The sequence below is a fragment of the Streptomyces sp. NPDC023541 genome, from assembly GCF_055559995.1.
The window spans coordinates 1-113,518 of the sequence record NZ_JBVHJO010000006.1 but is presented as its reverse complement, the minus strand read 5'-3'; the positions used below and the strand labels follow the sequence as shown (position 1 = coordinate 113,518).

Here is a 113,518-nt window from a genome sequence, read left to right as displayed (position 1 = left end):
CGCGAGCTGGAGATCCTCGTCGAGGACGGCCGCCGTGCGAAGAACCACCTGCTGGAGGCCAACCTCCGTCTCGTGGTCTCCCTCGCCAAGCGCTACACCGGCCGCGGCATGCTCTTCCTGGACCTGATCCAGGAGGGCAACGTCGGCCTGATCCGCGCCGTGGAGAAGTTCGACTACACCAAGGGCTTCAAGTTCTCCACGTATGCGACGTGGTGGATCCGCCAGGCGATCACCCGCGCCATGGCCGACCAGTCGCGCACGATCCGCATCCCCGTGCACATGGTCGAGATCATCAACAAGCTCGCCCGCGTGCAGCGCCAGATGCTCCAGGACCTGGGCCGTGAGCCCACCCCGGAGGAGCTGGGCAAGGAACTCGACATGACCCCCGAGAAGGTCATCGAGGTCCAGAAGTACGGCCGCGAGCCGATCTCCCTGCACACCCCGCTGGGTGAGGAGGGCGACAGCGAGTTCGGTGACCTCATCGAGGACTCCGAGGCGGTCGTGCCCGCGGACGCGGTCTCCTTCACGTTCCTCCAGGAGCAGCTCCAGTCGATCCTGGGCACGCTCTCGGAGCGCGAGGCGGGCGTGGTCTCCATGCGCTACGGCCTCAACGACGGCCAGCCGAAGACCCTCGACGAGATCGGCCGCGTGTACGGGGTCACCCGTGAGCGCATCCGCCAGATCGAGTCGAAGACCATGTCGAAGCTGCGCCACCCGTCGCGTTCGCAGGTCCTGCGCGACTACCTCGACTGAGCCGGCTCCCGCACGACGCCCCCGCTCCGCCACCCGGCGGTGCGGGGGCGTCGTCGTCACGGGCCGCGTGCCCCCTCCGGACGTGCCCGGGAGGCGCGTCGGCGCGACCATGGGCTGGACGGGCCGCCTCCGGGGCACCCCGTCCGACCCTCCCGACCAGGAGGTCCGCCGATGACCGACCGCCCTGTGCCACCTGCCCCGCAGTGGGGCCCACGGCCCCAGGACCCCTCGGTCACCTCCGGCACCTGGCGGACCCCGCCGACCGCGGCGGGGGACGTGATCCTCGGCATCACCTACGCCGTCTACCGGCTCGGCGGCAGGCAGCGGTCGTGACGCGCGTCAGGACAGCCGGAAGACCGGGCCGCGCGGGGTGAAGGGGAGAGAGGCGCCCTGGGGGACCAGGAAGGCGTGTTCGCGGCGGATGCGGAGGGTGTCGCACCAGCCGTCCGTGATCACCAGCAGCGGCGCTCCGGGCGGGAAGTCCTCGGCCCGCTGGAGCAGGTCGATGCCCGGCTGGAGGACGGTTCCGCCGCGGCCGCGGACCCGTACGCGGCCCGCGATCTCGGTCGGAGCGACGTAGCCCGCGTCGTAGGCCGCCGCGTCGCAGAACACCACGCGCGCCGCCGGGACGTCGCGGGCCCCGGCGTACGAGGCGATCGCGCCCAGCGCCTTGCCGAGCAGGGTGGCGTTCATCGACCCGGAGGTGTCGAGGACCACGCCGAAGGTGCAGCGGGCGGTCTCCTCGGGCGGGAAGTACCGGCCCGCGCGCGGGATGTCGGGGGTGGAGGCCTGGCGGCGCGCCGGGCGGGCGTAGGACCGGACGGGCTGCGGCCTCGGCACGTACTCGTCGAACCAGCGGGCGAGGCGGGCGTCCCACGGCACCGGCGGGTGGGCCAGGGCCCGGATCTCCTGGACCAGCCCGGCGGGCAGCGGCCCGCGCCCGCCGCGCACGTGCAGGTCGAAGCCCTGGACGAGGCCGCGCCGGTAGAACTCGTCGAGGTCCGTGTACGGGCGCCCCGCGCCGTGGGCGAGCGGCTCGCCCAGGATGTCCCCGGCGCCCCGGCCGCGCAGGGTGGCCAGGCGCCGCATCCGGCGCAGGTCGGTCGTGATCCGGTCGTACACCTCCTCGACGGACAGCCCGCGCAGCGCCGGGTCGTGCAGCAGCCCTTCGGGCATGCTCCCGATCCGCATCTCCACCAGCCAGTCGTTGACGACGTAGTCGGCGGCGACGTTGTGCAGGAACGGATCGCGGGGGCCGCGGCGCTCGCCGTGGCGCAGGGCGGCGTGCAGCATCTCGTGGGCCAGGATGAACCGCCACTCCTCGTCGTCGAAGGTGCGCAGCGGGTTGATGTAGATCTCCCCGGCGGTGGCGCTGACGGCGGCGATGGAGATGTCCTGCGCGCGGGCCAGCTCGGCGTCGGCGACGACGGTCAGGCCGGCGGCGAGCCCGCCCAGCAGCGGGTACGAGGACACGAACCAGTTCAGGGCCCGGTCCCAGGGGCGCTGTTCGAGGCGTTCACCGGTGGTCCGGTCGCGGCGGCCGCCGGCCACGTCCATGGCGGCGGAGACGCTGCGGGTCAGGGCGGCGGCGAAGGCGGTCTGCCAGTCGGGGACGGTGGTGTCCCAGGTCCGCCAGGGCACCAGGACCTGGTCGGGGTGGCCGCCCGCCGTGCCGCAGTGCTCGTAGGCGGCCGGGATGCCGTCGCGGCGCCAGCGGGCGGCGAGCTCGTCCTCGTCGCCGCCGGGGTACGCGGCGGGCAGGTGGTCCGGGGCGCGGCCGACCGGGAAGGTCAGCAAGAAGCGGTTGACGACCGTGCAGCGGGCGGCGAGGTCGAAGCGGTCCGGCTGGGGCCGGTCCTCGTCCTTGGCGGCCGGAACGTGGCCGAAGCCGAGGTGCAGCAGGGCGTGGGCGATCGCCCACGCCCACTCGCGGGGTTCGGCCCGCCGGGTGGGGTGGACGTGCACGACGCCGTTGGAGGACACGGCGGCCAGCCCCGCGGCCGGGGACTGCGGGCAGCCGGCCTCGCGGCAGACCTTGCCGTGGAGGGCTCCGAGGGCCGGGTTCTGCTGGACCAGGGCCATGCCCTCGGCGAAGGCCTGGGTGGCCGGGTCGGGCTTGGCGGCGGCCTTCGCGCGTGCCTTTCCGCTCCGGCTCACCGGCGGGCCTCGACCAGCCGCGGCATGTCGCGGGCGGCCTCGATCAGGAACCAGCCGGGCAGTACGGGCCGGCCGTCGGCGTCATCGGCGATGACGGTCTGGGCTACCTCGACGGAGATCTCGGCGAGCTGGACGAGCAGCGACTTGAAGCGGTGGGTGTGCTGGCGCAGGGCGGGCGAGACGTGCTCCTTCTGCGCGGGGAGCTCCTTGAGCAGGCGGCCCCGGAAGGCCTCCGCGAGGTAGTAGAGCAGGTCGCGGTCCTGTAGCCGGGCCGGCCAGGAGGCGTCGCCCTTCAGGATGGCCTCGATGCCGAAGGTGTGGCGGACGATCTTGGCGTAGCCGCAGAAGGAGACGGCGTGCGCGGGGGTGAGGGTGCCGTGCGCGACCACCTTGAGGGTCTGCTCGTCGAGTTCCGCGCCGAAGGAGTGCAGGGCGTCGGAGAGCATGTGCCAGGAGCGCGGGGTGGAGAAGGGCTCCTCGGTCTTGGGCGGCTGCGACCAGAGGTGGTCGGGGCGGTCGGTGAGGTAGTCGGTGACCCACGGGTGGACGCCGTGCTCGCCGGCCCACACCAGCCAGTCCTGTGCGGACGCCCGGAGGTGGACGTGGGTGAGGCGGTTGACCAGCGCGGAGGCGATGGGCCGGGCCAGCGCGTTGTCCGTGGCGCGGTTGCCGGCTCCGATCACGATGGAGCCCGCGGGCAGTTCGTAGGAGCCGATCCGGCGGTCGAGAATCAGCGAGTAGAAGGCCTTCTGGACGTCCGGGCTCGCGGCGTTGAGCTCGTCGAGGAAAAGGCAGTACGGCTCGTCTCGGGCGATGGCCTCGGGCGGGCAGAACACGGAGCGGCCGTCGCGGATCTGCGGTACGCCGATGAGGTCCTCGGGGGCGAGCTGCGTGCCGAGGAGGCTGACGCACTCCAGGCCGAGGGAGTCGGCGAACTTCCGCACCAGCGAGGACTTCCCGATACCGGGCGCCCCCCAGAGGAAAACGGGCCGCACGGTGGAGAGGCCGAGCAGCAGTTCGGGGATCTGGGCGGGGGTGACGGTGACGGCAGCCTGCACGGGCGGGGACGTCCTTCGGGTGGGGCGGTGTGTGGTGCGGCCAGTCTGGCCACACCACACACCGTGCGGCATCCGGTTTTCCCCGGGCGCCCGCCCGGTTCAGGTTTCGAGCCGGTGCTTGAGCTTCTCCTCGTTCAGCGGCATCTCCTTGCGCGCGTACGGCTTCACGACGAGCGGCACGAGGACCCTGCCTATGCCGTGGCCCTCGAAGTCGAGGCTCAGGGTGAGCCGGGAGCGCGCCCCGTCGGCCAGGGGCTCGACGGTGCCGCGGACGTCGCCGCGGACCGGTCCGTCGATGCCGTGGAGGTGCCAGGTTCTGGGCGGGTCGTACTCGGTGACTTCCATGGTCGTCGGGAACTCGCGGCGGCCGATCCGCCGCCGTACGGCGATGAGCGAGCCGACGGCCGGGTGTTCGCCGCCCCGGACGGACACGGCGCTCTTCTGCCATTCCGGCAGGTGGGAGGCGTCCGACAGGTAGGCGAAGACCTCTTCGGGACTCCGGTCGATTTCGATGCTTTCCGTGATCGCGGACATGGCGACCCCCTCATGCCCCCCAAGGCACTGTCCTTCCACGCTACCGCGCAGGTCAGGCGGCTGTCCGCTGCCTGCGCGCGGCCATCACGGCGTAGACGGCGACGCCCGCGAAGAGGAAGAGCACGCCCTGGTAGACGGCGGCGTATCCGGAGCCGGCCACCAGCCACATGGAGAAGCCGAAGGCGAGGACGGCGAGGGCGCCGTCGCGGGCCAGGCGGCCCCGGTGGACGCGCTCGCCCCGGCCGGAGAGCAGGAAGTAGATCTGCGCGGCGGTGGAGAGCAGGTAGGGGACGGTCGCGGTGAAGGTGGTGACGAGGACGAGGATCTCGAAGACGCCCTCGGAGCCGGCCGTGTAGTTGTAGACGGTCAGGGCGGAGGCCAGGGAGGTCGTGACGACGACGCCGACCACCGGGACGCCGCGCCGCTTCTTCTCGAAGGCGCGGGGGAAGAGGCCGTCCTTGGCCGCCGCGTACGGGGTCTGGGCGCTGAGCAGCGTCCAGCCGTTGAGGGCGCCCCCCATCGAGACGACGGCGGCGCAGGCGACGAGGGTGCCGCCCCAGGTCCCGCCGAACATGGCGTTGACGGCGTCGGTGAAGGGGGCTTCGGAGGCGACCAGCTCCTCGTGGGCGACGAGCCCGAATACGGAGAGGGTGCCGAGCAGGTAGACGACGGCCGCGCCGGCGGTGCCGAGGATCGTGGCCCGGCTGACGTTGCGGGCGGGGTCGCGGACCTCCCCGGCGCTGACGGCGGCCGACTCCACGCCGAGGTAGCTGAAGAGGAGGATCGCCGCGGAGGCCGAGAGCGCGCCGGCCGGGCTCTGGCCGGTGGCCTGGAACGGGCCGAGGTTGGCCGGGTCGAAGAAGAACAGACCCCCCACGGCGACCAGCATCAGCGGGGCGAACTTCAATACGGTGGCGACGAGTTGGACGACACCCACGTAGCGGGTGCCGGCCAGGTTGGCGAGCGCGGGGAGCCACTGCATGGCCAGGGCCGCCAGGCACATCGACCACTTGTGGGCACCGATGGCCGGGAAGAGGACGCAGAGGTAGCCGACCGACGCGACGGCGAGGGCCGCGTTCGACACCCAGGAGGTTATCCAGTAGCTCCAGGCGGCGAGGAAGCCGGCGAAGTCACCGAAGGCGGCGCGGGCGTAGACGTACGGGCCGCCGGTCTGCGGGTGGCGGCGGGCGAGGCGGCCGAAGACGAGCGCGAGGGCGACGGCCCCGAGCGTGAGCACCGCGAACGCGAGGAGGCTGATGGTGCCGAAGGGCGCGACCGAGGCCGGGAGGAGGAAGATCCCGCCGCCGATGATGTTGCCCATGACCAGGCAGGTGGCGATGGGGAGTCCGAAGCGTCGGGCATGGGGGTCGCGGCCCGGCTCGGGGAGTGCGGTGGCCTCGGCGGGCAGGGCTGCGGTGCTGGTCATCGGTGGTGCGCCTCGGGTCGTCTCACATGGTGGGCGGGTCGACACATGGTCGGCCACCGTGCGGGTCGTACCAAATCAGCGGGTTTCGTCCCGCGCGGGCGACCCTTCGGAAGGAAGGATTCCGCCGAGGTGGCCGTCCGGCGGTGAATTCTGCGGCACCGCTCGCACAGGCCGCTCGCCGACCGCCCGGACGCTCTCCTGCGCCCATCGGCCCGTCGGCGCCGCCACCGGTACCTGTGGGCCGTCCGCCTCCCAGAGCCAGCGCCGCAGTACGCCGTGCACCGACTCCGCGCCGACCAGCTCCGCGCCGGGGTCCGACAGCTCCGCGGGCCACATCAGGAAGGGGCGCCCCTGCTCCCCGCCCAGGCCGCCGTGCGAGCCGATCTGCTCCTCGAAGGCGTGCACCGCGCCCGTGTCCGGGTCGTACGCCGAATTCACCATGATGTCGGCCACGTGCGGGAAGGCGTCGGTCCGGCGTACGGCCTCTGCCGCGCCGGGGCCGAAGGCGGCGAGGAGCTCCTCCGCCTCGCCGGGCACGTCCAGCCGGGCCTGCGCCCCGTCCGGTCCCAGCACCACCCCGTCCACCAGCAGGAAGCCCACACCGGGGTGGTTCGCCAGGGTGGCCAGCAGCGCGGGGTGCGCGCGCTCGATACGGGCCCGCGAGGCCCGGCCGGGGACGTCGGGGAAGGAGATCAGGGCGAGGTTGCCCGAGGCCAGCACCACCGGGTCGGAGCCCGGCCCGGGGTGGGCCTCCTCGTCCTCCTCCACCGGCCGGTGGAGCGCCGCGAGGACCGCGGCGCGGGCCTCGGCCCCGCTGTGGGTGCGGCCGGCCCTGCGGGAGACGGGCAGTCCGCAGCCGGCACGCACCAGGTCCTTGAGGCTCAGCCCGTACCGCGCCAGGAAGGTCTCCCCCGGGCTCTGGCCGTGGTCGGACAGCAGCACGATCCGGTACGGGCGGGGCGCGTGCTCGGCGACCCGGGCGATCAGCGCGAGGCTGCGGTCGAGGCGTTCCAGCACCTGGTCGGTGTCCCGGCCGCGCGGGCCCGAGTGGTGCGCGACCTCGTCGTAGGCGACGAGGTCGGCGTAGACCACGGTGCGCCCGGCGAGCATGTCGCCGATCACCGCCGCCACGACCACGTCCCGTTCGACCACGGTCGCGAAGGCCCGGATCAGCGGGTAGAGCCCGCCGCGCGACACCCGCGGCCGGTCGCCGCGGATCCGCGCCCGCAGGGACTGGACGATCTCCCGGGCCGCGTCGGAGACGAAGGACAGGGCGGTGCGGACGGCGTTGGCCGGATCGGAGAAGTACGCGAAGTATCCGGCGCGGGACCGGTTGGCCCGGCCCCGCCGCGCCGACACCGAGAGCACGAGCGCCAGCTGGTCCGCGCCGCCGCTGAAGAGGTTGCCGCGGCTGGCCCCGTCGAGGGTGAGCAGTCCGCCGTCCCCGGTGCGTTCGACGGCCCGGCGCTGGAGTTCCGCGGCGCTGGTGGGCCGGTTGCAGACCACCACCTCGCCGGTCTCCTTCTCGTACCAGCGGAAGGCGGGCACGTCGAAGGTGGAGCCGTGCAGGATGCCGAGCTGGCTGGCGCCGGTCTGGCTGGACCAGTCCGTGCGCCAGGGCGTGACCCGGTGGCCGTGCTCAAGCCAGCCGGCGACGGTGGGCATCAGCGCGCTGTTGCAGGCCTCGCGCAGCACCTCGTACCCGACCCCGTCGAGTTGGACGACCACCAGCCCCGGCGCGGGCGCCCCGGCCCGGGGCGCGGCCCCGCGGCCCTGTCGCCGGCGGCGGCGGTCGGCGAGCCGGTAGAGCCGGCGCCGGTACGCCTCGTCGTCGCGCACCGCGAGCGCGGTGGAGGCCGCCGAAGCCACCGCGGACATCACGGCGGCCACGACGACCGCGGTCTCGGGGGCCGCCTCGCCCCGCCCGTCGGGGATGAGCCTGAGCGCGATCAGCAGGAGCGAGCCGTTCAGGAAGAAGACGAGCAGCCCGAGCACGAGGGCCGGCACGAGCAGCAGGGCCCGCACGACCACGGGCCAGACCAGGGCGCCCAGCAGGCCGAAGGCGCCGGCGCCCCAGGCCGCGGTGAGGCCGATCTGCGTGATGCTGTCGCCGTCGTCGGACTGGAGCCGGAAGTCCGGCAGGATCCCGGCCAGGGCCAGCATCGTGAGGGTCGACACCGCCCAGACGAGGAGCACCCGCACCAGGGCGTTGCCCGTGGTCCGCCACCTTCGTCGCCGCACCGCGCCACCCCCTGGGTCGTCTCCGCCTCCAGGCTCGCACAGCGGCGGCGGCCCGGCCGGGCGACGGGACGGGCCGGATACGGGGCGGGCGTGAACGGGCGTGAGCGGTGGGGCGGCGGTCAGGTGCCGTCGTAGCCGGCGGTGGGCATGGACAGCCGCCGGTGCACCTCGGCCTTCATCTCGGAGGTGTAGCGGGGCTCTTCGTCCCCGGCGGTCTCCAGGCGTACGCCGCGCCGCTCGCACTCGGCGGTGAACTCCTCGACGCAGCTCAGGGCGCGGGCCAGCACCCGCCGGTTGGCGGCGACGAAGAGATCGACCCGCGCGGCGTGGATGTCGGACCAGAATCCGCAGTGGTCCGCGCGGAGCCCGTAGACGAGCAGCTGCTTGGTCACGACGTAGCCGCGGTCGGCCGCCCAGCGCGCGCACACGGCGTACTGGCCGCGGGTGTCCACGGCGAAGGGGTCGGCGTCCAGGTCTTCGAGCGGGGCCAGGCTGGCGATCGCGGCCACGCGCAACTCTTCCATGCCGCCGGACCCTACTCCGATCCGCCGCCCGGGAGGAGGGGATGCGGGCTTCCGGTTCCGAAGCGGTGGCGGGAGCCTCCGGCCCGGCATGATGGGTGGAACAGTCCGAGCTGATGGGACGGCGAGGGAGGGAGGGCCTGGTGCCGGTGGAGATCACCTGGTGGGGCCATGCGGCGTGCACCGTCGAGGATTCCGGGGTGCGGCTGCTGACGGACCCGCTGTTCACGCGGCGGCTCGCGCACCTGCGGCGGCGCCGCGGGGCGCTCCCGCCGCCCGAGGCGGCGGTGGCGGACGTGGTGCTGGTGTCGCACCTGCACGCGGACCATCTGCACCTGCCGTCGCTGGGTCGGCTCGCACCCGGGACCCGGCTCCTGGTGCCCCGCGGGGCGCGGCGGGCGGTCCCGGGACTGGCCCGGCTCGCGGGGCGGCGCGGGTTGGCGGTGACGGAGACGGCGCCGGGCGAGGAGACCGACGTCGGGGAGGGCGTAGGGGTCCGGGCGGTCAGTGCCCGGCACGACGGTCGGCGGCTGCCGTTCGGGCCGCACCTCGCGCCGGCGCTCGGATACGTGGTCCAGGGCGCGGCGCGGACCTACTTCGCCGGGGACACCGGGCTGTTCGACACGATGGCCGAGGAAGTGGGGCCGGTGGACGTGGCCCTGCTGCCGGTGGGCGGCTGGGGCCCGTACCTGGGGCCCGGGCACCTGGACGCCGGGCGGGCGGCGCGGGCGCTGGCGCAGCTGGCGCCGGCGGCGGCGGTGCCGGTCCACTACGGGACGTACTGGCCGGTGGGCATGGACGCCGTGCGGCCGCACGAGTTCCACGCGCCGGGCGAGGAGTTCGAGCGGCTCGCGCGGCGGCTGGCGCCGAAGGTGGCCGTAAGGGTACCGGCGCACGGCGAGCGGGTGCGGTTGCCGTGACGCTCCACGACCTGACGGCGGCGGCAGTGGCCGCGGCGGCCTCGGCGGCCGCGGGGACCGGCCGGGTGCCGCCGGAGACCACCCAGCAGGCGGTGGGCTACCCGGCGTTGTTCGTGCTGGTGGCGCTGGGCGCGCTGGTGCCGGTGATTCCCACCGGGGCGGTGGTGAGTTCGGCCGCGGTGGTGGCGTTCCACCACCAGTTGCCGCCGTACGGGGTGTTGCTCGTGTTCGCGGTGGCGGCGTCGGCGGCCTTCACCGGGGACCTGGCGCTGTACTGGCTCGGGCAGCGCGGGGTGCGCTCCCGGGGCGGCTCGCGGTGGCTGGAGGCTTTGCGCGACCGGGCCGCGCCCGAGCGGCTGGAGCAGGCACAGACCAAGCTGGCCGAGCACGGGGTCATGGTGCTGGTGCTCTCCCGCCTGGTCCCGGCCGGCCGGATCCCGGTGATGCTGGCCTGCCTGCTGGCGGAGCTGCCGCTGCGCCGGTTCGCCCGCGGGGACGGCCCCGCGTGCCTGGCCTGGGCCGCCACGTACTGCCTGATCGGCATCCTCGGCGGTTCGCTGTTCTCGGAGCCGTGGAAGGGCGTGGCGCTCGCGGTCGGCCTGACGCTGCTGATCAGCGTCGGCCCTGCGGCCTGGCGCCGCCTGCGCCCGGGACCGCAGGACGCGAGCTGAGGGCTGTCCCGTCATCCCCCGGCGGGCGCACGACGACAGCTACGGCACCTCGCCGCGTTGTCGGAACGCCGGGACACGCCCGCACACGTCCGGTGTGAGGACGCCCCTCCGCCTTTGCGGTGCACCGCGTCTGACGCCGTGCGCTGCTCCACCGGGGACTACGGGTCAGCCCTCGGGGCGGGTCCGGCGGGCGGGGTTGGGCCCGGTTTTGATCCGTCGGGCACCCACTGGTGGGCGCGGCCGTGCCCCGGTCGGGCGGCGGTCGGCGGGAACGCGAGGCCCGTCGGCGTGTTGAGGCCGGTGAAGGCGAGGGTGACCTGTCCGCCGCCGCTCTCCCGGACCCGCACGACACGGTTGTTGAAGCCGTCGGCCACGTACAGGCCGCCGGACCCGTCGAGCGCGAGGCCCAGCGGGGAGTTCAGGCCGGTGGTGGGCACCGCGCTCTGCGGGCCGCCGCCCGCGGGCACCTTCACGACCCGGTTGTTGCCGCTGTCCGCGATGTAGAGGTCACCGGCGGCGTTCACGGCCAGCCCGGTCGGCTGGGAGAGTCCGGTCGTCGCCACGGTGCTCTGGCCGCTCCCGTCCGCGGCCACCTTCACGACCCGGTCGTTGACGAAGTCGGAGACGTAGAGCCGGCCCGCGGCGTCCCAGGCCATGCCCGTCGGCCGCACGAGGCCGTCGAAGGGCACGGTGGTCTGGTCGCCGCCCTCCGCGGGCAGGGCGACCACGCGGTTGTTGCCGTAGTCCGACACGTACAGCGGCGGACCGGCGGGCGATCCCGCGTCCCCCGGCTGTGCGGCGCCCGCCGGCCCCACGGGGAGCGCGCACAGCACCAGCAGCCCCACGGCGGCGGCCAGCCGGCGGGTCCACCGGCGGGCGGCGGCGCGGCCCGCGGGGGCCGGGGGACCGATCGTTCGCGACTCGGCCGTCATGCGTTCCACGACTCACCCACCTGATCTGGACGGTCGGCCCGGTGCCGTACCCCGCCGACCCTAGGAATGCTCGCCCGCGGGTGCGGGAGCCACGCCACGGCACGGGCCCCGGCCACTCCAATGCGCGCCGTCCGCGGGCCACGGCGCGCTGGGCATCAGGTGCGATTGTGTTCGCAGGGCCTTGCTCGGTGCACCCCCAGCACGACACGTGAACCGCCAACGCGGAGCTGATCGCCATGGAGTACTCGCACGACGACGCCGGAAACTAGCCGGCGGATCCCGCCGCACCCTCCTCGCCGGAGGCCGGATCCGGGTCGGGCTCCGGAGCGGGGCCGCGGCCGGGGTCCTGGGCCGGCTCCGGATCGGGCAGGGTGCGGGAGGCTCCGACCGGGAGGTCCCAGAGGTCCTCCCGGGGAAGGCCCGCACGCGACCAGGCGGCCAGGGTCCGGTGCAGGGGCTCCATGACCGGTTCGGCGGAGAGCACGAAGGCGGCCCAGTGCATGGGGGCCATCCGCCGGGCTCCGAGGTCGAGACAGGCCTGGACGGCTTCCTCGGGGTCGGCGTGCACGTCGCCGAGCCACCAGCGCGGGGCGTAGGCGCCGACGGGCAGGAGCGCGAGGTCGATGCCGGGGTGGCGGCGGCCGATCTCGCGGAACCACCGGCCGTAGCCGGTGTCCCCGGCGAAGTAGACCTTCCTCGGGACCGGGCTCAGGGTGTCGGTGAGGATCCAGCCGCCCCACAGGGACCGGCAGGTGTCGGTCAGGGACCGCTTCGACCAGTGGTGGGCGGGCACGAACTCGAAGCCTACGCCGCCCAGTTCGGCCGACTCCCACCAGTCGAGGTCGGTGACCCGGGTGAAGCCGCGGCGGCGGAACCAGCCCGCGAGGCCCGCAGGAACGAAGAGGGCGGTGTCCCGGGGCAGCCGCCTGATGGTGGGGGCGTCGAGGTGGTCGTAGTGGTTGTGGCTGATCACGACCGCGTCCACCGGCGGCAGGTCCTCCCAGCGCACCCCCACGGGCGTCATCCGGGCCGGGGTGCCGAGGATCCGCCGGGACCAGACGGGGTCGGTCAGCACCGTCAGTCCGCCGGTCCGCAGCACCCAGCTGGCGTGTCCGGCCCAGGTGACGGACACCGCGCCGGGGGCCGTCGCGGGCAGCGGGCCCGGCTCGTACGGCAGGTCCGGGATGCCGCGGAGCCCTTCGGGGCCGGGCCGGAAAGCGCCCTCGCGGGCCAGCCGGGCGAAGGCGCGGACGCCGGGCAGCGGGGTGGTCAGCCGGTCGGCGAACGAGCGGGGCCAGCGGCGGTGTTCGCCGATGGGGCGCGGCGCGGACGGGCGGGGGGCCCGCGGCGCGGCCGCCGGGCGTGCGGGCCCCGCGGAGGGGGCGGTCGGGGCGGGGGCGGCGTCCGTCCGGTCCGTCATCGAGAGTCTCCTTCCACCTTGGTCGCGGGGTCGGTGTGGGCCCGGCGGCCCGCCCCGGGGTCAGGCCAGCCCGGCCAGGATCGATCCGAGGAGGTCCAGGGAGCGCCGCACGTGCGGTAGTTCGAGCGGATCGCGGGCGGTGAGGGCGGCCAGCCGCTCCTCGGGCGTGGCGCCCAGCAGCGGGCCGGTGGACAACCTCACCCGCAGTGCGCCCAGTTCGTCCGCGAACCGCTGCCCGCCGGGGGTGGGCGCGCCGAGCCGGCCGCCGAGCCAGTCCTCCAGCTCCAGGGCGTCGCCGACCCCGTGCCGGGCGAGTCCGGCGCGCAGCGGGGTGAGGTCGGCGTAGAGGTGCCGCCCGGCCTGCGGGGGCCGGACCAGGGCACCCGCGGCGCGGATCTCGCGGTGCGCGGCGGCGGCCACCAGGCCGTGCAGGCGGGCGGCCGCGTACGCGCGGGCGGCGACGGCCTCGGGTTCGTGGAGGGCGTGCGCCGCCGCGCCGGCGACCGGCCCGGCGACCACCGCGCCGGTGGCGGTGAGGACGTCGAGGGTGCCGGCGCGCAGCCGGGCCCCCTGCGGGGTGGCGGGGAAGCGGACCACTGCGGCGGGCCAGCCGGCGGGCAGCAGCGAGCCGGAAAGGTCGACGAGGACGGCCGCCCGTTCGGGGAGCATCTCGGCGGGGCTGAGGACGAGGTCGTCGTGGGGCCGGTGGACGGTGTCGCGCCAGCTCTCGTCGCTGACGACGAACAGCCCGGCGGTCTCGGCGGCCTCGCACGCCTCGTGCACCAGCTCGGGCGGCGGCACGGTCGCGGTCGGGTCGTCGGCGACCGACAGCAGCAGCACCCGCGGGTCGCCGCCCTCGGCGCGCACCCGCCGTACGGTCTCCAGCAGGGCGTAGGGGTCCGGCACTCCTCCGCACTCGGCGGGGGTCGGTACGTGGTAGGCCCGCCGCCCGAGCAGCCGGACCTGCGGGGTCCACCAGGCGGGGCAGGGCCGGGGCAGCATCACGTCGCCGCCGTACGCCCCGATGAGGGCCAGGAGCAGCGCCGGGGCGCCTGGGCCCGCTGCCACGTTCTCCGGTGAGGCGGCCAGTCCGCGCCGGCCCCAGTACCGGCAGGCGGCCTCGTGCAGCGATGCCCCGCCGCCCGGGGGCTGGGGCGAGGACCGCCCGGCGGCCGCGCCGAGGACGGAGATGAGTTCGGGGAGCACGGGCAGGCCCGGCTGCGGCGTGGGCGGGCCGTAGCGGACCGGGCCGCGGCCCTGTGCCGCCGTGCGCTGCATCCCCTCCACCGCTGTCCGCCTTCCGCGTTCGTCGCGCCGCACTGCGCCGACCCTGACCTTTATACGATTATTTGGTCATCTATGCCCGTTGTCGGGCGCCGCACGCCAGTCACCCGCCGGGGGTCAGCCCTTGCGCACCACCCTCGCGAGCAGCCTGGTCTGCGCGTACGCGCCGCCGGCCGCGCATCCCACGCGGCGACCGGGTCGTCACCCGGAACGTCCCCGGGGAAGGCGTCGCCGAGTTCCTCCAGGGTGCGGCCCCCGGCGATCAGCGGCGGAATCCAGAGCTGCTCCCCAGTGACGTGGTTGACCAGGTCCCGCACGGTCCATTCGGTGCACGGGGTGGGCGCGTCCCACCGGTCGCCCTTGACGGCGCGCACCGCTCGTCGAAGAGGCGCTCCGACCTGCCCAGCACCCTTGCGAAACAAGCGGTATGTCCACATGTCAAAACGCATATCTCATCTGCCGAACTGATCGCTTACGGTGGCGCCAACGCTTCGACGAGGAGGGGCAGTGCCATGGACGCCACGAACGCCGCCACCCACGCCGCCAAGGAGACCGCCGTCTACACGCACGGCCACCACGAGTCGGTCCTGCGCTCGCACCGCTGGCGCACGGCCGAGAACTCCGCCGCCTACCTGATCGGCGAGCTGCGCCCCGGAATGGCGGTGCTGGACGTCGGCTGCGGCCCGGGCACGATCACGGCGGACCTGGCGGATCTGGTCGCACCGGGCGGCCGGGTCACCGCCGTCGACGCGGCCGAGGACGTCCTGGCGCAGGCACGGGCCCACGCGGAGGAGCGCGGCCTGGGCGACGCCGTGTCCTTCGCCGTCGCGGACGTGCACGCCCTGGACTTCCCGGACGACTCCTTCGACGTGGTCCACGCCCACCAGGTGCTGCAACACGTCGGCGACCCGGTACGGGCGCTGCGCGAGATGCGGCGGGTGTGCCGGCCGGGCGGCGTCGTCGCCGCGCGCGACGCGGACTACGCGGCGATGACCTGGTACCCGGCGACGCCGGGACTGGACGCATGGCTGGACCTGTACCGGCGGGTGGCCCGCGCCAACGGCGGGGAGCCCGACGCGGGCCGCCACCTGCGGGCCTGGGCCCGGCAGGCCGGTTTCACGGACGTGACTTCCTCGGCCAGCGCCTGGTGCTTCGCCACCCCGGAGGAGACGGCGTGGTGGTCCGCCCTGTGGGCCGACCGCACGAAGGCGTCCGCGTACGCGGACATCGCCGTCCGCGGCGGCCACGCGACGGCCGCCGAACTGGAGGCCGCCTCGAACGCCTGGCACACGTGGGGCGCCTCCCCGGACGCCTGGTTCTCGGTCCTGAACGCCGAAGTCCTCTGCCGGGCCTGACCCGCCCGGTCCCACCGGGACGGCGCCGGCGGGGCGGACGGCTGCGGCGGCGGTGTTCTGGTTCGTGAGACGGGGCCGTCACCGGCCGATGTGGGGCGGTTTCCCGGTCCGAGAAGCAGGTTGTGCTCTGCATCGACGGGATCAAGAGGTAGCCGGCCGCATGCGGAAGTCGTAGCGGGCCGGCAGGGGGCAGTCGGTGAGGGCCGACCAGAGTTCGGACAGGGTCTCCTCGCCCTCCCTCAGGTCGGGGAGTTCGAAACCGTCCTCGAAGACCCGGCGGGCCGCCCGTACGTGGCCCTCCGCCGCGAGCAGCCGGGCCGCCAGCAGCCGGAAGCGGCCCTGTTCGCGCAGGGCCGGCCGGAGCCGGTCCCAGACGGACCGGGCCTCCTCCAGACGCCCCGCCGCCAGGAGCGCGGCCATCGCCTCCTGGCCGAGCGCCGACTCCGCCGCCGTCCACGGCTCGCCCCCGCGGCTCTCCGCCGCCAAATCCTCGAAGGCCGCCGCGAACCCGTCGGCGGCCCGCGCCACGTCGCCCGCCAGCGCGTCCGCCACCGCCAGGCACCGCAGCAGGGGCCACTGCGAGGGGGCGAGCGCCAGCCCGCGCTCCCAACTGCGCACCGCCTGGGCGGTGTCCCCCGCATGCCACTGCGCCACACCCAGGTGGTACTCCGTCAGCGGGTCCGCGGGGGCCGTCTCCAGCATGTCCCGCCAGTGCGCGGCGACCAGGCTCGGGCCCGGCGGAACCACCCGGCGCGGGGCGGGCAGGACGCCCGTGCGCCACAGTTCCAGCCAGGGCTCCTGCTCCTCGCCCAGCGTGGACTCCTCGAAGGGCGTACCGGGCAGCCGGTGGCCCGCGCACAGCACCTCCAGCGCGCCCCATCCCGAGCCGGCCGCCAGCCGCTCCCCCGGCTCGGTGTCGGCGCGGCCGCGCCACGCCTCGTAGGCCGCGTCCACGCGCTCGCGCGGCAGGACGGCGTCCAGTGCGTCCTCGGCGGCGCCGCAAGCCGCCGCCCAGTCCGCGCCGTGGACCGCCGACGGCTCCGCCGACAGCGGCCCGTACGCCTCCAGCCAGCTGAACTCCGCCCCGCCCTCCAGCCGTACGTGCTCCAGCTGGGTCCGGGCCAGCCCGGCCTGGATCTCCGCATAGCCGCCCGTGCCCGGCTCGGTCAGCCACTCCTGCCAGCGCCGGCCGCCGCCGCCCGCGCCCCACACGAACAGCTTGCGGCCGCGCAGCCGGCCGGTGGAGGTCTGCACGAGGCCGTGCCCGGCGGCGTCCAGGGAGGCGATCCAGGGCCGGGCCCCGTCCGGGACCTCGTAGAAGAAGTCCGCCGGATACTCGCTGCGCAGCGGGTACGTGCGGTCCGCGGCCTCCCACTCCGGCACGGGGATCCGGCGCAGCGAGCGCTCGTACCCGAAGTGCCAGGCCTCGTCGGCGGGGGCCAGGACGCGGCTGCCCGGGTCCTCGGGGACAGCGGTGTTGGACCACCAGTACACGGGGGCGGGCCGCTCGTGCGGGTTGCGGACGCGGACGCCGACGTACAGGAACGGCAAGTCCTGCGGCAGCCACAGGTCCACCTGGAACGGCAGGTCGCGCAGCCGCTCCCACTCCCACAGCCGGACCATCACGCCGCCGTCCGGGGCCGGGACCAGCGCGGCGTGCAGAGGAGCGCAGGAGAGTGTGGTGTGGCCGGTCGCGCCGGTGTTCCACTCGATGCCGCCGGAGAACCAGGCGCCGTTCAGCGCGAAGTTCGCGGGCTGGAACACCGGGTTGCGGTAGAGCAGTTCGCGGCCGGTCGGCAGGTGGACGAGTGAATGGACGCGCCCGCCCAGGCCCGGGAGCACGGTGGCCCGCAGGTGCTCGTTCTCGATGACGACGGCCTCGAACTCCCGCTCCGTGCGCTCCCGCCGGTACCCGTCGCGGATCCGTACGGGCAGCAGGGAGCGCAGCGGCTCGTAGCCGATCTGCCGGGCCATGTCACGCGGCAGGCCGTCGCGGGAGCGCTCGTCCAGGTCGTGCACGCCGTCGGGCGCGCGCAGGGCGGGCAGCGGGTTGTCGGAGCCCAACTGGGCTGCGGGGAAGGTCAGTACGGCGCGTCGGACGGTGGTGGCCATGAGGAAATGGAACACGCCATGGCGGCCGGTGCACAGGGGTTCCGCGGATCACCACCGGTCAGGATTACGCAAAGGCCCCCGCCACCAGATCTGCGAGCAGCGCACCCGCACGCCCGTCCGGGTCGAGGTCCGGGTCGTAGACGGTGACGTTCAGCCCGACGCACCGCGGTGACCCCACGAGGACGGCCAGCAGTTCGGCGACCTCCTCCGGCCGCAGGCCCCCGGGATCCGGGCTGTCCACGGCGGGCATCACCTCCGGGTCGAGCACGTCGGCGTCCAGGTGGACCCAGAACCCGTCGGTGACGGGCGGGTGCAGCCCCTCCAGGGCCGACCGCGCTACGGCCGCGGCGCCCCGCCGGCGGATCTCTGCGACGGTCGCGGCGAAGATCCCGGCCTCCGCCAGCTCCAGGAGGTCCGCATCCCCGTCGCGCAGCCCGAAGAGCCGTACGTCCTCGTCCCGCAGGTACGGCGCCAGGCCCTCCAGGTCGCTGAGGGAGGCCTGTCCGCGGCCGGTGGCCAGGGCCAGCTCCTCGCCGCCCGCGGCCCCGACGGGCCCGTTGACGGCGGTGTTGCCGGGGTGGCGGAAGTCCGCGGAGCCGTCGACGGCTGCGAGACCGTAGCGGCCGGTGCGGCGCATGGCGAGCGAGGCGCCGAGCTGGATGGAGCAGTCCCCACCGAGGACGACGGGGAACTCCCCGGCCCGCAGGTGGCCTTCGATGCGGTCGGCGAGGGTGACGGTGTACGCGGCGAGCGCCGCCGCGTTGAAGACGCCGTCGCCCTCCGTCCAGTCCCCGCGGTCGTAGCGGGGCGGCACCACGACACCTCCCTCGCGCGCGCCGAGCCTGCTCAGCAGGCCCCGTTCGCGCAGGGCGCCCGCGAGTTTGTAGACGCCGGGGACGGTCCCGGGCGCGGGTGGCCGCAGACCCAGGTTGGACGGGGCATCGAGCAGTACGAGGGTGCGCATCCCCTCATCCTGCGCGATCCGGCGCCGCGGCGGGTGGCGGTCGTCGGTCGTCCGGCCCGCCGGCGGCGTCATTGCACGCGCCGCATCCCGGCCGTGACGGCCCAGCGTTCGTGGTCGCGCCAGTCGCCGTCGACGTGCAGGAAGTCGGGGGACAGTCCCTCCAGCCGGAAGCCGGCGCCGCGGACCAGCGCGATCGAGGCCGTGTTGGCGGGCTGGACGTTGGCCTCCATCCGGTGCAGGCCGAGGCCGTCCCCGGCGGGGGCGAAGGCGTGGTCGAGGACCAGGCCGAGGGCTTCGCGGAAGAGCCCGCGGCCGGCGGCGTGCGCGAAGGCGCCGTAGCCGAGGGCCCCGCACTGGAAGGCGCCGCGCACGATGTTGTTGACGTTGATGAATCCGGCCAGGGCGCCGGTGCCGAGCTCGCACACGAGGAACCCGGTCCGGAGGTCGCCCCCGGTCAGCCGCGCCGCGTACGGCTCGTACTCCTCTACGGTGGCCGGCGGGAACAGCCACGGGTGGTGCAGGCCCCGGCTCTCGCGCACCCGCGCGGTGAACTCGGGCCCGTCGGCGAGCCGGTAGGGCCGCAGGCCGACACGGCCACCCTCCCGGACGTACATCGAAATGGTCATCGGGCAAGGCTAGGCGTGACACCCTCAGGGGGTGTCACGCCGATCAGGGGGCGTGGCACGATCTCGCCACGGCTTCACCGCCGTCGGCCCGCTGCGCGTCTGGCTGCCGGCCGCCGACGGGTGATCCACCGTCAGGCCTCTGGTCCTGCCGCGGTTCACGAGGACGTTTCCAGCGCAAGCCTCGGCACGTCGGTGCGTTCGATCCCAAAGACCTGTGCGTACAGCGACAGTTCCGCCTCCAGCGCCCGGATCATGGTGTCCGCGCGGCGGAATCCGTGGCCCTCGCCCTCGAAGGCCAGATAGGCGTGCGGCACCGGCCGGCCCCGCATCGCGGCCAGCAGCCGCTCCGCCTGCGCCGGCGGGCAGACCGGGTCGTCCAGCCCCTGGAGCAGGACGAACGGCGCCGTGATCCGGTCCGCCCGGGCCACCGGGGAGCGTTCGCGGCACAGGACGGCGAGGGTCTGCGGCGGCCCCGCCAGGCCGTCGATGTAGCGGGATTCCAGGTCGTGGGTCTCCTCGGCGAAGCCGAGCAGGTCCAGCACGGGGTAGATGATCGCCGCGCAGGCGTACACGTCGGTCGCGGCCAGTGAGGCCGCCGCCGTCCAGCCGCCCGCGCTGCCGCCGCGGATGGCGAGCCGGGCGGGATCGGCGGTGCCCTCGGCGGCCAGCGCCCGGGCCACCGCGGCGCAGTCCTCGACGTCCACCACGCCCCACTGTTCGCGCAGCCGCTCCCGGTAGGCGCGGCCGTAGCCGGTGGAACCGCCGTAGTTCACCTCGACCACGCCGATCCCGCGCGAGGTGAAGTAGGCGATGTGCAGGTCGAGTACGGGCGGCACGTGGTCGGTGGGCCCGCCGTGCGCCCACACCACGTACGGGGGCAGTTCGTCGGCGGCGGCCCGGCAGGCCGGGTGGTGCGGCGGGTAGACGTGCGCGTGGATCTGCCGGTTGTCCGGGCCGAGGAAGGTACGGCTCTGCGGCTCAGGGTAGTAGGCCGGGTCCACCGGGTCCGCACCCTGCGCGCCGACGACCCTGGCGTGCCCGCTGGCGGTGTCCAGCTCGACCACCTCGTAGGCGCTGCGCGGGCTGGCGGCGACCCCGTAGACCCGGCTGCCGTGCACGGCGAGCGTCGGCTGCCACGCCGTCCACGGACCGGCCGCGTCCACCAGGTCGCCGCTCTCCGGGTCCAGGATGCCGAGCACCGAGGAGCCCTGGCCGTGCAGCACGGCGACGAGCCCGTCGGGGAGCGGGGCGAGCCAGCGCAGCCCGGGCTTCCACAGGGCTCCGCCGAACTCCTCCTCCCGCGGGCACAGGTTGACGGCCCACCCCGTGTCCGGGTCCACCCGGTAGGGGTTCCACCAGCCGCCGCGGTCGCTGACCGCGAGGAGGGTTCCGCCGGCCGTCCAATCGACCTGGGCGACGGACTCGTCGGGGCCGCCGAGGACGGTCCTGGCCCCGTCGAGCCGCCCGTCGGCGGTGACCTCGGCCAGCTGCAGCTCGGTACCGTCCCAGGGCATCTGCGGGTGGTCCCACACCAGCCAGGCCGCCCGCCGGCCGTCCGGGGAGAGCCTGGGGCCGGTGGTGAAGCGGTGCCGGTCGTCGCCCAACTCCCGTACGGCCGTCCGGTCCCCGGCCGCCGAGCCGTCCAGCGGTACGGCGGCCAGGACCCGGCGCACATCGGTCGGGGCGGGCCCGGTGAACTCCTCCAGCACGCACCACACTTCGTCACCGCGCAGGACCGGGTCGGCCCAGCGCAGCCCGCCGCCCGTCGCGGACACGGGCGTCAGGGGCCGAGGGTCGGGGGCGCCGGGCGCGTCCGGCTCGTACGCGTACAGCCGCTGGTCGGCGAAGTGGACGAAGACGAGCAGGGGTCCGCCGGTCTCCCGCTCGGCTCCCGCCCAGGGCAGGCCGCCGTACTCGGTGACCCGGCTGCGCACGTTCCACGGGGCGGGCAGCTCGCTGACCTCGCTGCCGGTGCCGGCGGGCCGGCGGCGTACGAGGGCGCGGCGGCCCTCCTCCCGCGGCCGGGGCTCGGTCCACCACACTTCGGGGCCGACCGTGCCGAGGTACTCGGGACGTCCGTCGAGCGAGGCGGCGAGGCCCGCGTCGATGGGCGAGGGCCAGCTCCCGTACGGACAGGTCGGCGTGGCGGACATCACCGGGCCCCGCTCACAGGGTGCGCAGCGCGCGGTCGAGGACGCGGACGCCGAAGTGGAGGGCCTCGACGGGGACCCGCTCGTCCACGCCGTGGAAGAGGGACCAGTAGTCGAAGCCGGGTGGCAGCTTCAGCGGGGAGTAGCCGTAGCCGGTGATGCCGAGCCGGGAGAACTGCTTGGCGTCGGTGCCGCCCGCCATGCAGAAGGGCACCACGTGCCCGTCCGGGTCGAACCGCTCGACGGCTTCGCGCAGCACGGCGTACGTCCGCCCGTCCACGGGCGCTTCGAGCGCGACCTCCCGGTGGTGGAACTGCCAGGTGACGTCGGGGCCGGTGAGCGCGTCGAGGGTGGCGATGAACTCGGCCTCGCCACCGGGCAGCATGCGGCCGTCGACGAAGGCGGTGGCCTGGCCGGGGATCACGTTCAGCTTGTAACCGGCGCTGAACATGGTGGGGTTGGCGCTGTTGCGGACGGTCGCCTCGACGAGGGCGGCGGCCGGGCCCAGCTTGCCGAGGACCGATTCGAGGTCGAAGCCGGGGCGCCGCGGGTCGACCGACAGGCCCTGGAGGGCGGCGAGTTCGGTGATGCAGGCGGTGACGGTGTCGGTGAGCCGGACCGGCCACTCGTACGCGCCGATCCGGGCGACCGCGGCGGCGAGCCGGCTGACGGCATTGGCCTTGTTGGGCTTGGAGCCGTGGCCGGTGGTGCCGTGCGCGGTCAACTTGAGCCAGGCGGTGCCGCGTTCGCCGGCGGCGATCGGGTAGAGGGCCCGGCCGCGGCCGGTGTGGACGGTGAAGGCGCCGGATTCGCTCAGGCCTTCCGTGCATCCCTCGAAGAGTTCCGGGTGGTGGTCGGCGAGGAAGCCGGAGCCGTCGACGGCGCTGTCCTCCTCGTCGGCGGTGTAGGCGATGACGATGTCCCGGCGCGGTCGGACTCCCGCCCGCGCCCAGGCACGTACGACGGCCAGCACCATCGCGTCCATGTTCTTCATGTCGACGGCTCCGCGGCCCCAGACGACACCGCCCTGGACCTCGCCGGAGAAGGGGTCCACGCTCCAGTCGGCGGCTTCGGCGGGGACCACGTCGAGGTGGCCGTGGACGAGGAGGGCGTCGGCGGACGGGTCGGTGCCGGCGATCCGGGCGACGACGTTGGTGCGGCCCGGGGTGCGCTCCAGCAGGAGCGGCTCCAGGCCGGCGGCGGCGAGCCGTTCGGCGACGTATTCGGCGGCGGGCCGCTCGCGGCAGTCGCCGCCGCCGCGGTTGGTGGTGTCGATCCTGATGAGGTCCGAGGTGAATCCGACGGCTTCGTCGAGGGCCACCGCGTCCACCGCGGTGCCGACGTCCGCGGTGCCGCCGTCCGCGGTGTCGCCGGCATCGTGGGCGTCGACGGGAGCCTCGGTGTCGATTGCGCGCATGTCAGCCATACTGCTCCTCCACGGCCGCCGAGACGACCGTCGTGACCGCCTTGAAGGCGCGGATCCCCTCGTACATCGTCTCGCTGGTGTACGCGACCCGGCGCTCCCCGCTGCGCCGGACCCCCGGGACCACCGTGGCGGACATCGCCAGGTGTTCGGCGTCGAACTCCAACTCCACGGTGTACGGGCCGCCGCCGGGCACGGGGTCGCGCCGGACGGCGAGGGCGGTGGCCTCCTTGGCCGCGGCCCGGATGTCGGCGGCGGTGCGGGCCGGGGTCCGGCAGACGGCGGCGTAGCGCGAAACGTGGTCCTTGACCGCGACGGTCACCGCCTCAGGGGCGTATCCGGCGGCGTCCACGCAGGTCAGGTCGTCGCCCGTGACCAGGATGACCGGGACTCCGTACTCGGCGACGACGTGGGCGTTGAGGAATCCCTCGCTCGCGCGGGTCCCGTTGAGCCAGACCCCGGTGATGGAGTTGGCGAGGTAGGTGTGGGCGAGCACGCCTTCGGAGCCGGCGCCCGTGTGGTAGCCGACGAAGGCGATGCCGTCGACGTCGCCGCGCTGGACGCCCTCGACCATGGAGAGGGACTTGTGGCGGCCGGTGAGCATCTCCACGCGGGCGTCGAGGCGCTCCAGCAGCAGGTTGCGCATGGTCCAGTGGGCCTCGTTGACGACGACCCGGTCGGCGCCGCCGTCGTAGAAGCCGAGCACGGCGGCGTTGACGTCGGAGGTGAACATCGCGCGGCAGCGCTCCCACTGGGGCGTGCCGGGCAGCACGTCGGCGGGCCAGGTGACGCCGGTGGCGCCTTCCATGTCGGCGGAGATGAGGATCTTCATCGGGCCCCCGTGCGGTCGGTAGCGCGGTCGCGCGCGACGCGGACGGCACGCACTGCGCCCACCCTAAGGGCTGTCCCGCGATCCCCGCCGGATCAGCGCGCGGCGTCGGATGCGGCGCATCGCAAGGCGGAGGGACGTCCGGATACTGGGCGTATCCGGGCGTTCCGACAACGCAGCGAGGTGCCGTAGCCGTCGTCGCGCGCCCGGCGGGGATCGCGGGACAGTCCTTGGGGGCTGTCCCGCGATCCCCGCCGGATCAGCGCGCGACGTCGGATGCGGCACCTGCAAGGCGGTCGTTGTGGGCTTGTCCCGCAGGCCCGCCGGATCGGCACGCGGGCGGGGCGGGGCGCGAAGTCCACCCGAACCGGTGAGGGGGCCGGACCGGGCCCGGGCCCGCTCGGGCCCGGGCAACGGCCTTGCTCAGGCCTTGCCTTCGACCTCCGCGGCCAGGTTGGCGAGCAGGGTGTCGTAGATCCGGCCGAGGCCCTTGGGGGCGAAGGTGCGCTCGAAGAAGCCGCCGATGCCGCCGGCGCCGTCCCAGACGGTGGTGACGACGGCCTTGGACCTGCCCTCGCCGGCCGGGGTGACCACCCAGGTGGTGACCATGGAGGAGTTGCGGTCCTTCTCCACGAGCTGCCCGTCGGTGGGCTCGGTGACCTCGAGCAGGCAGTCGCGCACGCGCTTGCTGGTGGCCTGCAGCTTCCAGTGCACCAGGGTGCCCTCGCCGTCGCCGCCCTCGCGCACCTCGTACTCGCTGAAGTGCTCGGGCAGCAGCTTGCCCCGGGTCCCGCTGTAGTCGGCCAGCGTGTCGAAGACCGTCTCCGCGTCGGCCCCGATGATGCGCTCCGTGGTGGCCTCGACCTGCGCCATACCTGTTCCTCCAGCAGTTGTGTCCGCTCGTCACGGCGAAGCCAACCACCTCCGGGGCGGTGGCCCAAATCCGGGTCGGCCGCCGACCTGCGGGGTGCCGGAGCCGCACGATCATGGGAACGTTTGTTCTATTCTCTCGGCAGAGCTACCGAGGGAGGCGCACCATGCGCTGGGAGAACCTGACCGAGGGCCCCGCGGGGCCGGCCGCGCTCTTCGGGGCCGACGCGGTCGTGACCCGCACGATCGACACCCCCGAGTTCCGGGGGATCACCTTCCACGAGGTCCGGGCCCGGTCGATCGTCAACCGGGTCCCCGGCGCCTCGCGCATGCCGTTCGAATGGACCGTCAACCCCTACCGCGGCTGCAGTCACGCCTGTGTGTACTGCTTCGCCCGCAAGACGCACAGCTATCTCGACCTCGACACCGGCGTCGGCTTCGACTCCCAGATCGTCGTCAAGACCAACGCCCCCGAACTGCTGCGCCGCGAGCTGGCGGCGCCCCGCTGGACCGGCGCGCACATCGCCATGGGCACCAACGTGGACTGCTACCAGCGGGCCGAGGGACGCTACCGGCTGATGCCGGGGATCATCGAGGCCCTGCGCGACCGCGCCAACCCCTTCTCGATCCTCACCAAGGGCACGCTGATCCTGCGCGACCTCCCCCTCCTGCGCGAGGCCGCCGAGGTCACCGAGGTCGGGATCTCCGTCTCCGTCGGCTTCACCGACGCGCCCCTGTGGCGGACCGTGGAGCCCGGGACGCCCTCCCCCGCCGCCCGGCTGAACGCCGTACGGACGCTGACCGACGCCGGGATCGAGTGCGGGGTGCTGATGGCCCCGGTGATCCCCTTCCTCGGCGACTCCCCCGCACAGCTGCGGGCGACCGTCCGGGCCGTGGCCGAGTCCGGCGCCACCTCCGTGACACCCCTGGTACTCCATCTGCGGCCCGGGGCCCGCGAGTGGTTCACCGCCTGGCTGGGCGAGCACCACCCGCACCTGGTCGAACGGTACGAGCGCATGTACGCGGGCGGCGCGTACGCGCCCACCTGGTACCAGCGGATGATCACCCGCCAAGTCCACGAACTCGCGGCCGAATTCGGCATCGGCCCCGCCCGGCGGGGCGCGGCCCGCAAGATCGCCGGCCCCGAACGACCGGACGCGCCCGCGCCCGCCGGGGCGACGCAGCTGACCCTCCTTTGACGTCCACAACACCCTGAACGGTCATCACATCGGGCCAATGGCCCTTCCAATCCCGTCTTCCAGGCGTGGTTTCCGGGACGATTCCGCCCAGAACACTCGGCTGGGAGGCCCCATGCTCCACCCCTTGAAGAAGCGCGCCGCCGTCCTGCTGGCGATCTCCACCGTCGCCGCCGCCCTCGCGAGTCCGGTGACGGCCGCCCCGGCCGCGCCCGCCCCGGCCGAGACGGCCGCGCAGGCCGCGGTGCGCTGGACCGGTTGCGCGACCCCGCGCTACCCGACGCTCCAGTGCGCGTCCCTCAAGGTGCCGCTCGACCACGACCGGCCGGCAGACCGGACGATCACGCTCGCGCTGACCCGGGTCCCCCACACCGCCAAGACCTCCCAGGGTCCCCTGCTCGTCAACCCCGGCGGTCCGGGCGGCAGCGGACGCGCACTCGCGGGGTTCGTCGCCTCCGCCCTGCCCAAGGACGTCGCCGCGCAGTACGACGTGATCGGCTTCGACCCCCGCGGGGTCGGCAAGAGCGAGCCGGCCCTCGACTGCGGGCCCGGGCACTTCACCCCCGTGCGGCCCGACTCCGTACCGCAGGACGAGGCCACCGAGCGGGCCAACCTGGAGCGCGTACGGGCCTTCGCCGAGTCCTGCGGCGCCAAGCACGCGGACGTACTGCCCCACATCGGCACCGTCTCCGCGGCCCGCGACATCGAGGTGCTGCGCACCGCCCTCGGCGCGGAGCGGATCAGCTACTTCGGCTACTCCTACGGGACCTACCTGGGCGCCGTGTACGCCAAGCTCCACCCGGGCCGGGTGCACCGGCTCGTGCTGGACTCCGTCGTCGACCCGAACGGCGTCTGGTACGAGGACAACCTCTCCCAGGACCTCGCCTTCGACGCCCGCCACAAGGCGTTCCTGGCCTGGGTGGCGCAGCACGACGCCACCTACCGGCTCGGCACCGACCCGGCGGCGGTCGAGACCCGCTGGTACGCGATGCGGCAGGCGCTGCGCCGGAGCCCGGCCGGCGGCAAGGTGGGCCCGGCGGAGCTGGAGGACACCTACATGCCGGGCGGCTACTACAACGGCTACTGGCCCAGCCTCGCCGAGGCCTTCGCGGCGTACACGGTGAAGAAGGACCCCAAGCCCCTGGTGGCGGCGTACGAGCGGTTCGGCGCGGTGGAGCCCTCGGCGGGCAACAGCTACAGCGTCTACACCGCGGTCCAGTGCCGGGACTCGGCCTGGCCCCGGGACTGGAACGAGTGGCGCGCGGACATGTGGCGCACGCACGCCAAGGCGCCGTTCATGACCTGGAACAACGCCTGGTACAACGCGCCGTGCGCGTTCTGGCCGACGGAGCCGCTGCGGGCGCCGGACGTGACCAACGCGGATCTGCCGCCCGCCCTGCTCCTGCAGGCGACGGACGACGCGGCTACCCCCTTCGACGGGGCGGTCAGCATGCGGGAGAAGCTGTCGGGCTCGGCCCTGGTGGTCGAGGAGGGCGGCGGCAACCACGGCATCGCATTGAGCGGGAACAAGTGCTTGGACGAGAAGGTGTCGGCCTACCTGAGGACCGGGCAGGCCGCGGACGCCACCTGCCCCGCGCAGGCGGCCCCGCAGCCGACGGCGGCGACCCGGGCCGTACCCCCCTCGGCGGGCGGCGCGGCCCTGCACGGCCTGCTGGGCTTCCGCAGCTGATCCTCACCGGGCGGGCGCGGCCCTGGTCCGTCCCGAGCCCCCGCTGGAGGTGGAGGCCTGCGCGATCGCCCCGTAAGGGGACGGCCTAGCCGGGAGGCAGGGTGCGCAGCGCGGTCGTCGCCGCCACCGCCAGGCGGGGGTGGGACTGGGCTCGGATGAGGAGTTCGCGGGCGCGGGGGTCGGCGAGGGCGCCCAGGCCCTCGACGCAGGCGAGGGCCACCCGCCAGTAGGGGTCGTTCGGGGACAGCAGCCGCGACAGGGTGGTGAGCAGGGCCGGTACGGACTCGGGGGCGCGCAGGGCGGTGAGCAGCCGGACGGGCTGGAGGGCGTAGGCCGTGCGCAGCCCGTTGGTGGCGAGGGCCGCGGCGGCGCGGGCGGTGCGCGGGTCGTCCAGGACGGCCAGGGCCTCGGCGGCGGCCGCGCAGCGGGGCGGGTCGCGGTGGTTGAGGAGCAGCACGAGGGACTCGAAGGCGCGCCGGTCCCCGGCGAGGCCGAGCCGGTACGCGGCCAGCTCGCGGGCCCACAGGGGCAGCCCGGCGGAGGCCAGGGAGGCCGCCAGCGCGTCGGGGCCGGACGCGAGCAGCACCTCGTACTCGGGCGACCCGCCCGCCTCCGCCCGCAGGCGCTCCAGCACGTCGTTCACCCGGCCCACCCTAGGGGTGCTGGGCCGTCGCCGCGCCAGGATTCGCGGAGCTGGCCGACCCCCGGTTGATCGATGATCGATGATCGGTACATTTCGGCGGTACAGGTCACATCTCCGCGCTCTGGCGCACGAGTTACCGGCGAGTTACTGTCGTTTCAACACGTACGAGGGCGGCCTGGTGACGCAGCCGCCTCGTGCCGGTCGGTTCGTCTTCGCATGCACGGTATGACCCCGGGACAGGGTCGTGCCGCTTCCGCCCCCGGGGCTCTTCCCCGCCGGGTTCCCGTCCGGGCCGCTCCTGCCCCGGGCTCCTCACCGCACGGCTCTCCGTACGGCATCCGCGCGCGCCGTGCGCCGCGCGCTCCCTCAGTCGTCACCCTCTTCCACTGGAGTCCCTCGATGGACCGTCAGTCCAGTCAGCCCACCCTCCAGACCATCGCCGTCGTCGGCCTCGGCACGATGGGCACCGGCATCGCCGAGGTCCTCGCCCGGGCCGGCCGCGAGGTCATCGGCATCGACATCAGCGAGGCCGCCGCCCGCCGGGCCTCGGCCTCCCTCGCCGCGGCCACGGCGCGTTCCGTCGCCCGGGAGCGCCTCACCGAGCAGGAGCGCGCGGACGTCCTGGCCCGCTTCCGCACCTTCTCCGACCTGGCCGCCGCGGCCGAGGCCGACCTCGTCATCGAGGTCGTGCCGGAGTCGTACGAGGTCAAGCAGCAGGTCTTCCGCGAGCTCGACGCGGTCGTGCGGCCCGACACGATCCTGGCCACGGGCACCAACGCCCTGTCGGTGACGCGGCTCGCCGCCGAGTCCCAGCGCCCCGAGCGCGTGCTGGGCCTGCACTTCTTCAACCCGGTCCCGGCGATGAAGCTGGTCGAGGTCGTCTCCTGCGTCCTGACCGCCCCGACGGCCGTGGAGGCGGTCACGGAGCTGGCCCGCGAGCTCGGAAAGGAGCCCGTTGCCGTCGGCGACCGGCCCGGTTTCGTCGCGGACGGCCTGCTCTTCGGCTACCTCAACCAGGCCGCCGCCATGTACGAGGCGAAGTACGCCTCCCGCGAGGACATCGACGCGGCGATGCGGCTCGGCTGCGGCCTGCCCATGGGGCCGCTGGCGCTGCTCGACCTGATCGGCGTGGACACGGCCCGCACGGTCCTGGAGGCCATGTACGCCTCGTCCGGGGACCGGCTGCACGCCCCGGCCCCGATCCTGGGGCAGCTGGCCGAGGCCGGGCTGGCCGGGCAGAAGTCCGGGCGCGGCTTCTACACGTACGAGGCTCCCGGCAGCTCGGTGATCGTGCGCGACCTGCAGACCCCGCTGGACGGGTCCCTGCTGGGCGCGGGCCGCCCGGTGAGCTCGGTCGGCGTGGCCGGCTCCGGCACCATGGCGAGCGGCATCGCGCAGGTCTTCGCCCAGTCCGGGTTCGAGGTGGTCCTGGCGGCGCGCAGCCAGGAGAAGGCGGAGGCCGCCAAGGCCGCCATCGGCAAGTCCTTGGGCCGTGCGGTGTCCAAGGGCAGGCTGACGCAGGAGGCGGCGGACGAGACCCTGGGCCGGATCACCCCGGCCGGGTCGCTGGAGGCCTTCGCCGAGGTGGACCTGGCGGTGGAGGCGGTCGCCGAGGACCTGGCGGTCAAGCAGGAGCTGTTCGCGGCGCTGGACAAGGTCTGCAAGCCGGGTGCGGTGCTGGCCACCACCACCTCCTCGCTGCCGGTGATCGCGGTGGCGCGGGTGACCTCGCGTCCGCAGGACGTGATCGGCATGCACTTCTTCAACCCGGCCCCGGCGATGAAGCTGGTCGAGGTGGTCCGGACCGTCCTGACGGCCGACGACGTGCACGCCACGGTCCGCGAGATCTGCGTGAAGGTGCGCAAGCACCCCGTGGACTGCGGGGACCGGGCCGGCTTCATCGTGAACGCGCTGCTGTTCCCGTACCTCAACAACGCGATCAAGATGGTCGAGGAGCACTACGCGAGCCTCGACCAGATCGACGCGGCGATGAAGCTGGGCGGCGGCTACCCGATGGGACCGTTCGAGCTGCTCGACGTGGTCGGCCTCGACGTCTCGCTGGCCATCGAGAAGGTCCTCCACAAGGAGTTCCGCGACCCGGGCCTGGCCCCGTCCCCGCTGCTGGAGCACCTGGTGGCGGCGGGCTGCCTGGGCCGGAAGACCGGCCGCGGATTCCGTGAGTACGCCCGGCGGTAACCGAGCGGGCCACGAGCCGGATGCGTGGGGAGGGCTGCTCGGGTCCGCCGGACCCTCACGGCGGACTGACCCTCCCGAGCCCAGTGCGGGCTCTCCCCCGCATCCACCCCTCTCCCACCCCCCTCAGGCGCGCTCCCCAGCGCGAATGAAGTACTTTCGCTCTATGTCCCAGCCCGCCAAGACCCCGCCCCGCGCCTCCTCGGCCCCCGACGCCCCGGAGAGCTCGGCCGGCACCCGGGCTGCCGCCCAGCGGCTCAAGATGCGCCGCGAGCTCGCCACCGCGGCCATGGAGCTGTTCGCCACCAAGGGGTACGAGGCGACGACGGTCGACGAGATCGCCGCGACGGCCGGAGTCGCGCGGCGGACCTTCTTCCGGCACTTCCGGTCGAAGGAAGAGGCGATCTTCCCGGACCACGACGACACCCTGATCCGCGCCGAGGCGGTCCTCGACGTCGCCCCGGCGCACGAGCACCCGCTCGACACGGTGTGCCGCGGGATCAAGGAAGTCATGAAGATGTACGCCGCCTCGCCCGCGGTGTCGGTGGAGCGCTACCGGCTCACCCGCGAGGTGCCGGCGCTGCGGGAGCGGGAGATCGCCTCCGTGGCCCGGTACGAGCGGCTCTTCACGCGCTACCTGCTGGCGCACTTCGACGAGACCGACCACCACGACGGCAACGACGATCCGCTGCTGGCCGAGGTGGCGGCCTCTGCGGTGGTCACGGCCCACAACCACGTGCTGCGGCGCTGGCTGCGGGCCGGCGGGCAGGGTGACGTCGAGGCGCAGCTGGACCACGCCTTCTCGATCGTCCGCAAGACCTTCGGCACGGGGATCGGCGCGGGCCGGTCCCTGAGCCCCGCGCCGTCCGCTCCGGCGGCCGTCCGCACCGAGGGCGAGGTGCTGGTGGCCGTGGCCCGCACCGACGCGCCCCTGGACGAGGTCATGCGGACCATCGAAGAGGCACTGCGCCCGAGGTAGCGCCACAGGAAGCGATGCTCGTCACAGCGGCCGCCCCCGGTTCGGGGGCGGCCGCTCACGTATGTCCGGCTTGCCCTACTCGCCTGTCCAGCTTGCCCCTACTCGGCGGTAACTCTGATCGATCATCGCTCATCTGCGCAGGTCAATAGGCAAATGAGAGAAAGTTTTGGCACGCGGTGCCTTGCCGGGTGACACGGGGTGCCATACGTTGAATCTCGTCCGGATGTCCCCGCGACCCACGCCCACACGGCACGGAACGCGCCCCGGACGCCTGCGTCACCAGGCACCCGCACGCCCCACCACGGGCGGCGCCCAGCACCACAGCACAGCCGGACCGACGGCACACCGCACCCGCACCCCGTTCACCTCAGCGCACCCTCATCAGCGCTAGCCGGAGGCTCACCGTGAAGGACATCCTGGACGCGATTCAGTCGCAGTCCGCCACCGCAGCAGACTTCGCCGCCCTGCCGCTGCCCGACTCCTACCGTGCGATCACCGTGCACAAGGACGAGGCGGAGATGTTCGCGGGGCTCACCACGCGCGAGAAGGACCCGCGCAAGTCCCTGCACCTGGACCACGTCCCGCTCCCCGAGCTGGGCCCGGGCGAGGCCCTGGTGGCCGTCATGGCCTCCTCGGTCAACTACAACTCGGTGTGGACCTCGATCTTCGAGCCCGTCTCCACCTTCAGCTTCCTGGAGCGCTACGGGCGCCTGTCGGAGCTCACCAAGCGCCACGACCTCCCGTACCACGTCATCGGCTCCGACCTCGCGGGCGTCGTCCTGCGCACCGGCCCCGGCGTCAACGCCTGGAACCCGGGCGACGAGGTCGTCGCGCACTGCCTCTCCGTCGAGCTGGAGTCCTCCGACGGCCACAACGACACGATGCTCGACCCCGAGCAGCGCATCTGGGGCTTCGAGACCAACTTCGGCGGCCTGGCGGAGATCGCCCTGGTCAAGTCGAACCAGCTGATGCCGAAGCCCGACCACCTCAGCTGGGAGGAGGCCGCCTCCCCCGGCCTGGTCAACTCCACCGCCTACCGCCAGCTGGTCTCCCGCAACGGCGCCGGCATGAAGCAGGGCGACAACGTCCTGATCTGGGGCGCCAGCGGCGGCCTCGGCAGCTACGCCACCCAGTTCGCCCTGGCCGGCGGCGCCAACCCGATCTGCGTCGTCTCCTCCCCCGAGAAGGCCGACATCTGCCGGTCCATGGGCGCCACCGCGGTCATCGACCGCAACGCCGAGGGCTACAAGTTCTGGAAGGACGAGAACACCCAGGACCCGCGCGAGTGGAAGCGCTTCGGCTCGAAGATCCGCGAGCTGACCGGCGGCGAGGACATCGACATCGTCTTCGAGCACCCGGGCCGCGAGACCTTCGGTGCCTCGGTCTACGTCACCCGCAAGGGCGGCACCATCACCACCTGCGCCTCGACCTCCGGCTACATGCACCAGTACGACAACCGGTACCTGTGGATGTCGCTCAAGAAGATCGTCGGCTCGCACTTCGCCAACTACCGCGAGGCGTGGGAGGCCAACCGCCTGATCGCCAAGGGCAAGATCCACCCCACGCTGTCGAAGGTCTACTCCCTGGAGGAGACCGGCCAGGCCGCCTACGACGTCCACCGCAACCTCCACCAGGGCAAGGTCGGCGTCCTCGCGCTGGCGCCCGAGGAGGGCCTGGGCGTCCGCGACCACGAGATGCGCGCCGAGCACCTCGACGCCATCAACCGCTTCCGCAACGTCTGAGACCGTTCAAAGGCCTAAGGGACAGCCTGAGATGACAGAGCGCCAGAAGGACCGTCCGTGGCTCATGCGGACGTACGCCGGCCACTCCACGGCCGAGGCGTCCAACGAGCTGTACCGCCGCAACCTCGCCAAGGGCCAGACCGGCCTGTCGGTCGCGTTCGACCTGCCGACGCAGACCGGCTACGACCCCGACCACATCCTCGCGCGCGGCGAAGTGGGCCGGGTCGGGGTCCCGGTCTCCCATCTGGGCGACATGCGGCGGCTGTTCCAGGACATACCCCTGGAACAGATGAACACCTCGATGACGATCAACGCCACCGCCATGTGGCTGCTGGCGCTCTACCAGGTGGCCGCCGAGGAGCAGGGCGCGGACATCGCCCAGCTCCAGGGCACCACCCAGAACGACATCGTCAAGGAATACCTCTCGCGCGGGACGCACGTCTTCCCGCCGGGGCCGTCCCTGCGGCTGACGACGGACATGATCGCGTACACGGTCAACCACATCCCGAAGTGGAACCCGATCAACATCTGCAGCTACCACCTGCAGGAGGCCGGGGCCACACCGGTCCAGGAGATCTCGTACGCGATGTCCACGGCGATCGCCGTCCTGGACTCGGTGCGCGACTCGGGGCAGGTCCCCGAGGAACGCTTCGGCGAGGTGGTCGCCCGTATCTCCTTCTTCGTGAACGCGGGCGTCCGCTTCATCGAGGAGATGTGCAAGATGCGCGCCTTCGGCCGCATCTGGGACAAGGTCACCAAGGAGCGCTACGGCATCGAGAACGCGAAGCAGCGCCGCTTCCGTTACGGCGTCCAGGTCAACTCCCTGGGACTGACCGAGGCGCAGCCGGAGAACAACGTCCAGCGCATCGTGCTGGAGATGCTCGCGGTCACCCTCTCCAAGGACGCCCGCGCCCGCGCGGTGCAGCTGCCCGCCTGGAACGAGGCGCTGGGCCTGCCCCGGCCCTGGGACCAGCAGTGGTCGCTGCGCATCCAGCAGGTCCTCGCCCACGAGAGCGACCTTCTGGAGTACGACGACATCTTCGCCGGATCCCACGTCATCGAGGCCAAAGTCGACTCCCTGGTCGCCGACTGCCTGGCCGAGATCGACCGGATCCAGGAGATGGGCGGCGCGATGGCCGCCGTCGAGTCCGGGTACCTCAAGTCCCAGCTGGTCTCCTCGCACGCCGAGCGGCGCGCGCGGATCGAGGCCGGCGAGGACAAGATCGTCGGCGTGAACTGCTTCGAGCAGACCGAGCCCAACCCGCTCACGGCCGACCTCGACGGCGCGATCATGACGGTGGACGCGGCCGTCGAGGCCGTCACCGTCGAGCGGATCGGCCGCTGGCGCGCCGAGCGCCAGGAGTCCTCGGACCGCCAGGGGAACGGCGACCCGTTCGTCTTCCCCACCACCCAGCAGGCGCTGGAGCGCCTCAAGGAGGCCGCGGCGGGCACCGAGAACCTCATGGAGGCCACGCTGGAGTGCGCCCGGGCCGGTGTCACCACCGGCGAGTGGGCGGGCGCGCTGCGCGAGGTGTTCGGCGAGTTCCGCGCACCGACCGGGGTCTCCTCGGCCCCCGTCGCCGTGACCGCCGAGCCGGGCACGCCGATGCACGAGGTCCGCGAGAAGGTGGCCCGCACGGCCGACGAGCTCGGCTCCGGCCGGCTGCGCCTGCTGGTCGGCAAGCCCGGCCTGGACGGACACTCCAACGGGGCCGAGCAGATCGCCGTCCGGGCCCGCGACGCCGGCTTCGAGGTGGTCTACCAGGGCATCAGGCTGACGCCCGAGGAGATCTCCTCCGCCGCGCTGGCCGAGGACGTGCACTGCGTGGGACTGTCCATCCTGTCCGGATCGCACAGCGCCCTCGTCCCGGACGTCCTGGAACGGCTGCGCACGGCGGGGGCGGGTGACATCCCCGTCATCGTCGGAGGCATCATTCCGAACGCCGACGCCGTCGCGCTCAAGGCCGCGGGTGTCGCCGCCGTCTTCACGCCGAAGGACTTCGGCATCACGGAGATCATCGGCCGTATCGTCGACGAGATCCGCAAGGCCAACAAGCTCGACCCACTCGACAACGCCGCACCCATTGCAAGCACGGAGGTCCCCGCATGACCACGCCAGTCCACCCGGTGAACCGCCTTCGCCCGCGCCGCTCCTGCCTCGCGGTGCCCGGCTCGAACCCGCGGTTCCTGGAGAAGGCCCAGGGCCTGCCGGCCGACCAGGTCTTCCTGGACCTGGAGGACGCCTGCGCGCCGCTCGCCAAGGAAGGCGCCCGCCACACGATCGTGGACGCGCTGAACAACGGCGACTGGACCGGCAAGACCCGCGTCGTGCGCGTCAACGACTGGACCACCCACTGGACCTACCGCGACGTCATCACGGTCGTCGAGGGCGCGGGCCAGAACCTCGACTGCATCATGCTGCCGAAGGTCCAGGACGCCCAGCAGGTCGTCGCCCTGGACCTGCTGCTCACGCAGATCGAGAAGACGATGGGCTTCGAGGTCGGCAAGATCGGCATCGAGGCGCAGATCGAGAACGCCAAGGGCCTGGTGAACGTCGACGAGATCGCCGCCGCCTCCCCCCGGCTGGAGACCATCATCTTCGGCCCGGCCGACTTCATGGCCTCGATCAACATGAAGTCCCTGGTCGTGGGCATGCAGCCGCCCGGCTACCCGGCGGACGCCTACCACTACATCCTCATGCGGATCCTGATGGCCGCCCGTACGCACAACCTCCAGGCCATCGACGGCCCCTTCCTCCAGATCCGCGACGTGGACGCCTACCGCGAGGTGGCCGGCCGGGCGGCGGCGCTGGGCTTCGACGGCAAGTGGGTGCTGCACCCCGGCCAGGTCGACGCGGCCAACGAGGTCTTCTCCCCGTCCCAGGAGGACTACGACCACGCCGAGCTGATCCTCGACGCGTACGACTGGTGCACCTCGGAGGCCGGCGGCAAGAAGGGCTCCGCGATGCTCGGCGACGAGATGATCGACGAGGCCAGCCGCAAGATGGCCCTGGTCATCGCGGGCAAGGGCCGGGCCGCCGGCATGCAGCGCACCACCAAGTTCGAGATTCCCACCAGCTGACAAGGACAGACCACCATGCAGTTCGGACGCACGTACGAAGAGTTCGAGGTCGGGGCGGTCTACAAGCACTGGCCCGGGAAGACGGTCACCGAGTACGACGACCACCTCTTCTGTCTCCTGACCATGAACCACCACCCGCTCCACATGGACGCGAACTACGCCGAGAACACCACCGATTTCGGCAAGAACGTGGTCGTGGGCAACTACATCTACTCGCTGCTGCTCGGCATGTCCGTGCCGGACGTCTCCGGGAAGGCCATCGCCAACCTGGAGATCGAGTCCCTGCGGCACGTGGCGCCGACCTTCCACGGCGACACGATCTACGGCGAGACCACGGTCCTCGACAAGACCCCGTCGAAGTCCAAGAACGACCGCGGCATCGTCTACGTCGAGACCAAGGGCTACAAGCAGGACGGCACCCTCGTCTGCGTCTTCCGGCGCAAGGTGATGGTCCCCACCGAGACGTACATCAAGGAGCGCGGCGGCGAGCAGCCCGGCCGCCCCCAGCTGAAGACCCAGGAGAAGTAGCCATGGCCCGACTCGCCCAGACCGCCGGGCTGACCGACGTCCAGCGGGAGATCCTCAAGACCGTCCGCGAGTTCGTCGACAAGGAGATCATCCCGGTCGCCACCGAGCTGGAGCACCGCGACGAGTACCCGCAGCAGATCGTCGACGGTCTCAAGGAGCTCGGCCTCTTCGGGCTGATGATCCCGGAGGAGTACGGCGGCCTGGGTGAGTCGCTCCTCACCTACGCCCTGTGTGTGGAGGAGATCGCGCGGGGCTGGATGTCCGTCTCGGGCATCATCAACACGCACTTCATCGTGGCGTACATGCTCAAGCAGCACGGCACGCAGGAGCAGAAGGACCACTTCCTCCCGCGCATGGCCCTGGGCGAGGTGCGCGGCGCGTTCTCGATGTCCGAGCCGGCGCTGGGCTCCGACGTCTCGGCCATCAGCTCCAAGGCGGTGAAGGACGGCGACGAGTACGTCCTCAACGGCCAGAAAATGTGGCTGACGAACGGCGGCAGCTCCACCCTGGTGGCCGTTCTCGTGCGAAGTGACGAAGGACACCCCGAGGGCACCGCGCCCCACAAGTCGATGACGACCTTCCTCGTGGAGAAGGAGCCCGGCTTCGGTGAGGTCCGCCCCGGCCTCACCATCCCGGGCAAGATCGACAAGATGGGCTACAAGGGCGTCGACACGACCGAGCTCATCATGGACGGACTGCGCATTCCGGCCAATCGCGTCCTCGGCGGCCAGACCGGCCGAGGGTTTTACCAAATGATGGACGGCGTCGAGGTCGGCCGCGTCAACGTGGCGGCGCGTGGCTGCGGCGTTGCACAGCGTGCTTTCGAACTGGGTGTCTCGTATGCCCAGCAACGTCACACTTTCGGCAAGGCGATCGCCGAACACCAGGCCATCCAGTTCAAGCTGGCCGAGATGGCTACCAAGGTCGAAGCCGCTCATGCGATGATGGTGAACGCAGCACGCAAAAAGGACTCCGGGGAACGAAACGACCTCGAAGCAGGGATGGCGAAGTACCTCGCCTCCGAGTACTGCAAGGAGGTGGTGGAGGACGCCTTCCGCATCCACGGTGGATACGGATTCTCGAAGGAGTACGAGATCGAGCGCCTCTACCGCGAGGCTCCGATGCTGCTGATCGGTGAAGGTACCGCCGAGATCCAGAAAATGATCATCGGGCGACGCCTGCTCGAGGAGTACCGACTCCAGGGCTGAAAGTCCCTTTTGCGGCGGATCCTCCCCGGGTCCGTCGCCACAAGGTCACTACCAGTCACTGGCCGACGGTCATCGACTCGGCTTCTGGCTTGCCCAGTTGTTGCGCGCAACCGATAGCATTCCAGTAAAGCCGCCGTCCCGTCCCCCTGTTTGCGGCGCGGCAATCACCCGCTACGAAGGTCATCCATGCCCCACAGCCAAACCTCTGCACCCCGCGACAGCCGACTCGGCGTACGTCTCGCCCGCGGAGCATCGCCGTGGCTTCTGCCGACCGTCGCCACCGCGGCGCTCAGCCTCACCCGGGCCCGCAAGTCCGGGCGCTGGGCCGCTGTGGCCGTGCCCGCAACCGCGCTCGCCGCGGGCATGCTGTGGTTCTTCCGTGACCCCGAGCGTGAGATCGCTCAGGGCCGTGTCATCTCGCCCGCCGACGGTGTGGTGCAGAGCATCATGCCGTGGAAGGACGGACGCACCCGGGTCGCGATCTTCATGAGCCCGCTCAACGTCCACGTCAACCGCGCGCCCCTCGCGGGCACGGTGACGTCCGTGGAGCACGTCCCCGGCGGATTCGTCCCGGCCTTCAACAAGGAGAGCGAGAACAACGAGCGCGTTGTCTGGCACTTCGACACCGAGCTCGGTGACATCGAGATGGTGCAGATCGCCGGCGCCGTCGCCCGGCGCATCGTCCCGTACCTGTCGGCCGGCACCAAGGTGGAGCAGGGCGAACGCATCGGTCTGATCCGCTTCGGCTCCCGCGTCGACATCTACCTCCCGGAGGGCGTCGAGGTCGCGGTCGAGGTCGGTCAGGCCACCACCGCGGGGGTGACACGAATTGACCGTGACTGACCCTGAGACTCCGGCCACCGGCTGGGTGCCCGAGTCCGCCGAGGAGGAGTCCGCCGAGGACGACATGCCGCTCTCGCTGCGGCTGTCGATAGCGGACACCCTCACCCTGGGCAACGCGACGTGCGGATTCATGGCGGTGTACTTCACCACCACCGGAATCCTCATCCCGCACCTCACCGGGAGCGGCGAGACGGGCATGGCCCGCAACAGCGCCGCCACGGCGGTGATACTGATGCTGCTCGCCGCGGTCTTCGACCTCTTCGACGGCATCGTGGCCCGCAAACTGCGCAGCTCCCCGATGGGCGCCGAGCTGGACAACCTGTCGGACCTGATCAGCTTCGGCCTGGCCCCGGCCTACTTCGTCCTGGTCTACGGCATGGTCGCCGTCGACGCGGACCAGAAGATGTCGGCGCTGGCCGCGATCGTGGTGCTCCTCGCCGTGGTGCTCCGGCTCGCGAGATTCAGCTGCGTGACGATGAAGGACGGCATGTTCCAGGGCATGCCGAGCCCCTTCGGCGCCCTGACGGTCGTCTCGATCGTGCTGCTGGAGCTGCCGTTCATCCCGACGCTGCTGGCGATCATCGGGGTGGCGTGGCTGATGGTGAGCCGCGTCGAGTACCCCAAGCCGCGGGGTGTCCTCGCGGTGGCGATGCTCTGCTGGATCATCAGCGCGATGGGGCTGCTGGCGGCCTGGGCGTTCGACGCCCCGGGCGGTCAGCTGCTGCTCCAGACCGGCTGCGCCCTGCAGATCGCGATGGCGGCGACCATTCCGCTGTTCGCGACGACGCGGAGGGCCAACACCTTCCGCCACAACCGCCGCGAAGCCCGGGCGACGTCGCTGCGCTAGCCCGACATGCACGAGAAGGCCCCGGATGCCCATGGCATCCGGGGCCTTCTGCTTGTCCGGGGGCGGGGCCGGGCCGGGGCCGGGGCCGTGTCGGGGGCCGGGGCCGGGATCGGCGGCGGGGCGGGGAAGGCCCGGGGTAGGCATGATTTATGGCCCCTCGGCGGGATGCACCGGGACTCGGCGACACGGGCCACAAATCACGTTTGACACCCCGGACCCTCGCCGCCCCACCGCCGCCCCCGTCCCCTCCGCACGTTCCGACCAGCCGGGGGCACCCGGGGTGGGCGGGGGCCGCCTACCCGCGCCCTCCCCACGTCCCCACCCCAGCCGGGGACACCCACGGTGGCCGGGAGCCCGCCTACCCCGCCCCCACCTCGCGTCCCACCCCAGCCGGGGACACCGAGGCTGGGCGAGGGCTCGTTTGCCCCGCCTCCTCCCCCCGTCGCCACCCCAGCAGGGGGCGCTCGGCGTGGCCGGGGGCCGCCTACCCGGCCCCTCCGCACCGTCCCCGCCCCAGCCGGGGGCACCAGGCTGGGCGGCGCGCCCCCTGCCCCCCTTCGCACGTCCTCCGCACGGCCAGCCGGGGGCAACCGGGGTGGGCGGGGGCCGCCTGGCCCGGCCGCTCCGTGCCTCGTGCGTCCCCGGCGCCCCGGGGCCCCTTCTCACCACCCGGTGGGGCCGTGGCCGGTGGTGGGGCGGGGGGCGTCCGGGGTGTAAAACGTGATTTGTGGCCCGTACCGCTGAGCACCTTCCGGCTCCCCGGGGGGCCATAAATCATGCCTACCCCGGACGGCCCCCGCCCCGCCGCCGGCCACGGCCCCGCCCCAGCCCACCGGCCCCGCCGGCCCCCGCCGAGCCCCCGCCGAGCCCCCGCCGAGCCCCCGGCCAGGGCTACGCTTGATGTCGGAAAACCGCCAGCCCCCGTCGGTCCCGCCCAGAATCATGGAGCCATGCACACCGACACCGAGCGCTGCGTAAGGGCCGTGCAGTCGAAGGACGCCCGCTTCGACGGCTGGTTCTTCACCGCCGTCCTGACCACCCGGATCTACTGCCGGCCCAGCTGCCCCGCCGTACCCCCGAAGGTCGAGAACATGACCTTCCTGCCCAGTGCCGCCGCCTGCCAGCAGGCCGGGTTCCGCGCGTGCAAGCGGTGCCGGCCCGACACCAGCCCCGGTTCCCCCGAGTGGAACGCCCGCGCCGACGCCGTCGCCCGGGCGATGCGCCTGATCCAGGACGGGGTCGTGGACCGCGAAGGCGTCCCCGGTCTCGCCGCCCGCCTCGGGTACTCCACCCGCCAGGTCGAGCGCCAGCTCAACGCCGAGCTCGGAGCCGGCCCCCTGGCCCTGGCCAGGGCCCAACGCGCCCAGACGGCCCGGCTGCTCATCGAGACCTCCGAGCTGCCGATGGCCGACGTGGCCTTCGCCGCCGGCTTCGCCTCCGTCCGCACCTTCAACGACACCGTCCGCGAGGTCTTCGCCCTGTCCCCGAGCGAGCTGCGGGACCGGTCGGTCAAGGCCGGCCGCAACAGGAACGCCCCGCCCCGGATCCCGGGCACGATCAGCCTGCGCCTGCCGTTCCGCACGCCCCTGAACCCCGACAACCTCTTCGGTCACCTCGCCGCGACCGCGGTGCCCGGCGTCGAGGAGTGGCGCGACGGCGCCTACCGCCGCACCCTGCGCCTCCCCCACGGCACCGGCGTGGTCACCCTGACCCCGCAGCCCGACCACATCGGCTGCCGCCTCGCCCTCACCGACCTGCGCGACCTGACGATCGCCATCAGCCGCTGCCGCTGGATGCTCGACCTCGATGCCGATCCCGAGGCCGTCGATGAGCAGCTGCGCTCCGACCCGCTGCTGGCTCCGCTCGTGGACAAGGCCCCCGGGCGCCGGGTCCCCCGTACGGCCGACGCGGCGGAGTTCGCCGTACGGGCCGTGCTGGGCCAGCAGGTGTCCACGGCGGCGGCGCGCACGCACGCCGGCCGGCTGGTCACGGCGCACGGCGAACGCGTGGAGGACCCGCTGGGCGGCCTGACGCACCTCTTCCCCTCGCCGCAGGCGCTGGCCGGGCTCGACCCGGAGTCGCTGGCACTGCCCCGCAGCCGGCGGGCCACGCTCACCGGCCTGGTCTCGGCGCTGGCCGACGGTTCGCTGCCGCTCGGCTTCGACAGCGACTGGGAGGCGGCCCGCGCGCAGCTCTCGGCGCTGCCCGGTTTCGGTCCGTGGACCACCGAGGTGATCGCGATGCGGGCGCTCGGCGACCCGGACGCGTTCCTGCCATCCGATCTCGGCGTGCGGCGCGCGGCGCAGGGGCTCGGTCTGCCGTCCACCCCGTCGGCGCTGACGGCCCGGGCCGCCGGCTGGCGGCCCTGGCGCGCGTACGCCGTCCAGTACCTGTGGGCCACGGACTCCCACCCCGTCAACCACCTGCCCGTCTGAGGAGCATCCGTGAACGTCAAGCAGCACACCGTCGTCGCCAGCCCTTACGGTCCGCTCACCCTGGTCGCCGCCGACGGCGTCCTCAGCGGCCTCTACATGACCGGGCAGCGCCACCGGCCGGCCGAGGAGTCCTTCGGTGAGCGGGTGGCCGCCTCGGAGGAGCCGTTCCCCGAAGTGGTGCGGCAGTTGGCCGCGTACTTCACCGGGGAGCTGACCGCGTTCGACCTCCCGCTGCGTCTGGAGGGCACCGATTTCCAGCGCAGCGTCTGGGACCAGCTGGTACGGATCCCGTACGGCGAGACGTGGTCGTACGGGAAGCTGGCGGCGAAGCTGGGAAAGCCGAACGCCTCGCGGGCGGTGGGCCTGGCCAACGGGAAGAACCCGGTCGGGATCATCGTGCCGTGCCATCGGGTGATCGGTGCGTCCGGCAGCATGACCGGCTACGGCGGCGGGGTGGAGCGCAAGGTTCAGCTGCTGGCCTTCGAGTCCGCTTCCCGCTCTTAGGCGTCGACCGGCGGACCAGCTCAGAATGCGGACATACGGGACCACCTGTATGAAAGAGGTACCGCAACACGATCGGAGCCGGGCATGGACGACTATCCGCTTCTGAACCTCTTCTGGACGATGCTGTGGCTGTTCCTGTGGATCATGTGGTTCTTCCTGCTCTTCAAGATCATCACGGACATCTTCCGTGACCACACACTGAGCGGCTGGGGCAAGGCCGGCTGGCTGATCTTCGTGCTGATCCTGCCGTTCCTCGGCGTGTTCGTGTACCTCATCGCCCGGGGGAAGAGCATGACCGAGCGGGATGTGAAGCAGATGCAGGAGAACCAGGCGGCCTTCAAGCAGTACGTCCAGCAGGCGGCCGGCCCCGGTGGCGGTTCGGCGGACGAGCTGCACAAGCTCTCCGTCCTCAAGGACAAGGGCGACATCACCCAGGAGGAGTTCGACCGCGCCAAGGCCAAACTCCTGGCCTGATCGCGGGTCAGACCACGAGGAGCGGGACGAGCAGGGCGAAGGCGGCGCCGGCCTCCACGGCGTAGCCGTAGAGCGACGGGTGCTGCACGGGGGCGGCGAGCAGCACCACGCTCTGCTGGGTGGCGGCCGCCGCCACCCATTCGGCGTCGGCGCCGAGGTTGCCCTCGTACCAGCCCTGGCAGGCGCCGGGGCCGGTGACGGCGAGGAAGTCGTCCTCGCGGCGGTAGAGGGCCCGCCAGTCGGCGGCGGGCGTGGACCACCCCTCGAAGTCGGCGAACCGGGCCCAGCCGCCCTCGCGTATCGCGGTGTCGAAGAGCCACACCGGCGTCCCGTCGGGGGTGACCTCGCCGCCGGCCTGCTCGTCGGTCGTGAAGTGGACCATCGGCAGGGCGTCCGGCCCGTCGGCCGTGCTGGGCCAGGCGTACATCGTGATCATCGCTTGATTCTGTCCTGGTCGAAGTAAGCCGGTGTCTGCCGAGTGTCTACGGGGTGACCGGGCGCCGGCCGTTCTCCAGTTCCACGGTGCCCTCACCCGACTGGAGGACCCGGTAGGCCTCCTGGACGCGCGGTCCGAGCGATCCGGGCAGATAGGCGGCGAGTTCGGCGGGATCGACGAGCCGCCACGAGACCAGTTCCTCTTCCTGGAGCCTGATCGAGGCCAGGGAGACCTCGTCGAGCACGCCCCCGTCGTAGAGGTACGCGACGAGCGGCGGCCGATCGGGGCCGATCGTCCAGTCCACGGCGAGGAGGCGGCCGAGGGGGACGTCGATGCCGATCTCCTCGGCGCTCTCGCGGCGGGCGGCGGTGCGCGGCGACTCGCCCCCGTCCGACTCGATGGTGCCGCCCGGCAGGGCCCAGCCCTCGCGGTAGTTGGGCTCGACGAGCAGGACCCGGCCCTCGGCGTCCCGGTAGAGGGCGGCCGCGCCGGCCAGCACCCGGGGCAGGCTCGCGATGTACGTGGCGTAGTCATCCGTGGTGGTCACCCGGCCACCCTACCGAGGTGCCGCCGGTCAGACGCCCGCCCCGGGGCCGGTGCCGCCGAGGCGGATCGCGTCGAAGCGGCTGAGGGCGAGGACGACGCACATGACGGGGAAGACGTCGGCGGCGATCACGAACAGCCGGGCGAAGTTGTTCAGGATCCACGTCGGCGCGGTGCTCGACGCGGCGTCGAAGGCGTCTCCGGCGAGGGCCGCCCGGGCGGCGACGGCCGGCACGGCGATCACGCCGACGGTGACGACGGTGTGGTCGGGGGCGCCGTCCACGGGACCGCCGGGGCCGCCGCCCGAGTGTCCGGACGCGGCTGTTCCAGTGATGCGGCGCTCATGCGGCCACACTATGCGGGCTCATATCCGTATTTAGGCGCATGGCGCGCCGGGTGTGGCCCAGGCCACTCATGGGCATAGGAGGATCCTCCGGATAAGCTCATGGCGGCGCGACTGCACTGTTCGATAGCAAGGGATAGCAAGGTGACGGACGGAGCAGTAACTGAGGCCGCGCGCGTGCTCATCGCCGCGGATAAATTCAAGGGCTCGCTCACGGCCGTTCAGGTCGCGGAGCGGGTGACGGCCGGCCTGCGCAGGGCCGTACCGGGCGTGGAGATCGAGACCCTCCCCGTCGCGGACGGCGGCGACGGCACGGTCGCGGCCGCCGTGGCGGCCGGTTTCGAACGCCGGGAGGTACGGGTCACCGGACCGCTCGGTGACCAGGTCACGGCCGCCTTCGCGCTGCGCGGGGGCACCGCTGTGGTCGAGATGGCGGAGGCCTCGGGCCTCCAGCTGCTGCCGGCGGGCACCTTCGCCCCGCTGACGGCGACCACGTACGGCTCGGGCGAGGTCCTCAAGGCCGCGCTGGACGCGGGCGCCCGCTCGATCGTCTTCGGCGTCGGCGGCAGCGCCACCACGGACGGCGGTGCCGGGATGCTGGCGGCGCTCGGCGCGGTGTTCCTGGATGCGAACGGCGAACCGGTCGGTCCGGGCGGCGGTGCGCTGGCCGACCTGGCCTCGGCCGACCTGTCGGGCGTGGACCCCCGCTTCGAGGAGGTCGACTTCGTCCTGGCCAGCGACGTGGACAACCCGCTGACCGGCCCGAAGGGCTGCGCGGCCGTCTACGGCCCGCAGAAGGGCGCTTCGCCCGAGGACGTGGCGGCGCTCGACGCGGCGCTGGCGCACTACGCGCAGGTGCTGGAGAAGGCGATCGGGCCGAAGGCCGCCGAGCTCGCCGCGTCCCCGGGCGCGGGCGGTGCGGGCGGCATCGGCTACGGCGCGCTGCTGCTGGGCGCGAGCTTCCGGCCCGGCATCGAGCTGATGCTGGAGGTACTGGGCTTCGCGCCGGCGCTGGAGCGGGCCACGCTCGTCATCACCGGCGAGGGCTCCCTGGACGAGCAGACCCTGCACGGCAAGGCCCCCGCGGGCGTCGCGGCGGCGGCGCGGGCGGCGGGCAAGCCGGTGGTCGCGGTCTGCGGCCGGCTGCTGCTGGACCAGGAGGCGCTGGAGGCGGCCGGTATCCGCAAGGCGTACCCGCTGACGGATCTGGAGCCCGACCCGGCCAAGTCCATCCCGAACGCGGGTCCCCTCCTGGAGCAGGTTGCCGCCGCCATCGCCGCCGACGTCCTCTGATCCACCGGGGCGGAGGCCCCGCGCCTCGCGCGAGGCCCGGCCCCCGCCCGGGGGCCGGGCCTCCGGCGTTCCCGGGTGGACGGTGCGGGGGCACGGGTAGGTCCGGTAGCCCACGCCCAAACCCCGGGACAGTGTTAGAAAGGGCTCATGACCGGACGTTTTGGTCGACAGCCGACCGGGTGGGGTTCGCGCATGTCCGCGCGCCTGTCCCGGGGGGCGCACAGTGTCGCCGGTCAGGTCTTCGCCCTCCAGGCGGTGATCGTGCTGGTGCTGATCACCGCCGCCGCGCTGGCCCTGGTCTACCAGGCCCGTTACGACAGCCAGCGCGAGGCCCGCAACCGCTCGCTCGCCGCCGCCGAGGCCTTCGCGCACGCCCCCGGACTCCCCCAGGCGCTGATGTCGCGCGATCCGACGGCCGCGCTCCAGCCGCTGGCCGAGGCCGCCCGCAGGGCCTCGGGCCTGGACTTCATCGCGGTGATGGACCTCCGCGGGGTCCGCTACACCGACTCACGGCCCGAGCTGATCGGGCAACGGGCCTCGGACGTCTCCCGGGCCGTCGCCGGGGAGTCCTTCACCCAGGTGTTCAAGGGGCAGCCGAGCGACGCCGTCCGGGCGGTGGTGCCCGTGCGGAACGCGGACGGCGAGGTCATCGGCCTGGTCGGCACCGGCATCGAAGTGGAGAACGTCTCCCACGCGGTGGAGGGACAGCTCCCGCTGCTGGTGGGCGCCACGGCGGGCGGTCTGCTGCTCGGCACGGCCGGCGCCGCCCTGGTCAGCCGGCGGCTGCTGCACCAGACCCGCGGCCTGGGCGCCGCCGAGATGACCCGGATGAACGAACACCACGAAGCCGTTCTGCACGCCGTCCGCGAGGGCGTGCTCATCATCGGCAACGACCAGCGGCTCATCCTGGCCAACGACGAGGCCCGACGGCTGCTCGACCTGCCGCAGGACGCCGAGGAGCGCCACGTCGGCGGCCTCGGACTCGACCCCCGCACCACCGAGCTGCTCGCCTCGGGCCGGGTCGTGACCGACCACGTGCACCTGGCGGGCGACCGGCTGCTCGCGGTCAACGTACGGCCCACGGTGGCGTACGCGGGGCGGCCGGCCGGCCGTGTGGTGACCCTGCGCGACACGACCGAGCTCGCCTCGCTGTCCGGCCGGGCCGAGGTCGCCCGCAGCCGCCTCCAGCTGCTGTACGACGCGGGCGTGCGGATCGGCACCACGCTGGACGTCGCGCGGACCGCCGAGGAGCTGTCGGAGGTGGCCGTGCCGCGCTTCGCGGACTTCGTGACGGTGGAGCTGCTGGAGCCCGTACTGCGCGGCGACGAGCCCTCCCGCGTCGGTGTGTACACGGAGATGCGCCGTGCCGCCATCACCGGAATCCGCCCCGATTCGCCGCTCCAGCCGGTCGGCGACCTCATCCGGTTCGAGGTGCCCACGGCCCCGATGGCGGCGGCCCTGGACGCCGGGCACGCGGTGCTCGCGGCCGACCTGAACGCGGCCATGGGCTGGCGGGCCCAGGACTCCCAGGGCACCCGCGTGGCCCTCGAATACGGACTGCACTCGCTGATCTCCGTACCCCTGCAGGCCCGCGGGGTGGTCCTGGGCATGGCCAACTTCTGGCGCGCCGACACCCCCGAGCCCTTCGACGGGGAGGACCTGTCCTTCGCGGAGGAGCTGGGTGCGCGGGCGGCCGTCTCCATCGACAACGCCCGCCGCTTCACCCGCGAGCACGCGATGGCCGTGACGCTCCAGCGCAGCCTCCTGCCCCGGGTGCTGCCCGACCAGAGCGCCGTGGACGTGGCCTACCGCTACTTGCCGGCGAAGGCGGGGGTGGGAGGCGACTGGTTCGACGTGATCCAGCTGCCGGGCGCCCGGGTGGCGCTGGTCGTGGGCGATGTCGTCGGGCACGGGGTGCACGCGGCGGCCACCATGGGGCGCCTGCGCACGGCGGTCCACAACTTCTCCACCCTGGACCTGCCGCCCGACGAGCTCCTCGGGCACTTGGACGAGCTGATCAACCGGATCGACCAGGACGAGGCCGGGGTCGCCGGGAACGGGGACGGCAGCGCCGACGGGGAGGGGAGCGGAGCGGACGGGGAGGACGCGGGGCCCGACGGTACGGCCGAGCGCACGTCCTCCGTAACCGGCGCCACCTGTCTCTACGCGGTCTACGATCCGGTCTCCGGGCGGTGCCGGATGGCGAGCGCCGGGCACCCCGGGCCCGCGCTGATCCGCCCCGACGGCCGGGTGGAGTTTCCCGAGATGCCGGCCGGGATCCCGCTCGGCGTGGGCGGGATGCCCTTCGAGGCGGTCGAGTTCCAGCTGCCGGAGGGGAGCCGGCTCGTACTGTTCACCGACGGCCTGGTGGAGGACCGCGACCGGGACTTCGACACCGGGCTGCACCTGCTCGCCGAGACGCTGGCGCGGCCGGGCCGCAGCCCCGACCAGGCCTGCTCGGACGTCTTGGCCACGATGCTGTTCCCGGTGCCGAGCGACGACATCGCCCTGCTGATCGCGGACACCCGGCGACTGGAGGCGGACCGGATCGCCGAATGGGAGGTGCCCCTTGAGCACTCCGCCGTCTCGTGGGTGCGCAACGCCGGCTCGGCGCAGCTCGTCGAGTGGGGCCTGCAGGACACCGCCTTCACCGCGGAGCTGATCCTGAGCGAGCTGGTCACCAACGCGATCCGGTACGGCAGCGCGCCCGTCGGGGTCCGCCTGATCCGCGACCGGAGCCTGATCTGCGAGGTTTCCGACGGCAGCAGCACCTCTCCGCACCTGCGGTACGCGGCCACCACCGACGAGGGCGGGCGCGGGCTGTTCCTCGTCGCGCAGTACGCCGAGCGGTGGGGCACCCGCTACACCGACCGCGGGAAGGTCATCTGGGCCGAGTTGCCGCTGACCGGGGGTGCGGAGCAGCAGCCGCCGGCGCCGCTGGACCTGGACGCGCTGGAGGACCTGGCCTGGTGAGCCGGGCGGGTCAGACGGGCCGGGAGCGGGCCAGCAGCATCGCCACGTCGTCCTCCTGCGCGCACGGCAGCAGCCGCCGCAGGATCTGGTCGCACATTCCCTCCAGGGGCTGCTCCACCCCGTGCAGGGCCCTGCCCAGCTGTTCCATGCCCTGGTCGAGGTCGCGGTCCCGGGCCTCGATGAGCCCGTCGGTGTAGAGCACGAGCAGGCTGCCCGGGGGCAGGTGCACTTCCTCGGTGCGGAAGTCGCGTCCTCCGGCGCCGAGCGGGGTCCCGGGCGGACCGTGGAGGAAGGTGACGGTCCCGTCGGTGGCGACGACGGCCGGCGGCGGGTGGCCGGCGCGGGCGATCACGCAGGCGCCGGACGCCGCGTGGTGCACGGCGTACACGCACGTCGCCATCTCGTCCTCGCCGAGGTCGGCGACGACCGCGTCGAGGGAGCGGAGCAGCTGCGCGGGGGGTACGCCGTGGCGCGCGAGGGTCCGTACGGCCGTGCGCAGCTGGCCCATGACGGCCGCCGCGTGGACCCCGTGGCCCATGACGTCCCCGATGACGAGCCCGGTCCGGCCGCCGGGCAGCGGGATGGCGTCGAACCAGTCCCCGCCGACGTCGTTGTCGCTGGCGGGCAGGTAGCGGCCGGTGAGTTCGAGGCCGGGGACCTCGGGCAGGGCGCTGTTGGTGAGGCTGCGCTGGAGGGTCAGGGCCGCCCGGCGCTGGCGGGTGTACATGCGGGCGTTGTCGATGTTGAGGGCGGCGCGGGCGACGAGTTCGTCGACGAGTACGCAGTCCTGCGCGTCGAAGGGCTCGCGCTCGCGCGTCCGGGTCACGGTGACGGCTCCCAGCACGGTGCCTCGGGCGACGAGCGGGACCAGGCGGGCCGAGCCCAGGGTGGCCAGGTAGGACCTCAGGGCGCCGGCGCGCGGGGAGGTGATCAGGGCCGGGATGTCGGAGACGTAGAGGTTCATGGGTCGGCCCTCGGCGATGACCCGCTCGTAGACGGTGCCCGCGGGGATCTGGAAGGTCTGGCCGGCGGTGAGTTTCGCGGTGGGGGCGGAGGGGTCGGGGAACTGGGCCGCCAGACGGCGCAGGACTCCGCGGGTGGAGGCCGCGGGCGTTGCGCCCTCGTCGGGGCCCAGGACCGATTCGAGGAGCTGTACGTCGGCGGAGTCCGCGAAATGCGGTACCAGCAGTTCGACGATCTCCTGGGCGGTCTGGTGCAGGTCCAGGGTGGTGCCGATGCGGGTGCCGGCCTCCGCGAGCAGGGCGAAGCGGTGCTGGGCCAGCTCGGCCTCGGCCTGGGCCTGCTGTCTCTCGGTGATGTCGATGAGGGAGGCGATCACGCCGAGGGGCCGCCCGGAGCCGTCGAGGAGCGGGGCGTAGGAGCAGGACCAGGTCCGGTCGTGTTCGGGGTCGGCGGGTGTCCGCCCGGTGCGGCGGACGTCGACGACGGCGGTGCCCCGGTCGAGGACCTGCTGCATGGTCGCCTCCAGGGCGACGGCGTTGACCCCGGGGACGACTTCGGTGAGCCGTTTGCCGAGGTGGTCGGCGGCGGATACGCCGTTCATCCGGGCCAGTGCGTCGTTGACCCGGAGGAAGCGCAGGTCGGGGCCGAGGGTGGCGAGGCCGATGGGCGACTGGGTGAAGAGGCTCTGGAGGGCGGCGAGGGAGTCGCGCATGTGGAGGACCTCGGAGGTCTCCACGGCGATGAGCATGGCTCCGGTGCGCCCGGTGGCGTCGACGGCGGGGACGATCCACATCTCCATCACGACGCGGTGCCCGTCGCGGTGGCGTACGGGGAGGGTGCCGACGACGGTCTTGCCGGCCTGGACGCGGCGGGTCAGCTGGTCGGCGAGCTCGTGGTTGGCCTCGGGGACCAGTACCGAGGCGCCGGGGCGGCCGAGGATGTCCTCGGGGCGGTGCCCGAGCAGGTCCTGGGCGGCCAGCGACCATTCCACGATGCGGCCGTCGGCGTCCTCCCTCCACAGGGCGATCGGCAGCAGCTCGCGGAGCACGCCGGCGTAGCCGACTGCCGCCGGCTGGTCCGGCACCTCGCTCGTCGACTGGTACGTGTCCACACCGACCTCACCCCGGGGGCCCGAATTGCTACCGATTCACCCTATCCGAGGCATCGGCGCCGGGCTCGCGTCGCCGGAAGGGCGGGTGAGGACCGTACCTCCGCGGGGGCGTCGCGAAACCCGCGCCCGGCCTGCGTCAGGCGTGGGCCATCAGCTCCCGGGCTCCGCCGCTGATCACCGCGGTCACGGGGATGCCCGCACGGTCGATCAGCCCCGCCGCGACGGCCGCCCGGCGGCCGCTGCCGCACACCACCAGGATCTCCCGGTCCCGGGGCAGTTCGCCGATCCTGCGGGGCAGCTCGGCGAGGGGCACGGCCAGCGAGCCGGGGATGCCGCCTTCGGGGCGGTCGGGCCGCACGTCGAGCACCCGCCTGCCCTCGACGTGCCCGGCCAGGGCGGCCGCGTCCGCGGTCCGGAAGGTGCGCAGCGGGCGGCCGGCGGCCGCCCAGGCGTCGGGCCCGCCGGCCAGGTACCCGGCGATGTCGTCGTATCCGATCCGCAGGAGCTGGACCATCGCCTCGCGGGCCGCGTCCCCGGGCGGTTCGGGCAGGACGAGGACCAGCCGCGTGCCGAAGGGCACGACCTCGCCGACGAGGCTCGCGAAGCGTTCGTCGAGCTCGTCGCAGATCGAGTCGGGGAGGTGGCCGGCGGCGAAGGCCGCCCGGTGCCGTACGTCGACGATCTGCGCGCCGCCGCCGAGGAGCCCCTCCACCATGGTCGGGGTGAGCGGGCGCATCACGGGCGGGCCGCCGAGCACCCGCGGCCCGGCCCCGTTGAGGGACCCCATGTGGCGGTAGTAGGCGGGGTACGCGGGCAGGTCCGTCATCCGTCCCCTGACGAACTCCTCCTCGTCCTGGGCGGTGAGCACGGGGTTGGTGCGCCGCTCCGTGCCGACCGTGCTGGTCCGCTCCCCCGACACCGGGCCGGCCGCGCAGGAGCTGCCCGCGCCGTGCGTCGGCAGTACGCGGGTGCCGTCCGGGAGCAGGGCGAGGCGGCGCAGCGTCCGGTACTGGGCCCTGGCGAGTTCCTCCGTACGGCCGCTGCCGGAAAGATCGGTCCGGCCGGCGTTGCCGACGAGGAGGCTGCCGCCGGTGAAGACGGCCGACGGGGCCCGGGCGCCGTCGTCGAAGACCAGGTAGGAGGTGTGTTCGGCGGTGTGGCCCGGGGTTTCCACGGCCCGCACGGTCACGTCGCCGACGCGGATCTCGTCGTCCTCGGCCATGGGCAGGTGGTCGAAGGCGTACGGTGCGCGGGCCGGGCCGGCGACGGTGGCGCCGGTCGCCGCGCGGACCTCCAGCGCGCCGGAGACGTAGTCGTTGTGGACGTGTGTCTCCAGGACGTAGCGGATCCGGACCCCTTTGGCTGCGCAGGACTCCATCAGCTCCCAGCTGTCGCGTTGCGGGTCGACGAGGGCGGCCTCGTCACCGCTCACGAGCAGGTAGCTGGTGTCCCCGAGCGACGGGGTGGCGAGGACCTCGATCGTCGCCTCGGAACCGTTCATACGACCACCACCTCGACACAGGCCACGGGGTTGCAGCCGTAGCCACGGGCGTTCCACGGGGCCTGCGGCGGCTGCGTGTCGCCGCGGGCGTCGGTCGCGCGGGAGAGCAGCCGGTACGGTCCCGGCTGCTGCGGGGTCCACCGGTAGGACCAGTCGCTCCAGGCGTACGGGCCGGCCGGTGGTTCGAGTACGGCCCGGTGCCAGCCCCGGACGTGGTCCGGGTCGCGGGCGTCGTCCTCGTGTTCGACCCGCACCTCGACGCTGCGCACGGCCACCCCGTCGCCCGACCAGGCGTGGCCCCGGACCAGGGTCTCGTGGCCGCGGCGCAGGTCCTCGTCGGGTGCGGGCTCGGTGATGAGCGACTTGACCCGCAGGGTCGTCACGGGGCCTTCGGGGGTGCCGCGCGGTGTGAGGTAGAGGTACTCCTCGGCCTGGAAGACGCCGGTGAAGGGGCTGGTCACGGCCCGCGCTGCGACCAGCCACTTCACATCCGCGACGGCGTACCGGCCGGGGGCCACCAGGCGGACCGGTGCCCCGTGCCCGGGGGCGAGCGGTTCGCCGTTCATGCGGGTGGCCAGGAGGGTGTCCGGGTGGCGGGCCACGGCGAGCGGGAGGCTGCGTTCGAAGGGTGTGCGGCGGCCGTGCACCGGGCCGCGGTCGGCTCCGGTGAAGACGACCTCGACGGCGGCGGGGTCGATGCCGGCACGGTCGGCGAGGAGGTGGAAGGGCACGCCCGCGAAGTGTGCGCAGCCGACCGCGCGCTGACTCCAGGGCAGGCCGGGCGGGGGCGGTCGCATCAGGCTCCGGCCGTTGCCCGCGCATTCCACGACGACGTCGAGTTCGCGGTGTTCCAGCGTGAGGAGTTCTTCGTAGCCGATGGAGAGGGGGGTGGCGACGGCGCCCCCGAACCGGAGCCGCCACCGGCCGGGGTCGGTGGGCGGGACGCGGAAGTGGTCGCGTACGAAGAAGGCCCCGACGGGGGTGACGGGCTCGGCCAGCGCGGCCGCCGGGGTCTGGGCGTTGTACGGGTCGTCCGTGACCGTCTCGGGTGCCCAGACCGTGGCGCCGGGCCCCTGCGCGACCCGGAATTCCGGCCCTGCGGTCATGGCCACACCTCCCGTCGGGCTCATACGGCTCGCGACGCGAATTTCTTCCAGCGTACGTCTCGAAAACCCTTGACTTAGGACATATAGGGAGGAGACTCATGAATACACCGGATCACCGGAAAGAGCCGCACCTCCCTCAGGAGACGTCCTGGGGCCCGAGTGACTTTGTCCAGGCTCTGGCCAGGCCCCCGGCAGTACTTGTCGACCACGGGAGCCATCGGCGACGGCGGATGGCTCATGGAACCGACGGACTGCCGGGGACTGTCATGTCCGCGCACACCCGTAGGTAAGATCGCGAGCATTGCATTCGCAGATACTTACGGGGGTCGGTGATCGCGGGGATGGACTACGCAACGCTGAAGGCGCTCAAGCCTTCGGAGTTCACGGAGGCGGCGGACGGGTACCGGTCGGTCAGCAGCATGGCCGATCACGCCTACGCGAGTGCCGAAAGTCAGATCACCACGCGGCTGAGAGCCGGGCTGAGCGGCAAGGCCGTGGATGCCGCGATCGACCAACTGCACCTGCTGGCCAAGAACTTCCACTACACGCAGGTCGAATGCGGGCTCGCGGCGACCTCACTCAGCGCCCTGGCCGCGTCACTGACGACCGCCAAGTCGAAGCTGGACGCCGCCCTGTCGGACGCCGAGGCCGCGAAGTTCTCGGTGGGGCCGGACGGTTCGGTCAGCTACCCGCCCGCGGGCGAGGAGAAGGACGGCAAGCTGCCGGACGGCGGCACCGTTTCCGGAAGCGCAAAGGGCAAACCCTCCGGGAACGTCATCGATCCCACCAAGGACGCCAACGACCTGTCCGCCGCGCTGGAGCGGCAGGCCGCGAACATCCACCCCAATCCCAACTTCGGGAAGGCGGTGGAGATAGCCAACCGGATCGCCCAGGCCGTCGCCGAGGCCACCGAGGCCGACACCCAGTGGGCCCCCAGACTGCGCAAGCTGAAAGCCGACGACGACCTCGTCGTCTCCGAGTCCGACTGGGCCGACGTCCAGGCCGACACCGGCCAGGTCCAGGCCGGCGCGAAGGACTACCTCGCCCACATCAAGCCGCCGCCGCCGAAGGGCAGCGACCCGGAGCTGAACGCCGAGTGGTGGAAGGGCCTTTCGGAACAGGAGAGGGAGGCCTACATCACCCTCCAGCCGGCGAGCGTCGGCGCGATGAACGGCCTGCCCGCCGACGTCCGCGACAACGCCAACCGCACGGTGCTCGCGGAGACCCACGGCGCCTACAAGACGGAGCTGAACGCGATTCCCAAGGAGCCCGAGCCCAAATACCACTACGTCCAGCGCGGACGGGCGTGGATGCGCGAAGAGACCGACGAGTGGAGCGCCTGGAACGACAAGCACGGGGACCGCAAGGCCCACCTGGAGGACCGGCTGCAGGGCATGGACACCATCCAGAAGCGCTTCGACGAGACCGGCAGGCGCGGGCTGCCGCAGGCGTACCTGCTCGGTTTCGACGCCGAGGCGAACAACGACGGACGGGTGATCCTGGCCAACGGCAACCCGGACACCGCGGACCACACAGCCATCTTCGTGCCGGGCACGAAGACGACCCTGGGCAGCATCGAGGACGAGGCCGCGAAGAGCGACGCCCTGTGGCGCGAGTCCTCGGCGCTGGCGCCCGGCAAGTCGGTGTCGACCATCACCTGGTTCGACTACGACGCCCCGAACACCATCCTCACCGAGGCCACCCAGGACAAGTGGGGGCAGCAGGGCGCTCCGACGCTGCGGCAGTTCCTCGACGGCACCGAGGCGGCCCACCGCTCGGCCACCGGCGACAGCTCGCACACGACGCTCATGGGCCACAGCTACGGATCCACGCTGATCGGCGACACGGCGAAGTACCGCAGCGAGTACGCCGACACCTGGGCCGATCCCCTGCCCGTCGACGACGTGGTCGTGGCCGGCAGTCCCGGCATGCAGGCGGACCACGCCGCCGACCTGGGCTTCAAGCCCAAGCACGTGTGGGCGATGGAGGGCGGGGGCGACGACAACTTCGTCACGGGTGGTGGCCGGTTCGCCGGTCTCGGCGACAACTGGACCATTCCGACGGACGAGTCCTTCGGCGCCAACAAGATGCGCAGCGACGCCCCGGGCCACGGAGGCTTCTGGGACGAGGAGGACGGCAAGGCGTCCCTCAGTCTGCGCAACCAGGCGGCCGTCATAGCGGGCCGCTACGACCGGGTCGATCTGGAAAGGGCGGCGCCCCACTAATGGACCGCAAGAACAGGTACAACGTCACGGCACTGGCGCTCCTGGGCGCCCTGACCCTCGCATCGGGATGCACTCTCATGGACAGCGAACCCTCCGCCAAGCGCACCTACGAACCGCAGCCCCGCGCCCACCGGGACGTGGAGAAGGAGGTCGGCGACCTGTCGAGCAGGGCCCTCGACATGACACAGGTGAAAGGCAAGGTGACCGACGGGGGGCCTGCGACCTATCCCTGCGGCACCAGCGAGGAGAAGAAGCAGGGCCTGCGCAACGTTCGGCACGTCTGGTCCGTGTACGGCGTGGACCACGACGCCCTCGACACGGGTATGAAGAACCTCGCCGCGCAGCTGCCGCAGAACGGCTGGAAGGTCGTGAAGAACGGCCCGAACGAGAACACCAAGGCGAAGACTCCCGAGGTCTTCGCCGTCCACGAGGCGTCCCACACCCAGCTGGAGGCCCAGTGGATGGACAGCTCCGACGGGGGCGAGAACCTGATCAACTTCGCCGTGTACTCCCGGTGCTTCAAGGACACCGAGCCGGAGTAACACCTGCGGCGGCCCCGGCCCGGGGCTCAGGCGAGCTCGCGCGGGCGGGGTACCTCGGCCGTGTCCAGGACCGCCGCGATCCCCCGGGCCAGGCAGGGGATCCGGTGGGCCGGTATGCCGGCGATGTTGATCCGCCCCGAGGTCGTCCCGTAGATGGCGTACTGCCTGCGCAGCCGGAGCATCTGGTGCGCGGACAGCGGCAGCATCGAGAACATGCCCTTCTGCCGGGCCAGCGAGCGCGCCTGCTCCGTGCAGCCGAGCGCGGCGAGGTGGGCGGTCAGATCCGCGCGGTTGGCCATGATCCGGCCGCGCATGACGTCCAGCTCCGCGCGCCAGGAGGCCCGCAGCCCCTCGTCCTGGAGGATCGTGGTCACGACGGCGGCGCCGTGCTCGGGCGGCATCGAGTACAGGGTCCGGGCGGCGTTCTGCAAGGCCGTCTCGGCGTGCCGCACGGCCCGGCCCGAGGAGCCGAGGACGATGGCGCAGCCGACGCGGTCGCTGTAGAGGCCGAAGTTCTTCGAGCAGCTCACGGCGATCAGCATCTCGGGCACCCGGGCCGCCAGCATCCGCGTGGCCAGCAGATCGGCCTCCAGGCCGTCGCCGAGCCCGTGGTAGGCGAGGTCGACGAAGGGCACCCAGCCGCCGCGCTCGGCCGATTCGGCCAGCGCCTCCCAGTCGTCCAGCAGGGGGTCGACGCCCGTGGGGTTGTGGCAGCTCCCCTGGAGCAGGACGACATCGTCGCGGCCCGCGTCCGCCAGCTCCCGCAGCACGCCGGCCGTGTCGAAGCCGCCCTCCGGGTCCCGCCACCCGTAGGTGCGGACCTTGAGCCCGGCGGCCTCCAGGATGGGCCGGTGGTTGACGTAGGCCGGGTCGCTGATCCACACCGTGGCGCCGGGGCGGGTACGGAAGACCAGGTCGGCGAGGAGCCGCAGGGCGCCGGAGCCCGCGACGGTCTGGACGGCCGCGGCCCGCTCGGCGGGCCCGTGCGGCCCCAGGACCAGGTCGAGCAGGGAGCGGTTGAAGGCGGTGTTGCCGGAGAGCCCGCGGTACTCCTTGGACTCCGAGCGCTGCGCCAGCCGGATCTCGGCCTCGCGGACGGCGGCCATGACGGGGGTGGTCCCGGACTGGTCCCGGTAGACGCCGAGGACGAGGTTGAGGCGTTCGGGCCGCTCGTCGCCGCCGAACTCGTACGTCAGGTCCCACAGCGGGTCGGTGGGCGGCGGGGGGAGGAGCTCAAGCATGTGCGGGGACCTCGGGTCGGGGGCGGCGGTTGGCGAGGACGACGCCGGCGGTGATGAGCGGGACGCCGACGAGGACTGCGGCGGTCGGTGACTCGCCGAGCAGGGGGATCGCGAGCAGGACCACGGCGACGGGGCTGAGACTGCCGACGACGGAGCTGCGTTCGGCGCCGAGACGGCGGATGGCGAAGGCGTACAGCAGGCCCGCGCAGAGGCCGACGCCGAGCCCCTGCACGACCAGGAACAGCACGATGTCGCCGCCCGCGGCGTGTGCGATGCCGGTGGGGAGGACCCCGGTCAGGACGAGCAGTCCGATGATCACGAAGGAGGGAAGGCACAGCAGTCCGATCGATCCGACGGGATCGAGGTCCACCTCGCGCAGTCCCACGGTGTAGAGGGCCCACAGGCCGCTGGCGACCAGGAGGATGCCGGAGCCGGCGAGGACGTCGGTGTCCACGGGGACGACGTAGCGCCAGACGAGGGCGACGACACCGGCGGCGATCAGCGCCAGGCCGGCGGCCTGTGTCCCCCTCGGGACGCCGTGCCCGCGCCGGATCATGATCAGTGAGACGAAGAGCGGGACCATGCCGGGGACGATGGACCCGACGAAAGCCGCCGACGTCAGGGCCCCGCCGTTCATCGCGGCCAGGAAGAAGGGCACCCCGGCACCGCAGACGATCTTCAGAGCGGGGCCCGGCCGTACCGCGGCGATGGCGCGGCGGCGCCGCCACAGGGCGGGGAAGAGCACGACGAGGGGGAGGCCGAACCGCAGCAGCGCCGCGTCGGCGGGCAGCAGCGAGGATGTGCTCAGGGCGCGGGCGCTGAGTGCGAACGCCGCCCAGATCGACACCGTCACCAGCAGAGCCAGCATGCCCTGGGCCTGGGGGGAGAGCCCGCGCCGGCCGGGGTGTCCGGCGCGCGGGCCCGCCGCATCGGGAGGCAGGGTCGCCCGGGTGGTGTGCGTCGCGACCAAGGGATCCACTCCAGCCTCTGGAACACGGACCGGTCCGGTCCGCTCAAGGCAACGCTAGGCCTTGAGCCGGGGCAGCCGATTGCCAGTTCTGCCTCTCGGACATACGTTTGGGGCAGGATCTGCCAAGGAGTGGCCATGGACGCAGTCGATCTGCAGATCATCCGGGAATTGCAGACGGACGGGCGCCTTTCCAACCAGGAACTGGCCGACCGCGTCCGGCTGTCTCCGTCGCCCTGCCTGCGCCGGGTCCGGCGGCTGGAGGAGGCGGGTCTGATCCGCGGCTACACGGCCATGGTGGACCAGGTCGCCTTCGGGCTGCCGGTGACCGTCTTCGTCCGGATCCGGCTGGAGCGGCACACGGCGGAGGCGGTGCGCCTCTTCGAGGAGCACGTCGCGGTCATCGAGCACATCCAGGACTGCTACTTGATGGCGGGCAGCAGCGACTACCTGCTCCGGGTCGTCATCGAGGACCTGGAGGCCTACGAGGCGCTGGTGCGCCACCGGATCCACGCCATCCCCGGGATCGCCTCGATCGAGTCGAGCTTCGCGTACGGCAGCGTGAAGCAGTCCAGGACCTATCCGCGGCCGGCGCCGGGCGCCTCCCGGCGGCCGCGGGGGACGTGAGGCCCGCCGGGACGTCCGACGGGAGCCTGCCGGACCCCGGAACGCCTACCGGGACGCCTCGACCGCCGCCTCGAAGGCGGCGTGGGCGGCTTCGTCGAAGAGGACGAAGCGCACCTCCTGGACCTCGGTACGGGCCGCCCGGACCGTCCCGACCGCGATCCTCGCGCCGTCGTCCATGGGCCAGCCGTAGACACCGGTGGAGATCGCCGGGAAGGCGACCGTACGGGCGCCCAGCTCGTCGGCGACGCGCAGCGACTCGCGGTAGCAGGAGGCGAGCAGCTCCGACCGGTCCTCTTCGCGCGACCAGACGGGGCCGACGGTGTGGATGACGTGCCCGGCGGCCAGCCGGCCGGCCGTGGTGGCGACGGCACGGCCCGTCGGCAGGCCCTTGCCGTAGTGCGAGCGCCGCAGTTCCTCGCAGGCGGCGAGGATCTCCGGGCCGCCCTTGCGGTGGATGGCGCCGTCGACCCCGCCGCCGCCGAGCAGGGAGGAGTTCGCGGCGTTGACGACGGCGTCGGCCTTCTCGGCGGTGATGTCGCCGCGGACGAGGGTGATGCGGACCATCGAAAGTCCTTTCAAGGGTGCTGCCGGGGTCGGGCGCCGCTCTCAGGGGGCCTTGCGCAGGTGGCGCCAGACGGCCTTGGCGGCGTTGTGGCCGGACATGCCGTGGACGCCCGGCCCCGGAGGGGTCGCCGAGGAGCAGATGAAGACCGCCGGGTGGGCCGTGGTGTACGGGGAGAGGGTGAGCCTCGGGCGCAGCAGGAGCTGGAGGCCCGAGGCGGCTCCGCAGGCGATGTCCCCGCCGACGTAGTTGGCGTTGCGGGCGGCGAGCTGGGGCGGACCGGCCGTGGCGCGGGCCAGGACCAGGTCGCGGAAGCCGGGGGCGAAGCGCTCCAGTTGGCGCTCGACGGCTTCGGTGAGGTCGCCGTCCCAGCCCGCGGGGACGTGTCCGTACGCCCAGAAGACGTGCTTGCCGTCGGGAGCCCTGCCGGGGTCGACGAGGCTGGGCTGGGCCGTGATGAGGAAGGGCGTGCGGGGGGCCCGGCCGCCCGAGGCGAGCTGGAGGGCGGCGTCGATGTCGCGCGTGCGCGGGCCGACCTGGACGGTGCCGGCGCGGCGCGGCTCCTCGGCCGTCCACGGGACCGGGCCGTCCAGGGCGTAGTCGATCTTGAATACGGAGGCGCCGTACCGGTAGCCGTCGTACGCGCGCCCGAGGCGGGCGATCCGGGCCAGTGCGGTCGGCGAGGTGTCGAAGACGTAGGCGCGGGCGGGCGGGAGGTCGTCGAGCCGCTTGACCTCGAAGTCCGTGTGGATCCGGCCGCCGAGGTCGCGCAGGTACGCGGCGAGGGCGTCGGAGATGGACTGGGAGCCGCCGCGGGGCATCGGCCAGCCGCCGGCGTGGGCCGCGAGGGCGAAGACCAGGCCGACCGCGCCGGTCCCGATCCCGTCGAGCGGTGCGATGACGTGGGCGACGAGTCCGGCGAACAGCGCGCGGGCCCGTTCGTCCTGGAAGCGGCGCAGGAGCCAGGTCGAGGGCGGCAGTCCGGCGAGCCCGAAACGGGCGAGGGTCACCGGGTCGCGGGGCAGCGCGGTGTTCGGCAGGGACATGAAGTCTCGGGCGAGGGTGTCCCATCGGCCGAGGAAAGGTCCGACCAGTCGCCGGTAGGCGCCGGCGTCGCGCGGGCCCAGGGATGCCGCCGTCTGCGCGACGGAGCGCGAGAGGACGGCGGCCGTGCCGTCGTCGAAGGGGTGCGCCATGGGCAGCGGGGCGTGCAGCCACTCCAGCCCGTACCGCTTGAGCGGCATCGTGGCGAAGACCGGCGAGCCGATGCCGAGCGGGTGCACCGCCGAGCAGGGGTCGTGCCGGAAGCCGGGGAGGGTGAGCTCCTCGGTCCGGGCTCCGCCACCGACCGTGTCGGCGGCTTCGAAGACGGCCACGGAGAAGCCGCGCCGGGCCAGTTCGACGGCGGCCGTCAGCCCGTTGGGGCCCGCCCCCACCACGACCACATCGAAAATCGACGGCACTTGCACTCCTTCGTTTCCGGCGGCGCTTGCACCTCCAGGATATTGCGACGGGCCGGTGGGGCCGGACCCGCCGGACCCCCGGGCCGTGTCTTTCGGATCAGGCCGGCCGCGAGCCCGCCGTGGTCCGAAAAGACCCGGCCTACGCGCCCCGGAGCAGCTCCCGGATGCGTACGGCGGTGGCCTCGTCCCGTCCGACGGCGAACGGCAGGGCGTTGTCGCGGTCCACCCGGAAGGGGACCCCGTCGACGGTGCTCTGCGCGCCGCCGGCCTCGGCGACCAGCAGCAGTCCGGCGGCGTGGTCCCAGGCCGACGGCCAGGTGAAGGCGAGGGCGTCCATCTCGCCGCGGGCCACCTTCAGGTACTCCAGGCCGGCCGAGCCGCAGGGCCTGGCGGCGACGCCGGGTACGTCCAGCCGGGCCAGGGTGCGCTTGTTCTCGTCGGAGGTGTAGAGGGGGTGGGCGATGGCGACGCGCAGATCGGTGCCGGGCTCGGGCGAACCGCTGTGGATCTGCCGCCCGTTGACGTACGCACCCTGTCCGCGCACGGCGGTCGCCAGTTCCTCCAGGGCCGGGGCGAAGGTCCAGGAGGCGAGGATCTCCCCGCGGTGGGCCAGCGCGACCAGGGTGCAGAAGGCCGGGTCGCCGCCCACGAACTGGCGGGTGCCGTCGACGGGGTCGACGATCCACACGGGGGCGTCCGCGCGCAGCGCCTCGTACACGGTGGGGTCGGCGTGCACGGCCTCCTCGCCGACGACGGCCGAGCCGGGCAGCAGCCGGGTCAGGGCGGCCGTGAGGTGTTCCTCCGCCCTGCGGTCGGCGATGGTCACCAGGTCGTGCGGCCCGGTCTTCTCGTCGACCTCGTGCTCGGCGAGCTGCCTGAATCTCGGCATGATCTCGACCGCCGCCGCCTTGCGGACGGCTTCTTCCACATCGGGCAGGCCACGGGCCAGGAACTCATCGATCATGCGCCCATCACATCACGGCGGACCGACAAAGCCCACCGGCCCCGGTCAACGCGGCGCGCACACGCGGGGGCCACGGGGTGAACCGGCGCGTGAGCCGTCCGGGTGCGGCCGGGACTGCGGGCGGGACCGGTAGCGCCGGGCGGAGGGGGTATCCGCGTCCCCATGGGTGACATCTCGGTGGGCACGTGTTCATGGACGGATCCGTCACTGGTCGCCGGCGGGTGGTACCCCGCCGGGCAACGTGACGCGGAGGGACGGCTGAGGTATTACGCCACCCGTTTCCCAATCGTCGAGGTCGACTCCACTTACTACGGGATGCCGAGCCTGCGCAACAGCGCGCTGTGGGCCAGTCGGACCCCGCCCGGCTTCCGCTTCGACGTGAAGGCGTTCTCCCTCCTCACCGGCCATCCCACACGGACCGCAGCCCTCCCGGCCGACCTGCGGCAACCGGGTGCCCCCGCTCGGGTACGCGCCGACCCCGGGCTGCTGGAGGAAGTGTGGCAGCGCTTCAGCAGCGCTCTGGAGCCCTTGCGCGGGAGCGGGCGGCTGGGGACGCTGCTGTTCCAGTTCCCGCCCTCGCTGGCTCCGGGTCCGAGGGGCGAGCAACTGGTCGAGGAGAGCACCGGGCGGGCGGAAGGTTGGCCGGTAGCGGTGGAATTTCGCCACCCGGAGTGGTGGAGTGCGCGGCGGCGGACCGCGACCGCCCGGCTCCTCGGCCGGTGCGGGTCGGCGGCCGTCGCCGTCGACACGGCCCAGGGACTTCCTTCGTCCGTTCCTCCGGTCACTGCCGTCACCACGCCGGAGCTGGCCGTCGTCCGTTTCCACGGGCGGAGCCCCGAGTGGGGCTCTTCCGGCCCGGGCAGCAAGGAGGCGGCGTACCGCCACACCTACACGGAGGGGGAGTTGGCCCCGTGGGTCACACGCCTGCGGGACATGGCACGGCAGGCCGACTCCGTGCACGTCCTGTTCAACAACTGCTGCGCCGACGCGTCCGTGCGGGCGGCGGGCACGATGCAGCGCATGCTCGGCCAGGAGCCGCCCGCATCGGGCGAACGACTCGCGCACGGCCGGGCGACCGGGCACGTGCCCGGTCCTCGGGACGGCGGCGGGAGTCAGTCCAACGCCGGGATGACGTGTCCGCCGTAGGCGTCGATCGTGGCCTCCCTCTCGTCGTGCATGGCGTAGAGGGCGAACTGGTCGACGCCGAGGTCGCGCAGGGCCCGCAGCTTCTCGATGTGGGCCTCGACCGGTCCCAGCAGGCAGAAGCGGTCGACGATCTCGTCGGGCACGAAGTCCGTGGACGGGTTGCCGGCGCGGCCGTGATGGCTGTAGTCGTAGCCCTGGCGGGCCTTGATGTACTCGGTCAGGGCGTCCGGGACCAGCCCCGAGTGTTCGCCGTAGCGGCCCACCAGGTCGGCGACGTGGTTTCCGACCATGCCGCCGAACCACCGGCACTGCTCGCGTGCGTGGGCGAGGTCGTCACCCACGTACGCCGGGGCCGCCACGCAGATGGTGAGGGCATCCGGGTCCCGGCCGGCCGCCGCGGCCGCCTCCCGGACGGACCTGACCATCCATTCGGTGAGGTAGGGGTCGGCGAGCTGGAGGATGAACCCGTCCGCCTTCTGCCCGGCCAGCGCGAGGGCCTTCGGGCCGTACGCGGCCATCCACACCGGAAGCTTCCCGTCCCGGATCCACGGGATCCGGATCGGGTTGCCGTCGACCTCGGCCTCGCGGCCCTCGGCGAGGTCGCGGATCACGTCGATGGCCTCGCCCAGCCGGGCCAGGGTGTTCGGGGCGCGACCGGCGACCCGCATCGCCGAGTCCCCGCGGCCGATCCCGCAGACGGTGCGGTTGCCGTACATGTCGTTGAGGGTGGCGAAGGTGGAGGCGGTGACCTCCCAGGTGCGGGTGCCCGGGTTGGTCACCATCGGGCCGATGTGCATCTTCTGCGTGTTGGCGAGGATCTGGCTGTAGATGACGAACGGCTCCTGCCACAGGACCGCCGAGTCGAAGGTCCAGCCGTAGCGGAAGCCGTTGCGCTCGGCGCGCTTCATGAGGCTGACGACCTGGGAGGCCGGTGGGTCCGTCTGGAGGACGAGGCCGAAGTCCATGCGGGGACTCTCCTTACAGGTACTGGCAGGTGGAGCGGTGGACGAAGGCCCCGTGGCCGGCCCGGCCGGCGTACTCGCGCCGGTCGATGACGAGTTCGCCGCGAGAGAGGACGGTGTCGACGCGTCCGGTGATCCGCTTGCCCTCGTACGCCGAGTAGTCCACGTTCATGTGGTGCGTCTCGGCGGAGATGACCTGCTCGGCGTGCGGATCGTAGAGGACGATGTCGGCGTCGGCCCCCGGCGCGATGGTGCCCTTCTTCGGGTAGAGGCCGAACATCCGGGCGGGTGTGGCGCAGGCGATCTCGATCCACCGGCGGCGGCTGATGTGCCCGTCCACCACGGCCTGGTGGAGGAGGTCCATGCGGTTCTCCACGCCCGGCAGCCCGTTGGGGATCTTCGAGAAGTCGCCCCGGCCCAGCTCCTTCTGGCCCCGGAAGCAGAAGGGGCAGTGGTCGGTGGAGACCACCTGGAGGTCGTTGGTGCGCAGCCCCCGCCACAGTGCGGCCTGGTGCTCGCGGGGCCGCAGCGGGGTGGAGCAGACGTACTTGGCGCCCTGGAAGTCGGGCTCCTCCAGGTTGTCGGTGGACAGGAACAGGTACTGCGGACAGGTTTCTCCGAAGACCGGCAGGCCCTTGTCACGGGCTGCGGCCAGCTCGGCCACCGCCTCCTCCGCCGAGACGTGCACGACGTACAGCGGGGAGCCCGCGACCCGGGCGAGCTGGATGGCGCGGTGGGTGGCCTCGGCCTCCAGCAGCACCTTGCGGACCTCGCCGTGGTGGCGGGGGTCGGTCTCCCCGCGGGCCAGGGCCTGTTCGACGAGGACGTCGATCGCGATGCCGTTCTCGGCGTGCATCATGATCAGCCCGCCGTTGGAGGCGCCGCGCTGCATGGCGCGCAGGATCTGCCCGTCGTCGCTGTAGAAGACGCCCGGGTAGGCCATGAACAGCTTGAAGGAGGTGACCCCTTCGCCCACGAGGAGGTCCATCTCCTTCAGGGTGCCCTCGTTGACGTCGGAGAGGATCATGTGGAAGGCGTAGTCGACGGCGCAGTTGCCGTCGGCCTTGGCGTACCAGGTGTCGAGTCCTTCGCGCAGGGAGTGGCCCACGCTCTGGACGGCGAAGTCGACGATGGTCGTGGTGCCGCCCCAGGCGGCGGCCCTGGTGCCGGTCTCGAAGGTGTCCGAGGCGGAGGTCCCGCCGAAGGGGAGCTCCATGTGGGTGTGCGCGTCGACCCCGCCCGGGATGACGTACTTCCCGGTCGCGTCGATCGTACGGTCGGCCGTCCAGGCACCGGCGGCCGCGGAGCCGTGGGCGGCCAGCGCCGCCACGCGGCCGTCCTCGATCAGGACGTCCGCGTGGAGTTCGTCGGCGGCGGTGACGACCAGGCCGCCGCTGATCAGGGTGCGGTTGCTCATGTGGTCCCCCTCACTGGATGCTGCGCAAGGCCTGTTCGAGGATCTCGGCGCCCTCTTCCGCCTCGGCGACGGTGAGGGAGAGGGGCGGCGCGATGCGCAGCACGCTGGTGTTGTGGCCGCCGCCCTTGCCGAGGAGCAGGCCGCCTTCGCGGGCCGCCTCCAGGACGGCGGCGGCGGCGTCCGGGTCGGCCAGGTCTGTGCCGGGCTTGGTGAGCTCGATACCGGCCATCAGACCCCGGCCGCGGACCTCCCGTACGGCGGGGACGGTCGCGGCGATCCCGCGCAGCCGCTCCAGGAGCAGGCCTCCGACGCGTCGTGCGTTGCCCTGGAGGTCGTGTTCCAGCAGGTAGCCGAGGTTCGCGACGCCGGCCGCCATGGTGACGGGTGAACCGCCGAAGGTGGAGATGGAGTTGGAGTCCAGGCAGTTCATCACCTCGGCGCGGGCCACGACGCCGCCGATGGACATGCCGTTGCCGATGCCCTTGGCGAAGGTGAGGATGTCCGGCGGGCCGTTCTGGGCGTGCGCCTGCCAGCCCCAGAAGTGGTCTCCGGTACGGCCCCAGCCGGTCTGCACCTCATCGCTGATCCACAGGATGCCGTGGCGGTCGAGGACCTCGCGGAAGGCGCCGTACAGCCCGTCGGGCGGGGAGGTGAAGCCGCCCACTCCCTGGACGGGTTCGGCGATGAGGGCGGCCACTCCCCCGCGGGCCTGGCCGAGTACGTCTTCGAGGTCGGCGACGGCCGCGGCGGTGAAGGCGGTGTCGTCGAGGTGGGCGAAGGGGCCGCGGGTGCGGACGGCGCCGTGGGCGTAGTACGTCTGCAGCGGCGAGAGGCTGGTCGGGGACCAGCCTCGGTTGCCGGTGATGGAGACGGTGGAGAAGGACCGGCCGTGGTAGCTGTTGCGCATCGCCAGGATCTGGTTGGAGCGGCGGTACGTCGTCGCGAGCAGCAGGGCGGTGTCGTTGGCCTCGGTGCCGGAGGTCGTGAAGAAGACGCGGGCGTCGGGGATGCCGGAGAGGGCCGCGACCCGCTCGGCGAGCTCGATCATCGGCCGGTTGAGGTACAGGGTGGAGGAGTGGATGATCCGCCCGGCCTGCTCGGCGACGGCCTTGGTGACCTCGGGCAGGGCGTGGGCGGTCATCGTGGTGAGGATGCCGCCGAAGAAGTCGAGGTAGCGGTTGCCGTCGGCGTCCCAGACGTGGCGTCCCTCGCCGTGGGTGAGCTCGATGGGGTGTGCGTAGTACAGCGCGAGCCAGTCGGGCAGGACGGTGCGGTGGCGGTTGTGGAGCGGGGTCGGGTTGGTCACGGCTGTACGAGCCCTCCGTAGGCGTCGGGGCGGCGGTCGCGGTAGAAGGCCCACTGGTCGCGGACCTCCTTGATCAGGTCGAAGTCGAGGTCGCGGACGAGGAGTTCCTCCTCCTTGTCGCTGGCGACGTCGCCGACGAACCGGCCGCGCGGGTCGACGAAGTAGCTGGTGCCGTAGAAGTCGTTGTCGCCGTACTCCTCCTGGCCGATGCGGTTGATCGCGGCGACGAAGTACTCGTTGGCGACGGCCGCGGCCGGCTGTTCCAGCTGCCAGAGGTAGGCGGACAGGCCGCGGTGCGTGGCGGAGGGGTTGTAGACGAGCTGGGCTCCGGCCAGGCCCAGTTGGCGCCAGCCCTCGGGGAAGTGGCGGTCGTAGCAGATGTAGACGCCGATCCGGCCGACGGCGGTGTCGAAGACGGGCCAGCCGAGGTTGCCCGGACGGAAGTAGTACTTCTCCCAGAAGCCCTTGACCTGCGGGATGTGGTGCTTGCGGTACTTGCCGAGGTAGGTGCCGTCGGCGTCGATGACGGCGGCGGTGTTGTAGTAGAAGCCCGCGCTCTCCAGCTCGAAGACGGGGACGACGATGACCATCCCGGTCTCGCGGGCGAGGTCCTGCATGCGGCGGACGGTCGGGCCGTCGGGGACGGCCTCGGCCCAGCGGTAGTGCTCGGGCTCCTGGACCTGGCAGAAGTAGGGGGCGTTGAACACTTCCTGGAAGCCGATGATCTTCGCGCCTTCGGCGGCGGCCCGGCGGGCGTGCTCCTCGTGCTTGGCGATCATCGATTCGGTGTCTCCGGTCCAGGTGGCCTGGACCAGCGCGGCGCGGACGACTTGGGCCATGAGCTGCTCCTTGTGACGGGAACGCCGGTTCTACGCACGTAGACGGAGTGCGTAGGGAGTAGAACGTAGGCCTCGTCACAGCGTGGGGCAAGACCGCCGTGCACGGTTGGAGTAGTCGATCACGTTACGTCGCACCGTGGTCGTTTGCGGTCAGCGGACGGGGCTTTGACGACATGAAGCGTGGGGTGTCCGCAAGAGGTGCGTGCGCTGCGGGCCACCTGGCGGAAGCGGCCGGGCGGGCCCCGCGGGACCGGGCTCCGGGGGCCGCGCGGCACCCGGGCCCAGGGATGGTCTCCGCGGCCGGCCCGGCGCGGGTGGGAGCGGGGGGGTCCCCGCAGGACGAGCGCGCAACCCCCGGGGGTACCCCCGGGTACCCCCGCGGGGACGGGCCGCACGCGCCGGGCCGAGGAGATGCCCTCAGCGGCCCCGCGGATCCCGACCCGCGCCGGGCCGGATCCCGCCCCGCAGGGCGCCTCGCACCCCGGCGTGATCGGGGGTGGGCCCCTCAGGCAGGGACGATGCCCGCGACGCGCAGGGCGTGGGCGAGGTCGCGGTGGCGGGCACCGGGGAGCAGGCCTGCCGCATGGAGCAGCCGCGGGGTGAGCCACTGGGGGTCGTGCCGGGCCAGGGCGGCGGCCTCCTCGGCGGTACGGACGCGTACGAAGGCTCCGAGCAGGGCGTCGGCCTCCCGGGTACGGCCCGCCGCGCCGAGGGCGAGGGCCGCGTCCGCGACCTCGGGGGCGGGGCGGGAGACGCCCTGGCGCAGCAGGGCGTCGCAGTCGGCCTTCCGGCCGGCGTCGCCGAGGGCGGCGGCGGCCGCCGCGAGCTGTACGGGCGGCAGCGAGGCGGCCTCCCAGAGCAGGGTGTTCCAGTCGGCCGCCAGGCCGGCGCGGGCCAGCTCGGCGGCCAAGTGGGGCAACTGCCCTGCGGGCCAGGCAGCGGCCTGGCACAGCAGTGCGTGCGCCTCCCCGGTACGGCCCTGCGCGCGCAGCGCGAGCAGCTCGGCGGCGACGGCCCGGGGCGTGCGGTTCGGCGGCGCCGGCACGGACGGGGGCGCGGACGTGGGCGTGGGCGCGGACCAGGACGTGGGCGTTGCTTCCGGCACCGGCCCCGGCACGGGCTCGGGCCTCCGTCGGCCGAACCGGGCGCCGCGCGGAGCGGGGTGGTTCTCGGCGTCCTGGTGGCCCGGGGGCGGGGTGAAGACGGGGGGTTCGTCAGCCGTCGCCCCGGCGTACCGGGCCCCTCCGCCGCGGCGCGCTCCGCGCAACCACCGCCCCTCGGCCCGCGCGACGGGCGGCAGAACCGGCGGCTGCGCCGGACCCTCGGCGGGTACGCCCGCCCGGGCCGCGGGCTCCGCCGGCTCCGCGGGCGCGCCGTTCCGGGGCTGTCGCCCGGTGTGCGGGGGTGGCTGGGTCGCGGGGTGGACGGGGGCTTCGGCTGGGGTTGGGTGGGGGGATGTCCGGCGGGGGACGGTGGGTAAGGGGTCGGTCTGCAGGGCGGTCAGGCGGGCCGCGAAGTCCTCGTGGCGGGCCGCGGCGCGGGCCATGTCGTCCTGGGTCCAGGACAGCTCCCGGGTCAGGGCATCGGTCTCGGCCGGGTCGGCGGCCCCGACCAGCCGGACGGCCAGGTCCCGCAGGGCGGCCTCGGACTCCGCCCGCCGGGCGGCCGCCGCAGCGAGCAGGGTCCGCAGCTCGTCCTCGCCCCCCGGCAACCGGTCCCACACGGTGACGGCCGCCGCCCGCAGCCTCGCCGCGTAGACCGTCTCCCGCGCCGCGAGCTCCGCGCCGCCCGCCCCCGCCAGGTCCCGCAGCAGCGATTCCACCACGTCCCACGGGGGTATCGCCGCCCCGTTCAGACAGGCCCGCACGCCCTCGGGATCCCGGCGCAGGAACTCCCCGTACCAGCCTGCTCCGGCATCCAGCCGCTGCGTCAATCCCCTCAAGTATCCGGAGAGTTGACTGATCGCCAGTGAAGTCGCGGTCTCCATGACCGCATTGGATCCCACCTGTGTTACGGGCGGGCTACGGGAGCCTCAAAGCTTGACGGCGATCGCGGTGTGCGGCCGCTTCCCCCGGCGCGCCAGCGCGGCGGGCACGTCCACCGCCCAGAACTGCCAGGTGTACTTGCGCGACATCAGCTTGCGCACCCGCCGCAGGCCCTCGTCGTCGAGCAGCCGGGCCCGCCCCTCGACGACGGGCGCGCCTTCCTCGACGCGCCCCCGCACGTCGCACGGGGCGAGGGTGACCCGCCCGTCGTTGCGGATGCGCTTGACCTTCCACGAGTCACTGCGCGTCCACACGTACAGCTCACCTCCGTCGGCCACCGCCCACACCGGTGTAGCCACGGGCGTGCCGTCCTTGCGGAAGGTGGTGAGGCTGACGTACCGCGCGCTGCCGAGCTCCTGGAGACCCATACCGGGACCCTAACGCGGACGGCCCGGGGCCCGGCACCCCGGGAGCCGCTGGGGCTGCCGACCGACCCAGGGCGACAGGCCAGGCCCAGGCCCAGGGCAACACGCTCAGGGCGACGGCGAGGCGCGCAGGGGTGCGCGGTGCCGGTCAGCGACCGTTCGGGGCGTCGGGGGCCGGCGTTTCCTGCCGGCCGCGGCCGTCCGCTTCACGTACGGGTTCCGGCCGGTCGTCCGGCAGGGCGCACGCAGCCAGCAGCAAGCCTCCGGCGAGAAGGGCGCCGACGGCTGCGAATCCGAGTCGTTTGGCTGCATTGGTGGCTGACACGCCTTCACGCTTGCCCCGCCCGCGGCAGGTCCCACCGCGGATTGGGCCGGACGGCCTCGGCTCCCGCCCGAACGGCATGAGGGCGGGCGCCTCGGCGGTATTACGCCGGTACGACCGCGCAGCGCCGGAGGAGATCGTCCAGTGAGAGGCCGAGCGCCTCGGCGAGGGCGGCGACCGTGAAGAAGGCGGGGGTGGGCGCCCGGCCGGTCTCGATCTTGCGCAGGGTCTCGGCGGAGAGCCCGGCCCCGGCCGCGATCTCGACCATGCTGCGGGTGCCGCGGGCCTCGCGCAGCAGGGCGCCCAGGCGCTCGCCGCGTTCGCGCTCTTCGGGGGTGAGAGGGGTACGGACCATGCGGCCATCCTACCCGGAGCGCCAATAGTTATCCCGGTAAAGTAATCCCGTTACACTTATACCGGTATAGTTATTGGCATGGTGGAACTGAAGACAGCACCCGAGATCGAGAAGATGCGCGCCGCGGGCCGGATCGTCGCCCGCACCCTGGCCGCCGTACGCAAGGCCGCGCACGTCGGAGTGTCCCTCGCCGACCTGGACCAGGTGGCCCGCGAGGTGCTCCGCGGAGCCGGCGCGACCTCGCCTTTCCTCGGGTACCGGCCGCGGTTCGCGCCGGTGCCCTTCCCCGCGGTGGTGTGCGCCTCCGTCAACGACGCGATCGTCCACGGCATCCCCGACGACTACCGGCTGCGCGACGGCGACCTCGTCAGCATCGACTGCGGGGCGGAGCTCGGTGGCTGGGTCGGGGACGCGGCGGTCAGCTTCACCGTCGGCCGCGCCCGCCCGGAGGACCAGCGGCTGATCGAGACGTCCGAGGCGGCCCTCGCGGCCGGGATCGCCGCCGCCGTGCCCGGCAACAGGATCGGCGACATCGCCCACGCCGTCGGCACGGTCTGCCGCGCCGCGGGATACGGCGTCCCCGACGGCTTCGGCGGCCACGGCATCGGCCGCCGGATGCACGAGGACCCCGGCGTGCCCAACGAGGGCCCGCCGGGGCGCGGCATGAAGCTGCGCCCCGGCATGGTCCTCGCCATCGAGCCGATGCTGATCGCGGGCGGTACGGACGACTACCGGTGCGACGGCGACGGCTGGACCCTGCGCACCGTCGACGGCACCCGCGCGGCCCACTCGGAGCACACGGTCGCGATCACCGGCCGCGGCCCGCGGATCCTCACCGCCCCCTGACCGCCGCGAGACCTCGTACGGATCCGCGCCTACGGATCCGCGCCCACGGATCCCCGGCTACGGATTCCCGCGGGGGTGGACGACCATGGCCGAGCCGCCGCCCCGGCGGCTGGTCTCCGCCGCCGCCAGCCAGCGCCCGTCCGGCAGTCGCTGGACGCCGGTCGCCGCGCCGATCTCCGGGTTCTGCCGGAAAGCCTGGCCCAGGGACTCCAGCTCGGCTCGCAGCGGGCTGTTCCACAGGCCCGGCTCCAGCTCGGTGGTGGTCTGGTTGCGCTGGCTGGCCCGCGGCGCCGCGATCGCGTCGACCAGCGGCAGGCCCCGGTCCAGGTGGCCGGTCAGGGTCTGCAGGACCGTGGTGATGATGGTGGCTCCCCCGGGCGAACCGACCGCCAGCACCGGCCGGCCGTCGTCCAGCACGATCGTCGGGGACATGGACGAGCGCGGCCGCTTGCCGGGCCCGGGCAGGTTCGGGTCGGGGACTCCCGGCACCGCCGGGGCGAAGGAGAAGTCGGTGAGTTCGTTGTTGAGGAGGAATCCGCGACCGGGCACCGTGATGGCGCTGCCGCCGGTGGACTCGATGGTCAGGGTGTAGGAGACGACGTTGCCCCAGCGGTCGGCAACCGTCAGGTGCGTGGTGTTCTCCCCCTCGTACGTGGTCGGCGCCGCCTGTCCGGTGGTGGCGCAGGGCGCCGGGTGGCGCGGGTCGCCGGGTGCCAGCGGGCTGGTCAGCGTCCGGTCCGGCCTGATCAGGCAGGCGCGGGAGTCGGCGAACCGCTGCGAGAGCAGTTCCCGCGTCGGTACGTCCACGGCGGCCGGGTCGCCGACCCAGCGGCCGCGGTCGGCGAAGGAGATACGGGAGGCCTCGATGAAGCGGTGCAGGTACTGCGCCTCGGACAGCTTCGAGAGGTCGGTCCGCTCCAGGATGTTCAGCGCCTCGCCGACCGTGGTGCCCCCGGAGGACGAGGGCGCCATGCTGTAGACGTCCAGGCCGCGGTAGCCGACACGGGTCGGTTCCTGGCGCTTGGTCGCGTACGCTCGCAGGTCGCCGGTGGTCAGGTCACCGGGCCGCACCCTGCGGGTGGCCGCCGGGTCCACCGGGGGCGTGCGGACGGTCCGGACGATGTCCTCGGCGATAGGTCCCCGGTAGAGGGCTCCGGCGCCCTTGCGGGCGAGTTCGGCGTAGGTGGCGGCCAGGTCGGGGTTCTTGAAGGTGGAGCCGACCACGGGCAGGGATCCGCCCGGCAGGAAGAGCTTCGCGGTGTCCGGGAAGTCCTTGAAGCGGTCCTGGTTGAGCTCGGTCTGGGCACGGAAGGTGCTGTCCACGGTGAAGCCGTCGCGGGCCAGTTTCTCGGCGGGCTTCAGCAGGGATCCCAGTGAGCGGCTGCCCCAGGCGTCCAGGGCGGTCTTCCAGGTGGCGGGGGTGCCGGGGACACCGACGCCGAGGCCGCTGGTCTGGCCCTCGGCGAAGGGGATCGGCTGCCCGTTCTCCTGGAAGAGGGTCTCGGTGGCCGTGGCCGGGGCGGTCTCCCGGCCGTCGACGGTATGGACGCGATGTGAGCGGGCGTCGTAGTGGACGAGGTATCCGCCCCCGCCGATGCCCGCCGAGTAGGGCTCGGTCACGCCGAGCGCGGCGGCGGTGGCGACGGCCGCGTCGACGGCGTTGCCGCCGGAGCGCAGCACGGCGATCCCTACGGCCGAGGCGTCGGCGTCGACGCTGGCGACGGCGCCGCCGTAGCCGGTGGCGACCGGTACCTTCGCCGGCGCGGTCGGCGTCCCGGCGGTGGAGGGCGGAGCGGCTCCGGTCGAGACGAGTGCGGCGACGACGGTCAGCAGCGGTAACGTGCGGGCGACGGCGGGACGGTGCATCCGGACCTCCAATGGCAGCGTGGGCCGAGCCTAGCGCCGGGCCCGCCGCTCCGGCAGGCATCACGCGGGGGCACGCCGCCTGCGGGTGGACCGCGCCGGTGACCGCCCGCGGCCGCGGCGCTAGCATCCGGCCCATGAACGACGACGTGCGCAACATCGTGCTCGGGGTGATAGCCACCGCCGTCAGCGGCGGGTTCGGCTGGTTCTCCCGCACCTACCTCTGGCGGCGCGCGCTCCGCCGCAAGCAGGCGTTCTTCGGCCTGCCGACCGGCTCGGACTGCCTGTTCGTGGTCAACCGGCAGATGGGCGGTAAGGATTCCTCCCTGCACCGCAACGACGCCTTCGCCCTGCTGGAGATCTCCGCCCTGATCAAGGACTGCGGGGCGAACGTCCAGATCGTCACGCACGACACCGCCCGCCAGGGCTTCGGCGACCGGGCCGAGTTCTGCGTCGGCGGCCCGTCCTCCAACGCGCGCACCACGGCGCACCTGGCGTCCATGCTGCCGGGCATCACTGTCAACACGGAGACGGAGCAGAACGAGGACCGGGGCTCGATCCAGGTGGGCGGCGAGACCTACCGGTGGCGCAAGGGGATGGAGGAGTACGTGGTGCTGGCCCGGCTGGCGGGCGGCGAGGGCGGCCGCCCGGTGTTCCTGCTGTCGGGGCAGACCGCGGTCAGCAACCAGGCGGCCGCCCGGTACCTGAGCCGGCACCACGCGCACCTGGCGCGCAAGTACGGGGCGGACTCCTTCTGTCTGGTGCTGAAGCTCGTCAACTCCGACGCGTACGGGCCGGACGTGACCGAGCTGGTCGCGGACGTCACCCGGCAGGCCCGGACACCCGCAGCGGCAGCCGCGTGATCCCGTTGATGAAGTTCGACACCAACCGCTTGGGCGGGCCCGCGAGTTCCGGTACGGGCATGGTCGCGCACCACTCCTCGTAGAGGGTGCGCAGCTGGAGGCGGGCGAAGTGCGCGCCCAGGCAGACGTGCGGGCCGTCTCCGAAGGACACGTGCGGGTTGGGTGCGCGGCCGAGGTCCAGGCGGCCCGGGTCGGTGAAGACGCGTTCGTCGTGGTTGGCGGAGGCGTGGAAGACGACGACCTTGTCGCCGGCCCGGACCGGCTGCCCGGCCAGTTCGTGGTCGACGGCGGCGGTGCGGCGGAAGCTGAGGACCGGCGGGTGGACGCGCAGGAGTTCGTCGACCGCGCCCGCCGGGGAGTACCGCCCCGCCGCGAGCCGGCGGTAGGCGTCCGGGTCCCGGGCCAGGGCGAGCAGGCCGCCGGGGGCGGCGCCGCGGACGGTGTCGTTGCCGGCGACGGTGAGCAGGAAGAAGAACATCTCCAGTTCGGCGGGGTCGAGTCCGGCCGTGGCGAGGGCGGTCATCACGTCGTCGCCGGGGTGCCGGCGCTTGTGGGCGGCGAGGTCGCGGGCGTACGCGAACATCTCGCCGAGCAGGGCCGGGGAGCGCGGGTTGAGGGGCTTGCCGTCGGGGCCGAGGAGCGGCTCCGGGGCGTCGTCGGGGTCCTGGTAGCCGATGATCCGTACGGTCCATTCCAGCAGCAGGGCCCGGTCGGCGGGCGGGACGCCCAGCAGGTCGGTGAGGTTCAGCAGCGCGTACTCGTCGGTGACGGTGCGGACGAGGTCGGCGCAGCCGTCGCCGTCGGCCGCGTCGCGGGCGGCGGCCAGCAGCGTACGGGCGCGGTCGCGTACCCGCCCGGCGAAGGCGTCGACGCGGGCGGGGGTGAAGGCGCGGGCGACGAGCCGGCGCAGCCCGCCGTGGTCGGGGGGATCCTGGTTGAGCATGGTGCGGCGCAGGAAGGGCAGGTCGGCGGGGTCGGGGTCGCGGATCTGGGTGGCGCCCAGCCAGGAGGAGTACGTCCGGTGGTCGCGCAGGACGCGGACGACGTCGGCGTGCCGGGTGACGGCCCAGAATCCGGGGCCGGCCGGCCAGCCGGTGATCTCCGGTTCCGGCTGCCAGGCCACGGGGTGCCGGTCACGCAGGAGCCGGTAGCGCTCGTGCGGGACGCCGTCGGCGTAGATGCGGGGGTCGAAGACGTCGGGGACGTCCGCGGCGTGGTCCATGGGGCCACCGTGACGGGTGGGCGGCCCCGCCCGCAAGGGCGCGGCGCACGTCGGCACGTGTGTGGCTCAGCGGGTGCGTGACAGCGCGGTGTACGTCAGCACGGTGTACGTCAGCGCTGCGTCCGGCAGTCGGCGGAGGGGAGGGTGGTGTCGGTGCCGCGGATGGCGACCGGGCTGCGGGTGTCCGGTACGGCGGAGGCGCCGACGGTGCACACCAACTGGTCGCGGGCCGTCTGCGACAGGCCGGCCACGGCGAACGGCACGTTCGCCGTCAGCCCCTGGTCCTGTGAGTGCTTGGTCACGGTCACCGCGTCCGTCTTCGCGTCGGGCAGCTGGGGCAGCGCCGTGGTGAGCCCGGCGGCCGAGGCCGGACCCATGGGGCCGTTCAGCAGCAGCCGCAGCAGCGGCGTGGGCGCGAGCGTGTAGTCGGCGCCGATCGAGAAGGGGACCGGGACGAGCCGGTCGCCGTCCTTGGAGACGAAGTAGAGGACGGCGGCGGTCTTGCCGCCGGGCACCTTGACGCCGGCGGCGTGACCGCTCTCGATCACCCCGGTGCGTTTGATGCCGCAGCCGGCGAGCAGCAGGGCGCAGCCCGTCAGTGCCGCCGTGGCCGCCGCGGCGCGGGCTCTGGTCCTCCGCCCGGTCATACGCGGGCCTCCAGCGGCATGTCGAGGGTGAAGAGGGCGCCCCCGCCGGGCTGGTTGCCCGCCCGGAGGGTGCCGCCGTGCAGGCGGACGTTCTCCAGGGTGATGGCGAGTCCGAGGCCGCTTCCGGCGGAGCGGGTCCGGGCCGCGTCGGCCTTGAAGAAGCGGTCGAAGATGTGCGGCAGCACCTCGGGGGCGATGCCGGGTCCGCTGTCGGCGACGTCGATGAGGAGCCGTTCGCCGTCCTCGCCGGGCGCGCTCCGCACGGTGACGCGTACGGGGGCGCCTCCGTGCCGGAGGGCGTTGCCGACGAGGTTGGCGAGGACCACGTCGAAGCGGCGCGGGTCGAGCCGGGCGCGTACTGCGTCGGGCAGCTCGGTGACGACGCGGTCGTCGTCCCAGTGGCGTCGTTCGAGGGTCTTGCGGACGGCTTCGGCGATGTCCACGTCGTCGAGGTTGAGCTCGGCGGCCCGGGCGTCGAAGCGGGAGATCTCCATCAGGTCCTCGACGAGGACGGCGAGTTTGCCGGTCTCGGCGCTGACCAGGCGCAGGGCCTTGGCGGTGTCGGCGTCGAGGCGTGCGGCGTCCTCGTCGAGGACCTCGGTCACGGCGAGCATCCCGGCGAGCGGGGTGCGCAGTTCGTGGGAGACGTCGGAGGCGAAGCGGCGGGCGCGGACCTCCGCCTCCTGGAGTTCGCGCACGGACTGTTCCAGGGCGCGGGCGGTCTCGTTGAAGGTACGGGCGAGTCCGGCGAGTTCGTCGGCGCCCCGGACCTCGATGCGGGTGTCGAGGCGGCCGCTGCCCAGCTTCTGGGCGGCCCGGCGCATGTCGCGGACCGGCCGCAACACGCTGCGGGCGGCCAGCAGCGCGGGGACGATGGCGATGGCCAGGCCGGGGACGGCGCCCTGCTGGGCTGCCTCGACCATGGCTTCCACGGTCTGCTTCTCGGTGGAGAGCGGGACGCTGGCGTAGAAGACGACCCCGGTGGGTTCGCTGGATCCGTTGTGCTCGAAGACGGCGGGGACTCCGATGGTGAGCCAGGGGTTGCCGCGTTGGTCCTCGACGCGCTGGAAGGCGGCGTAGCGGTTGTTGCGGACCTTGTCGCGCAGGCTGTCGGTGATCACGGTGGACGTGGGCGTGCCGGGGTTGGTGGAGACGCGCATGCCGGCGTATTCGCCGAAGATGATCCACGGGTGGGGTTTGCCGCGCTTGCCGAGCTCGATGACGATGCGCTGCAGCTCCTGCTGTTCCAGGGGGAGGCGGAACTCCTGCTGCTCGATCTGGTCGCGCAGGGTGCTGACGGCGGTGTCCTGGGTCTGCTTGAGGATGGCGTTGCGTGCCTGTTGGTAGGTCAGGGCGGCGGTGGTTCCCGCGCTGATCGCGGCGACCAGGAGGAAGGCCGCTATCAGCCGGGTGCGCAGGCCGAGGGGTGCTATGCGTCGCACCGCGGCCTACAGGGGGCCGAAGCGGTAGCCGAAGCCGCGCACGGTCTGTATGTAGCGGGGGCTGCGGGCGGGGTCCTCTATCTTGTGGCGCAGGCGGCGGACGCAGGCGTCCACGAGCCGGGCGTCGGCGTGGTAGCTGTGGTCCCAGACGTACTCGAGGAGCTGCTGGCGGGAGAAGACCTGCTCGGGCGAGGCCGACAGGTGCAGCAGGAGCTTGATCTCGCTGGGCGCGAGGGCGACGCGTTCGCCGTTCTTGGCGACGGTCAGCCCGGCGCGGTCGATGGTGAGTTCGCCGTGGCCCTCGATGCCGGGGCGGGCTCCGACCGGGTCGCTGAGGCGGCGCAGTACGGCCTTGATGCGGGCTTCGATGACCTCGGTGCGGGCGGGTTTGACGATGTAGTCGTCGGCGCCCGCCTCCAGGCCGATGACGATGTCGAAGTCGTCGCCGCGTGCGGTGAGCATGATGATCGGGACTTCGCTGGTCCGGCGGATGCGGTGGCACACCTGCACACCGTTGATGCCGGGCAGCATCAGGTCGAGCAGGACGAGTTCGGGGTGGAAGTCCGCCATCATGGCGAGCCCCTCCTCCCCGGTCTCGGCGGCCTGTACCTCGTGGCCGCGGCGGCGCAGGCCGAGGCCGACCCCTTCGCGGATGGAAGGGTCGTCCTCGATCAGCAGTACGCGTGGCATCCGGTCAGTATCCCAAGGCGGTCTTCGGCTCCTCTTCCCGCTACCGGCCGGTCTTGCGGCGCAGGGAGTCGAGCAGGTCGGTGAGCTCGGCCAGGCGCAGCGGCCGGGCGAGGAGGACGACGACCAGGACCAGGGCGGTGGTTCCCGCGCCGACCGCGGCGAAGTCGCCGAAGTCCTCGGCCGCGCGGGCCGCCGCGTACGCCGCGCCGGCCGCGGGCACGCACGCCGCCAGCAGCCTCAGGTGGGTGCGTACGGCGGTGGTGCGCCGCTCGGTACGGGTGCCCGCGCGCGGGCCGAGCCTGCGGGAGAGGGCGTACGCGGTGGCGGCGGCGCCCGCGAGGAAGGCGACGGAGGAGGCGGCGGCCATACCGGTGACCGCCCAGCGCGGGGACAGCAGGAAGTAGGCGGCGGCCGACAGTCCGGCGTTCAGGGTGACGATGACGAGGTTGAGGAAGAAGGGGGTCCGGGTGTCGGAGAGGGCGTAGAAGCCGCGCGAGAGGACGTACTGCGCGGAGAAAGCGACCAGGCCGGGTGCGAAGGCCGTGAGCATGCCCGCCATGACCTCGATGTCGGCGGCGCCGGTGCGTCCGTAGCCGAAGACGCCGCCCATCACCCAGGGGGCGAGGGCGGCCATGAGGGCGGCGGCGGGGACGACGAGGGCGGCGCTGGAGCGCAGGGCGTAGGAGACGTCGCGGCGGACGGCTGCGAGGTCGCCGTCGGCGGCGGCCGAGCTCATCCGGGGCATCAGCGCGGTCACGAGGGAGACGGTGATGATGCCCTGCGGGACGATCCACAGCTGGTAGGCGTTGCTGTAGGCGGTGTAGCCGGCGCCGCCCGCGAGGCCGGCGTCGACGGCGTGCTGCCCGGTGGTGGTGGAGAGCCGGGTGACGACCCAGTAGGCGATCTGGTTGGTGAGGACGAGCATGACGGTCCAACCCGCGTTGCGCAGGGGGCGGCCGAGGCCGCTGCCGCGCCAGTCGAAGCGCGGGCGCCAGCGGAACCGGGCCGCGCGCAGCGAGGGGATCAGGGCGAGGGCCTGGACGACGATGCCGGCGGTGGTGCCCAGGCCCAGGAGCCGGGTCTCGGCGGCGGTGAGGCCGCCCGCCGCGTCGTGGGAGACGTGGAGGAACAGCCCGAAGACGGCGATGATCACGAAATTGTTGAGGACCGGGGTCCACATCATGGCGCCGAACCGGCCGCGGGAGTTCAGCACTTGGCCGAGCAGGGTGAAGAGCCCGTAGAAGAGGATCTGGGGCAGGCAGTACCGGGCGAGGGCCACGGTGGTGCTCGCCTGGGCGCCGCTGTATCCGGTGTACGCGGAGACGATCAGCGGGGCGGCGAGGACCGCGGCGGCGGTGAGTACCACGAGGGCCGCGGTGCAGGCGGTGAGCAGGCGGTCGGTGTAGGCGGCGCCGCCGTCGGCGTGTTCCTTGGCGGCCCGGACCAGCTCGGGTACGAAGACGGCGTTGAGCGCTCCGCCGACGAGGAGGATGTAGATGATGTTCGGGACGGTGTTGGCGACGGCGTAGCCGTCGCCGAGCAGTCCGGTGCCCAGCGCCGCGACGACGACGGCGGAGCGGATGAAACCGGTGGCGCGGGAGACGATCGAACCGGCCGCCATGAGCGCGCCGCTGCGCAGCACCGAGGTCTTCTTCGGTGCCGCGCTGTCGGGAGCCGGGCCGGCCGGTCTGGTGTCGGTGGCCGTCACCGGCGGGCCAGGTAGGCCTGGAACGCCTTGTAGAGCGCCGTGTTGGCGACTCCGTCCATCGGGATCTCCCATTCGCCGAGCGTTTCGACGACCTGTCCGCCGGTGCCGAGCTTCCAGCGCAGCAGCCCGAAAGAACGTTCGTCGGGGTCGAGGGTGGAGGGTACCCCGCGCATGTCGTATTCGTCGGCTCCGAGGGCGTGTGCGTCGCGCATCATGCGCCACTGCAGGGCGTTGCTGGGCCGTACTTCGCGCCGGTGGTCGGCGGAGGCGCCGGTCTGGTACCAGACCCTGCTGCCAGTGCTGATCATGGTGTGGGCGGCGAGGATCTCGCCGCGGTGGATGGCCAGGTAGAGCCGCATCCGGCCGGGCTGTTCCTCGTTCAGGACGCGGTACTGCTGCTCGTAGTACGCGAGGGAGCGGCCGAGCCGGAAGCCGTCGCGCTCTTCGGTGATCCGCAGCAGCCGGTAGAACTCGGGCAGGTCGGCGGTGGTGCCGAGGACCGTCTCGACCCCGGCCTTGCCGGCCTTGCGGACGTTGCGCCGCCACTCCTGGTTGAGGCCGGACCACAGCTCGTCGAGGCTGCGGCCGGCGAGCGGCACGCGGAAGACGTGGCGGGGCTGGGCGTCACCGTCGTCCTCGCCGCCGCAGCGCTTCCAGCCGCGGGTGCGCAGCCGGTCGGCGAGGGCGGCGCCCACCGGGTCGACCTCGGTGGCGAGGACGTCGGACATCTGCCGGCCCGTGCCGGTGCCGGCCTTGGCGGTGGCGGCGTCCCAGCGGCGGTAGGCGGGGCTGGGGCCGATGCGGACGGCGAAGGCTCCGGCGGCCCGCAGGTGCCGCATGAGCGGGTTCAGCCAGCGGTCGATGCGCGGATCGGACCAGTCGGCGACGGGCCCTTCCGGAAGGTAGGCGAAGTATTTGCGGGTGCCGGGGAATTGCCGATAGAGAACGAGTCCGGCACCTTCGATCTCTCCGCCCGGACAGTGCCATCCGATCATTTCCGAGCGCCAAAGGTCCTTCACCCGGCCCCAGGACGGGTACTGGAGAAAGCTCGCCGCCGGCGTCCTGGAGAGGAAGGCCTGGTATTCGGAAACGGACAGGGCGCGCACCTGGAGCTCATGGTCCTGGTCCTGCCGGGCGGGGGTGACGAGCAGTGCGCACACGGCTGACGGCCTTCCTGTTCGTGCCGAGGGGTCGTTCACAGGACTCTCACAGGCACCCGTGACCGCCGTGCGCGGCGAATGTGACCGGACGATGACCGTTTCGCTGCGGTCCACGTCACAACCAGAAAGGCGGATCTTTTCCGCGGTGTGCGCAACCTAAAGTCCTCCCGTTCTCATCCTCTTTTGTGAACGTTCATCACCACCACTTCGAGGGGGCCCTTCGTTGAGCCGCACACGCCGCACCGCCATTGCGGGCACCGCACTCCTGGCCGCCGCGCTGACCGCCTGCTCGGGCGGGAGTGACGCCGGCAGCGACGCCAAGGGCAAGGACGAGTCGAAGCCGAAGGCGCCCATGGCGGTCTCGGTGAACCTCACGGGCGATCAGGTCAAGGCGGGCCAGCCGGTGACGGTGACCCTCACCGAGGGCAAGTTGGCCCAGGTGAAGGTGACCGACGCCAAGGGCGCCGAGCTGCCGGGGAAGATAGCCGACGACGGGAAGAGCTGGACCTCGGAGCGCAATGCCCCGGCCGGTGCGGAGTACAAGGTCGAGGCGCAGAACACCGACAGCCAGAGCGCCACCACGCAGTTCAAGACCAGCGCCGCCGACAAGGTGAACAAGGTCTCGATCAACGTGCCCAAGGGCAGCACGGTGGGCGTGGCGATGCCCGTGTCGCTCGTCTTCGACAACCCGGTGACGAACAAGGCCGAGGTGGAGAAGCAGCTCAAGGTCACCACCTCGAACAGCACCGAGGGCTCCTGGGGCTGGATCAAGGACCACTCCGGCAACGACCGCGTCGACTGGCGGCCCAAGGACTACTGGAAGTCCGGCACCGACGTGAAGGTCGAGATGAACCTGAACGGCGTGGACTCCGGCAAGGGCGGCGGAATGTTCGCCCGGGACTACACCACCGAGTTCAAGATCGGCAAGGACCGCCGGGTCCAGGTCAGCCTCGACACCAAGAAGTTGTCGGTGACGGAGGACGGCCAGGTGCAGAAGACGATCCCGATCTCGGCCGGTACTCCGGGCGGCAAGAAGGCGTCCTGGTCCGGGAAGATGGTGATCATGTCGAAGGAGGGCACCATCCGGATGGACTCCCAGACGGTGGGCCTGGACAACGCCTACGACAAGATGGTCGATTACTCGATGCGGCTGACCTGGTCAGGCATGTACGCGCACGCCGCTCCGTGGAACGAGGCCAACTTCGGCCGGACCAACAGCAGTTCCGGCTGCGTGGGGATGAGCGACGCCAACGCCAAGGAGTTCTTCGCGCAGTCGCAGGTCGGTGACGCCTTCGAGGTGGTCGGCGAGGGCTCCAAGGGCAACGCCGACATCGGCAACGGCTACGGCGAGTGGAACCTGTCCTGGGACCAGTGGAAGGCCAAGAGCGCGCTGTCCACCGCCCCGCAGAACGGCTGACCTGCGGACCGCTCCGACTGACTCTCGTTCAATTGTTACCACCACGTAACTTACCGACGGGTTACCTCCGGTAAGCCGCTCCCGTTACCGTCGGGTCACTTTCAGGACTCCGGTGCACGCGAGGAGCGACCGATGGAACGCACCACCACCGCCGCAGCCGTGGCGGCACTCCTGGCGGCGACCGCCCTGGGCCTGGCCCCCCACCAGGCCCAGGCGGCCACCGCGCCCGCTGCGGCCACCACCGCCCCCACCCCGCAGGCCGCCCCCGCGGACCTGCGGTTCCATGACATCCCCGGCTCCGGCGGCATCACCCTCAAGGGCAACGTCTTCACCCCGGCCGGGGCCGAGAGCGGCCGGAAATATCCGCTGATCGTGCTGCCCACCAGCTGGGGCATGCCGCAGATCGAATACATCGCCCAAGCCAAGAAGCTCGCCGACTCCGGCTACGTCGTGGTCAGTTACACCTCCCGCGGCTTCTGGCTCTCCGGCGGGCAGATCGAGGTGGCAGGCCCGCCGGACGTCGCCGACGTCTCAGCCGTCATCGACTGGGCCCTCGCCCACACCCCCGCCGACGCGGACCGCATCGGCCTGGGCGGGGTCTCGTACGGCGCCGGCATCAGCCTGCTGGCCTCCGCGCACGACCCGCGCGTCAAGGCCGTGGTCGCGATGAGCGGCTGGGCCGACCTCATCGAATCCATCTACTCGGGCCGCACCCAGCACCTCCAGGCCGCCGGCCTGCTCGGCGCCGCCGGCTACCTCACCGGCCGCCCCGGACCCGAACTGCAGTCGATCCTGGGCGACTTCCTCGGCTCCCGGCTGGACCGCGAACAGCAGATGATCGAGTGGGGCAGGAAGCGGTCGGCCGCCGAGCAGGTGGACCGGATCAACGCCAACGGCGCCGCGATCATGCTCGGCAACGCCTGGGGCGACACGATCTTCGCGCCGAACCAGTACGCCAAGTTCTACGAGCGGCTGACCGGCCCCAAGCGGCTGGAGTTCCGCCCCGGGGACCACGCCACCGCCGAGGGCACGGGCCTGCTCGGCCTGCCCAACGACACCTGGACCAACGCCCACCGCTGGTTCGACCGCTACCTCAAGGGCGAGCGCAACGGCGTCGACACCGAGGCGCCCGTGCAGATCAAGTCCCGCAGCGGCAGCGGCTACGAGGGCTACGCCGACTGGGCGTCGGTCGGCTCCGGCGGCACCGAGAAGCTCGCGCTCTCCGACAGCGAGCACCTCTTCGCGAACGTCGACTCCGGCGCCAACGGCGGCGTCGTACTGCTCTCCAGCGTCTTCGACCAGTTCTTCAAGGCCCCGCCGATCGCCTCCGTCCCGCTCCTCCCCCGGGCCTTCGCCGCCGTCTGGCAGTCGGGGCGCTACGACGAGGCCCGCCGCATCCGCGGCACCGTCCGGCTGCACACCACCGTCACCCCCACCAAGGGCGACGGCACCTTCGTCGCCCACCTCTACGACGTCGGCCCGCTCGGCATCGGCAAGCTGGTCAGCAACGCCCCGTACACCTTCCACGGCAAGACCCCGGGCCAGGCCTTCGGGGTCGACCTGGAGCTCTTCTCGACGGCTTACGACGTGCCCGCGGGCCACCGGCTCGCCCTCGTCGTCGACACCGTCGACCCGCTCTACATCGAGCACAACCCCACCGGCGCGCAGCTGACCTTCTCCTCGCCGCAGGGCGACCCCAGCTACGTCTCGGTGCCGCTGCGCGAGCGGTGATCCACGGCGCCGGCCGGGCCCGGACGGCCGCGGCCGGGCCCGGACGGCCCCGCTCCTCGACTCCTCAGTGCTTGAGGATCTTGGAGAGGAAGTCCTTGGCCCGGTCGCTCTCCGGGGCGGTGAAGAACTGCTCCGGCGTGCGGTCCTCGACGATACGGCCGTCGGCCATGAAGACCACGCGGTGCGCCGCGGAGCGGGCGAAGCCCATCTCGTGGGTGACCACGACCATCGTCATCCCCTCCTGGGCGAGTTGCTGCATGACCTCCAGCACCTCGTTGATCATCTCCGGGTCCAGTGCGGAGGTGGGCTCGTCGAAGAGGAGCGCCTTCGGATCCATGGCGAGGGCGCGGGCGATCGCCACGCGCTGCTGCTGGCCGCCGGAGAGCTGGGCGGGGAACTTGTCGGCCTGGTCGGCGAGGCCGACACGGTCCAGGAGCTGCCGGGAGCGCTGGTCCGCCTCGCGCTTCGCGCGCCCCAGGACCTTGACCTGCGCGAGCGAGACGTTGGCGAGGACGGTCTTGTGCGCGAAGAGGTTGAAGGACTGGAAGACCATCCCCACCTCGGCGCGCAGCCGGGCCAGGTCCTTGCCCTCGTCGGGCAGCGGCTCCCCGTCGATCAGGATCGTGCCCGACTCGACGCTCTCCAGCCGGTTGATCGCCCGGCACAGGGTCGACTTCCCGGAGCCGGAGGGCCCGATGACCACCACCACCTCCCCGCGGCCGACGGTGAGGCTGATGTCCCGCAGTACGTGCAGCGGTCCGAAGTGCTTGTTGACGTCCCGCAGCTCGATCAACGGATCGACGGCCATGCGCTGCCCTGCCCACTCGGTGTCGGTGCCGGTACCGGTGCCCGGCCTCGGGTGCCGGCGCCGGTATCGACGCGTCCCGGTCCGTCTCGTCGCTCGCGCCTCGGACTGCCGGGGTCAGCGCAAACTATCCAGCCCGGAAGGGCACTTCGCCGCGACACGCCGCCCGCCGCGGGGGGCGCCGCGGCCGGCGCCGGAGGGGTCAGCCCTCGGAGGCCTCCGCGTACGCCTGGCTGAGCTCGGGGGAACCGGTCATCGCCCACGACACCCCCCACTCGATCACGTTCAGCTCGCGCCCCGAGGCCAGGCGGATCACCGGCTGGCCGTTGGGCCACACCTTCCAGGCCGCCCCCACGACGGTCCGGACGATCACGGTGCCGAGGTAGAAGCCCGCGTCGTTGCCGAGCCAGGGCACCACCTCGGGGTCCCGCCGCCAGCGGGGCATCAGCTGGTCGAGGGCCTCCAAAGAGGCCGGGCTCCCGTCGAGTTCGAGCCCGGCCGCCCGTGCGTGGACCCGCAGCATCTCGCACTCCGAGAACAACTCGGCGACGCCCTCGGGGTCGTCCACCAGGGCGGCGGCGAGCCCCGCACCCTGTTCCGTTTCACGCCGGTTCAGCCAGTTGTCCAGGAAAGGGATGTTCATACCGCCCAGCGTCGCACCAGGACTCCCCGCTGGCCACAGGGCGCGCCTGGGGGGTGTCTCGGATCGGGCCGCGCTCGGCCGCGCCGGCGGCGGGGCGTCCGCCTACCGCTCCAGGTCCAGGTCGACGACGACCGGTGCGTGGTCGGAGGCGCCCTTGCCCTTGCGCTCCTCGCGGTCGACGTAGGCGTCGGTGACGGCCTTGGTGAAGGGCTCGTTGCCGTAGACGAGGTCGATGCGCATGCCCTTGTTCTTGGGGAAGGCGAGCATCCGGTAGTCCCAGAAGGTGTAGGGACGGTCGTACTTCAGCGCGCGCGGGAAGACGTCGGACAGGCCGATGTCGCGCAGTGCCTCCAGCGCGGCCCGCTCGGCCGGGGTGACGTGGGTGAGGCCCGCGAAGACCGCCGGGTCGTACACGTCCTCGTCGGTCGGGGCCACGTTGAAGTCGCCGAGCACCGCGAAGGGGCGCGGGCCGGCCGCGTCCTCGGCGACGGCCGCCGCCAGGGAGCGGAACCAGTCCAGCTTGTAGCCGTAGTGGTCGTGCTCGACCTCACGGCCGTTGGGCACGTACACCGACCAGACCCGCACGCCGTCGCAGGTGGCGGAGATCGCCCGGGGCTCCTGGACGCCCTCGTAGTCGGGGCCGCCGGGCAGCCCCGTGACCACGTCGTCCAGGCCGACCCTGGAGAGCAGGGCCACGCCGTTCCAGCGGCCGGTGGCGTTGACCGCCGCCTCGTAGCCCAGCTCGCGCAGCTGCTCGTGCGGGAACTGCTCCGCCGAGCACTTGGTCTCCTGGATGCACACGACATCGGTGCCGGAGCTCTCCAGCCAGGCCAGCAGGCGCGGCAGCCGGGCGGTGATGGAGTTGACGTTGTAGGTGGCGATACGCATACCTGCCAACCTACCGCCCGGCACCGACAGCGCCCGTCCGACGACCGTCACGGCGGGGCCGTCAAGGGGGCCGTCACAGCTCGGCGCTGTCCCCCGCGGTGAGGCGTCCGTGGTCGGTGCCGCCCAGCTTGTCCAGCGCGAAGTCGTAGACGGGCCGGGCGATGTCGGCGAGATAGGCGTCGTGGATGTCGAGCGCCCGGCGCGGCTTGACCTCGCGGAGGTAGTCGATCACCTCGGAGACCTTGTTCCAGGGGGCGTGCACCGGCACCATCAGCGTCTCCACCGGGACCCCGGGCACGGTCAGCGCGTCGCCGGGGTGGAAGAGCGATCCGTCGACGAGGTAGCCGACGTTCGTGACCCGCGGGATGTCCGGGTGGATCACGGCGTGCAGCTCGCCGTGCACCTGTACCTCGAAACCGGCCGCGGTGAAGGTGTCTCCGTGGCCGACCGTGTGCACCCGGCCCGGATAGGCGGGTGCGAGCCGCTCGGCGACGCTGCGCAGGGTCCACAGCGCGGCCGACGGCGACGCGTCGAGGGCGGCCCGCAGCCGGCCCTCGTCGAAGTGGTCGGGGTGTTCGTGCGTGACCAGCAGGGCTTCCGCCCCCAGGCCCGCGTCCGGTTCGCTGAAGGCGCCCGGGTCGATGACGAGCGTGCGCCCGTCCTTCTCCAACTGGACGCAGGAGTGCAGCCGCTTGGTGAGCTTCATGATCCCAGGCTAGCGCCGGGCCGGGCCCGTCACGGGGTGGTCGTGGAGACGACGTAGACCTTGGGCTTCTCGGGGTCCGTGAGGTCGACCGTGATGTCGCGGCTGGGGCGCGGGTCGGCCTGCTCCAGGCTGGTTCCGTACCAGAGGGCGCGCGGGCTCCAGCTCCAGCCCGCGACCTCGGCGTCGTGCGGGGAGATCGTGACGTCCCCGGCGACCAGCGCGTCGCGGCTGGTGCCGACGGCGGCGAGGAAGGCGTCCAGGTCGGCCGGGGTCACCGCGAACTGCGTAAAGAGCCGGCTGGTGCGCCAGTTGTTGGTCTCCAGGAACCCGACCTTCCAGGCCTTCGCCGGGATCGGCACCTCGTAGATGCTGCGCTGCACCTTGGAGGGCCAGCCGGGGCGCACCTCGGACGCGCCGACCTTGGCGGCCTTGTCGCGGCCGCTCTCGCGGCTCTGCTGGGTGGAGATCGCCAGGTAGCCCGCGGGTACGCCGATCAGCAGCACGATGATGATCGCGGTGATCCAGCGGCGCTTGACCACGTGGCGGCGGTCCTCGGGGGTCGGCGGCGGCGTGCCGCCCTCGTCGGGGGCGGAGGCCTGGTGGGGCAGGGTGGGCGGGTTCACGACTGGTCCTGGTCCTCGGGTGCGGCGCTCTCGCGCCGGCGGCCCAGCTGGCCCAGCTGCGCGTAGCGCTCGTAGCGCTCGACCCGGCGGCGGGTGGCGCGGCGGAAGCGCCGGGCGACGAGCCGGGCGAGGTCGGCGGCGCCGACCATGCCCGCCTCGGGGCCGAGCTGGGCCTTGGCGATGCGGGCCTCGGGACGGTAGCCGCGGCCGGTGAGATGACGGCGGAACGCGTCCCGGGCGGGGCCGATCAGCAGGTCGTCGGCGGCGCTGACGCCGCCGCCGATGACGAAGCACGACGGGTCGAGGGCGGCGGCGAGGTTGGCGATACCGACGCCGAGCCACTGGCCGATGTCCTGGAGCAGCTCGACGCACATGGCGTCGCCCTCGCGGGCCAGCTCGGTGATGAGCGGCCCGGTGATCTCCGAAACGTTCCCGCCGACCTTGGCGATGATGTTGTACGCGACCGGGGAGTCGGCGGCGGCCAGCTCACGGGCCTCGCGCACCAGGGCGTTGCCGGAGCTGTACTGCTCCCAGCAGCCGCGGTTGCCGCACGGGCAGCGGTGTCCGCCGGGGACGACCTGCATGTGGCCGAACTCGCCGGCGACCCCGTACCGGCCGCGCTTGACCTGGCCGCCTTCGAGGATGGCCCCGCCGATACCGGTACCGAGCGTGATCATGACGAGGTGGTCCTCGCCGCGTCCGGCGCCGAAGCGCCACTCCGCCCACGCGGCGGTGTTGGCGTCGTTGTCGACCATCACCGGGACGGCGAGCCGGGACTGGAGGGCGTCACGCAGGGGCTCGTCGCGCCAGGCCAGGTGGGGTGCGAAGAGGACCCGGGAGCGGTCGGCGTCGACCCAGCCGGCCGCGCCGATGCCGACGGCGTGCACGTCGTGCCGGTCGGAGAGGTCCAGCACCAGTTCGACGATGGTGTCCTCGACGACCTTGGGGCTCTTGGACTTGTCCGGGGTCTCGGTGCGGAGCTTCTCCAGGATGATCCCGTCGGCGTCGACGACGCCGGCCATCACCTTGGTACCGCCGATGTCGATGCCGACGGTCGGGACGCGCGGGGCGGTCAGGTGCGACCGCCGCTCACGGGTGCCGATGGTGCGCAAGGCGGTGCCTCGCGCCGACCCCCGGTGGGTGAGCGTGAAGTCCCGGTACGTGCTCATCGAGTCGTGTCGTCCCTCGTGGGTGCGGTGGTGCGGGAAGCCTCGTCGGCTGCGTCCGCCGGTCCGGTGCGGCCGGCGCCGCGGGCCGTCGCGTCCGTGACGCCCGTCCCCGATTCTGCCACTCGCTCCAGTTCGTGGCTCAGTTCGTCGAGCTCCGAGCCGCCCGCCATCTGGCGGGTGAGCTCGTCGAGGGTGATCGAGTCGCGGGTGTGACTGCCCGCCATGGTGCCGCGTTTGAGCAGGACGAAGCGGTCTCCGACCAGGTACGCGTGGTGCGGGTTGTGAGTGATCAGGACCACACCGAGGCCGGCGTCGCGGGCCGCGGCGACGTACTTGAGGACCACACCGGACTGCTTGACGCCGAGGGCCGCGGTCGGCTCGTCGAGCACGAGGACCTTCGCGCCGAAGTAGACGGCGCGGGCGATGGCCACGCACTGCCGCTCGCCGCCGGAGAGGGTGCCGATGGGCTGGTCGACGTCGCGCAGGTCGATGCCCATGCGCAGCAGCTCGGCGCGGGTGGTCCGGCGCATGGACTCCACGTCGAGGCGGCGCAGGGGGCCGCGCCCCTTCGTCGGCTCGGAGCCGAGGAAGAAGTTGCGCCAGACGGGCATGAGCGGTACCACGGCGAGGTCCTGGTAGACGGTCGCGATGCCGTGGTCCAGGGCCGCGCGCGGGTTGGCGAGGACGCTCTCCTCGCCTTCGATCTCAAAGGTTCCGGCGTCGTGCCGGTGCAGCCCCGAGATGATCTTGATGAGGGTGGACTTGCCCGCGCCGTTGTCGCCGAGGACGCAGGTGATCTCACCCGCGGAGACCTCCAGGGAGACGTCCTGGAGTGCGCGGATGTTGCCGTAGTACTTGCTGACGCCCGTCAGCTTGACCAGGGCGGCCGCTGCGGCCGGGGGCACGGTGGTGGTTTTGCCGGTGGTCACTTGCTCGCCTCCGCCCGCTTGCGGACCCATGCGTTGAGCAGCGTGGCCAGCAGCAGCATCGCGCCGAGGAAGAACTTGAACCAGTCCGGGTTCCACTGGGCGTACACGATGCCGTTGCTGGTCATGCCGAAGATGAAGGCGCCGACCGCCGAGCCGATGGCGGAGCCGTAGCCGCCGGTCATCAGGCAGCCGCCGATGACCGCCGCGATGATGTAGAGGAACTCGTTGCCGACGCCCTCGCCCGACTGGACCACGTCGAACGAGAAGAGGATGTGCTGGCCGGAGATCCAGGCGCACAGGGCGACGCCCATGTACAGGCCGATACGGGTCTTCACGACGGGCACACCGACCGCGCGGGCCGCGTCGGCCCCGCCGCCGACGGCGAAGATCCAGTTGCCGGCGCGGGTGCGCAGCAGGATCCACGTGGCGACGGCGACCAGGGCCAGCCACCACAGGACGGTGATCTGGAGGGTGACCGGGCCGATCTCCCACTTCGAGGCGAAGACGGCGCGGGCGGAGGGGAAGCCCTCCATGTCGGCGATGGACTTGGTGGAGACCGTGCCGCTGATCAGCTTGGTGAAGCCGAGGTTCAGGCCGGTCAGCATCAGGAAGGTGCCGAGCGTGATGATGAAGCTGGGCAGCTGGGTGCGGGTCAGCATGAAGCCGTTGAAGAAGCCGATGGCCAGGGTGACCAGCAGGGACACTCCGACGCCGACCCAGACGTTGGCGGTCATCTGGTAGCTGAACATCGAGCTCACCAGAGCCGAGGTCGTGACCATGACACCCGCGGAGAGGTCGAACTCGCCGCCGATCATCAGCATCGCCACGGGGGCCGCCATGATCCCGATGGTGGAGGCCGAGTACAGGATCGTGCTGAGGCTGGAGGCCTGGAGGAAGGTGGGGGCGGCGATGGAGAAGAAGACGAAGACGGCGACGGCCCCGACCACCGCGCCCAGCTCGGGCCGCCCCAGCAGGCGGCGGACGAGGGAGGTCGGCGCGAGCCGTTCGTCCACGGCGGTGGCGGCGCTCATCGGCTGCCCCGCTCGATGTACTCCTCCAGCTCGGCGGCCTCGGCGGCGGTGACGATCTGCGGTCCGGTGAGCACCGGGCGGCCGCCGCCGAGCACGTCCGCGTTGTAGCGGTAGAGCCAGAGCAGGTCGACGGCCTCGTACCCCTGCAGGTAGGGCTGCTGGTCCACGGCGAAGCCGAGGGCGCCGGACTTGAGGTCGCGGGCCACCGAGTCGTTGAGGTCGAAGGTGTCGACCTCGGCCTCGCTGCCGGCGGCCTCCTTGGCCTTGACCGCGGTGGGGGCGAAGGGTGCTCCGAGGGTGAGGATCGCGTCGATGGACGGGTCCGCCTGGAGCTTGGCCTGGACGGCCGCCTGCACGGAGGGCATGTTGGTGCCCTCGACGTACAGGTTCTCCATCGTTCCGGAGAAGGTCTTCTTGGCGCCGGCGCAGCGCTGCTCGTGGCCGACGTTGCCCTGCTCGTGCAGGACGCAGACGGCCTTCTTGCGGCCGCGCTTGCCCAGCTCCGTGCCGACCGCCTCGCCGGCGATCGTCTCGTCCTGGCCGATGTGGGTGAGCGCCCCGTACGCGGCGGACTGGGCGGACCCGGAGTTGACCGTGACCACCGGGATGCCGGCCTTGACGGCCTTGGCGACGACGTCCTTGAGGGCTTCCGGCTTGGCCAGGCTGACGATGATCCCGTCGACCTTCTGGTCGATGGCGTTCTGCACGAACTGCGCCTGCTGCTGAGCCTGGTCGTCGTGGGCGTAGACGAAGTTGATGTTGTCCTTGGCCGCGGCCTCCTTGGCGCCCTTCTGGACGATGTCCCAGAAGGTGTCGCCGTCGCCCGCGTGGGTCACCATCGCGAAGGTCCAGCGCGGGGTGGAGACGGCGGGCCGGCCCGCCTCGGCGGCCTTCGCCCGCTCCTCGGCGCGCTTGCCGCCCGTACTGCTGCAGCCCGCGAGCGAGGCCCCCAGTACCGCCGCCGCGAGCACGGCGCCCACGACGCGTACCCCTGTCCGAACCCTAGCCACGTCGCCGCGCCCTTCCCTCGTCCGTCTCGTCCGTCGTCCCGGCTGTCATGCCGTCCGTCATGATTCGGTCATTCCGGTTTCAGCCGCCCAGTATCCGCCACAGTGGACCATGAAGGGCCATCGGGGCATGCATGCGCAGATCGCCGCGACGGGTTCGCAGATCAGCGCACGAAGATCGCAGAAACGATGCGAGCGGATTGACAGGTTCCCCCGGCGGGGCCAGGTTGAGTCCATGCGCATCGGGCTCATCGGAACTGGCCGGATCGGGTCGTTCCACGCGGCGACGCTCGCCCGCCACCCGGAGGCGGGCTCGCTCCTGCTCGCCGACTCCGATCCCGCGCGGGCGGCCCGCCTCGCCGACCGGCTCGGGGCCACCGCCGCGCCCTCCGTGGAGCAGGTCTTCACCTGGGGCGTGGACGCGGTGGTCGTCGCCTCCTCCACCGACGGGCACGCGGAACTGGTCGTACGGGCGGTACGCGGCGGGCTCCCGGTGTTCTGCGAGAAGCCGGTGGCCCCCGACCTGAACCGCACGCTGTCGGTGCTGCGCGAGGTCGCGGCCCTGGGCGGGCTGCTGCAGGTGGGCTTCATGCGCCGCTTCGACGCCGGCTACCTCACCGCCCGGGAGCTGGTCCGCTCGGGCGCCCTGGGCCGGCTGCACACCGTACGGACGACGACGGCCGATCCGGCGCCGCCGGCCGCCGACTACCTGGCGACCTCGGGCGGCCTCTACCGCGACTGCATGGTGCACGACTTCGACATGGTGCGGTGGGTGACCGGGCACGAGGTGGTGGAGGTGTACGCGGCCGGGTCGGACGCCGGTCCCCCGCAGTTCCGGCAGACGGGTGACGTCGACACGGCCGCCGCGGTCCTCACGCTGGACGACGGCACCCTGGTCACGGCCACCGGCACGCGGTGCAACGGCGCCGGCTACGACGTGCGGATGGAGCTGGCCGGGGAGCGCGACCAGGTCTCCGCCGGGCTGGACGACCGGACGCCGATCGCTTCGACCGAACCGCACGGGCCGCCGCCGGCGAGCAAGCCGTGGACCGGCTTCCTGGAACGCTTCGGCCCGGCGTACGAGGCGGAGCTGAACGCTTTCGTGCACCTGGTGCGCGGCGAGGGGGTCAACCCCTGCGACGGGCGTGAGGCACTGGCGGCGCTGCGGGTCGCGGAAGCCTGCGAGCTGTCGCGGCGGGAGCGGCGCCGGGTCCGGCTGGAGGAGCTCCCGGACCTGCCGGATCGGTGACCGGAACGATGACCGGATGGGTGACCGGAACGATGACCGGAACGGTGGGCAGGGCATCCGGCCACCCTACGGCGGTGATCGCCGGCTGACTGCGGCGCTTTCCGGCCACGATCAGGGTGCGGGCGCGGAGGCGACGGCCCGGCGGCCCCAGGCGGTACCGACGAGGACCAGCACGACGCCGGCGTGTCCGAGGGGGCCCAGGCGCTCACCGCCGAGGGCGATGCCCGCGACGGCGGCCCACAGGGGCTCGGTCCCCAGCAGCAGGCTGACCCGGGACGGCGAGGTACGCCGTACGGCCCACATCTGCACGAAGAACGCGAACAGGGTGCAGAAGACGGAGAGGAAGGCCAGTCCTGCCCACTGCGCGGGGCCGAAGTCCGCGGCGGCGGCCCAGGGGGTCGCGCCGGTCCCCGGTACGGCCGCCAGCAGGGCGAAGACGAGCACGGCGCCGCCGAGCTGCACGGTGGTCAGCGACAGCGAGTCGGCGTCCTGGACGGCCTCGACCCGGGCCATCAGCAGGACGTGCAGGGTCCGGGCGAGTGCGGCGCCGAGGATGAGCAGGTCACCGAGGCCGGGCGCGGTGAAGCCGGCCCCCTGGGTGAGGAGCACGACGCCGAGGACGGAGGCGGCGGCGGCCCCGAGAAGGGAGGCGGAGGGCGCCTTCCTGCGCACGGCGGCCTCGGCGAGCGGGGTGAAGATCATGGTCAGGCTGATGATCAGCCCGGCGTTGGTGGCGGAGGTGTGGACGACCCCGTACGTCTCCAGCAGGAAGATCCCGCCGAGCACCAGCCCCAGCAGCCCGGCGCCGCGCAGCTGGGCGGGGGTGAGCGCGCGCAGACGCGCCCACCCGGCGACGACCAGCACCGGCAGCACGAGCGCGAACCGCAGCACGAGCACGGCGATCACGGTGTGCGCGGTGGTGATCCCCTTGGCGGCGAGGTAACTGCCGCCCCACACGACGGCGACGGCCAGCACGGGCAGATCGCCGGTCCAGGCAGGGCGGGGTGCGGCTTGCAGGGCGGGCGGGGCGACGGCCACAGGAGGTCTCCGACATCACTGGGGAGGTGGAGACGTCGGCGGCTCGCACGGTTGCGGGGCACACCGTACCGGAGCCGATCATGCGGGGCGACCCGTTTCCGGGCCGTCCGCCTCCGCCCCGTAGCATCGGGTCCATGGCTGATCTCTACGCCGTGGACCTGGCGTTCGACCTGCTCGACAGCACGCCCGACGCCGTGCTCGCGCAGGTGCGCCGCCAGCTGACGGGGGACGGCCTCCTCTCGCCCCGCGGCCCGGCGTGGCACGTCGGCGGGATGCTCGTGGGCGAGTTCGGCCCGGCGGAACACGACGGCTGGGCCCTGACGGCCCGCCAGGAGATCCACGAGGAACAGCTCCCGGCCCTGGAGGACCTCCTTCTCCTCCTGACCCCGCACATCCGCCCGCCGGGCCCGGTCGGCCGCATCCGCCACCACGCACACGAGGCCCCGGACCTCCTGGTCCTCCGCGAGGGCCGCGTGGTCCAACTGGCCCTGGACCGGCGGTAGGCCGCGGGCGGTTCCGCGCGGCGCCCCACGGCGCCCGGCCCGAGAGCGGGCCCTCCGCCCCTGCGGTGCGCGCCGCGGACCTCTGCGCGCGTGGACCCGATCCCTACGCGCCGACGGTGCCGAAGGAGGCCCGTCCGGTCGGCCGGTAGGTGTGGATGGCCGTCCCGACGGGCGTCGTACGGGAGGCCGTCAGCGCGTAGGCGGTCGGCAGCCCGCCGGTGGGGAACAGCCGGCGCCCGGCTCCCAGCACCACGGGGAAGACCAGCAGGTTGATCTCGTCGACGAGGTCCCGGGCGAGCAGCCACTGCGCGAGCTGCCCGCTGCCGTGCACCTGGAGCTCTCCGCCCCCGTCCAGCGCGTCTTTGACCCGGACGATCTCGCTCTGCAGGTGCTCCCCGTCGATCACGGTGGCCGGCCCCCAGGCCGGCTCCTCGAGGGTGGTCGAGGCCACGTACTTCGGCAGCCGGTTCAACCCGCCCGCCACGGGATCGGCGGGGTCGTCGTGCTCCGGCCAGTAGCCCGCGAAGATCTCGTACGTCTTCCGCCCGAGCAGGAAGGCCCCGGCCCGGCCGAACACCTCGGTGATGAACTCCCCCATCCCCTCGTCGACGTACGGCGCGGCCCACCCGCCGTACTCGAACCCGTCGCTCCGGTCCTCGTCCGGTCCGCCGGGCGCCTGCATCACGCCGTCCAGCGTCACGAAGGTGGTCAGTGTCAGCTCGGCCATACCTCTGCGCTCCTGTCTCAACGGTCTACGGGTTCAGACTCCCGCCCCCACCACAACTCATCGCGCCGCCACGCATGACCCCCACCCCGTTTGTGTGCCGGGGAACGCCGGGTCGGATTCCTGCCAGCGGTGGAGGACTGGGGGCTATTTGATTGAACCGGCAACCAAACGATGCGGGAGGACGTGGAACATGGACAGGAACGCGGTGGCGCTGGTGACCGGGGGGAGCCGGGGGATCGGGGCGGCCGTCGCCGTGCGGCTCGCCGAGGACGGGGCGGATGTCGCGATCACGTACGTCAGCGATGCCGCGGCCGCGGCGCGGGTGGTCAAGGCGGTGGAAGCGCTCGGGCGGCGGGGCGTCGCGCTGCGGGCCGACGCGGGGGACGCGGCGGAGGTCGCGAACGCCGTCGGGGAGACCGTACGGCGGTTCGGGCGGCTCGACGTGCTCGTGAACAACGCCGGGGTCGGGGCCGTCGGACCCCTGGAGGCCGTCGAGTTGACCGATGTCGACCGGGTGCTGGGCGTCAATGTGCGGGGCGCGTTCCTCGCGGCCCAGGCGGCCGCGGCGCGCATGCGGGAGGGCGGCCGGATCATCACCATCGGCAGCTGCATGGCGCAGCGGGTGCCCGGGCCGGGCGGAGTGCTCTACGCGACGAGCAAGGCCGCGACGATCGGGCTGACGAAGGCTCTGGCGCGGGAACTCGGGGGCCGCGGGATCACCGCGAACGTCGTGCATCCGGGGCCCGTCGACACGGACATGAACCCGGCGGACGGACCGTACGCGGGGCCGCAGGCGGCGATGACGGCGCTGGGCCGCTTCGGGAGGGCGGAGGAGGTCGCGGACGTGGTGGCGTTCCTCGCCGGGCCGCGGGCGGCCTACGTCACGGGCGCGGAGTTCGCGGTGGACGGCGGCCACGCGGCGTAGCCCTCGCCGGGCGTGCGGGCGGATCCTGGCCCGGGGGGTCCGGGGGTCCGGGGCGAGCCCGGACCCCCGGGGCGAGCCCGGACCCCCGGGGCGAGCCCCGGCCTCCGGGAGCCCGCACCGGGTGGCCCCCACACCCGGACACCTCGCGCCGGTGGACCCTGAGCCCCTGAGCGGTCCCGGACCGCAAGGGTGCCCTCCAGGCCAATGCAGTCGCCTTGCGGCCGAGTCCCACAGCTACTGGGCTGTCTCGGTCAACCGCTGGCTCCGACGAAGTTCGTTCACCGCATCTGCCGCTTCCCTGCGGACCTCGGGGTGGGGGTGGCGAAGGAACCGCTCGACGATCGGCAGTGCTGCCTGGTCGTGAGTCGAACCGAGGACTGCCAGGACGTAGGCCAGGAGCAAGGGTTCGAAGTTGTCCGCACCGACGGTGAGCGGCTCCACCACCCGGTAGGGAATTTCGTAGTGCGTGGAGGCGGTGCAGGCTGCGTGCAGCGCGGACTCCCGCACCGGGTAGCCCTCATCAGACAGCGCGACCGCGACCAGGCGCTCGACGGCCCCCTCGGCGTCTTCCGGCGTCAGGCGGCCCGTCTCCAGGACGTCGCTGACGAGATCGAGGCAGAGGTCCCGACGGCCCGCATCGGAGCCGTTCAGCTCCTCCCAGGCCGATTCGACCAATGCAGTCAGGCCCTGGTATCCGTCCACGGTCAGAGCATAGGAGACGGTCGCCGCCCGGTCTCAGTCAGGGCGGTGAAGCGGCCGCGACGTGCGGGCCCCGGGGGTGTCGGCCCCCGGGGCGGTCACGGTGCGGGTCAGCCGCCCAGTTCCTGGTGGCGGGCGGTCAGCGCGGCCGCGCCGGCCTCCGTCAGGGAACCGAAGAGGCGCAGGCGGGAGAAGCCGCCGTCCGGGTAGATGTCGATGCGCACGTGCGTGCCCACCGCCGGGGTGTCCAGCACGAACCGGTGGTTGGTGTCGGGCTGCAGGCGGGTGCGCGGCAGGAACTCCTGCCACTCGCCCTCCTCGCCCGTCTTCACCGACAGCGAGGCCCAGCCGGCCGAGTTGCCCTTGAGGTAGGCGGTGTCGATCTCGACGGCGCGGATCTCGGACTCGGTGACGAGCTGGTAGCGGATCCAGTCGTTGCCGTTGTCGCGGCGGCGGGCGGTCTCCCAGCCGTCGTCCATCTTGCGGGAGCGGCCCGGGTTGATGGTGTTGGTCGGCGGGGAGTAGAAGCGGTTGGAGGCGTCCTGGACGGAGCCGCCGTTCTCCAGGGCCACCACGTCGAAGGAGCCGAGCGCGGCGAGCCACTTGGGGTCGGGCAGGACCTCGCCGTGGACGCGCAGGCGGGCGATGCCGCCGTCGGGGTGCTGGTTGACGCGCAGGTGGGTGAAGCGCTGCTCGACGTCGACCTCGAAGCCGTTGGCGGCGTGGCCGCCGACCGCCGTGCGGGGTACGAGGGTCGTCCACTTCACGTCGTCGCCCTGGAGCTCCTCCGGGGTCGGCGCGAGCGCGCCCTCCCAGTTGGTGGCCTCGATGGAGACGGCCTGCGGCATGTTGCCGCGGAAGTGGGCGGTGTCGACGACGATGCCGCGGATGACGCCAGGGGCGCCGAGGCGTACGAGGGCCCAGTCGTGGTCCTCGGGGGTGGGCCAGGGCTGGGTGGCGCAGACGCCGCGGCGGCGGCGGGTCTCCCAGCCGTCCATGACCTTGCCCTTGTGGCCGAAGTCCTCGGGGTCGAAGTGCGCGGCCTCGGAGATCAGGAGGTTCTCGCGCTGGGCGAAGAACTCGTCGTTGGCAGCGATGACACCGGCGCCCAGCTCACGGGCGGCGAGGTTCGCGTACTGCGTGAAGGGGAAGTCCGCGGTGCGGTAGTCCGCGTACGGGTCGCCGCCTCCGTACGGGTTCGCGTTGCCGGTGAAGGATTCAATCGCCACTGGTCAGTTCTGCCTTTCGAGGAGGAGGCCCGTGGGCTCGGTCGGGGTGCCGTGGTCGGCGATCTGCGTGCCGCGCAGCCAGGTGGACTTCACGACGCCGTGCAGCGTCTTGCCCGCGTACGCCGTGACCTGGTTGCGGTGGTGGAGTTCGGCCGGGTCCACAGTGAACGTTTCTTCGGGGGCGAGTACGGCGAAGTCGGCATCGCGGCCGGCCTCGATCGCGCCCTTCTGCGCCAGCCCGGCGAGGGCGGCCGGGGCGGCGGACATCCAGCGGACGACGTCCTCCAGGGTCCGGCCCCGGCGGCGCGCCTCGGTCCAGATGGCGGGCAGGCCCAGCTGGAGGGAGGAGATGCCGCCCCAGGCGGTGGAGAAGTCGCTGGTCTTCAGGTCCGCGGTGGAGGGCGAGTGGTCGGAGACGATGCAGTCGATGGTGCCGTCCGCGAGCGCGTCCCACAGGAGGTCCTGGTTGGCGGCCTCGCGGATGGGCGGGCAGCACTTGAACTCGCTCGCGCCGTCCGGCACTTCCTCCGCGGTGAGGGTGAGGTAGTGCGGGCAGGACTCGACGGTGATCTTGACGCCCTCGGCCTTGGCGGCGGCGATCAGCGGCAGCGCGTCCGAGGACGACAGGTGCAGTACGTGGACGCGCGCGTCCAGCCGCTTCGCCTGGGCGATCAGGTTGCCGATGGCGGTGTTCTCGGCGTCGCGCGGCCGGGAGGCCAGGAAGTCGGCGTACTTGGGGCCCGGGACCACGGGGGCGGCGTCGAGGTGGTGCGGGTCCTCGGCGTGCACGATCAGCAGGCCGCCGAAGCCGGTGATCTCGGCCAGCGAGGTGGCGAGCTGCTCCTGGTCGAGCTCGGGGAACTCGTCCACGCCCGAGGGCGACAGGAAGCACTTGAAGCCGTAGACGCCCGCGTCGTGCAGCGGGGCCAGGTCCTTGACGTTGTCCGGGAGGGCGCCGCCCCAGAAGCCGACGTCCACGTGCGCCTTGGCACGGGCGACCTCCTGCTTGACGCGCAGGTTGTCGACGGTGGTGGTCGGCGGGAGGGAGTTGAGCGGCATGTCGAGGATGGTGGTGATGCCGCCGGCCGCGGCGGCGCGGGTGGCCGTCCAGAAGCCCTCCCACTCGGTGCGGCCCGGGTCGTTCACGTGGACGTGGGTGTCGACCAGTCCGGGGAGCAGGACGTCGTCGCCGAAGTCCTCCAGCCGGGCTCCGGCCGGTACCTCGGCGTCGTGTGCCAGCACAGCCGCGATCTTCCCGCCGGCGACGGCGACCGAGGCGGCGCGCGTCCCCTCGGGGGTGATGACGCGCGTCGAGCGCAGTACCAGTTCCACAGCCGCGTCGGCCACCGGAACCTCCCCATCTACTTCCACAGAGCGAAATTCAACGTTCTGTTGACGGAGTCTTCCCGGCGATCCGTACCCAGTCAAGAGCGCCCGGACGGACCGCTGACACACCGACACCGCAATTGGAGGTTTCCACAGGATGGAATTAAGATTTCGCCAGACAGAATGTAGCTACCACCACCGGGACGTGGGCGGATAACTTCCGGAGGACGTCCACCACCAGGACAAACCACCTCTGACCGGCGGCGACGGCCCCGACCCCAGCACTAGGGCCGACGCCGGCCGCCGGGTAGGCTGCTCCCTTGCCTGCCAGCACCGAAAGGACCGCGCCGTGCCGACGTCCAGCGCCAGCACCACCGACGCTTCCTCAAAGACCCCTGCCGCCAGCGGTGGCGTCCAGTCCCTTGAGCGCGCCTTCGATCTGCTCGAACGTATGGCCGACGCCGGGGGCGAGGTCGGCCTGAGCGAACTCTCCGCCGCCAGCGGTCTGCCTCTGCCCACGATCCACCGCCTGATGCGCACGCTGGTGGCCTGCGGGTACGTACGCCAGCAGCCCAACCGACGGTACTCCCTCGGCCCCCGCCTGATCCGCCTCGGCGAGTCCGCGTCGCGCCTCCTGGGGACCTGGGCCCGCCCCTACCTCGCCCGTCTGGTCGAGGAGACCGGCGAGACGGCGAACATGGCCCTGCTCGACGGGGACGAGATCGTCTACGTCGCCCAGGTGCCGTCGAAGCACTCGATGCGCATGTTCACCGAAGTCGGCCGCCGGGTGCTGCCGCACTCCACCGGTGTGGGCAAGGCCCTGCTCGCCCACACCCCGGCCGACGAGGTACGGGCCCTCCTCGCGCGCACCGGCATGCCGGCGGCGACCGAGAAGACCATCACCACGCCCGAGGGCTTCCTGGAGGCGCTGGAGCAGGTCCGCAGGGTGGGCTACGCGGTCGACGACAACGAGCAGGAGATAGGAGTCCGCTGCCTCGCCGTGTCGGTGCCGAACTCGCCGACCGCCGCCGCGATCTCCATCTCCGGCCCGGCCGGCCGCGTCACCGAGGCCGTGGCCGAGTCCTTCGTCCCGATCCTCAAGAACGTCGCCGACGAGCTGTCGGTGGCGCTGGCCAACCAGAGCCCGGCGTAGGCAGTACGACGCAAGCAGGCAAAAGGCACGAAAGGCCCCGGTGTCCCTCGGAGCGAGGGGGACCGGGGCCTTGCCGTGCCCGCGGCGGGCCTTCCCGTGCCCGCGGCGAAGCCTTCCCGTGCCCGCGGCGAAGCCTGGCCGTGCCCGCGGCGGCCCTTGCCCGCCCGCCGCTCAGGGCGTCCGCAGCACCCCCCGGGCCGTCAGCCGGCCGTCGGCCATCGTGACCGTACGGTCCATCCGCTCCAGGTGGGCGTGGTCGTGGGTGACCAGCACGGTGGCCGTGGACCGCTCGCGCGTCAGGGTGACCAGCAGGTCCAGCACGGCCGCGCCGCGCTCGTGGTCGAGGGCGCTGGTGGGCTCGTCGACCAGCAGTACGGCGGGCTCGTTCATCAGCGCCCGGGCGATGTTGACGCGCTGACGCTGGCCGCCGGAGAGCTGGTGGGGACGCTTGTCGGCCTTGTCGGCCAGCCCCACCGCGTCCAGCAGCTCCAGCGCCCGCCGGCGCAGGGCCTTCGCGGGCCGGCCCGCGACGTGCGCCATGACCTGGAGCTGCTCGGCGGCGGTCAGCGACGCCAGCAGGTTCGGCTGCTGGAAGACGATGCCGATCTTGTCCCGCCGCAGGGCCGACTTCTCTGCGGGGCCGAGCAGCGTGGTGTCCTCACCCGCGACGACGACCCGGCCCCGGTCCGGGGTGACGAGGGTGGCGGCCACCGCGAGCAGGGAGGACTTGCCGGAGCCGGAGGGGCCGATGACCGCCGTCAGGGTTCCGGCGGGCACCTCCAGGCCGACCGCGTCCAGGGCGGTGAGCCGGCCCTCCCCGTCGGGGTAGGTGAGCGTGGCGTCGTGGACGAGGAGGGTCATCGGGCGCTCCCGAGGGCGGTCAGGGGGTCGACGGCGGTGATCCGCCGGATGGACAGGGCCGCACCCAGCGCACCGAGCGCGATCATGATCGCGGCGGGGACGAGCACCGTGGCGGTGTCGAGGACGAAGGGCACGTCGCCGCCGATTCCGCCGCCGACCAGCGCGCCGAGGCCGGCGGCGAGCGCGGTGCCCAGCCCGGTGCCGATGGCGAGCATCACCACGGCCTGCCCGAGGGCGTCGCGCAGCAGGTACGGGGTGGAGGCGCCCAGGGCCTTCAGGACGGCGACGTCCGCGCTGCGCTGGATGGTCCACACCGTGAAGAAGGCCCCTATGACCAGGGCCGAGATGGCGAAGAGGAAGCCGCGCATCAGCTGGAGCGAGCCGTTCTCGGCCTGGTAGGAGCCTATGGCGCCCAAGGCCTCGTCGACGGTCTGCGCCCGGGTGGCCGCGGCCCGGTCGGCGGCGGCGAGGTCCAGGCCACTGCCGGAGACGGCGACGACGGTGGCGAGGGTGTCGACGCCGGTACCGGGGTTGCCGATGCGCTGCCAGTCGTCGAGGTCCATCCAGACGACCGGGGTGTGGCTGTGGGCGGCGGTGCCGGCGACGGCGGCCACGGTCAGCTCCAGCGGGCCGATCCTGAGCCCGGCTCCGGCGGTGAGCCCGCCCAGCTCCTTCGCCGCCTTCTCGGCGAGGACCACCCGGCCCTGTGCGAGGCCGGCGTCCCTCGGGGCGAGCCCGCCGGCCGGGTCCACGCCGAAGACCGAGACCGCCGCGGTGCGCTCACCCGAGACGGCGTTGGTGGTGCGGATGCCGAGGGGCTCCGCCGACCGCACCCCGGGCTGCGCCCGCCAGGCCAGCCACGCGGACCGGGGCACCTGCGAGTCGGTGAAGGACACCTTCTGGTCCCCGGCGGGCGCGGCGAAGGCCAGGTGCGAGGCGGGCAGGCCGGTGACGGCCGAGACGTTCTCCCGGGCCAGGCCGGCGGTGAGCCCGGACAGCAGGCCGACCAGCAGCGTGATCAGCAGCACGACCGAGCCCACCAGGGCGAAGCGGCCCTTGGCGAACCGTAGATCTCTCCATGCGACGAACATGCCCCCACCTTGGTCTTTGCCGTGCGCAGAGGGCATCGCGCCGCAGGACGGACCCCCGTGTCGAAGGGCGGACCCGGACATCGAACTTTCGATTGACCGGGGCCGTCCCGGACCGCTCTACGCTGGTCGGAACATGACTGCTGCCGCTCCCCCCGCCCCGCCCGGCGCCTGCGCGCCCCCCGCCCTGCCCGGCGCCTGCGCGCCCCCTGCCCCGCCCGCCGCCGCCCGGTCCCTGACTCCCGTGTCGAAGGTCCTGAAGCTGTGCCTGCACGCCCTGTTCCTCGGGCTGCTCGCACTGTCCGCCGGCCGGGCCGTCACCGATGCCGCGCCCCGGGCCGGCTGGGTGGTCGCCGCCTGCGCCCTGCTCGTAGCCGTGTACGCGGCCGGCGTACGGGCGCCCGCCGTGCACCGCTCGCAGCGGGCGGGCGCGCTGTGGCTGGCCGGGCTCGGCGCGGCCTGGGCCGGGCTGCTGGCGGTCTCCCCCGACGGGCTGTGGACCGCGTTCCCGCTGTACTTCCTGGAACTGCACCTGCTGCGGCTGCGCTGGGGTGTCGCGGCCGTCGCGGTGACCGCCTGCGCCGCCATCGGCGGCTTCCTGGCGCACAGCGGCGCGGTGACCCCGGGGGCCTTCCTGGGGCCGCTGCTGGGCGGGGCCGTGGCCGTCGCGACCGTGCTGGGCTACCAGGCGCTGTACCGCGAGAGCGAACACCGCCGGGAGCTGATCGAGGAACTCATCACGACGCGGGCCGAGCTGGCCGCGGCCGAACGCGGCGCCGGGATCCTGGCCGAGCGGGAGCGCCTGGCCCGGGAGATCCACGACACGCTCGCGCAGGGCCTTTCCTCCATCCAGTTGCTGCTGCGGGCCGCCGAGCGGGCGCTGCCGGAGGGGGCCCCGGCCCTGCCGCACATCGCGCGGGCCCGGGAGGCCGCGCAGGACAACCTCGCCGAGGCGCGTCGCTTCGTACGGGCCCTCACGCCGCCGGACCTGGAGCACGGCTCGCTCGCCGCGGCGCTGGAGCGGCTGTGCGCGGCGGTGCCGGGGCCGCGGGTCCGGTTCTCGCTGAGCGGCCGGCCCCGGGTTCTGCCCACCCCGTACGAGGTGGCGCTGCTGCGGATCGCCCAGTCGGCGCTGGCCAACGTGGTGCGGCACGCCCGGGCCGGGCGCGCCGAGATCACGCTGACCTTCATGGACGCCTCGGTGACACTGGACGTGGTCGACGACGGCGACGGCTTCGACCCGTCGTGGGGGGCGCCGGGCCCGGGCGGCGGTTCCGGCTCCGCCGACGGGGGCTTCGGGCTGCCGGCGATGCGCTCGCGCGCGGAGACGCTGGGCGGGCTGTTCACCGTGGAGTCCGGCCCGGGCCAGGGCACCGCCGTGGCCGTGACCCTGCCGCTGCCGCTGGAACACCTGGAGTACACGGAAGCCGTGGAGGCCCTGTGACCGTCCGTCTCCTGCTCGCCGACGACCACCCCGTGGTCCGGGCGGGCCTGCGCGCGGTGCTGGACACCGAAGCGGACTTCGCGGTGGTGGCCGAGGCGGCGACCGCCGAGCGGGCGGTGGAGCTGGCCGCCCGGGAACCGGTGGACGTGGTGCTGATGGACCTGCAGTTCGGGACCGGTATGCACGGCTCCGAGGCGACGGCCCTGATCACGGCCCGCACCGGCGCCCCCCGGGTGCTGGTACTGACCACCTACGACACGGACGCGGACATCCTCGCGGCGGTGGAGGCGGGCGCCTCGGGCTACCTGTTGAAGGACGCTCCGCCGGAGGAGTTGGCTGCGGCCGTGCGCACGGCCGCCGCGGGCCGGTCGGCCCTGGCCCCGGCGGTGGCCCTGCGCCTGATGGACCGGATGCGGACGCCGGCGGAGGCGCTGACGAAGCGGGAGCTGGAGGTGCTGCAGCTGGTGGCGGACGGCCTGTCGAACCAGCAGATCTCCAAGCGGCTCTTCCTCAGCCAGGCCACGGTCAAGTCCCACCTGGTCCACGTCTACGCGAAGCTGGGCGTCGAATCCCGCACGGCCGCGGTGGCGGTGGCCGCCACCCGCCGCCTGATCCGTACGCCGTGACGCGGCCGGGGAGGCCTGACGTCCCGTGCCGGCGGGCCGGACGCCCCGTGCCGGCCGCCGGACGGCCCCTGCGGCGGCCCGGTGTGCGTGGACGGTGGGCGGGTGGGCAGGCGCCCCTCGGCAGCCCGCACCGCCCGACGGAGGGAGAGGCGCATGAGCCCGCTGGTCCCCCAGGACCCCGAGACGCTGAAACAGCACCTCGCCCGTGAGGTGCGAGCCTTGCGGGACGCCGCCCGGCGCGGGGCCGGGGTCCGGCTCGACGAGGGTCCCGCACCTGCCGGGGCCTCCGTGCGGGAGGAGGACGCGCGGCCCTGCTCGTGCGGCTCCGGAGGGCCGGGCCACGGCGGCTGCGACCCGGACGAGGGGCACGCCCCGTGGGCGTGCGTCTGCGCGGCCCTGCCCGCCATTCCGCTGTCGGCCGCGCTGTTCACACCCGTACGCGACGAGCACGGGGTGACGGTCGACTTCACGGTCGAGGCGGGCAACCACGTGCGTGCGGCCGAGTGGCTGGAGGCCCCCGACCGGCACATCGGCCGGCGGCTGCTCGAAGTCCAGCCCGGCGCGGCGGTGGGCGGGCTCATCGAGGCCCTGGGCTCCGCGCTGGACACCGGGCGGGCCCTGAAGGCGTACGCCCTCGACTACACGGAACAGCGCAGCGACGGCCTGCACCGCACGAAGCTGCTGTACGACGCCTCGTCCTGTGGCGGCAAGGTGCTGGCGACGTGGCGGGCGGCCCACAGCCGCGGGGAGCTGCTCTCGCTCGACGCCCAGTACATCGCGTCCATGGGGTGGGGCACCTGGGACCTGCTGTCCGGAGAGGTGGTCTGGTCGGAGGGGTTGTCGTCGATCTTCCGCACCGATCCGGCGCGCCCCCTGGCCCTCGCCGAACTGTGCGACACGGTCCTGCTGGAGGACGTACCGCGCTTCGCGAAGTTCCTGGTGGCGCTGGTGGACGGGGAGGAGCCGTCGGGGACCGAGATCCGCTTCAGCGTGCTCGGGGAGGTCCGCACCCTGCACCTCGTGGGGCATCCCGTGATCGCGACCGACGGGCTCCCCTGGTCGGTGCACGTCATCGCCCGTGATCTGACGTCGCAGGTCCGCAGCCGCCAGCGGCTCGCCGCGACGCGCAGGCAGTCCGACCGGCTGCGGGAGGAGGCGGCCGCGGAGCGGCGGGTCGCCTCCGCCCTGCGGGAGGCGCTGCTGCCGACGCTCTGCGCCGAGCTGGCCGAGGCCGGCCTGTCCGTCGCGGCCGCCTACGTACCGGCGGAGGCGGACGCGGCCGTGGGCGGGGACTGGTACAAGTGCAGGCCGCTGCCGGACGGCCGGGTCCTGCTCGCGATCGGCGACGCCTGCGGCCACGGCCTCGGCGCGGTGGCCCGGATGGCGCAGCAGCGACACGCGCTCGCGGGTCTCGCGCACGCCCCCGGGACCCACGCGGGCCAGCTGACGACCTGGCTCAACGAGCTGCTGTGCGCCGACCCCGCCGCCGAGACGGCGACGGGGATCATCGGGCACATCGAGGCGGAGCGCAGGTTCCGCTGGGCGTGTGCGGGCCACCCGGCGCCGCTGCTGCTGCGGGACGGCGCCGCCTCGGTGCTGGACACGGAGCACCGCGGTCCGCTCTTCGGGCTCCTGCCCGGGCACGAGTACGGCACCGCGACCACGGACCTCCGCCCGGGTGACCTCCTGCTGCTCTACACGGACGGCATGGTGGAGCGCCGGGGCGAGGACATCGCCGACAGCGTCGACACCTTGGGCAAGGTGCTGGCGCGGTGCGACGGGCTCGGTCCGCAGGACACCCTTGACCGGATCCTGGACGCGTACGCGTCCGACGAGCACGAGGACGACACCTGCCTGGTGGCCCTCGGCGTCAGCTGACAGGCCGGCCGCCGCGGAACCGGCGGGACGGGCGCCAAGGGCTGTCCCGGGACAGCCCTTGGGACGTGTCGTCAAAGTCCCGACTGGCGGGCGGGGCCTGGCAGGCACGCCCCGCCCTTCGGGCGGCCGACGCCACTTTGACGACGCTCCCTAGGCCACCCAGTACGGCCGGTCCACCGACGGGGGCAGCGGGGCGCCGTCGTGGAAGGCGGTCGCGAGGCGGCGTACGCCCTCGTCCAGGCGGTCGGCGGGGAGGGTGTACGGGATGCGGAGGCGGTGTTCGAAGGTGCCCGGGTCCACGCCGAAGCGGGCGCCGCGGCCGATGTGCACTCCGGCGGCCGCGGCCCGTTCGGCCAGGGCGGAGCTGACCGGTTCCCCGAGGTCGACCCAGAGCGAGAGGCCGCCCGGCGGTATCTGCCAGGTCCATTCGGGGGTGTGCCGCTGGAGGGAGGCCACCAGGGCCGCGCGCCGGCTCCGTAGCTCGGCGAGCCGTGCGGGCAGGGTGCGTTCCATTCCGTCCAGCAGCGGGAGTGCGACGAGCTGGTCGAGGACGGAGCCGGTCATGTCGGCGGAGACCCGTACGGCCGTCAGCTCGGTGATCATCTTCGCGGTGGCGCGGACCCAGCCGACGCGCAGGCCGCCCCAGTGGGTCTTGCTGAGCGAGCCGATGGTCACCACGTGGTCCGCGCCGCCGCGCGGGGCCAGGGATGCAAGGGGGGCGGGGGCGGGGACGTCCAGGGCTATGTCGGCGATGGTCTCGTCGACGACCAGCCAGGTGCCGGTGCGCCGGGTCGCCGCGAGCAGCCGCAGCCGCTCCTCGTCGGGCATGAGCGCGCCCGTCGGGTTGTGGAAGTCGGGGATCACGTACGCCAGCCTCGGCACGGTCTGGCGCAGCGTGGACTCGGCGATCTCCATGTCCCAGCCGGTGTCGGAGACGGCGATCGACCCGGTGCGCAGGCGGGCGTGGCGCAGGGCGTCCAAGGCGTTGGCGTAGGTGGGGTTCTCGGTGACGACCCGGTCGCCGGCGCGGCAGAGCAGGCTGACGACCAGGGCGAAGGCTTGCTGGGCGCCGGAGGTGACGAGGATCTGCTCGGGGCGGGTGGGCAGGCCTCGCCGGGTGAAGCGTTCGGCGACGGCGGTGCGCAGGTCCGGCAGGCCGAACGGGTGGTAGCCGGGGGTGCGGGCGGCGTCGGGCAGCCGTGGTGCGGCCCAGGTGAGGGCGTCGGCGAGGGTGCCGTCGGGGGCGCCCATGGCGGCGATGGCCAGGTCGATGCCGGGATCGCCGTCGGCGCTGTAGCCGCCGGCGCCGAGGAGGGCGTGGGCGCCGACGGGGCGGTGGCCTTCGGGAAGCTCGGTCCAGGTGCCGGAGCCGCGCCGGCTGCGGACGTAGCCGCTCTCACGCAGCAGGTCGTAGGCGCCGGTGACGGTGGCCCGGCTGGCACCGACGGCTTCGGCGAGTTCGCGTTCGGCGGGCAGCCGGACGTGCAGGGCGATCCGGCCGTCGAGGATCAGGGTGCGGACGGCGTCGGCGAGCGCCCGGTAGCCGGGGCGGGCCAGCACCTCGGCAGGGAGCAGCGCGGCGAGCTGGCGGCTGCCGATGGTTCTGTCCGCTGTCTGGACCACTCGCCCGTTCGCCATGCCAACCTCCCCTGATTGGCTCTGACGGCCAGGCCAATCGAGGACCAGACTCGCGGTATTGGCCCCCGATTGGCAAGGAGACGCCGAGATGTTGACCGACCGTGACGAACGTGCCCTGCTGGCCGCCGCCGAGAACCGGATCGCCCGTCCGGTGCGGATCGGGGCGGCGCTGGCCTCCGTACGGCGCACCCTGGCGCGGCGGCCGCAGGACCGCACGCAGGAGCGAGAATCGGTGGCATGCCGGCCAACACGCACTCCGACGACCCGCACTCCGATTCACCCGTGATCGCGGGACTGCTCCTGGCCGCCGGCGGCGGCCGCCGGCTGGGCGGCCGGCCCAAGGCCCTGCTGCCCTACCGCGGCCGCCCGCTGGTGGAGAACGCCGTGCGGGTGCTGCGGGAGGCGGGCTGCGGTCCGGTGCACGTGGTCCTCGGCGCCTCGGCGGCCGAGGTCCGCGAGCGCGCCGATCTGAGCGGCTGCGTGGTCGTGGACAACCCGGACTGGGCTGAGGGGATGGGTTCCTCGCTGAGGGTCGGCCTCGCCTCCCTGGCCGGCACGGGCGCGGGTGCGGCCCTGGTCTCCCTGGTGGACCAACCGGGCATCGGCCCGGCGGCGGTGGCCCGGGTCCGGGAGGCCTACCGCTCCCGAGCGAGCCTGGTGGCGGCGGCGTACGGCGGGGAGCGCGGGCATCCCGTGCTGTTCGGCGCGGACCGGTGGGAGGACATCGCGGCGACGTCGACCGGCGACAAGGGCGCGCGGGTCCACCTGGCGCGCCACGCCGGAGAGCTCATGCTGGTGGAGTGCTCGGACGTCGCGGAGGCCTTCGACATCGACACGCCGCCCGACCTGGCACGACTCGTCTGAGCACCGCGTGACGGCAGTGGCACTGAGGGCCACCGAAAAGTGGAATCTGTCGACTCAGAGAATCTCGACGTCAACAAACCATTGAACTTCCACCATGAGGAAATTACTATCCACTGGTCAGAAGCGCCCTGAACCCACAGACGGCGCCCGCGACCGTATTTCGGAACTCTCCACACCCGACGGCACTGCGTGCCGTCTCGCGCGAGCATTCCCCGCGGCCGCCAGGCACCGCCGCTGAAGGAGTGACAGTTATGTCCGCACCAGCGCCGTCCCCGCTGGCCATCGTCGATGCCGAGCCCCTGCCGCGGCAGGACGAAGTCCTCACCGAAGCGGCCCTCGCCTTCGTGGCCGAGCTCCACCGGCGGTTCGCCCCCCGCCGCGCCGAGCTCCTCGCCCGCCGCGGCGAGCGCCGTGCCGAGATCGCCCGGACCTCCACCCTCGACTTCCTCCCGGACACCGCACAGGTCCGCGAGGGCGACTGGAAGGTGGCGCCGGCCCCGGCCGCGCTGAACGACCGCCGTGTGGAGATCACCGGTCCGACGGACCGGAAGATGACCATCAACGCCCTGAACTCGGGCGCCAAGGTCTGGCTCGCCGACTTCGAGGACGCCTCGGCTCCCACCTGGGAGAACGTCGTCCTCGGCCAGCTCAACCTGATCGACGCCTACGAGCGCCGCATCGACTTCACCGACGCCCGCACCGGCAAGTCGTACGCCCTCAAGGCCGCCGAGGAGCTCGCGACCGTCGTCATGCGCCCGCGCGGCTGGCACCTGGAGGAGCGACACCTGCAGTTCGAGGGCGGCCCGGCCTCCGGCTCGCTCGTCGACTTCGGGCTGTACTTCTTCCACAACGCCAAGCGCCTGATCGACCTCGGCAAGGGCCCGTACTTCTACCTCCCGAAGACGGAGTCGCACCTGGAAGCGCGCCTCTGGAACGACATCTTCGTCTTCGCCCAGGACTACGTCGGCATCCCGCAGGGCACCGTCCGCGCGACCGTCCTGATCGAGACGATCACCGCCGCGTACGAGATGGACGAGATCCTCTACGAGCTGCGCGACCACGCGGCGGGCCTGAACGCGGGCCGCTGGGACTACCTCTTCTCCATCGTGAAGAACTTCCGCGACGGCGGCGAGAAGTTCGTCCTGCCGGACCGCAACGCGGTGACGATGACCGCGCCCTTCATGCGGGCCTACACCGAACTGCTGGTCCGCACCTGCCACAAGCGCGGCGCCCACGCCATCGGCGGCATGGCGGCCTTCATCCCGTCCCGCAAGGACGCCGAGGCCAACAAGGTCGCCTTCGCGAAGGTCAAGGCCGACAAGGACCGCGAGGCGGGCGACGGCTTCGACGGCTCCTGGGTCGCCCACCCCGACCTGGTCCCGATCGCCATGGCCTCCTTCGACGCCGTCCTCGGCGACAAGCCCAACCAGAAGGACCGGCTGCGCGAGGACGTCTCGGTGGCCCCGGGCGAGCTCATCGCGATCGACTCCCTCGACGCGAAGCCGACGTACGAGGGCCTGCGCAACGCGGTCCAGGTCGGCATCCGCTACATCGAGGCCTGGCTGCGCGGCCTCGGCGCCGTCGGCATCTTCGGTCTGATGGAGGACGCGGCCACCGCCGAGATCTCCCGCTCTCAGATCTGGCAGTGGATCAACGCCGGCGTCGTCTTCGAGAACGGCGAGAGGGCCACCGCCGAGCTGACCCGCGAGATGGCGGCCGAGGAACTGACCGCCCTGCGCGCCGAGGTCGGCGAGGAGGCCTTCGCGGCCGGCAAGTGGCAGCAGGCCCACGACCTCTTCCTCAAGGTCTCCCTGGACGCCGACTACGCGGACTTCCTCACGCTCCCCGCATACGACCAGCTCGTCGGCTGACACCCCGGATCCGGCCGACACGCACAGCGGCCCGACCCGGGCCGGCTCCGCCCCCGCTGCCCACGGCACGGGGGCGGAGCCGTGTCCGCCGCCCCCGCCGCCCTCGGTCAGCGCTTGCGCTTCACGCGCAGCCGCGCGTTCTCGATGAGCGCCCGGGCGTGGTCCGGCGGCCGCCGGTTCGGGATCCAGCCCCGGTCGAGGGCGGCTTCCAGGGGGCTCCAGCTGCGCGAGGGCCTCCACCGCCCCGTCGTACTCCAGCAGTACGGCGCCCAGCAGAAGGCACGCCTCCAGCGTCTCCGGGGCCTGCGCGCCGAGCAGGTCCGTACGTCCGGCCACCACCCCGCGCAGCAGCGGGGCCGCCACCTCCCCGGTGCCTGCGCTCGCCCGGAAGGGTGGTCATTGTTGCACAGGGCGCACGATCTGCGGACTGCCCGTCGACTGAGCGGCACAGAAGGCGAGTTGGCCTGCGCACGAGGGGCTGGGGCCCGAACGACCGATCGGTTGTTACTGGTTCGTAACTTGCACGTACCTAGCGGTAACAAGCGGGCCCGTGTCACCTTTCCGATGCCACCGGCCGGCGGTACCCCCACTTCCCAGCCACACGAACGGCAACGCGGGCGATGCGCTCGTTGCCGACTTCGGCGTGGCCGAACGCAGGAGTTCCGCAGTGATCGGATTCCGCAACGTCAGCAAGGACCGGGACGCCAGCCGGGTGCGACGACTGGCCTGTGCCGCCGTGACCGTGCCGCTCGCCGCCGGCGCGCTGCTGGCCGGCGGTCCCGGGACCGCCGCCGCCGCCCCCGGGACCGGGCCCACCGCCGTGGTGTCCATGGGCGACAGCTACATCTCCGGTGAGGGCGGGCGCTGGAAGGGCAACAGCCTGACCAACACCGGCAGCCGCAACGGCACCGACCGGGGCTGGGTCAGCGGCAGCACCTACGACCCCGCCAAGGTCTACGGGGCCACGGCCGGAGGCTGCCACCGGTCCGACTCGGCCGAGGTGCGCAGCGCCGGGGCGATCGCCGACGTCGCAGTGAACCTCGCCTGTTCCGGGGCCGTCTCGCAGAACGTGTTCCGCGCCTCCAACGGCGGCGTCTCCTACAAGGGCGAAGCCCCACAGGCCGATCAGCTGGCCGCGGTGGCCGCGAGCCACAACGTCAAGGTCATCGCCCTGTCCATCGGCGGCAACGACCTGGGCTTCGCCGACATCATCAAGGACTGCGCCCTCGACTTCGTCATCTGGAACTCGTACTGCTACGACGACCAGCAGTACGGCGTCGACCAGAAGATCGACGCCGTCATGGCAGACGTCGGCAAGTCGGTCGACGAGGTCCGGGCCGTGATGCGTGCGGCCGGCTACGCCGACTCCTCCTACCGGATCGTGCTCCAGTCCTACCCGTCGCCGATCCCGCGCGGCGCCGAGAACCGGTACACGCAGAGCGACTGGAGCCGGCTCAACACGGGCGGCTGCCCCTTCTGGAACCGGGACTCGGACTGGGCGCGCGACTCCCTCGTGCCGCAGATCGCGAACCGCATCAAGGGGGTCGCCGCCGCCAAGGGCGTGCAGTTCCTGGACCTGCGGGACATGCTCCAGGGCCGCGAGGTGTGCGCGAAGTCGAGCAAGCTGGTGAACTCCACCGTTCCTGCCTCGGCGACGACGAGCGAGTGGGCGCGCTGGATCGACAACAACGAGTCGCAGGGACTGGTCCAGGAGTCCATGCACCCCAACTACTTCGGCCAGCTGGCCGCCGGCCGCTGCCTGGCCCTGGCCGTGGTGCAGCCCGCGGCCTCCGCCTCCAGCTGCAAGAACTCGGCGGGCGGCGATCACACCGGCATGTTCCTGACCTCCGCGCCCTGAGGTCCGCGCCCTTGAGGTCAGCGCTCCAAGGGCCCGGCCGCGAAAACCGGATGATCGACAGCGGTACGGGCTGGCATGCTCTCGCGCATGGCAGCCCGCACCGTACGTCCCAGCCTCTACATCTCCGTCGACATCGAGGCCGACGGACCCATTCCAGGACCGTATTCGATGATCAGCTTCGGGGCCGCGGTCGCCGGCCGGCAGGACGGGCACGCGTATACCGCCGCCGACCCGGAAGAACTCACCTTCTACCGGGAGTTGCGGCCGATCAGCGACGCCTACGTGCCCGAGGCGCTGGCCGTCAGCGGGCTCGACCGCGACCGGCTGGTCCGGGAGGGCGCCGATCCGGTCGCGGCGATGGACGAGTTCCGGGCGTGGGTGCGGAAGGTGTCCGAGGGTGCCCAGCCGGTGATGTGCGGCTATCCGGCGTCCTTCGACTGGACGTTCCTGTACTGGTACCTGATCCGGTTCGGCGGGGACAGCCCCTTCGGCCACTCCGGCTGCCTCGACATGAAGACCCTCTACGCGACGAAGGCGCGGGTGCCGCTGCGGGCAGCCGTCAAGGGGCGGATGCCCCGTGAACTGCTGTCCCGGCGGCGCCACACGCACCACGCACTCGACGACGCGATCGAGCAGGCCGACCTGATGAGCAACCTGATGCTCTGGCGGCCCTGACCCGGCACGCCGTCACCGGACGTACGGGCGCACGGCGGTCCGCCCGTACCCGGACACGGCGGTGGGGGGGGGCCCCCCCCCCCCCGGGGGGGGGGCGCGCCCCCCCCCCCCCCCCGCCGCCGCCCCCCCCCCCCCCCCCCCCCCCCCCCCCCCCCCCACGGCCGTGGCACCGTGGGTGCCGGAGACGCCGGGCGGACTCGGTTCGAAGATGGTCCCGTGAGCTGATCCGGGACGTGTACGGGCAAGGAGG

The 113,518-nt window shown here is 72.9% G+C and carries 101 protein-coding genes (1 of these 101 cut by a window edge); 41 read left to right on the top strand and 60 right to left on the bottom strand.

Annotation, left to right across the window (positions count from 1 at the left end; translation table 11 throughout):
- Together ACZ3X1_RS16885 and ACZ3X1_RS16880 are read left to right on the top strand one after the other, a co-directional pair.
- Positions 1-753 carry the end of an RNA polymerase sigma factor gene (locus tag ACZ3X1_RS16885; RefSeq protein WP_356811180.1) on the top strand. It extends 843 nt beyond the left edge of the window, so 753 of the gene's 1,596 nt are visible here — the last part of the coding sequence; the start codon falls outside the window, past its left edge; its stop codon occupies positions 751-753.
- Between the two features lie 171 nt (positions 754-924).
- Positions 925-1,086, top strand: a complete 162-nt coding sequence (locus ACZ3X1_RS16880) for a hypothetical protein (RefSeq protein ID WP_467280108.1) — start codon at positions 925-927, stop codon at positions 1,084-1,086.
- 6 nt (positions 1,087-1,092) lie between these two features.
- On the opposite strand, the gene ACZ3X1_RS16875 is transcribed toward ACZ3X1_RS16880, so the two are convergent.
- The 6 genes from ACZ3X1_RS16875 to ACZ3X1_RS16850 all read right to left on the bottom strand — a co-directional run bounded on the left by ACZ3X1_RS16875 (position 1,093) and on the right by ACZ3X1_RS16850 (position 8,693).
- On the bottom strand, positions 1,093-2,910 hold the full coding sequence (locus tag ACZ3X1_RS16875; RefSeq protein WP_467280107.1) for a vWA domain-containing protein: 1,818 nt from the start codon (positions 2,908-2,910) through the stop codon (positions 1,093-1,095).
- A complete protein-coding gene (locus ACZ3X1_RS16870; RefSeq protein ID WP_467280106.1) occupies positions 2,907-3,968 on the bottom strand; it encodes an ATP-binding protein in 1,062 nt (353 codons plus the stop codon). The genes ACZ3X1_RS16875 and ACZ3X1_RS16870 overlap by 4 nt, the downstream gene beginning before the upstream one ends.
- Before the next feature lie 99 nt (positions 3,969-4,067).
- Positions 4,068-4,502: an SRPBCC family protein gene (locus tag ACZ3X1_RS16865; protein ID WP_467280105.1), complete on the bottom strand. Its 435-nt coding sequence runs from the start codon at positions 4,500-4,502 to the stop codon at positions 4,068-4,070.
- Positions 4,503-4,554: 52 nt separating this feature from the next.
- The gene (locus ACZ3X1_RS16860) at positions 4,555-5,928 is read right to left on the bottom strand and encodes an amino acid permease (protein ID WP_467280104.1); all 1,374 of its coding nucleotides are present in this window, start codon (positions 5,926-5,928) and stop codon (positions 4,555-4,557) included.
- A 75-nt stretch (positions 5,929-6,003) separates the two neighbouring features.
- Positions 6,004-8,169 (bottom strand): phage holin family protein, encoded by a 2,166-nt coding sequence (locus tag ACZ3X1_RS16855; protein ID WP_467280103.1) that lies wholly within the window; start codon positions 8,167-8,169, stop codon positions 6,004-6,006.
- Between the two features lie 119 nt (positions 8,170-8,288).
- The gene (locus ACZ3X1_RS16850) at positions 8,289-8,693 is read right to left on the bottom strand and encodes a hypothetical protein (RefSeq protein WP_356811173.1); all 405 of its coding nucleotides are present in this window, start codon (positions 8,691-8,693) and stop codon (positions 8,289-8,291) included.
- 140 nt (positions 8,694-8,833) lie between these two features.
- Here ACZ3X1_RS16850 and ACZ3X1_RS16845 point away from each other — a divergent pair, with 140 nt between their 5' ends.
- A complete protein-coding gene (locus tag ACZ3X1_RS16845; protein ID WP_356811192.1) occupies positions 8,834-9,610 on the top strand; it encodes an MBL fold metallo-hydrolase in 777 nt (258 codons plus the stop codon).
- An 11-nt stretch (positions 9,611-9,621) separates the two neighbouring features.
- Positions 9,622-10,281: a DedA family protein gene (locus ACZ3X1_RS16840; RefSeq protein WP_467280313.1), complete on the top strand. Its 660-nt coding sequence runs from the start codon at positions 9,622-9,624 to the stop codon at positions 10,279-10,281.
- A 158-nt stretch (positions 10,282-10,439) separates the two neighbouring features.
- Here the strand turns inward: ACZ3X1_RS16840 and ACZ3X1_RS16835 are convergent, their stop codons facing one another.
- The 4 genes from ACZ3X1_RS16835 to ACZ3X1_RS16820 form a co-directional block, all read right to left on the bottom strand.
- The gene (locus ACZ3X1_RS16835; protein WP_467280312.1) at positions 10,440-11,213 is read right to left on the bottom strand and encodes an NHL repeat-containing protein; all 774 of its coding nucleotides are present in this window, start codon (positions 11,211-11,213) and stop codon (positions 10,440-10,442) included.
- A 265-nt stretch (positions 11,214-11,478) separates the two neighbouring features.
- Positions 11,479-12,633: an MBL fold metallo-hydrolase gene (locus ACZ3X1_RS16830; protein ID WP_467280102.1), complete on the bottom strand. Its 1,155-nt coding sequence runs from the start codon at positions 12,631-12,633 to the stop codon at positions 11,479-11,481.
- Positions 12,634-12,693: 60 nt separating this feature from the next.
- The gene (locus tag ACZ3X1_RS16825; RefSeq protein ID WP_467280101.1) at positions 12,694-13,911 is read right to left on the bottom strand and encodes an aminotransferase class I/II-fold pyridoxal phosphate-dependent enzyme; all 1,218 of its coding nucleotides are present in this window, start codon (positions 13,909-13,911) and stop codon (positions 12,694-12,696) included.
- Positions 13,912-13,970: 59 nt separating this feature from the next.
- Positions 13,971-14,354 (bottom strand): maleylpyruvate isomerase N-terminal domain-containing protein, encoded by a 384-nt coding sequence (locus ACZ3X1_RS16820; protein ID WP_467280311.1) that lies wholly within the window; start codon positions 14,352-14,354, stop codon positions 13,971-13,973.
- Between the two features lie 75 nt (positions 14,355-14,429).
- Here ACZ3X1_RS16820 and ACZ3X1_RS16815 point away from each other — a divergent pair, with 75 nt between their 5' ends.
- On the top strand, positions 14,430-15,272 hold the full coding sequence (locus ACZ3X1_RS16815; protein ID WP_467280099.1) for a methyltransferase domain-containing protein: 843 nt from the start codon (positions 14,430-14,432) through the stop codon (positions 15,270-15,272).
- A gap of 141 nt (positions 15,273-15,413) precedes the next feature.
- Here the strand turns inward: ACZ3X1_RS16815 and ACZ3X1_RS16810 are convergent, their stop codons facing one another.
- The 7 genes from ACZ3X1_RS16810 to ACZ3X1_RS16780 all read right to left on the bottom strand — a co-directional run bounded on the left by ACZ3X1_RS16810 (position 15,414) and on the right by ACZ3X1_RS16780 (position 24,249).
- Positions 15,414-17,384 carry a DUF5107 domain-containing protein gene (locus tag ACZ3X1_RS16810; RefSeq protein ID WP_467280098.1) on the bottom strand — a complete coding sequence of 657 codons (1,971 nt, stop codon included), beginning with the start codon at positions 17,382-17,384 and terminating at the stop codon, positions 15,414-15,416.
- A gap of 64 nt (positions 17,385-17,448) precedes the next feature.
- A complete protein-coding gene (locus ACZ3X1_RS16805; protein WP_356811168.1) occupies positions 17,449-18,348 on the bottom strand; it encodes an arginase family protein in 900 nt (299 codons plus the stop codon).
- A gap of 68 nt (positions 18,349-18,416) precedes the next feature.
- Positions 18,417-18,974, bottom strand: a complete 558-nt coding sequence (locus ACZ3X1_RS16800) for a GNAT family N-acetyltransferase (protein WP_356811167.1) — start codon at positions 18,972-18,974, stop codon at positions 18,417-18,419.
- A gap of 155 nt (positions 18,975-19,129) precedes the next feature.
- Complete coding sequence (locus ACZ3X1_RS16795) at positions 19,130-21,127, bottom strand: prolyl oligopeptidase family serine peptidase (RefSeq protein ID WP_356811166.1); 1,998 nt, start codon at positions 21,125-21,127, stop codon at positions 19,130-19,132.
- Between the two features lie 13 nt (positions 21,128-21,140).
- Entirely contained in the window at positions 21,141-22,550 is a 1,410-nt protein-coding gene (locus ACZ3X1_RS16790) for a M20/M25/M40 family metallo-hydrolase (protein ID WP_467280097.1), read from the bottom strand.
- The gene (locus ACZ3X1_RS16785) at positions 22,543-23,379 is read right to left on the bottom strand and encodes a M55 family metallopeptidase (protein ID WP_356811164.1); all 837 of its coding nucleotides are present in this window, start codon (positions 23,377-23,379) and stop codon (positions 22,543-22,545) included. The genes ACZ3X1_RS16790 and ACZ3X1_RS16785 overlap by 8 nt, the downstream gene beginning before the upstream one ends.
- 420 nt (positions 23,380-23,799) lie before the next feature.
- On the bottom strand, positions 23,800-24,249 hold the full coding sequence (locus ACZ3X1_RS16780) for an SRPBCC family protein (protein WP_030962596.1): 450 nt from the start codon (positions 24,247-24,249) through the stop codon (positions 23,800-23,802).
- A 164-nt stretch (positions 24,250-24,413) separates the two neighbouring features.
- Between ACZ3X1_RS16780 and ACZ3X1_RS16775 the strand changes: the two genes are divergently transcribed.
- Both ACZ3X1_RS16775 and ACZ3X1_RS16770 read left to right on the top strand, forming a co-directional pair.
- Complete coding sequence (locus ACZ3X1_RS16775) at positions 24,414-25,445, top strand: Rv2578c family radical SAM protein (RefSeq protein WP_390073848.1); 1,032 nt, start codon at positions 24,414-24,416, stop codon at positions 25,443-25,445.
- Between the two features lie 112 nt (positions 25,446-25,557).
- Complete coding sequence (locus ACZ3X1_RS16770; RefSeq protein ID WP_467280096.1) at positions 25,558-27,132, top strand: alpha/beta hydrolase; 1,575 nt, start codon at positions 25,558-25,560, stop codon at positions 27,130-27,132.
- A gap of 85 nt (positions 27,133-27,217) precedes the next feature.
- On the opposite strand, the gene ACZ3X1_RS16765 is transcribed toward ACZ3X1_RS16770, so the two are convergent.
- Positions 27,218-27,775, bottom strand: coding sequence for an adenylosuccinate lyase (locus ACZ3X1_RS16765; RefSeq protein ID WP_467280095.1), 558 nt, complete (start codon positions 27,773-27,775; stop codon positions 27,218-27,220).
- 399 nt (positions 27,776-28,174) lie between these two features.
- On the opposite strand from ACZ3X1_RS16765, the gene ACZ3X1_RS16760 reads away from it, so the two are divergent.
- The 12 genes from ACZ3X1_RS16760 to ACZ3X1_RS16705 all read left to right on the top strand — a co-directional run bounded on the left by ACZ3X1_RS16760 (position 28,175) and on the right by ACZ3X1_RS16705 (position 42,609).
- Entirely contained in the window at positions 28,175-29,971 is a 1,797-nt protein-coding gene (locus tag ACZ3X1_RS16760; protein WP_467280093.1) for a 3-hydroxyacyl-CoA dehydrogenase family protein, read from the top strand.
- Positions 29,972-30,134: 163 nt separating this feature from the next.
- The gene (locus ACZ3X1_RS16755; RefSeq protein WP_356811159.1) at positions 30,135-30,947 is read left to right on the top strand and encodes a TetR family transcriptional regulator; all 813 of its coding nucleotides are present in this window, start codon (positions 30,135-30,137) and stop codon (positions 30,945-30,947) included.
- A gap of 404 nt (positions 30,948-31,351) precedes the next feature.
- A complete protein-coding gene (gene ccrA / locus ACZ3X1_RS16750; protein ID WP_030825492.1) occupies positions 31,352-32,689 on the top strand; it encodes a crotonyl-CoA carboxylase/reductase in 1,338 nt (445 codons plus the stop codon).
- 31 nt (positions 32,690-32,720) lie between these two features.
- On the top strand, positions 32,721-34,799 hold the full coding sequence (locus ACZ3X1_RS16745) for a protein meaA (protein ID WP_356811158.1): 2,079 nt from the start codon (positions 32,721-32,723) through the stop codon (positions 34,797-34,799).
- Positions 34,796-35,770, top strand: a complete 975-nt coding sequence (locus ACZ3X1_RS16740; RefSeq protein ID WP_356811157.1) for an HpcH/HpaI aldolase/citrate lyase family protein — start codon at positions 34,796-34,798, stop codon at positions 35,768-35,770. Before ACZ3X1_RS16745 ends, ACZ3X1_RS16740 begins: the two co-directional genes overlap by 4 nt.
- A 15-nt stretch (positions 35,771-35,785) precedes the next feature.
- Positions 35,786-36,298 carry a MaoC family dehydratase gene (locus tag ACZ3X1_RS16735; protein ID WP_030027414.1) on the top strand — a complete coding sequence of 171 codons (513 nt, stop codon included), beginning with the start codon at positions 35,786-35,788 and terminating at the stop codon, positions 36,296-36,298.
- 2 nt (positions 36,299-36,300) lie between these two features.
- A complete protein-coding gene (locus ACZ3X1_RS16730) occupies positions 36,301-37,506 on the top strand; it encodes an acyl-CoA dehydrogenase family protein (protein WP_030027413.1) in 1,206 nt (401 codons plus the stop codon).
- 186 nt (positions 37,507-37,692) lie between these two features.
- Positions 37,693-38,349: a phosphatidylserine decarboxylase gene (locus ACZ3X1_RS16725; RefSeq protein ID WP_356811156.1), complete on the top strand. Its 657-nt coding sequence runs from the start codon at positions 37,693-37,695 to the stop codon at positions 38,347-38,349.
- Complete coding sequence (pssA, locus tag ACZ3X1_RS16720; RefSeq protein ID WP_376506802.1) at positions 38,336-39,196, top strand: CDP-diacylglycerol--serine O-phosphatidyltransferase; 861 nt, start codon at positions 38,336-38,338, stop codon at positions 39,194-39,196. Before ACZ3X1_RS16725 ends, pssA begins: the two co-directional genes overlap by 14 nt.
- A gap of 950 nt (positions 39,197-40,146) precedes the next feature.
- On the top strand, positions 40,147-41,631 hold the full coding sequence (locus tag ACZ3X1_RS16715) for an AlkA N-terminal domain-containing protein (protein WP_467280092.1): 1,485 nt from the start codon (positions 40,147-40,149) through the stop codon (positions 41,629-41,631).
- Between the two features lie 9 nt (positions 41,632-41,640).
- Positions 41,641-42,135 carry a methylated-DNA--[protein]-cysteine S-methyltransferase gene (locus ACZ3X1_RS16710; protein ID WP_467280091.1) on the top strand — a complete coding sequence of 165 codons (495 nt, stop codon included), beginning with the start codon at positions 41,641-41,643 and terminating at the stop codon, positions 42,133-42,135.
- Positions 42,136-42,219: 84 nt separating this feature from the next.
- The gene (locus ACZ3X1_RS16705; protein ID WP_356811153.1) at positions 42,220-42,609 is read left to right on the top strand and encodes an SHOCT domain-containing protein; all 390 of its coding nucleotides are present in this window, start codon (positions 42,220-42,222) and stop codon (positions 42,607-42,609) included.
- Between the two features lie 7 nt (positions 42,610-42,616).
- Here ACZ3X1_RS16705 and ACZ3X1_RS16700 read toward each other — a convergent pair whose 3' ends face one another.
- Genes ACZ3X1_RS16700 through ACZ3X1_RS16690 form a run of 3 tightly spaced genes read right to left on the bottom strand, consistent with a single transcriptional unit; the run spans position 42,617 to position 43,871 of the window.
- Entirely contained in the window at positions 42,617-43,045 is a 429-nt protein-coding gene (locus ACZ3X1_RS16700) for a hypothetical protein (RefSeq protein WP_467280090.1), read from the bottom strand.
- Between the two features lie 46 nt (positions 43,046-43,091).
- Entirely contained in the window at positions 43,092-43,592 is a 501-nt protein-coding gene (locus ACZ3X1_RS16695; RefSeq protein ID WP_356811151.1) for an NUDIX hydrolase, read from the bottom strand.
- A 27-nt stretch (positions 43,593-43,619) separates the two neighbouring features.
- On the bottom strand, positions 43,620-43,871 hold the full coding sequence (locus ACZ3X1_RS16690) for a BCCT family transporter (RefSeq protein WP_467280089.1): 252 nt from the start codon (positions 43,869-43,871) through the stop codon (positions 43,620-43,622).
- Between the two features lie 204 nt (positions 43,872-44,075).
- On the opposite strand from ACZ3X1_RS16690, the gene ACZ3X1_RS16685 reads away from it, so the two are divergent.
- Positions 44,076-45,224, top strand: coding sequence for a glycerate kinase (locus ACZ3X1_RS16685; protein ID WP_467280088.1), 1,149 nt, complete (start codon positions 44,076-44,078; stop codon positions 45,222-45,224).
- Positions 45,225-45,416: 192 nt separating this feature from the next.
- A complete protein-coding gene (locus tag ACZ3X1_RS16680) occupies positions 45,417-48,197 on the top strand; it encodes a SpoIIE family protein phosphatase (protein WP_467280087.1) in 2,781 nt (926 codons plus the stop codon).
- A gap of 10 nt (positions 48,198-48,207) precedes the next feature.
- On the opposite strand, the gene ACZ3X1_RS16675 is transcribed toward ACZ3X1_RS16680, so the two are convergent.
- From ACZ3X1_RS16675 to ACZ3X1_RS16665, 3 genes are all read right to left on the bottom strand, one after another.
- Positions 48,208-50,271 (bottom strand): SpoIIE family protein phosphatase, encoded by a 2,064-nt coding sequence (locus tag ACZ3X1_RS16675; protein WP_467280086.1) that lies wholly within the window; start codon positions 50,269-50,271, stop codon positions 48,208-48,210.
- A gap of 136 nt (positions 50,272-50,407) precedes the next feature.
- Positions 50,408-51,772: an MBL fold metallo-hydrolase gene (locus tag ACZ3X1_RS16670; protein ID WP_467280085.1), complete on the bottom strand. Its 1,365-nt coding sequence runs from the start codon at positions 51,770-51,772 to the stop codon at positions 50,408-50,410.
- The gene (locus ACZ3X1_RS16665; protein ID WP_362629880.1) at positions 51,769-52,878 is read right to left on the bottom strand and encodes a molybdopterin-dependent oxidoreductase; all 1,110 of its coding nucleotides are present in this window, start codon (positions 52,876-52,878) and stop codon (positions 51,769-51,771) included. The genes ACZ3X1_RS16670 and ACZ3X1_RS16665 overlap by 4 nt, the downstream gene beginning before the upstream one ends.
- Positions 52,879-53,219: 341 nt before the next feature.
- Here ACZ3X1_RS16665 and ACZ3X1_RS16660 point away from each other — a divergent pair, with 341 nt between their 5' ends.
- Both ACZ3X1_RS16660 and ACZ3X1_RS16655 read left to right on the top strand, forming a co-directional pair.
- Positions 53,220-55,103, top strand: a complete 1,884-nt coding sequence (locus tag ACZ3X1_RS16660; RefSeq protein WP_467280084.1) for an alpha/beta hydrolase — start codon at positions 53,220-53,222, stop codon at positions 55,101-55,103.
- Positions 55,103-55,645: a hypothetical protein gene (locus tag ACZ3X1_RS16655; protein ID WP_356811143.1), complete on the top strand. Its 543-nt coding sequence runs from the start codon at positions 55,103-55,105 to the stop codon at positions 55,643-55,645. The genes ACZ3X1_RS16660 and ACZ3X1_RS16655 overlap by 1 nt, the downstream gene beginning before the upstream one ends.
- Before the next feature lie 26 nt (positions 55,646-55,671).
- On the opposite strand, the gene ACZ3X1_RS16650 is transcribed toward ACZ3X1_RS16655, so the two are convergent.
- Positions 55,672-56,886, bottom strand: coding sequence for an amino acid aminotransferase (locus ACZ3X1_RS16650; protein WP_467280083.1), 1,215 nt, complete (start codon positions 56,884-56,886; stop codon positions 55,672-55,674).
- Complete coding sequence (locus tag ACZ3X1_RS16645) at positions 56,879-57,856, bottom strand: DMT family transporter (protein WP_356811141.1); 978 nt, start codon at positions 57,854-57,856, stop codon at positions 56,879-56,881. Before ACZ3X1_RS16645 ends, ACZ3X1_RS16650 begins: the two co-directional genes overlap by 8 nt.
- Before the next feature lie 135 nt (positions 57,857-57,991).
- Here ACZ3X1_RS16645 and ACZ3X1_RS16640 point away from each other — a divergent pair, with 135 nt between their 5' ends.
- Positions 57,992-58,480: an Lrp/AsnC family transcriptional regulator gene (locus tag ACZ3X1_RS16640; protein WP_030768474.1), complete on the top strand. Its 489-nt coding sequence runs from the start codon at positions 57,992-57,994 to the stop codon at positions 58,478-58,480.
- A gap of 45 nt (positions 58,481-58,525) precedes the next feature.
- On the opposite strand, the gene ACZ3X1_RS16635 is transcribed toward ACZ3X1_RS16640, so the two are convergent.
- From ACZ3X1_RS16635 to ACZ3X1_RS16625, 3 genes are all read right to left on the bottom strand, one after another.
- Positions 58,526-59,044, bottom strand: coding sequence for an O-acetyl-ADP-ribose deacetylase (locus tag ACZ3X1_RS16635; RefSeq protein WP_467280082.1), 519 nt, complete (start codon positions 59,042-59,044; stop codon positions 58,526-58,528).
- 42 nt (positions 59,045-59,086) lie between these two features.
- A complete protein-coding gene (locus tag ACZ3X1_RS16630) occupies positions 59,087-60,505 on the bottom strand; it encodes a phytoene desaturase family protein (protein ID WP_467280081.1) in 1,419 nt (472 codons plus the stop codon).
- 139 nt (positions 60,506-60,644) lie between these two features.
- Positions 60,645-61,469: an inositol monophosphatase family protein gene (locus ACZ3X1_RS16625; protein ID WP_467280080.1), complete on the bottom strand. Its 825-nt coding sequence runs from the start codon at positions 61,467-61,469 to the stop codon at positions 60,645-60,647.
- Positions 61,470-61,631: 162 nt separating this feature from the next.
- Here ACZ3X1_RS16625 and ACZ3X1_RS16620 point away from each other — a divergent pair, with 162 nt between their 5' ends.
- Entirely contained in the window at positions 61,632-62,615 is a 984-nt protein-coding gene (locus tag ACZ3X1_RS16620; RefSeq protein ID WP_467280079.1) for a DUF72 domain-containing protein, read from the top strand.
- Here ACZ3X1_RS16620 and ACZ3X1_RS16615 read toward each other — a convergent pair.
- From ACZ3X1_RS16615 to ACZ3X1_RS16585, 7 genes are all read right to left on the bottom strand, one after another.
- Positions 62,582-63,580 (bottom strand): TIGR03842 family LLM class F420-dependent oxidoreductase, encoded by a 999-nt coding sequence (locus tag ACZ3X1_RS16615; RefSeq protein ID WP_356811135.1) that lies wholly within the window; start codon positions 63,578-63,580, stop codon positions 62,582-62,584. The genes ACZ3X1_RS16620 and ACZ3X1_RS16615 overlap by 34 nt on opposite strands.
- Positions 63,581-63,593: 13 nt before the next feature.
- Positions 63,594-64,994 carry a dihydropyrimidinase gene (gene hydA / locus ACZ3X1_RS16610; protein ID WP_356811134.1) on the bottom strand — a complete coding sequence of 467 codons (1,401 nt, stop codon included), beginning with the start codon at positions 64,992-64,994 and terminating at the stop codon, positions 63,594-63,596.
- Positions 64,995-65,004: 10 nt separating this feature from the next.
- Complete coding sequence (locus ACZ3X1_RS16605) at positions 65,005-66,300, bottom strand: aspartate aminotransferase family protein (RefSeq protein WP_467280078.1); 1,296 nt, start codon at positions 66,298-66,300, stop codon at positions 65,005-65,007.
- Positions 66,297-67,139, bottom strand: coding sequence for a nitrilase-related carbon-nitrogen hydrolase (locus ACZ3X1_RS16600; RefSeq protein ID WP_326480423.1), 843 nt, complete (start codon positions 67,137-67,139; stop codon positions 66,297-66,299). The genes ACZ3X1_RS16605 and ACZ3X1_RS16600 overlap by 4 nt, the downstream gene beginning before the upstream one ends.
- Positions 67,140-67,644: 505 nt before the next feature.
- Positions 67,645-69,126: a hypothetical protein gene (locus tag ACZ3X1_RS16595; protein ID WP_467280077.1), complete on the bottom strand. Its 1,482-nt coding sequence runs from the start codon at positions 69,124-69,126 to the stop codon at positions 67,645-67,647.
- Between the two features lie 45 nt (positions 69,127-69,171).
- Positions 69,172-69,552: a PPOX class F420-dependent oxidoreductase gene (locus tag ACZ3X1_RS16590; RefSeq protein WP_356811131.1), complete on the bottom strand. Its 381-nt coding sequence runs from the start codon at positions 69,550-69,552 to the stop codon at positions 69,172-69,174.
- A gap of 422 nt (positions 69,553-69,974) precedes the next feature.
- Positions 69,975-70,226: a helix-turn-helix domain-containing protein gene (locus ACZ3X1_RS16585; protein WP_356811130.1), complete on the bottom strand. Its 252-nt coding sequence runs from the start codon at positions 70,224-70,226 to the stop codon at positions 69,975-69,977.
- Positions 70,227-70,304: 78 nt separating this feature from the next.
- Between ACZ3X1_RS16585 and map the strand changes: the two genes are divergently transcribed.
- On the top strand, positions 70,305-71,072 hold the full coding sequence (map, locus tag ACZ3X1_RS16580) for a type I methionyl aminopeptidase (protein ID WP_391701372.1): 768 nt from the start codon (positions 70,305-70,307) through the stop codon (positions 71,070-71,072).
- Between the two features lie 57 nt (positions 71,073-71,129).
- Here the strand turns inward: map and ggt are convergent, their stop codons facing one another.
- Positions 71,130-72,938: a gamma-glutamyltransferase gene (ggt, locus tag ACZ3X1_RS16575; RefSeq protein WP_390073835.1), complete on the bottom strand. Its 1,809-nt coding sequence runs from the start codon at positions 72,936-72,938 to the stop codon at positions 71,130-71,132.
- A 134-nt stretch (positions 72,939-73,072) separates the two neighbouring features.
- On the opposite strand from ggt, the gene ACZ3X1_RS16570 reads away from it, so the two are divergent.
- Positions 73,073-73,798 (top strand): hypothetical protein, encoded by a 726-nt coding sequence (locus ACZ3X1_RS16570; RefSeq protein ID WP_356811127.1) that lies wholly within the window; start codon positions 73,073-73,075, stop codon positions 73,796-73,798.
- On the opposite strand, the gene ACZ3X1_RS16565 is transcribed toward ACZ3X1_RS16570, so the two are convergent.
- The 6 genes from ACZ3X1_RS16565 to ACZ3X1_RS16540 form a co-directional block, all read right to left on the bottom strand.
- The gene (locus ACZ3X1_RS16565; protein ID WP_356811126.1) at positions 73,758-75,020 is read right to left on the bottom strand and encodes a cytochrome P450; all 1,263 of its coding nucleotides are present in this window, start codon (positions 75,018-75,020) and stop codon (positions 73,758-73,760) included. The genes ACZ3X1_RS16570 and ACZ3X1_RS16565 overlap by 41 nt on opposite strands.
- A gap of 110 nt (positions 75,021-75,130) precedes the next feature.
- Positions 75,131-75,667, bottom strand: a complete 537-nt coding sequence (locus ACZ3X1_RS16560) for a hypothetical protein (RefSeq protein WP_467280076.1) — start codon at positions 75,665-75,667, stop codon at positions 75,131-75,133.
- Positions 75,664-77,109 (bottom strand): ATP-binding protein, encoded by a 1,446-nt coding sequence (locus ACZ3X1_RS16555; RefSeq protein WP_467280075.1) that lies wholly within the window; start codon positions 77,107-77,109, stop codon positions 75,664-75,666. Before ACZ3X1_RS16555 ends, ACZ3X1_RS16560 begins: the two co-directional genes overlap by 4 nt.
- A 6-nt stretch (positions 77,110-77,115) precedes the next feature.
- The gene (locus ACZ3X1_RS16550; RefSeq protein WP_356811123.1) at positions 77,116-77,799 is read right to left on the bottom strand and encodes a response regulator transcription factor; all 684 of its coding nucleotides are present in this window, start codon (positions 77,797-77,799) and stop codon (positions 77,116-77,118) included.
- A gap of 40 nt (positions 77,800-77,839) precedes the next feature.
- Positions 77,840-79,507, bottom strand: a complete 1,668-nt coding sequence (murJ, locus tag ACZ3X1_RS16545) for a murein biosynthesis integral membrane protein MurJ (protein WP_467280074.1) — start codon at positions 79,505-79,507, stop codon at positions 77,840-77,842.
- Positions 79,504-80,667: a lipid II:glycine glycyltransferase FemX gene (locus ACZ3X1_RS16540; RefSeq protein WP_356811121.1), complete on the bottom strand. Its 1,164-nt coding sequence runs from the start codon at positions 80,665-80,667 to the stop codon at positions 79,504-79,506. The genes murJ and ACZ3X1_RS16540 overlap by 4 nt, the downstream gene beginning before the upstream one ends.
- A gap of 223 nt (positions 80,668-80,890) precedes the next feature.
- On the opposite strand from ACZ3X1_RS16540, the gene ACZ3X1_RS16535 reads away from it, so the two are divergent.
- Positions 80,891-82,084, top strand: coding sequence for a L,D-transpeptidase (locus ACZ3X1_RS16535; protein ID WP_356811120.1), 1,194 nt, complete (start codon positions 80,891-80,893; stop codon positions 82,082-82,084).
- A gap of 132 nt (positions 82,085-82,216) precedes the next feature.
- Positions 82,217-83,815, top strand: coding sequence for a CocE/NonD family hydrolase (locus ACZ3X1_RS16530; protein ID WP_362629823.1), 1,599 nt, complete (start codon positions 82,217-82,219; stop codon positions 83,813-83,815).
- Positions 83,816-83,879: 64 nt separating this feature from the next.
- Here ACZ3X1_RS16530 and ACZ3X1_RS16525 read toward each other — a convergent pair whose 3' ends face one another.
- The 9 genes from ACZ3X1_RS16525 to ACZ3X1_RS16485 all read right to left on the bottom strand — a co-directional run bounded on the left by ACZ3X1_RS16525 (position 83,880) and on the right by ACZ3X1_RS16485 (position 91,619).
- On the bottom strand, positions 83,880-84,623 hold the full coding sequence (locus ACZ3X1_RS16525) for an amino acid ABC transporter ATP-binding protein (RefSeq protein ID WP_362629820.1): 744 nt from the start codon (positions 84,621-84,623) through the stop codon (positions 83,880-83,882).
- Between the two features lie 199 nt (positions 84,624-84,822).
- Entirely contained in the window at positions 84,823-85,263 is a 441-nt protein-coding gene (locus ACZ3X1_RS16520; protein WP_356811117.1) for a DUF6278 family protein, read from the bottom strand.
- 102 nt (positions 85,264-85,365) lie between these two features.
- Positions 85,366-86,151: an exodeoxyribonuclease III gene (locus ACZ3X1_RS16515; RefSeq protein WP_356811116.1), complete on the bottom strand. Its 786-nt coding sequence runs from the start codon at positions 86,149-86,151 to the stop codon at positions 85,366-85,368.
- Positions 86,152-86,224: 73 nt separating this feature from the next.
- Complete coding sequence (locus ACZ3X1_RS16510; RefSeq protein ID WP_356811115.1) at positions 86,225-86,857, bottom strand: MBL fold metallo-hydrolase; 633 nt, start codon at positions 86,855-86,857, stop codon at positions 86,225-86,227.
- Between the two features lie 29 nt (positions 86,858-86,886).
- Positions 86,887-87,480 carry a hypothetical protein gene (locus ACZ3X1_RS16505; RefSeq protein WP_030822441.1) on the bottom strand — a complete coding sequence of 198 codons (594 nt, stop codon included), beginning with the start codon at positions 87,478-87,480 and terminating at the stop codon, positions 86,887-86,889.
- A complete protein-coding gene (locus tag ACZ3X1_RS16500) occupies positions 87,477-88,649 on the bottom strand; it encodes an ROK family glucokinase (protein WP_467280073.1) in 1,173 nt (390 codons plus the stop codon). Before ACZ3X1_RS16500 ends, ACZ3X1_RS16505 begins: the two co-directional genes overlap by 4 nt.
- Positions 88,646-89,608, bottom strand: a complete 963-nt coding sequence (locus ACZ3X1_RS16495) for an ATP-binding cassette domain-containing protein (RefSeq protein ID WP_356811113.1) — start codon at positions 89,606-89,608, stop codon at positions 88,646-88,648. The genes ACZ3X1_RS16500 and ACZ3X1_RS16495 overlap by 4 nt, the downstream gene beginning before the upstream one ends.
- Positions 89,575-90,609, bottom strand: coding sequence for an ABC transporter permease (locus tag ACZ3X1_RS16490; protein WP_467280072.1), 1,035 nt, complete (start codon positions 90,607-90,609; stop codon positions 89,575-89,577). The genes ACZ3X1_RS16495 and ACZ3X1_RS16490 overlap by 34 nt, the downstream gene beginning before the upstream one ends.
- Positions 90,606-91,619, bottom strand: coding sequence for a sugar ABC transporter substrate-binding protein (locus tag ACZ3X1_RS16485; RefSeq protein WP_356811111.1), 1,014 nt, complete (start codon positions 91,617-91,619; stop codon positions 90,606-90,608). The genes ACZ3X1_RS16490 and ACZ3X1_RS16485 overlap by 4 nt, the downstream gene beginning before the upstream one ends.
- A 232-nt stretch (positions 91,620-91,851) precedes the next feature.
- Between ACZ3X1_RS16485 and ACZ3X1_RS16480 the strand changes: the two genes are divergently transcribed.
- Complete coding sequence (locus ACZ3X1_RS16480) at positions 91,852-92,865, top strand: Gfo/Idh/MocA family protein (protein ID WP_356811110.1); 1,014 nt, start codon at positions 91,852-91,854, stop codon at positions 92,863-92,865.
- Between the two features lie 111 nt (positions 92,866-92,976).
- Here ACZ3X1_RS16480 and ACZ3X1_RS16475 read toward each other — a convergent pair whose 3' ends face one another.
- Complete coding sequence (locus ACZ3X1_RS16475) at positions 92,977-93,903, bottom strand: DMT family transporter (RefSeq protein WP_467280071.1); 927 nt, start codon at positions 93,901-93,903, stop codon at positions 92,977-92,979.
- 134 nt (positions 93,904-94,037) lie between these two features.
- Here ACZ3X1_RS16475 and ACZ3X1_RS16470 point away from each other — a divergent pair, with 134 nt between their 5' ends.
- Complete coding sequence (locus tag ACZ3X1_RS16470) at positions 94,038-94,406, top strand: hypothetical protein (protein ID WP_467280070.1); 369 nt, start codon at positions 94,038-94,040, stop codon at positions 94,404-94,406.
- A gap of 103 nt (positions 94,407-94,509) precedes the next feature.
- On the opposite strand, the gene ACZ3X1_RS16465 is transcribed toward ACZ3X1_RS16470, so the two are convergent.
- Positions 94,510-95,133, bottom strand: a complete 624-nt coding sequence (locus tag ACZ3X1_RS16465) for a dihydrofolate reductase family protein (RefSeq protein ID WP_356811107.1) — start codon at positions 95,131-95,133, stop codon at positions 94,510-94,512.
- Positions 95,134-95,323: 190 nt separating this feature from the next.
- Between ACZ3X1_RS16465 and ACZ3X1_RS16460 the strand changes: the two genes are divergently transcribed.
- The gene (locus ACZ3X1_RS16460; protein WP_467280069.1) at positions 95,324-96,058 is read left to right on the top strand and encodes an SDR family oxidoreductase; all 735 of its coding nucleotides are present in this window, start codon (positions 95,324-95,326) and stop codon (positions 96,056-96,058) included.
- A gap of 234 nt (positions 96,059-96,292) precedes the next feature.
- Here the strand turns inward: ACZ3X1_RS16460 and ACZ3X1_RS16455 are convergent, their stop codons facing one another.
- The 3 genes from ACZ3X1_RS16455 to allB all read right to left on the bottom strand — a co-directional run bounded on the left by ACZ3X1_RS16455 (position 96,293) and on the right by allB (position 99,333).
- Positions 96,293-96,760, bottom strand: coding sequence for a HEAT repeat domain-containing protein (locus ACZ3X1_RS16455; RefSeq protein WP_467280068.1), 468 nt, complete (start codon positions 96,758-96,760; stop codon positions 96,293-96,295).
- Positions 96,761-96,867: 107 nt separating this feature from the next.
- Complete coding sequence (alc, locus tag ACZ3X1_RS16450; RefSeq protein WP_362629790.1) at positions 96,868-97,986, bottom strand: allantoicase; 1,119 nt, start codon at positions 97,984-97,986, stop codon at positions 96,868-96,870.
- 3 nt (positions 97,987-97,989) lie between these two features.
- Complete coding sequence (gene allB, locus ACZ3X1_RS16445) at positions 97,990-99,333, bottom strand: allantoinase AllB (protein WP_356815612.1); 1,344 nt, start codon at positions 99,331-99,333, stop codon at positions 97,990-97,992.
- A 328-nt stretch (positions 99,334-99,661) separates the two neighbouring features.
- Between allB and ACZ3X1_RS16440 the strand changes: the two genes are divergently transcribed.
- Positions 99,662-100,465, top strand: a complete 804-nt coding sequence (locus ACZ3X1_RS16440) for an IclR family transcriptional regulator (protein WP_356815611.1) — start codon at positions 99,662-99,664, stop codon at positions 100,463-100,465.
- A gap of 171 nt (positions 100,466-100,636) precedes the next feature.
- On the opposite strand, the gene ACZ3X1_RS16435 is transcribed toward ACZ3X1_RS16440, so the two are convergent.
- On the bottom strand, positions 100,637-101,326 hold the full coding sequence (locus tag ACZ3X1_RS16435; protein WP_390073830.1) for an ABC transporter ATP-binding protein: 690 nt from the start codon (positions 101,324-101,326) through the stop codon (positions 100,637-100,639).
- A complete protein-coding gene (locus ACZ3X1_RS16430) occupies positions 101,323-102,417 on the bottom strand; it encodes an ABC transporter permease (protein WP_467280067.1) in 1,095 nt (364 codons plus the stop codon). Before ACZ3X1_RS16430 ends, ACZ3X1_RS16435 begins: the two co-directional genes overlap by 4 nt.
- Before the next feature lie 133 nt (positions 102,418-102,550).
- Here ACZ3X1_RS16430 and ACZ3X1_RS16425 point away from each other — a divergent pair, with 133 nt between their 5' ends.
- The 3 genes from ACZ3X1_RS16425 to ACZ3X1_RS16415 all read left to right on the top strand — a co-directional run bounded on the left by ACZ3X1_RS16425 (position 102,551) and on the right by ACZ3X1_RS16415 (position 106,362).
- Positions 102,551-103,858: a sensor histidine kinase gene (locus tag ACZ3X1_RS16425; protein ID WP_467280066.1), complete on the top strand. Its 1,308-nt coding sequence runs from the start codon at positions 102,551-102,553 to the stop codon at positions 103,856-103,858.
- Entirely contained in the window at positions 103,855-104,484 is a 630-nt protein-coding gene (locus tag ACZ3X1_RS16420; protein ID WP_467280065.1) for a response regulator, read from the top strand. The genes ACZ3X1_RS16425 and ACZ3X1_RS16420 overlap by 4 nt, the downstream gene beginning before the upstream one ends.
- 153 nt (positions 104,485-104,637) lie before the next feature.
- Positions 104,638-106,362: a PP2C family protein-serine/threonine phosphatase gene (locus tag ACZ3X1_RS16415; RefSeq protein ID WP_467280064.1), complete on the top strand. Its 1,725-nt coding sequence runs from the start codon at positions 104,638-104,640 to the stop codon at positions 106,360-106,362.
- Positions 106,363-106,512: 150 nt separating this feature from the next.
- On the opposite strand, the gene yczR is transcribed toward ACZ3X1_RS16415, so the two are convergent.
- Entirely contained in the window at positions 106,513-108,000 is a 1,488-nt protein-coding gene (gene yczR / locus ACZ3X1_RS16410; protein WP_467280063.1) for a MocR-like transcription factor YczR, read from the bottom strand.
- Between the two features lie 88 nt (positions 108,001-108,088).
- Here yczR and ACZ3X1_RS16405 point away from each other — a divergent pair, with 88 nt between their 5' ends.
- The 5 genes from ACZ3X1_RS16405 (at position 108,089) to ACZ3X1_RS16385 (ending at position 113,268) form a co-directional block, all read left to right on the top strand.
- Positions 108,089-108,286, top strand: coding sequence for a hypothetical protein (locus ACZ3X1_RS16405; RefSeq protein ID WP_467280062.1), 198 nt, complete (start codon positions 108,089-108,091; stop codon positions 108,284-108,286).
- The gene (locus ACZ3X1_RS16400) at positions 108,238-108,864 is read left to right on the top strand and encodes a nucleotidyltransferase family protein (protein WP_362629766.1); all 627 of its coding nucleotides are present in this window, start codon (positions 108,238-108,240) and stop codon (positions 108,862-108,864) included. The genes ACZ3X1_RS16405 and ACZ3X1_RS16400 overlap by 49 nt, the downstream gene beginning before the upstream one ends.
- Positions 108,865-109,115: 251 nt before the next feature.
- Positions 109,116-110,735 carry a malate synthase A gene (gene aceB / locus ACZ3X1_RS16395; protein WP_467280061.1) on the top strand — a complete coding sequence of 540 codons (1,620 nt, stop codon included), beginning with the start codon at positions 109,116-109,118 and terminating at the stop codon, positions 110,733-110,735.
- Positions 110,736-111,402: 667 nt separating this feature from the next.
- Positions 111,403-112,593 (top strand): GDSL-type esterase/lipase family protein, encoded by a 1,191-nt coding sequence (locus ACZ3X1_RS16390; protein WP_467280060.1) that lies wholly within the window; start codon positions 111,403-111,405, stop codon positions 112,591-112,593.
- An 87-nt stretch (positions 112,594-112,680) separates the two neighbouring features.
- The gene (locus ACZ3X1_RS16385) at positions 112,681-113,268 is read left to right on the top strand and encodes a 3'-5' exonuclease (RefSeq protein WP_356816003.1); all 588 of its coding nucleotides are present in this window, start codon (positions 112,681-112,683) and stop codon (positions 113,266-113,268) included.
- Positions 113,269-113,518: the final 250 nt, after the last annotated feature.

Coding starts and splice junctions, on each gene's coding strand:
- aceB (WP_467280061.1), top strand. CDS start 109,116: ATGTCCGCACCAGCGCCGTCCCCGCTGGCCATCGTCGATGCCGAGCCC.
- ACZ3X1_RS16650 (WP_467280083.1), bottom strand. CDS start 56,886: ATGCTTGAGCTCCTCCCCCCGCCGCCCACCGACCCGCTGTGGGACCTG.
- ACZ3X1_RS16820 (WP_467280311.1), bottom strand. CDS start 14,354: ATGTGGACATACCGCTTGTTTCGCAAGGGTGCTGGGCAGGTCGGAGCG.
- ACZ3X1_RS16775 (WP_390073848.1), top strand. CDS start 24,414: ATGCGCTGGGAGAACCTGACCGAGGGCCCCGCGGGGCCGGCCGCGCTC.
- ACZ3X1_RS16740 (WP_356811157.1), top strand. CDS start 34,796: ATGACCACGCCAGTCCACCCGGTGAACCGCCTTCGCCCGCGCCGCTCC.
- ACZ3X1_RS16725 (WP_356811156.1), top strand. CDS start 37,693: ATGCCCCACAGCCAAACCTCTGCACCCCGCGACAGCCGACTCGGCGTA.
- ACZ3X1_RS16835 (WP_467280312.1), bottom strand. CDS start 11,213: ATGACGGCCGAGTCGCGAACGATCGGTCCCCCGGCCCCCGCGGGCCGC.
- ACZ3X1_RS16705 (WP_356811153.1), top strand. CDS start 42,220: ATGGACGACTATCCGCTTCTGAACCTCTTCTGGACGATGCTGTGGCTG.
- ACZ3X1_RS16830 (WP_467280102.1), bottom strand. CDS start 12,633: ATGACGGACCGGACGGACGCCGCCCCCGCCCCGACCGCCCCCTCCGCG.
- ACZ3X1_RS16635 (WP_467280082.1), bottom strand. CDS start 59,044: ATGGTCCGCATCACCCTCGTCCGCGGCGACATCACCGCCGAGAAGGCC.
- ACZ3X1_RS16520 (WP_356811117.1), bottom strand. CDS start 85,263: ATGAACATCCCTTTCCTGGACAACTGGCTGAACCGGCGTGAAACGGAA.
- ACZ3X1_RS16415 (WP_467280064.1), top strand. CDS start 104,638: ATGAGCCCGCTGGTCCCCCAGGACCCCGAGACGCTGAAACAGCACCTC.
- ACZ3X1_RS16550 (WP_356811123.1), bottom strand. CDS start 77,799: ATGCCACGCGTACTGCTGATCGAGGACGACCCTTCCATCCGCGAAGGG.
- ACZ3X1_RS16700 (WP_467280090.1), bottom strand. CDS start 43,045: ATGATCACGATGTACGCCTGGCCCAGCACGGCCGACGGGCCGGACGCC.
- ACZ3X1_RS16790 (WP_467280097.1), bottom strand. CDS start 22,550: ATGGCTGACATGCGCGCAATCGACACCGAGGCTCCCGTCGACGCCCAC.
- ACZ3X1_RS16665 (WP_362629880.1), bottom strand. CDS start 52,878: ATGACCGCAGGGCCGGAATTCCGGGTCGCGCAGGGGCCCGGCGCCACG.
- ACZ3X1_RS16615 (WP_356811135.1), bottom strand. CDS start 63,580: ATGGACTTCGGCCTCGTCCTCCAGACGGACCCACCGGCCTCCCAGGTC.
- ACZ3X1_RS16800 (WP_356811167.1), bottom strand. CDS start 18,974: ATGACCATTTCGATGTACGTCCGGGAGGGTGGCCGTGTCGGCCTGCGG.
- ACZ3X1_RS16755 (WP_356811159.1), top strand. CDS start 30,135: ATGTCCCAGCCCGCCAAGACCCCGCCCCGCGCCTCCTCGGCCCCCGAC.
- ACZ3X1_RS16560 (WP_467280076.1), bottom strand. CDS start 75,667: ATGACCGGGCGGAGGACCAGAGCCCGCGCCGCGGCGGCCACGGCGGCA.
- ACZ3X1_RS16670 (WP_467280085.1), bottom strand. CDS start 51,772: ATGAACGGTTCCGAGGCGACGATCGAGGTCCTCGCCACCCCGTCGCTC.
- ACZ3X1_RS16460 (WP_467280069.1), top strand. CDS start 95,324: ATGGACAGGAACGCGGTGGCGCTGGTGACCGGGGGGAGCCGGGGGATC.
- ACZ3X1_RS16640 (WP_030768474.1), top strand. CDS start 57,992: ATGGACGCAGTCGATCTGCAGATCATCCGGGAATTGCAGACGGACGGG.
- ACZ3X1_RS16730 (WP_030027413.1), top strand. CDS start 36,301: ATGGCCCGACTCGCCCAGACCGCCGGGCTGACCGACGTCCAGCGGGAG.
- ACZ3X1_RS16470 (WP_467280070.1), top strand. CDS start 94,038: ATGGCTGATCTCTACGCCGTGGACCTGGCGTTCGACCTGCTCGACAGC.
- ACZ3X1_RS16425 (WP_467280066.1), top strand. CDS start 102,551: ATGACTGCTGCCGCTCCCCCCGCCCCGCCCGGCGCCTGCGCGCCCCCC.
- ACZ3X1_RS16780 (WP_030962596.1), bottom strand. CDS start 24,249: ATGGCGCAGGTCGAGGCCACCACGGAGCGCATCATCGGGGCCGACGCG.
- ACZ3X1_RS16385 (WP_356816003.1), top strand. CDS start 112,681: ATGGCAGCCCGCACCGTACGTCCCAGCCTCTACATCTCCGTCGACATC.
- ACZ3X1_RS16620 (WP_467280079.1), top strand. CDS start 61,632: ATGGGTGACATCTCGGTGGGCACGTGTTCATGGACGGATCCGTCACTG.
- ACZ3X1_RS16435 (WP_390073830.1), bottom strand. CDS start 101,326: ATGACCCTCCTCGTCCACGACGCCACGCTCACCTACCCCGACGGGGAG.
- yczR (WP_467280063.1), bottom strand. CDS start 108,000: ATGGCGAACGGGCGAGTGGTCCAGACAGCGGACAGAACCATCGGCAGC.
- ACZ3X1_RS16495 (WP_356811113.1), bottom strand. CDS start 89,608: ATGGGTCCGCAAGCGGGCGGAGGCGAGCAAGTGACCACCGGCAAAACC.
- ACZ3X1_RS16735 (WP_030027414.1), top strand. CDS start 35,786: ATGCAGTTCGGACGCACGTACGAAGAGTTCGAGGTCGGGGCGGTCTAC.
- ACZ3X1_RS16595 (WP_467280077.1), bottom strand. CDS start 69,126: ATGGAGACCGCGACTTCACTGGCGATCAGTCAACTCTCCGGATACTTG.
- ACZ3X1_RS16405 (WP_467280062.1), top strand. CDS start 108,089: ATGTTGACCGACCGTGACGAACGTGCCCTGCTGGCCGCCGCCGAGAAC.
- ACZ3X1_RS16770 (WP_467280096.1), top strand. CDS start 25,558: ATGCTCCACCCCTTGAAGAAGCGCGCCGCCGTCCTGCTGGCGATCTCC.
- ACZ3X1_RS16510 (WP_356811115.1), bottom strand. CDS start 86,857: ATGAAGCTCACCAAGCGGCTGCACTCCTGCGTCCAGTTGGAGAAGGAC.
- map (WP_391701372.1), top strand. CDS start 70,305: ATGGTGGAACTGAAGACAGCACCCGAGATCGAGAAGATGCGCGCCGCG.
- ACZ3X1_RS16570 (WP_356811127.1), top strand. CDS start 73,073: ATGAACGACGACGTGCGCAACATCGTGCTCGGGGTGATAGCCACCGCC.
- ACZ3X1_RS16590 (WP_356811131.1), bottom strand. CDS start 69,552: ATGGGTCTCCAGGAGCTCGGCAGCGCGCGGTACGTCAGCCTCACCACC.
- ACZ3X1_RS16480 (WP_356811110.1), top strand. CDS start 91,852: ATGCGCATCGGGCTCATCGGAACTGGCCGGATCGGGTCGTTCCACGCG.
- ACZ3X1_RS16715 (WP_467280092.1), top strand. CDS start 40,147: ATGCACACCGACACCGAGCGCTGCGTAAGGGCCGTGCAGTCGAAGGAC.
- ACZ3X1_RS16850 (WP_356811173.1), bottom strand. CDS start 8,693: ATGGAAGAGTTGCGCGTGGCCGCGATCGCCAGCCTGGCCCCGCTCGAA.
- ACZ3X1_RS16785 (WP_356811164.1), bottom strand. CDS start 23,379: ATGAAGATCCTCATCTCCGCCGACATGGAAGGCGCCACCGGCGTCACC.
- ACZ3X1_RS16655 (WP_356811143.1), top strand. CDS start 55,103: ATGGACCGCAAGAACAGGTACAACGTCACGGCACTGGCGCTCCTGGGC.
- hydA (WP_356811134.1), bottom strand. CDS start 64,994: ATGAGCAACCGCACCCTGATCAGCGGCGGCCTGGTCGTCACCGCCGCC.
- ACZ3X1_RS16810 (WP_467280098.1), bottom strand. CDS start 17,384: ATGGCCACCACCGTCCGACGCGCCGTACTGACCTTCCCCGCAGCCCAG.
- ACZ3X1_RS16530 (WP_362629823.1), top strand. CDS start 82,217: ATGGAACGCACCACCACCGCCGCAGCCGTGGCGGCACTCCTGGCGGCG.
- ACZ3X1_RS16465 (WP_356811107.1), bottom strand. CDS start 95,133: ATGGCCGAGCTGACACTGACCACCTTCGTGACGCTGGACGGCGTGATG.
- ACZ3X1_RS16500 (WP_467280073.1), bottom strand. CDS start 88,649: ATGAGCACGTACCGGGACTTCACGCTCACCCACCGGGGGTCGGCGCGA.
- ACZ3X1_RS16525 (WP_362629820.1), bottom strand. CDS start 84,623: ATGGCCGTCGATCCGTTGATCGAGCTGCGGGACGTCAACAAGCACTTC.
- ACZ3X1_RS16880 (WP_467280108.1), top strand. CDS start 925: ATGACCGACCGCCCTGTGCCACCTGCCCCGCAGTGGGGCCCACGGCCC.
- ACZ3X1_RS16815 (WP_467280099.1), top strand. CDS start 14,430: ATGGACGCCACGAACGCCGCCACCCACGCCGCCAAGGAGACCGCCGTC.
- ACZ3X1_RS16795 (WP_356811166.1), bottom strand. CDS start 21,127: ATGTCCGCCACGCCGACCTGTCCGTACGGGAGCTGGCCCTCGCCCATC.
- ACZ3X1_RS16515 (WP_356811116.1), bottom strand. CDS start 86,151: ATGCGTATCGCCACCTACAACGTCAACTCCATCACCGCCCGGCTGCCG.
- ACZ3X1_RS16625 (WP_467280080.1), bottom strand. CDS start 61,469: ATGATCGATGAGTTCCTGGCCCGTGGCCTGCCCGATGTGGAAGAAGCC.
- ACZ3X1_RS16745 (WP_356811158.1), top strand. CDS start 32,721: ATGACAGAGCGCCAGAAGGACCGTCCGTGGCTCATGCGGACGTACGCC.
- ACZ3X1_RS16805 (WP_356811168.1), bottom strand. CDS start 18,348: ATGCGCACCCTCGTACTGCTCGATGCCCCGTCCAACCTGGGTCTGCGG.
- ACZ3X1_RS16825 (WP_467280101.1), bottom strand. CDS start 13,911: ATGCAGCGCACGGCGGCACAGGGCCGCGGCCCGGTCCGCTACGGCCCG.
- ACZ3X1_RS16860 (WP_467280104.1), bottom strand. CDS start 5,928: ATGACCAGCACCGCAGCCCTGCCCGCCGAGGCCACCGCACTCCCCGAG.
- ACZ3X1_RS16565 (WP_356811126.1), bottom strand. CDS start 75,020: ATGGACCACGCCGCGGACGTCCCCGACGTCTTCGACCCCCGCATCTAC.
- ACZ3X1_RS16680 (WP_467280087.1), top strand. CDS start 45,417: ATGTCCGCGCGCCTGTCCCGGGGGGCGCACAGTGTCGCCGGTCAGGTC.
- ACZ3X1_RS16490 (WP_467280072.1), bottom strand. CDS start 90,609: ATGAGCGCCGCCACCGCCGTGGACGAACGGCTCGCGCCGACCTCCCTC.
- ACZ3X1_RS16600 (WP_326480423.1), bottom strand. CDS start 67,139: ATGGCCCAAGTCGTCCGCGCCGCGCTGGTCCAGGCCACCTGGACCGGA.
- ACZ3X1_RS16760 (WP_467280093.1), top strand. CDS start 28,175: ATGGACCGTCAGTCCAGTCAGCCCACCCTCCAGACCATCGCCGTCGTC.
- ggt (WP_390073835.1), bottom strand. CDS start 72,938: ATGCACCGTCCCGCCGTCGCCCGCACGTTACCGCTGCTGACCGTCGTC.
- ACZ3X1_RS16865 (WP_467280105.1), bottom strand. CDS start 4,502: ATGTCCGCGATCACGGAAAGCATCGAAATCGACCGGAGTCCCGAAGAG.
- ACZ3X1_RS16430 (WP_467280067.1), bottom strand. CDS start 102,417: ATGTTCGTCGCATGGAGAGATCTACGGTTCGCCAAGGGCCGCTTCGCC.
- ACZ3X1_RS16400 (WP_362629766.1), top strand. CDS start 108,238: ATGCCGGCCAACACGCACTCCGACGACCCGCACTCCGATTCACCCGTG.
- ACZ3X1_RS16585 (WP_356811130.1), bottom strand. CDS start 70,226: ATGGTCCGTACCCCTCTCACCCCCGAAGAGCGCGAACGCGGCGAGCGC.
- ACZ3X1_RS16660 (WP_467280084.1), top strand. CDS start 53,220: ATGGACTACGCAACGCTGAAGGCGCTCAAGCCTTCGGAGTTCACGGAG.